General features: G+C 60.9%; 70 protein-coding genes and 2 pseudogenes (1 of these 72 running past the window's edge). 38 read left to right on the top strand and 34 right to left on the bottom strand.

Features of this window, described 5'->3' with window-relative positions; all coding sequences use genetic code 11:
• The first annotated feature begins 9 nt into the window (after positions 1 to 9).
• Positions 10 to 498 (top strand): SRPBCC family protein, encoded by a 489-nt coding sequence (locus ACYZTY_RS18745; protein ID WP_461954968.1) that lies wholly within the window; start codon positions 10 to 12, stop codon positions 496 to 498.
• Positions 499 to 505: 7 nt separating this feature from the next.
• Positions 506 to 1,306: an aminoglycoside phosphotransferase family protein gene (locus ACYZTY_RS18740; protein WP_461954967.1), complete on the top strand. Its 801-nt coding sequence runs from the start codon at positions 506 to 508 to the stop codon at positions 1,304 to 1,306.
• A 706-nt stretch (positions 1,307 to 2,012) separates the two neighbouring features.
• Here the strand turns inward: ACYZTY_RS18740 and inhA are convergent.
• A complete protein-coding gene (gene inhA, locus ACYZTY_RS18735) occupies positions 2,013 to 2,690 on the bottom strand; it encodes an isonitrile hydratase (protein ID WP_461954966.1) in 678 nt (225 codons plus the stop codon).
• 88 nt (positions 2,691 to 2,778) lie between these two features.
• Here inhA and ACYZTY_RS18730 point away from each other — a divergent pair, with 88 nt between their 5' ends.
• On the top strand, positions 2,779 to 3,762 hold the full coding sequence (locus tag ACYZTY_RS18730; protein WP_461954965.1) for a GlxA family transcriptional regulator: 984 nt from the start codon (positions 2,779 to 2,781) through the stop codon (positions 3,760 to 3,762).
• Here ACYZTY_RS18730 and ACYZTY_RS18725 read toward each other — a convergent pair.
• From ACYZTY_RS18725 to idi, 6 genes and pseudogenes are all read right to left on the bottom strand, one after another.
• Complete coding sequence (locus tag ACYZTY_RS18725; protein ID WP_461954964.1) at positions 3,731 to 4,633, bottom strand: alpha/beta fold hydrolase; 903 nt, start codon at positions 4,631 to 4,633, stop codon at positions 3,731 to 3,733. The genes ACYZTY_RS18730 and ACYZTY_RS18725 overlap by 32 nt on opposite strands.
• A gap of 60 nt (positions 4,634 to 4,693) precedes the next feature.
• The gene (locus ACYZTY_RS18720) at positions 4,694 to 5,083 is read right to left on the bottom strand and encodes a hypothetical protein (protein ID WP_461954963.1); all 390 of its coding nucleotides are present in this window, start codon (positions 5,081 to 5,083) and stop codon (positions 4,694 to 4,696) included.
• 462 nt (positions 5,084 to 5,545) lie between these two features.
• Positions 5,546 to 7,372, bottom strand: a complete 1,827-nt coding sequence (locus tag ACYZTY_RS18715; RefSeq protein ID WP_461954962.1) for a glycoside hydrolase family 15 protein — start codon at positions 7,370 to 7,372, stop codon at positions 5,546 to 5,548.
• A pseudogene (locus ACYZTY_RS18710) lies at positions 7,365 to 7,895 on the bottom strand (SDR family oxidoreductase). The gene ACYZTY_RS18715 and the pseudogene ACYZTY_RS18710 overlap by 8 nt, the downstream one beginning before the upstream one ends.
• 108 nt (positions 7,896 to 8,003) lie before the next feature.
• The gene (locus ACYZTY_RS18705; protein WP_461954961.1) at positions 8,004 to 8,957 is read right to left on the bottom strand and encodes a terpene synthase family protein; all 954 of its coding nucleotides are present in this window, start codon (positions 8,955 to 8,957) and stop codon (positions 8,004 to 8,006) included.
• Positions 8,958 to 9,059: 102 nt separating this feature from the next.
• Positions 9,060 to 9,635, bottom strand: a complete 576-nt coding sequence (gene idi, locus ACYZTY_RS18700) for an isopentenyl-diphosphate Delta-isomerase (RefSeq protein ID WP_461954960.1) — start codon at positions 9,633 to 9,635, stop codon at positions 9,060 to 9,062.
• Positions 9,636 to 9,917: 282 nt separating this feature from the next.
• Here idi and ACYZTY_RS18695 point away from each other — a divergent pair, with 282 nt between their 5' ends.
• The 5 genes from ACYZTY_RS18695 to ACYZTY_RS18675 all read left to right on the top strand — a co-directional run bounded on the left by ACYZTY_RS18695 (position 9,918) and on the right by ACYZTY_RS18675 (position 42,372).
• Complete coding sequence (locus ACYZTY_RS18695) at positions 9,918 to 11,090, top strand: MFS transporter (protein ID WP_461954959.1); 1,173 nt, start codon at positions 9,918 to 9,920, stop codon at positions 11,088 to 11,090.
• A 144-nt stretch (positions 11,091 to 11,234) separates the two neighbouring features.
• Positions 11,235 to 11,927, top strand: a complete 693-nt coding sequence (locus ACYZTY_RS18690) for a thioesterase II family protein (RefSeq protein WP_461959353.1) — start codon at positions 11,235 to 11,237, stop codon at positions 11,925 to 11,927.
• 252 nt (positions 11,928 to 12,179) lie between these two features.
• Positions 12,180 to 27,704, top strand: a complete 15,525-nt coding sequence (locus ACYZTY_RS18685; RefSeq protein ID WP_461954958.1) for a non-ribosomal peptide synthetase — start codon at positions 12,180 to 12,182, stop codon at positions 27,702 to 27,704.
• A 13-nt stretch (positions 27,705 to 27,717) separates the two neighbouring features.
• A complete protein-coding gene (locus ACYZTY_RS18680; RefSeq protein WP_461954957.1) occupies positions 27,718 to 41,352 on the top strand; it encodes a non-ribosomal peptide synthase/polyketide synthase in 13,635 nt (4,544 codons plus the stop codon).
• A 66-nt stretch (positions 41,353 to 41,418) separates the two neighbouring features.
• Positions 41,419 to 42,372: an alpha/beta hydrolase gene (locus ACYZTY_RS18675; protein ID WP_461954956.1), complete on the top strand. Its 954-nt coding sequence runs from the start codon at positions 41,419 to 41,421 to the stop codon at positions 42,370 to 42,372.
• Positions 42,373 to 42,510: 138 nt separating this feature from the next.
• Here the strand turns inward: ACYZTY_RS18675 and ACYZTY_RS18670 are convergent, their stop codons facing one another.
• From ACYZTY_RS18670 to pvdM, 6 genes are all read right to left on the bottom strand, one after another.
• The gene (locus ACYZTY_RS18670) at positions 42,511 to 44,931 is read right to left on the bottom strand and encodes a TonB-dependent siderophore receptor (RefSeq protein ID WP_461954955.1); all 2,421 of its coding nucleotides are present in this window, start codon (positions 44,929 to 44,931) and stop codon (positions 42,511 to 42,513) included.
• A 164-nt stretch (positions 44,932 to 45,095) separates the two neighbouring features.
• Positions 45,096 to 46,745 (bottom strand): cyclic peptide export ABC transporter, encoded by a 1,650-nt coding sequence (locus ACYZTY_RS18665; RefSeq protein WP_461954954.1) that lies wholly within the window; start codon positions 46,743 to 46,745, stop codon positions 45,096 to 45,098.
• 210 nt (positions 46,746 to 46,955) lie between these two features.
• Positions 46,956 to 49,421: a TonB-dependent siderophore receptor gene (locus ACYZTY_RS18660; protein WP_461954953.1), complete on the bottom strand. Its 2,466-nt coding sequence runs from the start codon at positions 49,419 to 49,421 to the stop codon at positions 46,956 to 46,958.
• A 278-nt stretch (positions 49,422 to 49,699) separates the two neighbouring features.
• Positions 49,700 to 50,578, bottom strand: a complete 879-nt coding sequence (gene pvdO, locus ACYZTY_RS18655; protein ID WP_461954952.1) for a dihydropyoverdine dehydrogenase — start codon at positions 50,576 to 50,578, stop codon at positions 49,700 to 49,702.
• Positions 50,579 to 50,704: 126 nt separating this feature from the next.
• Positions 50,705 to 51,985 carry a pyoverdine-tailoring periplasmic protein PvdN gene (gene pvdN / locus ACYZTY_RS18650; protein ID WP_461954951.1) on the bottom strand — a complete coding sequence of 427 codons (1,281 nt, stop codon included), beginning with the start codon at positions 51,983 to 51,985 and terminating at the stop codon, positions 50,705 to 50,707.
• A 30-nt stretch (positions 51,986 to 52,015) separates the two neighbouring features.
• Positions 52,016 to 53,365, bottom strand: coding sequence for a pyoverdine-tailoring dipeptidase-like protein PvdM (pvdM, locus tag ACYZTY_RS18645; RefSeq protein ID WP_461954950.1), 1,350 nt, complete (start codon positions 53,363 to 53,365; stop codon positions 52,016 to 52,018).
• A 252-nt stretch (positions 53,366 to 53,617) separates the two neighbouring features.
• Between pvdM and pvdP the strand changes: the two genes are divergently transcribed.
• Positions 53,618 to 55,246 carry a pyoverdine maturation tyrosinase PvdP gene (gene pvdP / locus ACYZTY_RS18640; RefSeq protein WP_461954949.1) on the top strand — a complete coding sequence of 543 codons (1,629 nt, stop codon included), beginning with the start codon at positions 53,618 to 53,620 and terminating at the stop codon, positions 55,244 to 55,246.
• A 114-nt stretch (positions 55,247 to 55,360) separates the two neighbouring features.
• On the opposite strand, the gene ACYZTY_RS18635 is transcribed toward pvdP, so the two are convergent.
• The 3 genes from ACYZTY_RS18635 to ACYZTY_RS18625 are packed head-to-tail and all read right to left on the bottom strand — an operon-like array spanning position 55,361 to position 59,909.
• Positions 55,361 to 56,755, bottom strand: a complete 1,395-nt coding sequence (locus ACYZTY_RS18635; protein ID WP_461954948.1) for an efflux transporter outer membrane subunit — start codon at positions 56,753 to 56,755, stop codon at positions 55,361 to 55,363.
• A gap of 7 nt (positions 56,756 to 56,762) precedes the next feature.
• The gene (locus ACYZTY_RS18630; RefSeq protein WP_461954947.1) at positions 56,763 to 58,736 is read right to left on the bottom strand and encodes a MacB family efflux pump subunit; all 1,974 of its coding nucleotides are present in this window, start codon (positions 58,734 to 58,736) and stop codon (positions 56,763 to 56,765) included.
• The gene (locus ACYZTY_RS18625; protein WP_461954946.1) at positions 58,737 to 59,909 is read right to left on the bottom strand and encodes an efflux RND transporter periplasmic adaptor subunit; all 1,173 of its coding nucleotides are present in this window, start codon (positions 59,907 to 59,909) and stop codon (positions 58,737 to 58,739) included. It abuts the gene before it with no gap.
• 348 nt (positions 59,910 to 60,257) lie between these two features.
• Between ACYZTY_RS18625 and ACYZTY_RS18620 the strand changes: the two genes are divergently transcribed.
• The 6 genes from ACYZTY_RS18620 (at position 60,258) to ACYZTY_RS18595 (ending at position 69,925) form a co-directional block, all read left to right on the top strand.
• Positions 60,258 to 60,740, top strand: a complete 483-nt coding sequence (locus tag ACYZTY_RS18620) for a sigma-70 family RNA polymerase sigma factor (protein ID WP_461954945.1) — start codon at positions 60,258 to 60,260, stop codon at positions 60,738 to 60,740.
• Positions 60,741 to 60,862: 122 nt separating this feature from the next.
• Positions 60,863 to 62,200: a lysine N(6)-hydroxylase/L-ornithine N(5)-oxygenase family protein gene (locus ACYZTY_RS18615; RefSeq protein ID WP_461954944.1), complete on the top strand. Its 1,338-nt coding sequence runs from the start codon at positions 60,863 to 60,865 to the stop codon at positions 62,198 to 62,200.
• A gap of 521 nt (positions 62,201 to 62,721) precedes the next feature.
• Complete coding sequence (gene mgtA, locus ACYZTY_RS18610; protein WP_461954943.1) at positions 62,722 to 65,424, top strand: magnesium-translocating P-type ATPase; 2,703 nt, start codon at positions 62,722 to 62,724, stop codon at positions 65,422 to 65,424.
• A gap of 102 nt (positions 65,425 to 65,526) precedes the next feature.
• Positions 65,527 to 65,937, top strand: coding sequence for a response regulator (locus ACYZTY_RS18605; protein ID WP_461954942.1), 411 nt, complete (start codon positions 65,527 to 65,529; stop codon positions 65,935 to 65,937).
• 142 nt (positions 65,938 to 66,079) lie between these two features.
• Positions 66,080 to 66,700: a response regulator gene (locus ACYZTY_RS18600; protein WP_461954941.1), complete on the top strand. Its 621-nt coding sequence runs from the start codon at positions 66,080 to 66,082 to the stop codon at positions 66,698 to 66,700.
• On the top strand, positions 66,701 to 69,925 hold the full coding sequence (locus ACYZTY_RS18595; RefSeq protein WP_461954940.1) for a response regulator: 3,225 nt from the start codon (positions 66,701 to 66,703) through the stop codon (positions 69,923 to 69,925).
• A gap of 3 nt (positions 69,926 to 69,928) precedes the next feature.
• On the opposite strand, the gene dkgB is transcribed toward ACYZTY_RS18595, so the two are convergent.
• The 3 genes from dkgB to ACYZTY_RS18580 form a co-directional block, all read right to left on the bottom strand.
• Positions 69,929 to 70,732, bottom strand: a complete 804-nt coding sequence (gene dkgB, locus ACYZTY_RS18590; protein WP_461954939.1) for a 2,5-didehydrogluconate reductase DkgB — start codon at positions 70,730 to 70,732, stop codon at positions 69,929 to 69,931.
• Between the two features lie 235 nt (positions 70,733 to 70,967).
• Positions 70,968 to 71,507, bottom strand: a complete 540-nt coding sequence (locus tag ACYZTY_RS18585; protein ID WP_461954938.1) for a PaaI family thioesterase — start codon at positions 71,505 to 71,507, stop codon at positions 70,968 to 70,970.
• A 95-nt stretch (positions 71,508 to 71,602) separates the two neighbouring features.
• A complete protein-coding gene (locus ACYZTY_RS18580; protein ID WP_461954937.1) occupies positions 71,603 to 72,511 on the bottom strand; it encodes a LysR family transcriptional regulator in 909 nt (302 codons plus the stop codon).
• Positions 72,512 to 72,615: 104 nt separating this feature from the next.
• Between ACYZTY_RS18580 and ACYZTY_RS18575 the strand changes: the two genes are divergently transcribed.
• The 4 genes from ACYZTY_RS18575 to ACYZTY_RS18560 all read left to right on the top strand — a co-directional run bounded on the left by ACYZTY_RS18575 (position 72,616) and on the right by ACYZTY_RS18560 (position 76,560).
• Entirely contained in the window at positions 72,616 to 73,482 is an 867-nt protein-coding gene (locus ACYZTY_RS18575) for a pirin family protein (RefSeq protein ID WP_461954936.1), read from the top strand.
• 127 nt (positions 73,483 to 73,609) lie between these two features.
• A complete protein-coding gene (ycaC, locus tag ACYZTY_RS18570) occupies positions 73,610 to 74,236 on the top strand; it encodes an isochorismate family cysteine hydrolase YcaC (protein ID WP_461954935.1) in 627 nt (208 codons plus the stop codon).
• 181 nt (positions 74,237 to 74,417) lie between these two features.
• The gene (locus tag ACYZTY_RS18565; RefSeq protein ID WP_461954934.1) at positions 74,418 to 75,860 is read left to right on the top strand and encodes a mechanosensitive ion channel domain-containing protein; all 1,443 of its coding nucleotides are present in this window, start codon (positions 74,418 to 74,420) and stop codon (positions 75,858 to 75,860) included.
• Positions 75,861 to 76,119: 259 nt separating this feature from the next.
• On the top strand, positions 76,120 to 76,560 hold the full coding sequence (locus ACYZTY_RS18560) for a carboxymuconolactone decarboxylase family protein (RefSeq protein WP_461954933.1): 441 nt from the start codon (positions 76,120 to 76,122) through the stop codon (positions 76,558 to 76,560).
• Here the strand turns inward: ACYZTY_RS18560 and ACYZTY_RS18555 are convergent, their stop codons facing one another.
• The 3 genes from ACYZTY_RS18555 to ACYZTY_RS18545 all read right to left on the bottom strand — a co-directional run bounded on the left by ACYZTY_RS18555 (position 76,561) and on the right by ACYZTY_RS18545 (position 79,471).
• A complete protein-coding gene (locus ACYZTY_RS18555; RefSeq protein ID WP_461954932.1) occupies positions 76,561 to 78,153 on the bottom strand; it encodes a DHA2 family efflux MFS transporter permease subunit in 1,593 nt (530 codons plus the stop codon).
• Positions 78,150 to 79,271, bottom strand: a complete 1,122-nt coding sequence (locus ACYZTY_RS18550) for an HlyD family secretion protein (RefSeq protein ID WP_461954931.1) — start codon at positions 79,269 to 79,271, stop codon at positions 78,150 to 78,152. Before ACYZTY_RS18550 ends, ACYZTY_RS18555 begins: the two co-directional genes overlap by 4 nt.
• A 98-nt stretch (positions 79,272 to 79,369) precedes the next feature.
• Positions 79,370 to 79,471 (bottom strand): hypothetical protein, encoded by a 102-nt coding sequence (locus tag ACYZTY_RS18545; protein ID WP_461959352.1) that lies wholly within the window; start codon positions 79,469 to 79,471, stop codon positions 79,370 to 79,372.
• A 12-nt stretch (positions 79,472 to 79,483) separates the two neighbouring features.
• Between ACYZTY_RS18545 and ACYZTY_RS18540 the strand changes: the two are divergent.
• The 5 genes and pseudogenes from ACYZTY_RS18540 to ACYZTY_RS18520 all read left to right on the top strand — a co-directional run.
• Positions 79,484 to 80,392: pseudogene (locus tag ACYZTY_RS18540) on the top strand (MFS transporter); the annotation flags it as partial.
• Positions 80,393 to 80,500: 108 nt separating this feature from the next.
• A complete protein-coding gene (locus ACYZTY_RS18535) occupies positions 80,501 to 82,228 on the top strand; it encodes a ShlB/FhaC/HecB family hemolysin secretion/activation protein (protein ID WP_461954930.1) in 1,728 nt (575 codons plus the stop codon).
• A gap of 105 nt (positions 82,229 to 82,333) precedes the next feature.
• Entirely contained in the window at positions 82,334 to 86,845 is a 4,512-nt protein-coding gene (locus ACYZTY_RS18530; RefSeq protein WP_461954929.1) for a hemagglutinin repeat-containing protein, read from the top strand.
• Positions 86,846 to 87,179: 334 nt separating this feature from the next.
• Entirely contained in the window at positions 87,180 to 87,914 is a 735-nt protein-coding gene (locus tag ACYZTY_RS18525) for a hypothetical protein (protein WP_461954928.1), read from the top strand.
• 9 nt (positions 87,915 to 87,923) lie between these two features.
• Positions 87,924 to 88,775, top strand: coding sequence for a hypothetical protein (locus tag ACYZTY_RS18520; RefSeq protein WP_461954927.1), 852 nt, complete (start codon positions 87,924 to 87,926; stop codon positions 88,773 to 88,775).
• 71 nt (positions 88,776 to 88,846) lie between these two features.
• On the opposite strand, the gene ACYZTY_RS18515 is transcribed toward ACYZTY_RS18520, so the two are convergent.
• Both ACYZTY_RS18515 and ACYZTY_RS18510 read right to left on the bottom strand, forming a co-directional pair.
• Entirely contained in the window at positions 88,847 to 90,028 is a 1,182-nt protein-coding gene (locus tag ACYZTY_RS18515; RefSeq protein ID WP_461954926.1) for an acetyl-CoA C-acyltransferase family protein, read from the bottom strand.
• Positions 90,025 to 90,807 (bottom strand): enoyl-CoA hydratase, encoded by a 783-nt coding sequence (locus ACYZTY_RS18510; protein WP_461954925.1) that lies wholly within the window; start codon positions 90,805 to 90,807, stop codon positions 90,025 to 90,027. Before ACYZTY_RS18510 ends, ACYZTY_RS18515 begins: the two co-directional genes overlap by 4 nt.
• Before the next feature lie 228 nt (positions 90,808 to 91,035).
• Here ACYZTY_RS18510 and ACYZTY_RS18505 point away from each other — a divergent pair, with 228 nt between their 5' ends.
• The 8 genes from ACYZTY_RS18505 (at position 91,036) to ACYZTY_RS18470 (ending at position 100,699) form a co-directional block, all read left to right on the top strand.
• Positions 91,036 to 92,139: a polyamine ABC transporter substrate-binding protein gene (locus tag ACYZTY_RS18505; RefSeq protein ID WP_461954924.1), complete on the top strand. Its 1,104-nt coding sequence runs from the start codon at positions 91,036 to 91,038 to the stop codon at positions 92,137 to 92,139.
• 31 nt (positions 92,140 to 92,170) lie between these two features.
• Positions 92,171 to 93,589 carry an aminotransferase gene (locus ACYZTY_RS18500; RefSeq protein WP_461954923.1) on the top strand — a complete coding sequence of 473 codons (1,419 nt, stop codon included), beginning with the start codon at positions 92,171 to 92,173 and terminating at the stop codon, positions 93,587 to 93,589.
• 53 nt (positions 93,590 to 93,642) lie between these two features.
• The gene (locus ACYZTY_RS18495) at positions 93,643 to 94,479 is read left to right on the top strand and encodes a helix-turn-helix transcriptional regulator (protein WP_461954922.1); all 837 of its coding nucleotides are present in this window, start codon (positions 93,643 to 93,645) and stop codon (positions 94,477 to 94,479) included.
• A 127-nt stretch (positions 94,480 to 94,606) separates the two neighbouring features.
• Positions 94,607 to 95,356, top strand: a complete 750-nt coding sequence (locus ACYZTY_RS18490) for a hypothetical protein (protein ID WP_461954921.1) — start codon at positions 94,607 to 94,609, stop codon at positions 95,354 to 95,356.
• Positions 95,357 to 95,914: 558 nt separating this feature from the next.
• The gene (locus tag ACYZTY_RS18485) at positions 95,915 to 96,277 is read left to right on the top strand and encodes a DUF6124 family protein (protein ID WP_461954920.1); all 363 of its coding nucleotides are present in this window, start codon (positions 95,915 to 95,917) and stop codon (positions 96,275 to 96,277) included.
• Positions 96,278 to 96,651: 374 nt separating this feature from the next.
• The gene (locus tag ACYZTY_RS18480) at positions 96,652 to 97,152 is read left to right on the top strand and encodes a sigma-70 family RNA polymerase sigma factor (protein ID WP_461954919.1); all 501 of its coding nucleotides are present in this window, start codon (positions 96,652 to 96,654) and stop codon (positions 97,150 to 97,152) included.
• Positions 97,153 to 97,192: 40 nt separating this feature from the next.
• Entirely contained in the window at positions 97,193 to 98,167 is a 975-nt protein-coding gene (locus ACYZTY_RS18475) for a FecR family protein (RefSeq protein ID WP_461954918.1), read from the top strand.
• A 108-nt stretch (positions 98,168 to 98,275) separates the two neighbouring features.
• Complete coding sequence (locus ACYZTY_RS18470; protein ID WP_461954917.1) at positions 98,276 to 100,699, top strand: TonB-dependent siderophore receptor; 2,424 nt, start codon at positions 98,276 to 98,278, stop codon at positions 100,697 to 100,699.
• A gap of 102 nt (positions 100,700 to 100,801) precedes the next feature.
• On the opposite strand, the gene ACYZTY_RS18465 is transcribed toward ACYZTY_RS18470, so the two are convergent.
• Complete coding sequence (locus ACYZTY_RS18465; protein WP_461954916.1) at positions 100,802 to 101,953, bottom strand: MFS transporter; 1,152 nt, start codon at positions 101,951 to 101,953, stop codon at positions 100,802 to 100,804.
• Positions 101,954 to 102,224: 271 nt separating this feature from the next.
• On the opposite strand from ACYZTY_RS18465, the gene ACYZTY_RS18460 reads away from it, so the two are divergent.
• On the top strand, positions 102,225 to 103,376 hold the full coding sequence (locus ACYZTY_RS18460; protein ID WP_461954915.1) for an aromatic ring-hydroxylating oxygenase subunit alpha: 1,152 nt from the start codon (positions 102,225 to 102,227) through the stop codon (positions 103,374 to 103,376).
• Here the strand turns inward: ACYZTY_RS18460 and ACYZTY_RS18455 are convergent.
• Positions 103,363 to 104,019 (bottom strand): carboxymuconolactone decarboxylase family protein, encoded by a 657-nt coding sequence (locus tag ACYZTY_RS18455; RefSeq protein ID WP_461954914.1) that lies wholly within the window; start codon positions 104,017 to 104,019, stop codon positions 103,363 to 103,365. The two genes, ACYZTY_RS18460 and ACYZTY_RS18455, sit on opposite strands and share 14 nt — an antisense overlap.
• A gap of 163 nt (positions 104,020 to 104,182) precedes the next feature.
• Positions 104,183 to 104,380, bottom strand: coding sequence for a hypothetical protein (locus ACYZTY_RS18450; RefSeq protein ID WP_461954913.1), 198 nt, complete (start codon positions 104,378 to 104,380; stop codon positions 104,183 to 104,185).
• A gap of 58 nt (positions 104,381 to 104,438) precedes the next feature.
• On the opposite strand from ACYZTY_RS18450, the gene ACYZTY_RS18445 reads away from it, so the two are divergent.
• A complete protein-coding gene (locus tag ACYZTY_RS18445; protein ID WP_461954912.1) occupies positions 104,439 to 105,431 on the top strand; it encodes a diaminopimelate epimerase in 993 nt (330 codons plus the stop codon).
• Between the two features lie 274 nt (positions 105,432 to 105,705).
• Here the strand turns inward: ACYZTY_RS18445 and ACYZTY_RS18440 are convergent, their stop codons facing one another.
• The 6 genes from ACYZTY_RS18440 to ACYZTY_RS18415 form a co-directional block, all read right to left on the bottom strand.
• The gene (locus ACYZTY_RS18440) at positions 105,706 to 105,987 is read right to left on the bottom strand and encodes a hypothetical protein (protein ID WP_461954911.1); all 282 of its coding nucleotides are present in this window, start codon (positions 105,985 to 105,987) and stop codon (positions 105,706 to 105,708) included.
• A 359-nt stretch (positions 105,988 to 106,346) separates the two neighbouring features.
• A complete protein-coding gene (gene codA / locus ACYZTY_RS18435; protein ID WP_461954910.1) occupies positions 106,347 to 107,594 on the bottom strand; it encodes a cytosine deaminase in 1,248 nt (415 codons plus the stop codon).
• A 13-nt stretch (positions 107,595 to 107,607) separates the two neighbouring features.
• Positions 107,608 to 108,879 (bottom strand): cytosine permease, encoded by a 1,272-nt coding sequence (gene codB, locus ACYZTY_RS18430; protein ID WP_461954909.1) that lies wholly within the window; start codon positions 108,877 to 108,879, stop codon positions 107,608 to 107,610.
• A 251-nt stretch (positions 108,880 to 109,130) separates the two neighbouring features.
• Positions 109,131 to 109,964 (bottom strand): alpha/beta fold hydrolase, encoded by an 834-nt coding sequence (locus tag ACYZTY_RS18425; protein ID WP_461954908.1) that lies wholly within the window; start codon positions 109,962 to 109,964, stop codon positions 109,131 to 109,133.
• A 215-nt stretch (positions 109,965 to 110,179) separates the two neighbouring features.
• On the bottom strand, positions 110,180 to 110,536 hold the full coding sequence (queD, locus tag ACYZTY_RS18420; RefSeq protein WP_008152165.1) for a 6-carboxytetrahydropterin synthase QueD: 357 nt from the start codon (positions 110,534 to 110,536) through the stop codon (positions 110,180 to 110,182).
• Between the two features lie 85 nt (positions 110,537 to 110,621).
• Positions 110,622 to 111,701, bottom strand: coding sequence for a patatin-like phospholipase domain-containing protein (locus ACYZTY_RS18415; protein ID WP_461954907.1), 1,080 nt, complete (start codon positions 111,699 to 111,701; stop codon positions 110,622 to 110,624).
• A gap of 272 nt (positions 111,702 to 111,973) precedes the next feature.
• On the opposite strand from ACYZTY_RS18415, the gene ACYZTY_RS18410 reads away from it, so the two are divergent.
• From ACYZTY_RS18410 to ACYZTY_RS18395, 4 genes are read left to right on the top strand one after another with little or no spacing between them, the layout of a single operon-like run.
• The gene (locus tag ACYZTY_RS18410) at positions 111,974 to 112,282 is read left to right on the top strand and encodes a PepSY domain-containing protein (RefSeq protein ID WP_461954906.1); all 309 of its coding nucleotides are present in this window, start codon (positions 111,974 to 111,976) and stop codon (positions 112,280 to 112,282) included.
• Entirely contained in the window at positions 112,282 to 112,587 is a 306-nt protein-coding gene (locus ACYZTY_RS18405; protein ID WP_461954905.1) for a PepSY domain-containing protein, read from the top strand. The genes ACYZTY_RS18410 and ACYZTY_RS18405 overlap by 1 nt, the downstream gene beginning before the upstream one ends.
• Positions 112,588 to 112,590: 3 nt before the next feature.
• A complete protein-coding gene (locus ACYZTY_RS18400; protein WP_461954904.1) occupies positions 112,591 to 113,259 on the top strand; it encodes a response regulator transcription factor in 669 nt (222 codons plus the stop codon).
• Positions 113,256 to 114,569: a sensor histidine kinase gene (locus tag ACYZTY_RS18395; protein WP_461954903.1), complete on the top strand. Its 1,314-nt coding sequence runs from the start codon at positions 113,256 to 113,258 to the stop codon at positions 114,567 to 114,569. Before ACYZTY_RS18400 ends, ACYZTY_RS18395 begins: the two co-directional genes overlap by 4 nt.
• 126 nt (positions 114,570 to 114,695) lie before the next feature.
• On the opposite strand, the gene ACYZTY_RS18390 is transcribed toward ACYZTY_RS18395, so the two are convergent.
• Positions 114,696 to 115,343, bottom strand: the 3' portion of a protein-coding gene (locus tag ACYZTY_RS18390) for a methyl-accepting chemotaxis protein (protein WP_461954902.1). 1,500 nt of this gene lie beyond the right edge of the window; only the last 648 of its 2,148 coding nucleotides appear in the window; its start codon lies beyond the right edge, outside the window; the stop codon is at positions 114,696 to 114,698.

The following is a 115,343-nucleotide window of genomic DNA, read 5'->3' as shown; positions in this document are numbered from 1 at the left end:
AGGTGACTTATGAACCCAGCATCAGATCGCATCGAAAGGAAAATCCTGCTCAAATCGCCGCGCTCGCACGTCTGGCGCGTGCTGGCCAACGCCGAAGCCTTCGGGCAGTGGTTTGGCGTGGCGCTGGAGGGCAAGCGCTTTGTCGCCGGTGAATGGACGCAAGGTCAGATTACCTACCCGGGTTATGAGCACTTGCTATGGAATGTGCTGGTGGAGCGGGTCGAGCCTGAGCGGGTGTTTTCGTTTCGCTGGCACCCGTATGCGATTGAGCCCGAAATCGACTACTCCCAGGAACCCACGACTCTGGTGAAATTCGAGCTCGAAGACATGGATGAAGGCACTTTGTTGAAAGTCACTGAGTCCGGTTTTGATCACATCCCGCAAACCCGTAGGCTCAAGGCGTTCCGCATGGACAGCCGTGGCTGGGATGAGCAGATGAGCAATATCGAACAGTTTCTTGCAGAAACAGACAAGGCTCGCAAGCTTCAGGCTGAGTAAAAGCTGCATGTTTAAACCTTGGTTGAAACGCTGGGCCCTGGTGCCGGACGGCGAACCGATCATCACCCCCGGCAGTCGTTTGCTGCCGGTTCGGATGGGGGATTCGCCGGCCATGTTGAAGGTCGCTGTCGATGCCGAGGAAAGGTTCGGCAATCTGCTGATGACCTGGTGGGACGGCGAGGGCGCTGCGCGGGTTTACGCTCATCACGGCGATGCGTTGGTGCTGGAACGTGCCGAGGGCGAACGATCGCTGATGCACATGGCGCTTAACGGCCAGGATGACGAGGCCAGCCAGATCTTGTGTGCGGCGCTGGCTCGTTTGCACGCACCGCGTCCATCATCGCCACCACCGCTGGTTCCCTTATCTTCATGGTTCGCTTCGTTACGCCTGGCGGCCGAGCAGCAGGGCGGCACTTACTTGCTCAGCCTGAAAACCGCCGAAGCGTTGCTCGCCGAACCGCAGGACGTGGTGGTTTTGCATGGCGATATGCATCACGACAACGTTCTGGATTTCGGCCCGCGAGGCTGGCTGGCTATCGATCCCAAGCGGGTGATCGGCGAGCGCGGATTCGACTACGCCAACCTGATCTGCAATCCCGAGTTGCCGACGGCGAATGATCCGCAGCGATTCCGAAGGCAAATCGAAGTCGTGGCGCAAGCCGCAGGGCTCGAGCGTCGGCGGCTGCTGCAATGGGTGTTGGCGTTTGCCGGTTTGTCGGCGGCATGGTTTCTCGAGGATAACGATGACCCGGCAGCGCAAGGTCAGCTGCAGGCCGCTGAACTCGCGGCTTCCCTGCTGGTTGCCTGACGCGCCTAAGGGTTTTCGGAAGGGCGGGTATAGCGAATGTCTTACACGCGATGGTAGCTATGTCGTCTATTGCACATTGGATCCGAAGCGTAATCTAGCCTCATCAACTGAAGCACAGGAAGTGCTCCAGGATCACGGACGATCGACCATTAGCAAGGATTCGCTGCCGACAGGGAGTCGATATGGTCTTGGGAAAACCCGCTTCGGCGGGTTTTTTTTCGTCTACTGAAAACTGCGGTCCCTTGTAGCAGCTTCTTGATGTGTCAATCGATGAATTGCAGACATGGCGCGAAGTGTCGGTCTCCACCGATTTTTAAGCCTAAATACGGTCCGTAGCAGCTGCCGAGCCTGCGAGGCTGCGTTCGGCGACGAAGTCGTCGTGAAATCAGCCCCCGCGATATGTCAGGAATACCTCATTTGCAGGGGTTACGACGACTGCGTCGCCGGACGCAGCCTCGCAGGCTCGACAGCTGCTACAAGGGTGGTGTTTCAGGCTCAAATGGTCAAAGGCTTACACCGGCTAACGGGTATGTCGTCTTTTGAAGCCTTGCCAATACATTTATTCTGGATCCATCAACTGAAGCACAGGGAGTGCTCAGGGTCACGGATGATCGGCCATTGGCCAGGACGGCTGCCGACAGGATGTCGAAAATGGTCTTGAGAAACCCGCTTAGGCGGGTTTTTTTTCGCCTGTCGAAAAGCACACCTACAGTTTCGCGGCCGCCCGTTCAGTGATCTGCGTGCGTTGCTGCAGCGATGGCGCCGCACGTCGATGAGCTTCTGCCAACACGCTCTGCGGTGCTGTTTCAGGGCTGCCTGCCTGGAACGGCGGTGCCGGGGCGTATTCCAGTTGTAACTGCACCAGTTGCGCCGTGTCTTTATCGAACAGCTCGGCCGCCAGGGTCAGGGCAAAATCGATCCCTGCGGTAATCCCGCCACCGGTCAGCAGATTGCCGTCGCGCACTACCCGATCCTTCACCGGGATTGCCCCCAACGGCGCCAACAATTCGTGATAAGCCCAGTGAGTGGTCGCGCGTTTGCCCTTCAGCAGACCGGCCGCGCCGAGCACCAGCGCCCCGGTACACACCGACGTGACATAACGCGCGTTGGCCGCCTGAGTCTTGATGAAGGCCAATGTTTGTTCATCCTCCATCAACGGGCCGACACCGCTGCCACCGGGAATGCAGATCACATCCAGCGCCGGGCAATCGTCGAAGGTGGTGGTCGGCTTCAGCACCAGCCCGGTGCTTGAAGTGACCGGCACCAGGTCCTTCCAGATCAGATGCACCTTCACGTCCGGCAGCGAGGCCAGCACGTCGTAGGGGCCGGTGAGGTCCAGTTGTTGAACCTGTGGAAACAATAGAAAACCGATCTGCAACGTCATGGTGTTTTTCTCATGAAGTGGGTGGACGCCTTCACTCTAGGCTCGTAGGATCTGGCGTATACGCCAATCACCCCACGAATTACGCCAAATGTCTAAAACCATCCATGTGCTCGCGTTCGCCAACGTGCAATTGCTCGATGTCACCGGACCGTTGCAGGTATTCGCTTCGGCTAACGATATCGCCCGCCAACAAGGCTTGCCGCCACCTTATGCCCCGACGGTGATTGTCAGCGATGGCGGGGCGGTGATGTCGTCGGCAGGGCTGGCGATGTTGGCCGAGCCGTTGCCGGAGCAAGGCAGCGACACCTTGATCATTGCCGGTGGCTGGGGTGTTTACGCGGCGGCGCAAGACCCGTCGTTGGTGAGTTGGGTGCGTGAGCATGCGACGGCGTGTCGTCGGGTGGCCTCGGTGTGCACCGGGGCATTTTTACTGGCGGCCAGTGGTTGGCTCGATGGTCGGCGGGTGGTGACTCACTGGACCCGCTGCGAGCAATTGGCGCAGAAACATCCCCGATTGCGGGTCGAACCCAACCCGATCTTTATCAACGACGGCCCGGTCTGGACCTCGGCCGGCGTCACGGCCGGCATCGATCTTTCGCTGGCGATGGTCGAAGAGGATCTCGGGCGCACGATGGCCCTGGAAGTCGCCCGGCAACTGGTGGTGTTCCTCAAGCGTCCGGGCGGTCAGTCGCAGTTCAGCGTGACCCTGTCTCTGCAAAAGGAAGGCAGCCGGTTCGACGACCTTCACGCCTGGATCAGTGAACATCTCACCATGGACCTTGGCATTCCGACCCTCGCCTTGCAGGCGGGCATGAGCGAACGCAGTTTCGTTCGCCATTACCGCGCCGACACCGGCCAGACCCCGGCCCGGGCTATTGAACTGATCCGGGTCGAGACAGCGCGACGCTTGCTCAGTGATACCGGTCTGCCAATCAAGCGGGTGGCGGTGCAGTGCGGGTTCGGCAGTGAGGAGACGCTTAGACGCAGTTTTCTGCGGGCCATGGGCGTGACGCCACAAGCCTATCGCGAGCGGTTTTTTGTCAGCGCTGAAGCAGATCCAGTAATGCCTTGAGTGTGGCTTCGGGTGCTTCTTCGGGAATGTTATGACCAACGCCCGCCAGCACTCGGCGCTCATAAAATCCAGTGAAATGCTCGATGTCGTCATCTATCTCCTCTGCCGGGCCGACGCCATCGTCAGCACCACACAGGGAAATCGTCGGCACGCTGATTGGCGGCTGTCGGGTCAGCGCTTGTTCCATCCACTCCAGCGCCGGATCGCCTGGCGTGTACATGAATCGGTGACGGTACGAGTGAATCACCACGTCGACGAAATCCGGGTTGTCGAAGGCCGGCGCGCTCAGCGGGTAGCGCTCAGGGCCTTTGGCCCAGGTCGGCGACCATAACTTCCAGAGTAATTCGCACAATGCCCGGCGATTTTTCGACAGGCCTTCGACCCCACGCTGGGTGTGAAAGTAATACTGATACCAGAGGCGATGTTCGGTTTCCGGGTCTCGCGGCTGGGTGGAGCCGGGAATATTCTGAAGGTTGTAGCCGTCGCCCGTCACCAGGCAACGAACCCGCTCCGGCCAAAGCGCCGCCACGATACACGCGGCGCGACCGCCCCAGTCGTAGCCGCAGAGGGCGGCTTTATGGATGGCCAGCGCGTCCATCAAATCCAGCAGATCCTGGGCGAGAGCGGCTTGCTGGCCGGAGCGCAGGGTGTCGGGGCTGTTGAAACGTGTCGGGCCGTAGCCGCGCAGGTACGGGACGATAACGCGGTAGCCCTTTGCCGCGAGGGTCGGGGCGATTTCGTCGTAGCCGCGCGGGGAGTAGGGGAAGCCGTGGAGGAGGATGACGGGGTCGCCGGTGGTGGGGCCGTGTTCTTCGTAGGCGACCGTCAAAACCGGGGTTTTGGCGTACTGGATCAACGCTTCATTGTTCATCGGACACTCCAGAGGTGTTTTTTGAAACGCATGATGCACATCGACCAGGGCGCCGCCGTCTCAGGCTTCCACTTCCGCCACTTGGTTGAAGTACTTCGACCGGTCGGGCGTAAAGGTCACCACCATCCTGGTCCGCGAACACGTCAACGCCCGCTCCTCATCAAGACCAACATCCAGATCCTCTCCACGCAAGCCCTGCCACTGGGCGAGGTATTTGAGTGATCCGTATTTTTCGAGTTTCTTCAGGCTGCGGCTGACGCCACCTTTCCAGCCCAACACCGGTAGTTCGCCGGCAAGGCAGCGTTGGGCGAGCTCGGGGAAACGGGTGGCGCGCTGGCGGCCGATTTCCCAGCATTTGATCAGGCCCTTGTCGTGGGCTTCCCACAATTCGTTGCGGTTCAGGCCTGAACGAAGTGGGGAGTCGATGGGGCGGTGGATGCGGTGGCTCATTCTGGTTCCTTGAAATCGGGTTTTATTGGGCAGCTCCGCTGCACCCGTTGAGCGTGGATGTTAGGGGGGGATGTAACGGCTGGCAACAAGGTATTTCCGGGTGTAGGACCACGGTGTAGCTTGGGTAAACAGCAAGTTCTGTTTGGATTTTGTAGGTGTCTGGCCTGTAAAAGCCTGTGGCGGGGTGTATTTGGCCAGGTAGACCGTGTTTAAGTTTTTGGCGGGCTAGCTTTGTTCCTACAAGTAGCGTCGTGAAAAGCGACGTTTTCGGCGCGTTTTGGCGGACAGTGGCTTCAGTTGATTCTCTGTTGAGACTGATGGCCTCTTCGCGGGCAAGTCGGATCGCCGCCCGCACGCTCCCACAGGGGGATTGTGTCGAACACGCTATTTGCGAACGATATAAAACCCTGTGGGAGCGTGCGGGCGGCGATCCGACTTGCCCGCGAAAGGGGCAACGCGGTCTCAAGGCTGCCAGTAATTCTTCTCCCCGCCCAATTTCCGATCCAGAAAACTCGCCGCGCTGATCAGCGCCAGGTGCGTCAGCGCTTGCGGCGTGTTGCCCAGATGCCGCGCATGGCTGTCGAATTCTTCGGCGTACAACCCCAGCGGGTTGGCGTACCTCAGCAACTGTTCGAACTCCAGATGGGCCTTTTCCACCTGACCCGCCCGGGCCAGGCATTCGACGTACCAGAACGAACACGCCGCGAATGCGCCTTCGGTGCCGTCGAGGCCGTCGATCTGGCTGTCTTCGTTGCGGTAGCGGTAGACCATGCCGTCGCGCACCAGGGTTTTCTGGATGGCTTCGAGGGTCGAGAGCCAGCGCGGGTCCTTGGCGCTGACGAAGCGCACCAGCGGCATCAGCAGCATCGAACCATCCAGCGCGGTGCCGCCGATGTGCTGCACGAAATGCCCGCGTTCTTCGTTCCAGAAGTTCTCCCATATGTCAGCGTAGATTGCTTGGCGTGTCTGGTCCCAACGGGCGAACGGGGCGGGCAGGGAACGTTTGGAGGCGAGGCGAATGGCCCGGTCCAGGGCGACCCAGCACATCAGCCGCGAGTGCAGGAAATGATGCTGCTCGCCGCGCATTTCCCAGATGCCCACGTCCTTTTGCTGCCAGGTTTCACAGACCTGATCCACGACTTCCACCGCGTGTTTCCAGCCCTCATGGGAGATGGCATCGCCGTACTTGTTGACCAGGTACACCGCGTCCATCAACTCGCCAAAGATGTCGAGCTGGACCTGATCGTAAGCCTGATTGCCGATCCGTACAGGTGTCGCGCCGCCATGGCCGGACAGATGCGAGAGCTCGGTTTCCGGCAGTTCCTGACGGCCGTCGATGGCATAAAGAATGTTGAGTTTCATCGGTTTGCCGTGGCAGTCGCTGACCCGCTCGCGCAGCCAGCGCATGTAATCATTGGCCTCCTGCACGAAGCCCAGGCGCATGAACGCGTAGACCGTGAACGAGGCGTCGCGGATCCAGGTGTAGCGGTAGTCCCAGTTGCGTTCGCCGTCGGGCGTTTCCGGCAGGCCGAACGTGGCGGCGGCGAGGATCGCGCCATGTTTGCGCGAGGTCAGCAGCTTCAGGGCCAGGGCCGAACGATTGACCATTTCCCGCCAGCGACCACGGTAATTGGATTGGCCGCTCCAGTCGCGCCAGAACTTCAGCGTGCGTTCCAGACACAACCCGGCGGCGCCTTCCTTGAAACGCGGGTCATCGATGCCGCCGAGGAGGAATTCGGCGCTCTCACCTTGCTTAAGGGTGAATTCGGCCACTGCCGCGCTGCCGTCAAGGCTCAAAACCTGGTCAGAAGACAGGCGCAGAGAAGGCTGGTCGTGGGCCTCGAAAGCCACGTCTTTTTCATCCATGCGCGCGCGAGTCTTGGCGCGAGCGTAGTCATGCCGCACGGCGCAACGCATGTGAAAGGTCGCCTGACCGCTGACCACCCGAACCCGGCGCATCAGCACCGGCAGATCATCTTCGCTGTCGCCGATCGGCAGCAGGTCGGTGACTTCAACCACGGCGCGGTCGCTGAGCCAGCGGGTTTGCAGCACGTTGGTATCGGGCAGGTAAATCTGTTCTCGACGCGCATCAGGCAAGTCCGGCGACAGTTGAAAAATACCGGCCTCGGGCGTGTCCAGCAGTGAGCAGAAGATCGACGGGCTGTCGAATTCCGGCCAGCAGAAAAAGTCCACGCTGCCCTTGTCGTTGACCAGCGCTGCACTGCGCATGTCGCCGATGATGCCGTGGGCGTCGATGGCGCTTTGTCGTTCGAGATGATGATCAGCCATTGCCGCGAAACTCCGGATAGAGGCTCATGCCGCCGTCGATGAACAGGGTCGTGCCGACGATGTAGTCGGAGGCATCGGAGGCGAGGAAGACCACCGCATTGGTGATGTCCTCGACTTCTCCGACCCGGCCGTAAGGAGTTTGAGTAGATCCTGCCGGTGGTCGCCCGAAGTGGCATCGCGATTGATCGCCGTGCGAATTGCTCCCGACGCGATGCCATTGATGCGGATGCGCTGGTGGCTGACTTCCTGGGCGAGGGTCTGCATCAGCATGTCCACGCCGCCCTTGGACGCGGCGTAATTGACGTGACCGGCCCAGGGAATCCGCTGGTGCACCGAACTCATGTGAATAATCTTGCCGGCAGCCCGGGACACGCCTTCGCGAATCCTCGGCGGGCGCGGGCTGGGAATTGTAGTTGATCACCACTGCCGCCCCAGCGGCGGCCAAAGCCTTGGCGGCGCCCGCGCCGATGCCGGAACTGGTGCCGGTGACGAGGGCGACTTGTTGGTCGAGAGAGATCAGCATGTACATGAGCGCCTTAAAGTGAGGGCCTAATCAGCTGACTGGTTTGTGGGGCGAAGAGTTCACCTTGGGCCTTCGCGTTCACGCCCATCGCTCTTCTGCAGTGAACATTTACGCGTAACGCCGAGTGTCGTTTTCGATCCAGTCCTGATACCCGCGCAGCCAATCCTGCATGGTCATGATGGAGTGGCAAATGCCGGGTGACGCATGGCTGCTTACGGATCGAGAGAGGCGGGAAAAGTGGCTGATTTCATCGCGTACCCGCTGCGCGACAACGTCGACACTCACCTGCAACGTATGCCCAAGAGCGGCGTGACAAGTCACCAGATTCCCGTGCGGGCCCGGTTCATGAAGCTCTTTGACCAGGCTTTGGATATCGTTACTCCAGCTGGCAATGTTGTTGGCATATAGCCGTAGTTGTTGCAGGTCGGCTCGAAAGTAGTCATCGGGCGACAGGGGGCTGTGGCTGGCAATGTCAGCCAGCACCATGCAGGCATCCACGCCGCTCGTATGGCGACGAAGGGTTTCGTGTTGGCGAGTGTCCACCGGTTGGCGGTGAATCTGATTGAGCAGCAGCAGGCTGCAGGTGCTTGTCCACATTCGCATGGACTGGGCAAATCGTTGGAACTGTTCACCGGACAGCTGCTGTTTCAGCCGTTGGCAGATATCCAGCCAAGCGACTTCCTGTGCAAGGGGGAGCGGACTCAGTTGATCCAGATCGAGTACGTCGATGATGGCGGTCAAGTGAGTGATCGCCGTCGGCGAAAAAGTACTGACGCGATCAACGAGATCATCGAAGAGGAAAAACCAGGCAAGGTAATCAGCGATGGTTTGTAGCAGCGTCGGTTCGGCGTGGGGATAGCAGCGTGCCGCAAGCCAGCCATATCGGGCTCTGGCGACCTTGGCGGCGCAGTGTTCGTGCGCAATGACCCCGTACTTGCGTAGCCAGGCGTTGGTTTGCTGTTCAATACTGGCCGCAAGGGGGGAGCAGTGACCAGGCCATGGCAACTCGAAGACCGGGATGTGCAACTCGGCAAGCTCTTCAGGGACGGTAGTGGTCGACATGATCGTCTCCTGAGACGGCTGACGAGATTTGCGGGGCAGGGGCTATACCGTCAATCAGCGGTGAGTCCAGTGTCCTGGTCAGTTCCAGCCGGGGGCTACTGGTCATGGCGGGTCTCTTTGTTGAGGAGCCGTCCGGAAACTCGCTTGTGCGAGGTCTTTCCAGGCGCTCAGCCCGGCAAGTCCGGCGTCCTCGACTATCCGACGGAACCAGACGGTGAATGTCTCGGGGGCGGCGGCGATGCAGGCGGGAAGCTCGGACAATGTTTGCCATTGCCAGTCATTGGCTTCTTCGGGATTGGCGACGGGTTCGCAATCGCAGGTCCCGACGAATATGTGGCCGTACTCGTACTCGATGAGCTGGTTTGAAACCGGCTCGCGGTAGATAAGGGTGAAGACTTTTCGCAACTGGCAGGTGATGCCCATTTCTTCGGACAAGCGGCGTTTTGCTGCGGCAGCGGTCCGTTCGCCCGGGCGGGGATGACCACAGCAGGTATTGCTCCATAAACCTTCGGAATGGTATTTGCCGAACGCGCGCTGTTGCAGCAGCAAACGGCCTTTGCTATCAAAAATGAAGATTGAGAAAGCGCGATGCAAGAGCCCCAGTTGATGGGCTTGCAGCTTCTCGGCGATGCCTTTTTTGCGGTTTTGTCGGTCGACCAGAATAAGAAATTCGTCCATAGCCAGACTCCATGGTGTCTTCGCTACCGGACCTTTACCGCTGACCAGACGACGTAGGGAAATTCAGACGTGTACCCGTATGAATCGAAATCTAGTCAAGGCTTTTACCCCCTGCAAATTTTTATTAGACCGTTTTCAATGTCTCGTTAAGGCGCCTGAGGGTGTGCCGACCTAAGAGTTTTGTACAAGGTTTGAGCGACGTTCACATTCAACCAACAAATACTCACTTTGCCCTCGATCAGCCTTATGGCAACTTGCACGCCCCAACTGAGACCTGACCTCATGGCCAACCCCTACCGCGACCTGTTCAAAGCCCCAGGCAGCAGCGCTTTTGTGCTGGCCGGCATGATCGCGCGGATGCCGATTTCCATGACCGGCATCGGCCTGATCACCATGCTCTCGCAACTGCAAGGCGGCTACGGTCTGGCCGGTGCGGTGGCGGCGACGTTTGCCTTGGCCACGGCGTTTTGTGCGCCGCAAGTCTCGCGGCTGGTGGATCGCTATGGCCAGAGCCGGGTTCTGCCGATCTCGGCGCTGATAGGCGGTGGGGCGTTGTTGCTGGTGTTGCTGTGCACCCGCTTGCAGGCGCCGAACTGGACGCTGTTTGTGTTCGCCGCGCTGGCCGGTTGCATGCCGAGCATGTCGGCGATGGTCCGGGCGCGCTGGACCGAGGTGTATCGCGGCGAGCCGGAACTGCAAACCGCCTATGCGCTGGAGTCGGTACTGGACGAAGTCTGCTTTATCGTCGGGCCGCCGCTGTCGGTGGGACTGTGCGTGGTGGCATTCCCCGAGGCCGGGCCGTTGGCGGCGTTGCTGATGCTGGCGATCGGGGTGACGGCGTTTGTGTTGCAACGCGACACTGAACCGGCGATTCACCCCCATGAAGAACACCATCAAGGCTCGATCATCCGTTCGCTCGACATTCAATTGCTGATGCTGTTGATGGTCGCCATGGGCACCATCGTTGGCGTGGTGGATGTGGTCAGCGTCGCCTTCGCTCAACAACAGGGCCAGCCGGCGGCGGCGAGCATTGTGCTGTCGGTGTATGCCATCGGTTCCTGCCTGGCGGGATTGGCGTTCGGGGCGTTGCGCTCGAAAGTGCCGCTGCCTCGATTGTTTCTGTATGGCGGGGTGGCGACGGCGGTGACCACGCTGCCGTTGCTGCTGGCAACGAACATTCTCGGGCTGTCGCTGGCGGTGTTTGTCGCGGGGCTGTTTTTTGCGCCGACGCTGATCGTGGCGATGGCGTTGGTGGAGCGCATCGTGCCGCCGGCCAAACTGACGGAAGGCCTGACGTGGCTGGTGACCGGGTTGAGCATTGGCGTGGCGATTGGTGCGGCGAGTTCGGGTTGGCTGATCGATGCATTTGGCGCGCGCAGCGGTTTCTGGGTGGCCATCGCTGCTGGCATCGTGGTCCTCGGTTCCGCAGTCCAAAGCTTCCGCCACTTGAAATAAAGAACCTCTGTAGGAGTGAGACCGGGGTATGTGTACGACTAATTCTTGGCGGCGCTCATCCGTTCTCTTGATAGACAACTTTTCGAGGTAAGCCCGGTGACCCAGCTGACATTGCTGTGCCTACCCTATTCAGGCGCGAGCGCCATGGTCTACAGCCGCTGGCGGCGCAAATTGCCGGAGTGGCTGAAGTTGCAACCGGTTGAGCTGCCAGGGCGCGGCGCACGGTTTGGCGAAGCACTGCAGACCGATATGCGCGCGTTGGCCCGTCAATTGGCGGCTGAGTTGCAAACGTCCTTGCGTGCGCCTTACGCAGTGTTCGGCCATAGCCTGGGTGCGTTGCTGGCGTGTGAACTGGCCCACGCATTGCGCGCGCTGGGCTGCCCGGAACCGGTGGCGCTGTTCGCCTCGGGCACCGCCGCGCCGACGATGCGCAGTGAGTACGACCGAGGTTTTGGCGAGCCCAAGAGCGACGCAGAACTGATCGATCAGTTGCGCACGCTCAACGGCACCAGTGAAGAGATTCTGGCCAACGAAGAGTTGATGAGCCTGACGTTGCCGGTCCTGCGTGCCGACTTTTTGCTGTGCGGACGTTTTGAGCCATTGCCGCGTCCATTGCTCAAATGTCCCGTGCACGTGCTCGGTGGCACCACCGACCGAGCCACCACCGAACAGTTGATCGGCTGGAGCAAGGAAACCCACGGCAGCTTTTCCGTGGACATGCTGGCCGGCGGACACTTCTTTATCCATGAGCACGAGGCCAAGGTGCTGCGGGTGATCAAGGATCAGCTCGACGTGCACCATCGTCGACATGCCATGGCCGCCAGCGCCAGCGCCTGACCCAATTCCAAACATCACTCAATCCCCTGTGGGAGCGAGCCTGCTCGCGATTGCGGCGGCACATTCAATATGGATGTGACTGACAGACTGCTTTCGCGAGCAGGCTCGCACAGGGATCTGTGACCCCTTCAGTTCCCTCGCCTCGCCCTCCTTCCTGACACTTGTTCTCATTCGCTAATTTTTCCGGTCTGAATTCGTTTCATAGGGACGACGTGCCTTTGTGCTTCCCGCCACTGATCCGGATGCTTAGAAATGAATGCTGAAGACTCCTTGAAACTTGCTCGCCGGTTTATCGGGCTGCCCCTGGAAAAGCGGCAGATGTTCCTTGCGGCCTTGCAAAAGGAAGGCGTTGATTTCGCCCGGTTCCCCATTCCTGCCGGTATAGAGGCCGAGGATCGCCAGGCGCTGTCGTACGCCCAGCAACGTATGTGGTTTCTCTGGCAACTGGATCCGCAAAGCGGCGCCTACAACCTGCCCGGCGCGGTGCGCCTGACCGGGCGTTTGAACCTGTCGGCGCTGGAGCAAGCCTTCGCCAGCCTGGTGGCGCGTCACGAAACCCTGCGCACGCTGTTCCAGCGCCAGGCCGACGACACCTTGCTGCAAGTGCCGGCCAGCGCGCCGTTGGTTGTCGATCATGTGGATTTCAGCGCGTTACCAGGCTCGGAGCGCGAAGTGGCAGTCGCCCACGCAGCCGAGCAGCAATCCGTGCTGCCATTTGATCTGTCGGTCGGCCCGCTGCTGCGTGTCACCCTGCTCAAGCTCGCCGACGAAGAGCATGTCTTGCTGCTGACCTTGCACCACATCGTTTCCGACGGCTGGTCGATGAACGTGCTGATCGACGAATTCATCCGCTGCTACGACGCCTTTGAGGCGGGCACGCAACCGCAGCTCGCGGCGTTGCCGATCCAGTACAGCGACTACGCCTTGTGGCAGCGCCGCTGGCTGGAGGCGGGCGAACAGGCGCGTCAACTCGCTTACTGGCAGGCACAACTGGGCGACGAACACCCAGTGCTGGAACTGCCGCTGGACCATTCGCGGCCAGCCATGCCGAGCTATCGCGGCACCCGCTATGAATTCGCGGTCGACAGCCATCTGGCCGAGCAACTGCGCAGCACCGCACAGAAACACAACATCACGCTGTTTATGCTCTTGCTCGGCGCATTCAACGTGCTGCTGCATCGCTACACCGGGCAGACCGATATCCGCGTCGGCGTGCCGATCGCCAACCGCAACCGCGCCGAGATCGAAGGCCTGATCGGTTTCTTCGTCAACACCCAGGTGCTGCGCACTCAACTCGACGGTCAGACCCGTGTCGAGGAGTTGCTCCAGGCGATCAAGGAAACCGCCCTCGGCGCCCAGGCTCATCAGGACTTGCCGTTCGAGCGCCTGGTCGAAGCGCTGAAACTGGAACGCAGCCTCAGCCACACGCCGCTGTTCCAGGTGATGTATAACCACCAGCCGCAGGTTGCGGACATGTCTTCGATCAGCACCGACTCGGGCCTGGAGCTGGGCAGCATTGACTGGAAAAGCCGTACCACCCAGTTCGATCTGACCCTGGATACCTGGGAGAAGGGCGGCAAGCTGCACGCTGCGCTGACCTATGCGGACGACCTTTTCGACGCCGCCACCATCGAGCGGATGGCGCGCCACTGGAGCAATCTGCTGACGGCGCTGGTTGCTGATCAGCGCCAGCGGATCGGTGAAATGCCGCTGCTGGAGGCGGGTGAACAGCAGGTGCTGGTGCATGACTGGAACCGCACTCAGGCTGCTTATCCGACCGATGTCTGCATTCACGCGTTGATCGAAGCTCAGGTCCAGCGAACCCCGGATGCGCCTGCCCTGATGTTCGGTGCACGGACGTTGACCTATGGACAGCTCGATGCCCGCGCCAATCAGCTGGCTCATCGGCTTCGGGAGCAGGGCGTGGGGCCGGATGGGCTGGTGGGCATTTGCGTTGAGCGTTCGCTGGAGATGGTGATCGGCTTGCTGGCCATTCTGAAAGCCGGTGGCGCCTACGTTCCTCTGGATCCGGAGTACCCGCAAGAACGTCTGGCGTACATGATCGAAGACAGCGGCATTGCCCTGTTGCTCACTCAATCTTCACTGTTGTCAGCCTTGCCGACCGTTGCGATCGATGTCATTACCCTCGATCAGGACGCTGGCTGGCTGGATGCCTACAGCGAGCAGCGTCCCGAGGTGGCGTTGGTTCCTTTGAGCCTCGCGTATGTGATTTACACCTCCGGTTCCACCGGTAAACCCAAGGGTGCCGGCAACAGTCATGCGGCGCTGGTCAACCGTTTGTGCTGGATGCAGGAAGCCTATGGGTTGGATTCCAGTGACGCGGTGCTGCAAAAAACCCCGTTCAGTTTCGACGTGTCGGTGTGGGAGTTTTTCTGGCCGCTGATGACCGGCGCCCGGCTGGTGGTGGCAGCGCCCGGGGCGCATCGAGAACCGGCGCGCCTGATCGAGACCATCGGCGAGTACGGCATCAGCACGCTGCACTTCGTGCCGTCGATGTTGCAGGCGTTTATCCACGAGCCGGGTGTCGAGGCCTGTGTAGGTCTCAAACGGATTGTTTGCAGTGGTGAAGCCTTGCCGCTCGACGCCCAGCAACAGGTCTTCGCCAAGCTGCCCCAGGCTGGGTTGTTCAACCTGTATGGCCCGACCGAAGCGGCCATCGACGTCACCCACTGGACCTGTGTCGATGAAGGTGCCGACAGCGTGCCGATCGGGCGACCGATTGCCAACCTGCGCACCCATGTACTCGACGCCGAACTCTTGCCGGTACCCAGCGGCGTGGCCGGTGAGTTGTACCTCGGCGGTGCCGGGCTTGCGCGCAGTTACCACCGACGCCCGGGCCTGACCGCCGAGCGTTTTGTGCCGTGCCCGTTCCATGACGGTGCGCGTTTGTATCGCACGGGTGACCGGGTACGCCAACGCGCCGACGGAGTGATCGAATACCTCGGCCGTCTCGATCATCAAGTCAAATTGCGTGGCCTGCGGATCGAACTGGGGGAAATCGAAACCCGGTTGATGCAGCATCCGCTGGTGCGTGAAGCGGTGGTGCTGGTGCAGGGCGGTAAACACCTGGTGGCGTATCTGGTACTTGAGCGTGCCGAGCCCGCCGAACCATGGCAGCAAGACGTCAAGGCCTGGTTGCTGGGCAGCCTACCGGAATACATGGTCCCGACCTACCTGATGACGCTGGCGAAATTGCCGGTCACCGCCAACGGCAAGCTTGACCGCAAAGCCTTGCCGCAGCCGGATGCGGCGCCGCAACAAGCCTTCGTCGAACCTCAAGACGTCATGCAGAAGACGCTCGCCGCCATTTGGCAGGAGGTGTTGGGCCTTGCGCGTGTCGGCCTCGAAGACAACTTTTTCGAACTCGGCGGCGACTCGATCATTTCCATTCAAGTGGTCAGCCGGGCTCGGCAGGCCGGCATCCGCCTGAGCCCACGGGACTTGTTCCAGTACCAGAGCGTGCGCAGTCTGGCGCTGGTGGCCACACTCGACAGCCACAGCGCTGTGGATCAGGGGCCGGTCAGTGGTGAAGCACGGCTGTTGCCGGTGCAGGCGCTGTTTTTCGAACAACCGGTGGTCGCGCGTGAACACTGGAACCAATCACTGCTGTTGACGCCCCGTGAGCCGCTGAACGCGGCTTGGCTCGACGCGGCGTTGACCCACGTATTGAATCACCATGATGCCCTGCGCCTGCGGTTCAGCCACAGCGCCGATGGCTGGCAACAGGTGCACGGACCGCTGGTCGAGCGTGCAGAGCTGTGGCAGCGCGCCGCCACGTCTACCGAGCAGTTGACCGCCGCCTGTGACGAAGCGCAGCGCAGCCTGAACCTGGAAAACGGGCCGCTGCTGCGTGCATTGCTGGTCAGCATGGCCGATGGCAGCCAGCGCTTGTCGCTGATCATTCATCACTTGGTCGTAGACGGTGTCTCCTGGCGCGTGTTGCTTGAAGACCTGCAGCAGGCCTACGAACAACTGGCCAGTGCCGGCCGCGTGTCGTTGCCGGCCAAAACCAGTGCTTATCAGGCCTGGACAGAACGGCTGGCCGAGCAGGCGCAGCGGTTCGATGGGCAACTGGCGTACTGGAAGCACCAGCAAAGCCGCGCAGCAGAGCTGCCGTGCGATCGCCCTGACGGCGGTTTGCAGAATGTACATGGGCAGAAAATCGAATGGCGCCTCGGTGCCGAGCTGACGCGGCAACTGTTGCAACAGGCGCCAATGGCCTATCGGACTCAGGTCAACGACCTGTTGCTGACGGCGTTGGCGCGCACCATCAGCCGCTGGACCGGCCAGCCGGACACGTTGATCCAGCTGGAAGGCCATGGCCGCGAAGACCTGTTCGACGATGTCGATCTGACCCGTACCGTGGGCTGGTTCACCAGTCTGTTCCCGGTCAATCTGACCAGCACCGACGACCTCGATGGCTCGATCAAGACGGTCAAGGAGCAGCTGCGTGCCGTCCCTGACAAAGGCCTGGGTTATGGCGTGCTGCGCTACCTGGCGGATCCGGCGGTCGGCGCGCAGCTGGCGGCCCTGACGCAACCGCGCATCACGTTCAACTACCTGGGGCAGTTCGACCGACAGTTCGACGAGAAGGCCTTGCTGGTGCCCGCGACCGAACCGGGCGGTACGGCTCAAGACGAGCAGGCGCCGCTGGCCAACTGGCTGACCGTCGAAGGTCAGGTGTATGGCGGTGAACTGGCCCTGAGCTGGGGCTTCAGCCACGAGATGTTTGATGCCGCCACGGTCCAGCGCCTGGCGGATGATTACGCCGTTCAGTTGCAAGGCTTGATTGAACACTGCTGTGCCTTGAAAGCGCCGCAGGCCACCCCGTCCGACTTCCCGTTGGCGCGCATCACCCAGGCACAACTGGATGCCTTGCCGATGGCGGCCTCGACCATCGAGGATGTGTACCCGCTGTCTCCGATGCAGCAGGGCATGCTGTTCCATACCCTCTATGAGCCGGAAGTCGGCGCCTATATCAGCCAGTTGCGCCTGGACATCCAGGGCCTGGATCCGCAGCGATTCGCCAAGGCCTGGCAAGCGGCCCTTGATCGTCACGATATTTTGCGCGGTAGCTTCCACTGGCAGGGCCTCGATACCGCGCACCAGGTGATTGCCCGTCAGGTGACGTTGCCCCTTGAGGTGCTTGAAACGGCCGATCCGGATACGTTGGCCGATACCGAGCGTGCCCTCGGTTTCGCGCTGGATACGGCGCCGCTGTTGCGCTTGAAACTGGTGCGTACCGGCACCGATGCCTGGCACCTGATTTATACCAGCCACCACATCTTGATGGACGGCTGGAGCAACGCGCAGTTGCTGGGCGAAGTGATTGAGCATTATGCCGCCGGGCAGGCGTTGCCGGCGCCATTGGGGCAGTACCGCGATTACCTTGGCTGGTTGCAACAGCAATCGGCCGCTGCTGGCGAGCAATTCTGGAAAGCTGCATTGGCACCGCTGCAAGCGCCAACGCTGTTGGCCGAAGCCTTGCGCCCACCGGTGGGCGGGCAGGGCAGTGAAGCCCATCGCGTTGCCCTGGACCCGCAGGCAACCCTGCGTCTGTCCGAGTTCGCGAGGCAACAGAAAGTCACGCTCAACACCCTGCTGCAAGCGGCCTGGAGCCTGTTGCTGCAGCGTTACACCGGTCAGGACTGCGTGGCTTTTGGCGCCACGGTTGCCGGCCGTTCGGCGCCGCTGCCGGGAATCGAGCAACAGCTGGGCCTGTTCATCAACACCCTGCCGCTGGTGTGTGCGATGAGCCCGGATCAGACCGTCAGCCAGTGGTTGAGCGAGCTGCAAGGGCTGAACCTGGCCCTGCGCGAGTTCGAGCATGTGCCGTTGTACGATATTCAGGGCTGGGCAGGGCAACAGGGCTCGGCGCTGTTCGACAGCCTGCTGGTGTTCGAAAACTTCCCGGTGGCTGAAGCGCTGAAACAAGGTGCTCCGGCCGGTCTGTCGTTCGCTGACCTGCACAACCACGAACGCACGCACTATCCCCTGACGCTAGGCATCGAACTGGGTGAAGGTTTGAGCCTGGAGTTCAGCTACGACGCGGCGCGCTTCAGTGCTGCGCAAGTCATTGAGCTGAGCGCCAACCTGCAGCACCTGCTCACCCAGTTGAGCACTCAGCCAAACGCCCGACTGGGCGCGCTGCAGCTGCTGGACGACGCGGGCGCCCAGGCCATGCTGACGCTCTGCCAGCCGCCAGCGGTGTGCTTGCATGACGATGCGCTGGTGCACCAGCGCATTGCCGCTCAAGCGCAAGCGACTCCGGATGCGCTGGCCGTGCAGGCAGGAGAACTGACCCTGAGCTACGGCCAGTTGAACGCTCAGGCCAACCGTCTGGCACACCGTCTGCTCGCCAGCGGCGTCGGCCCCGGCCAGCGTGTCGGCCTGGCAATGCGTCGCGGCCCGCAGCTGATTGTCAGCCTGCTCGCTGTCCTCAAAAGCGGCGCGGCCTATGTACCACTGGACCCGAAATACCCGGCCCAGCGACTGGCCTACATGATCGAAGACAGCCGCCTGGACCTGTTGTTGTGCGAATCCGGTCTGCTGAGCGACGTGCCACTGCCCTCACACATCACTCGCCTGAGCCTGGGTGAGCAGGCCGACGAATTGGCCGGCTACCCCGAGACTGATCCGTTGAACCGTGCGGTGGCCGAGGACCTGGCCTATGTGATCTACACCTCGGGTTCGACCGGGCTACCCAAGGGAGTTGCCATCGCCCACGGTGCCTTGCGCGAGTTCTGCCAGAGCGCTGCCGAGTATTCGGTGCTTGACGCCAGCGACCGCGTGCTGCAGTTCGCGACGTTCAGCTTCGACGGCTTTGTCGAGCAGTGCTACCCGCCGTTGTGTGTGGGCGCAGCGCTGGTCATGCGCGGTGACGATCTGTGGGATGCCACGCAACTGGCCGACGAAATTGTCCGCCGGGGTGTGACGCTCGCCGACCTGCCGGCCGCTTACTGGTATCTGCTGGCGCGTGAGTGTGCCAGTGGTGTCATCAAAACCCTTGGCGATTTGCGCCAGGTACACGTCGGTGGCGAAGCCATGTCGGTGGAAGGGCTGCGCCTTTGGCACGAGGCCGGCCTGAACCCTGTGCGTTTGCTCAACACCTACGGGCCAACCGAAGCAACGGTCGTGTCCAGCGTGCATGAGTGCCGCCTGACGGATGCCAGCGACAGTTTCGGTGTCCCGATCGGTCAGGCGATTCCCGGTCGCGCGTTGTACGTGCTCGACAGTGCCGGGCAATTGTTGCCTGCCGGTGGCGTCGGCGAGTTGTGCATCGGTGCACCGGCCAGCCTCGCCCAGAGTTACTTCGACCGCCCGGCACTCACCGCCGAACGCTTCCTTCCCGATCCATTTGCCCGTGAACCGGGCGCACGGCTGTACCGCAGCGGTGACCTGGCGCGCTACAACAGCGCCGGTGATCTGGAATATGCCGGGCGCATCGACCACCAGGTGAAAATTCGCGGTTTGCGCATCGAAACAGGCGAAATCGAGGCCTGCCTGCAAGCCCGCGATCACGTCCGCGCCGCCGCCGTCATCGCCCAGGACGGTCCGACCGGTGCTCAACTGGTGGCGTACGTGGTGTCGAATGATGTCGGGTTGCCTGACGCCGAAGCGTCCGTGCAAGCGCAATGGATCGATCAACTCAAATCGGCGTTGCGCCAGGCATTGCCCGAATACATGGTGCCGGCACACCTGGTGTTGCTGGCCGCGTTGCCGCTCAACAACAACGGCAAACTCGACCGCAATGCGTTGCCCAAGGTTGACCTCGCTCAGGGGCCGCACACCTGTGTGGCGCCGCAAAGCGAGCTTGAAATTCAGCTTGGAAGAATCTGGGAAGCGGTGTTGCAGACCCCCTCGATTGGCCTGACCGACCACTTCTTCGAACGTGGCGGACACTCCTTGCTGGCAACCCAGGTGATTTCCCGGGTGCGTCACGAACTGACCCTTGATGTGCCGATGCGTACCCTGTTCGAACATCCGACGTTAGGGGACTTTGCGGCGTGCTGCGCGACGTTCCAGCACAGCGTTACGCTGCCGATGATTGCGCTTGAGCGCGGCCAGCCCATGCCGTTGTCCTATGCCCAGGAGCGCCAGTGGTTCCTTTGGCAACTGGAGCCGGACAGCGCCGCCTACCACGTGCCGAGCGCCTTGCGCCTGCACGGTCCGCTGGACGTCAGCGCGCTGCAACGCAGTGTCGACCGGTTGGTGGCGCGCCACGAACCGCTGCGCACCACGTTCCGCCAGGATGACGAGCACACCGTTCAGATCATTCACCCGCAGGGCTCAGTGGACATCCACCAGCAAACCCTTGAAGCCGACGAAGACACAATCCCGGGCTGGGTGCAGATGCAGATCCGTCAGCCATTCGATCTGACGAGCGGGCCGCTGTTGCGAATCAATCTGCTGCAGGTGGCGGCGGATGATCATGTCTTGGTAATCACTCAGCACCACATCGTTTCCGATGGCTGGTCGATGCAGGTCATGGTGCAGGAACTGGTTGAACTGTACGCCAGCGAACACGCTGGCCAGCCGCACCCCCTGACGCCATTGACCCTGCAATACGCCGATTTTGCCCAGTGGCAACGACAGTGGATGGACGCGGGCGAGCGCGAGCGACAACTGGCGTACTGGGTCGCGCGGCTGGGTGGTGAGCAGCCGGTACTGGAGTTGCCACTGGATCACACGCGGCCAGCGGTGCAAAGCTATCGCGGCGCACGCCTGGACCTGGCACTGGACTCGAACCTGAGCACGCAACTGCATGACGTTGCACGGCGCGAAGGCGTGACCTTGTTCATGCTGTTGCTGGCCTCGTTCCAGATCCTGTTGCACCGTTACAGCGGTCAAAACGATGTCCGCGTCGGCGTGCCGATCGCCAACCGCAACCGCGCCGAAACCGAGGGTTTGATCGGCTTCTTCGTCAATACACAAGTGATGCGTGGGCAGATCGACGGCGAGCTGAGTGTGCGCGATTTGCTGGAGCAAACCCGACAAGCCGCGCTGGGTGCGCAATCCCATCAAGACCTGCCGTTCGAGCAACTGGTAGACGCCTTGGCGCCGGAGCGTAGCCTGAGCCGCAGCCCGTTGTTCCAGGTGTTGTTCAACCACCAGAGCGCCGAGGCACCGAGGGCCGGCCTGGATAATCTGCGGATCGAAAGCCTGGCGTGGGACAGTGCCACGGCGCAGTTCGACCTGACCCTGGACTCGACCGAAACCGAGGCCGGTTTGAGAGTCTCGCTGACCTACGCTACCGACGTGTTCGAAGCATCCACGATTGCGCGCATGGCCAGCCATTGGCAGTCCTTGCTGGCCGGTATCGTGGCCGAGCCAGGCCAGCGGATCAGCGATTTGTCGATGCTGGCGCCGGCCGAGCGCCAAGTCATCCTGCACGACTGGAACGCCACGGCCACCGATTACCCGCTGACCTCAAGCGTGCAACAGTTGATTGAAGCCCAGGTGCTGCAAACACCTGACGCTCCAGCGCTGATTTTTGGCGAGCAAACCCTGAGCTACGCGCAACTCAATGCCCGCGCCAACCAATTGGCCCACAAGCTGATCGGTTTGGGTGTCGGTGCCGAAAGTCTGGTGGGCGTTGCGGCCGAGCGTTCGCTGGAAATGGTCATCGGCCTGCTGGCGGTGCTCAAGGCCGGCGGTGCCTACGTGCCGTTGGACCCGGAATACCCACAGGATCGCTTGCGCTACATGATCGAAGACAGCGGCGTGCAATGGCTGCTGACCCAGGGCCATTTGCGCGATGCACTGGCGCTGTCCGCCAGCGTGCAGACGCTGCTGCTGGATGAACCGTTGGGCGGTTATGCCGATAGCAACCCGAACGTGGCGGTCGATGGCGAAAACCTCGCGTACGTGATCTACACCTCGGGCTCCACCGGCCAGCCGAAAGGTGCGGGCAACCGCCATTCGGCGCTGACCAACCGCCTGTGCTGGATGCAGCAAGCCTACGCTCTGGGCGCTGGCGACAGCGTGCTGCAAAAAACTCCGTTCAGTTTCGACGTCTCGGTGTGGGAGTTCTTCTGGCCGTTGATGACTGGCGCACGACTGGTCGTCGCGGCGCCGGGGGATCATCGCGATCCGGCGAAACTGGTGGCGTTGATCAACCGTGAGCAGATCAGCACGCTGCACTTTGTGCCGTCGATGTTGCAGGCCTTTGTGCAGGATATCGACGTCACGAGCTGCACCAGCCTCAAACGCATCGTTTGCAGCGGCGAAGCCCTGCCGGCGGATGCGCAGCAGCAGGTGTTCGCCAAGTTGCCGAACGCCGCGCTGTACAACTTGTACGGCCCGACCGAAGCGGCCATCGACGTCACCCACTGGACTTGCGTGGAAGAGGGTCGCGACAGCGTGCCGATCGGCCAACCGATTGCCAACCTCGGTTGCTACATCCTCGACGACAACCTGGAGCCGGTGCCAAGCGGTGTGCTGGGCGAGTTGTACCTGGCCGGTGAAGGTCTGGCGCGGGGTTACCACCAGCGTCCGGCGCTGACCGCCGAGCGGTTCGCGGTCAGCCCGTTTGGTGACGGCGAGCGGATCTACCGCACCGGCGACCTGGCCCGTTACCGCGCCGATGGCGTGATCGAATACGCCGGGCGGATCGACCATCAGGTCAAGCTGCGCGGCTTGCGCATCGAGTTGGGTGAAATCGAAGCGCGGCTGCTGGAGCACGCCACTGTGCGCGAAGCCGCAGTGTCAGTGGTCGATGGCAAGCAACTGGTGGCCTACGTGGTGCTGGCCGACGACAGCGCCGAATGGCGCCCGGATCTGGTCGCGCACTTGCAGCGTGGACTGCCGGACTACATGGTGCCCAATCACTGGCTGAGCCTGGCGCAGATGCCGCTGAGCCCCAACGGCAAACTGGATCGCAAAGCCTTGCCCACACCTGATCTCGGCACCGGCAAGGCCGACTATGTTGCGCCGCGCAGCGAACTGGAACAGCGCATCGCCGCGGTCTGGGCCGATGTGTTGAAGCTTGAGCGGGTCGGGTTGACGGATAACTTCTTCGAACTGGGCGGCGATTCGATCATCTCGATTCAGGTGGTTGGGCGTGCGCGCCAGGCCGGGATCCAGTTCACCCCTAAAGATCTGTTCCAGCACCAGAACGTCCAGGCGCTAGCCACGGTTGCCCGCCAGGGTGTCAGCGGGTCGGTTGTCGCTCAGGGACCGGTCAGCGGCGCAACGCCATTGCTGCCGTTCCAGCAGTTGTTCTTCGGCAGCGAGATTGCCGAACGTCATCACTGGAATCAGTCGGTGCTGCTCAAGCCGGCCGAAGCCTTGAACGCACAGCCTCTGGAACAGGCCCTGCAAAGCCTGGTCGCGCATCACGATGCGTTGCGCCTGTCGTTCAATCAGACCCGCGAAGGCTGGACGGCCACCCATCGCCCGCTCGATAGCGCACACACGCTGCTGTGGCAAGGTGCTGTGACCGACGATGCACACCTGCACGAGGCCTGCCTGCAAGCCCAGCGTAGTTTCAATCTGGCCGATGGCCCGCTGGTGCGCGGCCTGTTGCTGGACCTGGCCGATGGTTCCCAGCGCTTGCTGCTGGCGGTGCATCACTTGGTGGTGGACGGCGTGTCATGGCGGATTTTGCTGGAGGATCTGCAAAGTGCCTATCAGCAGCTCTGCAACGCACAGGTGGCGAAGCTGCCGGCCAAAACCAACGCGTTCAAGCACTGGGCCGAACGCTTGCAGCAGCATGCGCCAAACCTTGAAGGCGAACTGGACCTGTGGCGCGGGCAATTGCAAGGTGCGCCGACTGACCTGCCGTGCGACAACCCGCACGGCAGCGTGCAGAACCGCCATGCCCTGACGGTGCAGACGCGCCTTGGCCAGGACCTGACCCGGCAACTGCTGCAACAGGCTCCGGCGGCGTACCGCACGCAGGTCAACGACCTGTTGATGACGGCGCTGGCGCGGGTGATCTGTCGCTGGACCGGCCACGACTCGACGCTGATCCAGCTTGAGGGTCACGGTCGCGAAGACCTGTTCGACGACATCGACGTAACCCGCACAGTCGGTTGGTTCACCAGTGTGTTCCCGGTGCGCCTCACACCGGCCGCAAGCCTCGATGCCTCGATCAAGCAGATCAAGGAACAGCTGCGAGCGATCCCCGACAAAGGGCTCGGCTTCGGCGTATTGCGTTACATGGGCGATGAGGCCACGCGCCGTGTGCTCGGCGAGTTGCCGTCACCGCGCATCACCTTCAACTACCTGGGGCAGTTCGACAGTCAGTTCGATGACGCTGCGCTGTTCGTGCCGGCCAGCGAAAGTGCCGGCGAAGAACAGAGCCCGCTGGCGCCGCTGGGCAACTGGCTGGAGCTCAATGGCCGCGTGTATGGCGGTGAGCTGAGCCTGGGCTGGACCTTCAGCCGTGAAATGTTCAATGAAGCCACCGTGCAGCGCCTGGCCGATGAGTACGCCGTGGAACTGAGGGCGCTGATCGAGCATTGCAGCCAGAGTCGTCATGCCGGTATCACGCCGTCCGACGTTCCTTTGGCAGCACTGACCCAGGCGCAACTCGATGCCTTGCCGAATGCCGGAGCGGATGTCGAAGACATCTATCCGCTGTCGCCGATGCAGCAGGGCATGTTGTTCCACAGCCTTTACGAGCAAGGGTCGGGCGACTACATCAATCAGATGCGTGTCAGCGTCCAGGGCCTGGACGCCGAGCGTCTGCGCCAGGCCTGGCAGGCCGCGCTGGATAATCATTCGATCCTGCGCACCCGTTTCGTCTGGACCACCGAGCAGGAGCAGCCGTTGCAGATCGTGCAGCGTCGGGCTGACCTGCCGTTCGCCTTGCATGACTGGCGTGATCGCATCGACCTGTTGCCTGCGCTGGACGCTCTGGCAGGAGAACAACTGCGTGAAGGGTTTGATCTGCTCCAGGCGCCACTGTTGCGCCTGGTGCTGGTGCGTACTGGCAATGACAGCCACGAGATGATCTACACCAGTCATCATATTTTGATGGATGGCTGGAGCAACTCGCAGTTGCTCGGCGAGGTGTTGCAGCGTTATGCCGGGCAGGCGCCGGCCGCCACGGTGGGACGTTACGCGGATTACATCGGCTGGTTGCAGCGCCAGGACGCACAGGCCAGCGAGCAGTTCTGGAAAGGGCAGTTGGCGACGCTCGATGAACCCACACGCCTGGCCCAGGGCCGGATCGATAGCGCCCAGGCGCAGCCGGCCAGCGGTCATGACGAACTCACGCGCCTGATGGATCGCGAGCAGACGCAACGCCTGAGCGAGTTTGCCCGTCAGCAGAAAGTCACCCTCAACACCCTGGTGCAAGCGGCGTGGCTGCTGTTGCTGCAACGCTATACCGGACAGGCTACGGTCGCGTTCGGCGCCACGGTCGCCGGGCGTCCGGCCGACTTGCCAGGCGTCGAACATCAGGTCGGGTTGTTCATCAACACCTTGCCGGTGATCGCCAGCCCAAGTGCCGAGCAAACGATCGGTGCCTGGTTGCAGCAGGTGCAGGCGCAGAACCTGGCCTTGCGCGAGTTCGAATACACGCCGTTGGCGGACATTCAGCGCTGGTCGGGTCAGCGGGGTGACGGCTTGTTCGACAGCCTGCTGGTGTTCGAGAACTACCCGGTGGCCGAGGCGCTGGCGCAAGGTGCGCCGCAAGGGTTGACGTTTGGCCCGGTGCTGAGCCAGGAGCAAACCAACTTCCCGCTGACGGTGTTGGTGGACCTGGGCGAAACCTTGTCCGTGCAGTACGCCTTTGGCCTCAAACACTTCAGCCGTGGGGTCATCGAAGACCTGGCCCGCCACCTTCAGCAACTGCTGGAACAAATGGCCGAACTCGGCAGCCAGCGCTTGCTGGGTGACGTGCGCTTGCTTGACGAGCATGAGCGCCAAACCCTGCTGCAGGACTGGAACAACACGGCCACCGATTACCCGCTGACCTCAAGCGTGCAACAGTTGATTGAAGCCCAGGTGCTGCAAACACCTGACGCTCCAGCGCTGATTTTTGGCGAGCAAACCCTGAGCTACGCGCAACTCAATGCCCGCGCCAACCAATTGGCCCACAAGCTGATCGGTTTGGGTGTCGGTGCCGAAAGTCTGGTGGGCGTTGCGGCCGAGCGTTCGCTGGAAATGGTCATCGGCCTGCTGGCGGTGCTCAAGGCCGGCGGTGCCTACGTGCCGTTGGACCCGGAATACCCACAGGATCGCTTGCGCTACATGATCGAAGACAGCGGCGTGCAATGGCTGCTGACCCAGGGCCATTTGCGCGATGCACTGGCGCTGTCCGCCAGCGTGCAGACGCTGCTGCTGGATGAACCGTTGGGCGGTTATGCCGATAGCAATCCGAACGTGGCGGTCGATGGCGAAAACCTCGCCTACGTGATCTACACCTCGGGCTCCACCGGCCAGCCGAAAGGCGCGGGCAACCGCCATTCGGCGCTGACCAACCGCCTGTGCTGGATGCAGCAAGCCTACGCTCTGGGCGCTGGCGACAGCGTGCTGCAAAAAACCCCGTTCAGTTTCGACGTCTCGGTGTGGGAGTTCTTCTGGCCGTTGATGACTGGCGCACGACTGGTCGTCGCGGCGCCGGGGGATCATCGCGATCCGGCGAAACTGGTGGCGTTGATCAACCGTGAGCAGATCAGCACGCTGCACTTTGTGCCGTCGATGTTGCAGGCCTTTGTGCAGGATATCGACGTCGCGAGCTGCACCAGCCTCAAACGCATCGTTTGCAGCGGCGAAGCCCTGCCGGCGGATGCGCAGCAGCAGGTGTTCGCCAAGTTGCCAAACGCCGCTCTGTACAACCTGTACGGCCCGACCGAGGCGGCCATCGACGTCACCCACTGGACCTGCGTAGAAGAGGGCCGCGACAGCGTGCCGATCGGCCAACCGATCGCCAACCTCGGCTGCTACATCCTCGACGACAACCTGGAGCCGGTGCCAAGCGGTGTGTTGGGTGAGTTGTACCTGGCCGGTGAAGGTCTGGCGCGGGGTTACCACCAGCGTCCGGCGCTGACCGCCGAGCGGTTCGCGGTCAGCCCGTTTGGTGACGGCGAGCGGATCTACCGCACCGGCGACCTGGCCCGTTACCGCGCCGATGGCGTGATCGAATACGCCGGGCGGATCGACCATCAGGTCAAGCTGCGCGGCTTGCGCATCGAGTTGGGTGAAATCGAAGCGCGGCTACTGGAGCACGACAGCGTGCGCGAAGCGGTGGTGGTGGCCGTGGACAATGCCGTGCTGGTCGCCTATGTGGTGCCGGTGGAAGAGGCACCGCAGCCGCAGCAGTTGGCGACTGAACTCAAGGTCCACATCGGCCAGAGCCTGCCCGATTACATGGTGCCGACCCATCTGCTGCTATTGCCGCAGATGCCGCTGAGCCCCAACGGCAAGCTGGATCGCAAGGCTTTGCCAAAGCCCGATGCCAGCCTGTTGCAACAGGCCTACGTGGCGCCGGTCTCGGCATTCGAAGTGCAAGTCGCCGGTATCTGGGCCGAGGTGCTCAAACTGGAGCGCGTGGGCCTGCGCGACAACTTCTTCGAACTGGGTGGGCACTCGTTGCTGGCTACGCAAGTGGTACTGCGTGTGCGTGAGCAGGCGGGGTTCGACATACCGGTCCGCGAGATGTTCACCCGTACCGATCTGGGCGATTTCTGCCAGGCCGTTCAAGCCCTGCAACCCGATTTGCAGCCCGTTCATGATGTTTTGGCTAAATCCTTGGAGGCCCTCAATCGTTTATCAGCAGATGAACTTGAAAAACTGATTTCCTAACGAGGACCACGGCATGCAGCAGTTGATTGAATCGGTAGGCGCACTCTCTCCCGAGAAACGCAAGGCGCTGGCGATTCTACTGGGCAAACAGGGCATTAACCTCTATGGCATTGCTCCGATTTTTCGGCGCACTGCCGGTGAGCCCCTGTTGCTTTCCTATGCTCAGGAGCGGCAGTGGTTTCTTTGGCAGATGGAGCCGGACAGCGCGGCGTACCACATTCCGACGGCGCTGCGATTGCGCGGAGCGTTGGACATGGCGGTGCTGCAGCGCAGCTTCGATACGCTGATCGAGCGTCACGAAAGCCTGCGCACCGGTTTTGCCCGTGGAGATCAGGACCGGGCCATTCAGCTTATCAATCCACCGTTTGCGCTGCAGCTTGAGGTGCGTGCGGTGGACCCGGCAATTGATGAGGCCGCACTGCGCGGTCTGATCGAGGCTGAAATCGCCCGACCGTTCGACCTGGAACAGGACCCGTTGTTGCGAGTCCGCTTGCTGCGTCTGGCCGAGGACGATCACGTGTTGGTGATGGTCCAGCATCACATCGTTTCTGATGGCTGGTCGATGCAGGTGATGGTCGGCGAGCTGATTGAACTGTACGCCGGTTTCGTCCGCGGCACGCCTGCGGTGCTGGCGCCGTTGCCGATTCAGTACGCCGACTTCGCACAGTGGCAGCGCAGCTGGATGGACGCGGGGGAGCGCGAGCGTCAGTTGGCCTATTGGGTCGAGCACCTGGGCCGCGATCCGGGTGTGCTGGAGTTGCCGACCGATCATCCGCGTCCGCTGGTGCAAAGTTACCGGGGCGCACGACTCGACTTGCCGCTTGAAGGCGCACTGGGCAAAGGCTTGCAGGAGGTCGCCCGGCGTGAAGGCGTGACGCTGTTCATGTTGCTGCTGGCCTCGTTCCAGACCTTGTTGCACCGTTATAGCGGTCAGGACGATATCCGTATCGGCGTGCCGATTGCCAACCGCAATCGCGCTGAAACCGAAGGGTTGATCGGCTTCTTCGTCAACACTCAGGTCTTGCGCGCGACGATCGACAGCAGCATGACGTTCAGCGCGCTTTTGGCCCAGGCCAAGCAATCGGCCCTGGGCGCGCAGGCGCATCAGGACCTGCCGTTCGAGCAATTGGTCGAAGCCTTGGCACCGGAGCGCAGCCTGAGTCGCAGCCCGTTGTTTCAGGTGATGTTCAACCATCAGAGCGGTGCCCGACAGACCGGTCAGGCCATGCAGTTGCCGGGCCTGGTAGTCGAGAGCGTGAATTGGGACAGCCTCACGGCGCAGTTTGACCTGACCCTGGAAACCCATGAGTCGCCTGAAGGGGTCTGGGCGTCGCTGATTTACGCCACGGACCTGTTCGACGCCGCCACCATCGAGCGCATGGGTCGGCACTGGCAGTCGTTACTCAAGGGCATCGTGGCCAGTTCGCAGCAACGGGTCGGTGAATTGCCGATGCTCGACGGGGCCGAGCAGCAATTGATGTTGCGCGACTGGAACCGCGCGGACGAACCGTTCGCCAGCGATCTGTGCATTCACCAGCTAATTGCCCGGCAAGCCGCTGCAACGCCTGACGCCCGGGCGGTGACGTTCGCCGAGCGTCACCTGACGTACGCCGCCCTCGAAGGCCGGGCCAATCAGTTGGCGCATGCCTTGATCGAGCGCGGGGTCGGCCCGGAAGTGCGGGTCGGCGTCGCCATGCCGCGCTCGGAAAACCTGTTGATTGCATTGCTCGCGGTACTCAAGGCCGGCGGTGTGTATGTGCCGCTGGACCCGGACTATCCCGGCGAGCGCGTGGCCTACATGCTGGAAGACAGCCGCGCCTTGTGCCTGCTGACCGAGCGTGAGGTGACTGCGAGCCTGTCGGTCGCCAGCGGCACCGATGTGCTGCTGATGGACAATGCCGAGGCCGACTTTGCCGGTTATCCGCAGACGGCGCCGGTCACTCGGGTGCAGGCGGACAACCTCGCCTATGTGATTTACACCTCCGGTTCCACCGGCAAACCCAAAGGCGTGGCGATTGCCCATCGCAACGTTCTGGCCCTGATCGACTGGTCGAAATCGGTCTACAGCCGTGACGACATCCAGGGTGTTCTGGCTTCCACGTCGGTGTGTTTCGACCTGTCCGTGTGGGAGCTGTTTGTCACCCTGGCCAATGGCGGGTCGCTGATCATTGCCCGCAATGCCCTCGAGCTGGCGCAGTTGCCGGCACGCGATCAGGTGCGCCTGATCAATACCGTGCCCTCGGCCATTGCCGCGTTGCAGCGCAGCGGTGACATTCCACCCGGTGTGCGCATCATCAATCTGGCCGGTGAGCCGCTCAAACAAAGCCTGGTCGACACGTTGTATGAGCACACCACCGTCGAGCACGTCTACGACTTGTATGGCCCTTCGGAAGACACCACCTATTCCACCTGGACCCGCCGCACCGCCGGCGGTCAGCCGAGCATCGGCCGGCCACTCAAGCACACCGCCAGTTATGTGCTCGACGGCGAGTTGCAACCCGTGCCACAGGGCGTCGCAGCCGAGCTGTACCTGGCCGGTGCCGGGATCACCCGGGGTTACCTGGCGCGTCCCGGCCTGACCGCGGAAAAATACCTGCCCAACCCGTTTGGCGCACCGGGCGAGCGGTTCTATCGCACCGGCGACCTTACCCGTTATCAAGCGGACGGCAACTTGCAGTACGTCGGGCGTATCGACCATCAGGTCAAGGTCCGCGGGTTCCGTATCGAGCTGGGCGAAATCGAAGCGCGGCTATTGCAGCAAGACGCCGTGCGTGAGCTGGCGGTCCTGGCTCAGGACGGCGCGAGCGGTCAGCAATTGGTGGCTTACATCGTCCCAACTGTTGTCACCCGTGACGCCGAGGCACAAGCGCGCTTGAGTGAGGTGCTCAAAGCGGCGCTACGCGAACATCTGCCGGAATACATGGTGCCGGCGCACTTGCTGTTCCTCGACGCCTTGCCGCTGACGCCCAACGGCAAGCTGGATCGCAAGGCCCTGCCCAAACCGGATGCAGCGCTGGTGCAGCAAACCTACCTGGCCCCTGGCAACGAGATCGAGCAGCAGTTATGCGAGATCTGGCAGGGCGTATTGGGGTTGGAACGCGTCGGCGTGACCGACAACTTTTTCGCGCTGGGCGGCGACTCGATCATCTCCATTCAAGTGGTCAGCCGTGCCCGTCAGGCGGGCCTGCGCCTCACGCCAAAGGATTTGTTCCAGTTCCAGACCATTCAAGGCCTGGCCCGTGTTGTCCAGGTGGGCGACTCGTCCCTGAGCATCGAGCAAGGCCCGATCACCGGGACCACGCCGCTGTTGCCGTTCCAGCAGCGGTTTTTCGCCACCGAGATTCCCGAGCGTCAGCGCTGGAACCAGGCGTTGTTGCTCAAGCCGGCCGGCGCGGTAGACGCCGCCATCCTTGAACGGGCCTTGCAGGCGCTGGTGCTGCACCACGATGCCCTGCGCCTGAGCTTTACTCAAACCGACGGCGGCTGGACTGCGACTCACCGCGAGGGCAATGCCCAAACGCTGCTGCAATGCGTGACGCTGCAGCAGGCCAGCGAAGTCGAAGCCGTGTGCGAGGCGGCGCAAGGCAGCCTGAACCTGGAGACTGGGCCGTTGTTGCGCGCGGTGTTGATGGAGCTGGCCGATGGCAGTCAGCGCTTGTTGCTGGCGATCCATCACCTGGTGGTCGATGGCGTGTCCTGGCGGGTGCTGCTGGAAGATCTGCAGCGCGCCTGCGAGCAGCTGCAAAGCGGTCAAGCAATCTCACTCGCGGCCAAGACCAGTCCGTTCAAGGCCTGGGCCGAACACCTCCAGACTTATGCCGGCGATGCCTTGCAACCCGAACTGCACTGGTGGACTGAGCAACTGGCTGGCGTCACCGTCGATCTGCCGTGCGACAACCCGGACGGTGGTTTGCAGAACGCCCAGGCGCTGAGTGTCGAAACCCGACTGGATCCGAACCTGACGCGTCAGTTGCTGCAACAGGCCCCGGCGGCGTATCGCACGCAAATCAACGACCTGTTGCTGACGGCTCTGTCGCGGGTGATCTGCCGCTGGACCGGGCAGGCATCGGCCTTGATTCAACTGGAAGGCCATGGTCGCGAGGAGCTGTTCGACGACATCGATCTGAGCCGCACCGTGGGCTGGTTCACCAGCCTGTTCCCGGTCAAGTTGACCCCGGCCACCGCGTTGGCCGACTCGCTCAAAGCGGTCAAGGAACAACTGCGCGCGGTGCCGAACAAAGGCATCGGTTTCGGCGCGTTGCGCTATCTGGGCGATGCCCGAACCCGTGAGACCCTGGCGGCACAGCCCGTGCCGCGCATCACCTTCAACTACCTGGGGCAGTTCGACAGCCAGTTCGACGAGACGGCGCTGTTCGTGCCGGCCAGTGAAAGCACCGGTCGCGAGCAGAGCCCTCAGGCACCGCTGGCCAATTGGCTGGACGTCAACGGCAAGGTTTATGGCGGCGAGCTCAACCTGAGCTGGACATTCAGCCGCGACATGTTCGATCCGGCGACGATTCAGCGCCTGGCCGACGACTATGCCAGCGAGTTGAGCGCACTGATCGCTCACTGCTGCGATGCCCGCCATCGCGGCGTCACGCCTTCAGATTTCCCGCTGGCAGGGTTGAACCAGCAACAACTGGATGCGCTGGTCGCCGATCCGCAGTCTGTCGATAACATTTATCCGCTGTCGCCGATGCAGCAGGGCATGTTGTTCCACAGCGTGTATGAGCAGGATTCGGGCGAGTACATCAACCAGATGCGCGTCGCGGTGCAAGGGCTGGATGTCGAGCGTTTCCGCCAGGCCTGGCAAGCGGCGCTGGAGGCGCACGACATCTTGCGCACGCGGTTTGTCTGGGGCGGCGAACAGGCCCGACCGCTGCAAATCGTCGAACGTCATGCCGAGCTGCCATTCACCGTTTACGACTGGCGTGGGCAACCGGCCGACAACCTGGACGCACTGGCCGAGGCCGAGCGCAACCAGCCCTTCGACCTGACGCGGGTGCCGCTGTTGCGCCTGGTGGTGATACGCACCGCTGACGACCAGTACGAATTGCTCTACACCAGCCACCACATTCTCATGGATGGCTGGAGCAACTCGCAGCTGTTGGGCGAGGTGCTCCAGCGTTATGCCGGCCAGACACCGGCCGCGACAGTCGGGCGCTACAGCGATTACATCGCCTGGCTACAAGGTCAGGATGGCCAGGCCAGCGAACGGTTCTGGATGGCCCGACTGGCTCAACTCGATGAGCCGACACGCCTGGCTCAAGGTCTGGCTGACCGCTCGGCGCCGGGCATAGGCACTGGACATGACCAGCATCAGCATTTGATCGATGCCACCGCCACACTGCGCCTGGGCGAGTTCGCCCGGGAGCAGAAAGTTACCCTCAACACCCTGGTGCAAGCGGCCTGGCTACTGCTGTTGCAACGCTACACCGGCCAGTCGACCGTGGCGTTCGGCGCCACGGTGTCTGGGCGTCCGGCCGACTTGCCGGGCGTCGAGCAACAGGTTGGGCTGTTCATCAACACGTTGCCGGTGATCGCCCGTCCCGAACCGCAACTGACCGTCAGCGAGTGGCTGCAATCGGTGCAGGCGTTGAACCTGTCGCTGCGCGACTTCGAGCACACGCCGCTGGCCGACATTCAGCGCTGGTCGGGGCAGGGCAGCGATGGTCTGTTCGACAATCTGCTGGTGTTCGAGAACTATCCGATTTCTGAAGCGCTGGAGCAGGGCGCGCCGCTGGGCTTGAGATTCGGCCCGGTGGACACCCGAGAGCAGACCAACTACCCGCTGACCGTGGGGGTCAACCTGGGTCAGACACTGTCGCTGCATTACAGCTTTACTCGGGAACATTACAGCCTGGAGGCGATTGTTCGGCTGAACGCACAACTGGCTTCGTTGCTGGAACAATTCTGCCAATCCGCCAGCGTGCGCCTCGGTGCCTTGACGCTGCTCAGCGCCGCCGAACAGGCGCGTCTGCACGCCAGCAATGTCGCGCAACCGTGCACTGATCCGCTGCCGGTGCATCAACGCATTGGCGTGATCGCGGCGCAACAGCCTGACCGTGAAGCGGTTCGGTGCGGCGATCAGGTGCTCAGCTTTGGCGAGCTGGACACCCAGGCCAACCGACTTGCGCACCTGCTGATCGCCGAAGGCGTGGGGCCGGAAGTTCGTGTCGGTGTGGCCTTGCCCCGCAGCCCATCGATGCTGGTGGCCTTGCTGGCTGTCCTGAAGGCTGGCGGCGCCTATGTGCCGCTGGATGCCAGCTATCCCCGTGAACGTCTGGCTTACCTGATCGAAGACTCGGGCATCGCGCTGTTGCTGACCGATTCGGTGTTGAGCCAGCAATTGCCCCTGAGCAATGGTTTGCGTGCACTGGAACTGGATCGACTGTCGACCGAAGATTTCCCCGGCACTGCCGCGCAGGCCAGCGTTCACGACGAAAACCTCGCGTACGTGATTTACACCTCCGGCTCCACGGGTCAACCCAAAGGCGTGTGTGTCGCCCATGGCCCACTGGCGATGCATTGCCAAGCCATCGGCAAACGCTACGAAATGACCCCGGACGATTGCGAGCTGCACTTTATGTCGTTCGCGTTCGACGGTGCCCACGAGCGTTGGTTGACGCCATTGACCCATGGTTCGCGCCTGCTGATGCGCGACGACAGCCTCTGGAGCCCGGAACAGACCTACACCGCCATGCAGCAGCACGGCGTGACCGTGGCGGCTTTTCCGCCGGTGTATTTGCAGCAATTGGCCGAACACGCCGAGCACGTTGGCAACCCGCCAGCAGTGCGCATCTACTGCTTCGGCGGCGACGCCGTGCCCAACGACAGCTTCGAACGGGCACGGGCAGCGCTGGCGCCGCAGTACATCATCAATGGCTATGGGCCGACCGAAACCGTGGTCACGCCGCTGATCTGGAAGGCGGGCCGCAATGACATTTGCGGTGCGGCTTATGCGCCCATCGGCACGCGCATCGGTGACCGCAGTACCTGTGTGCTCAGTGACGATTTGAACGCACTGCCTCAAGGCGTCATGGGCGAGTTGTTCCTGGGCGGCACGGGCCTGGCCCGGGGTTACCTGGACCGTCCGGCGATGACCGCCGAACGCTTTGTCCCGGACCCGTTCGGTGCGCCGGGGGCGCGGCTGTACCGCAGCGGTGACCTGGTGCGCGAGCGTAAGGACGGCGTGTTCGACTATCAAGGTCGTGTGGATAACCAGGTGAAAATCCGTGGTTTTCGCATCGAGTTGGGTGAGATCGAAGCACGTTTGCTGGAACTTGCCGCTGTCCGCGAAGCGGTGGTGCTGGCGCATGCCGGGCCGAGCGGCAAACAATTGGCGGCCTATCTGGTGCCGACGCAACCGCTTGAAGAGCATCTGCAAGTCGCGTGGCGTGACGACATCAGGAGCCGGCTCAAGGACAGCCTGCCGGCACACATGGTGCCGGCGCATCTGATGCTGCTGGCGCAGTTGCCGTTGACGCCGAATGGCAAGCTGGATCGCAAGGCATTGCCAAAGCCGGATGCCAACCTGACGCAACACAGCTTTGTGGCGCCACGCACCGACATGGAACAGCGCATCGCTGCGATCTGGGCCGATGTGCTGCGCCTGGAGCGCGTCAGCTCGACGGATAACTTCTTTGAATTGGGCGGTGATTCGATCATCTCGATTCAAGTGGTCGGTCGCGCCCGTCAAGCGGGTATCCAATTCACGCCCAAGGATCTTTTCCAGCACCAGACCGTGCAGGCCCTGGCCGCTGTAGCGCAACCGGGCAGTACCGCGCTGACGATTGATCAAGGTCCGGTCAGCGGCGAAGCCCTGTTGTTGCCTTTGCAGCAGCTGTTCTTTGCCGGCGGCATTCCCGAGCGTCATCACTGGAACCAGTCGCTGCTGCTCAAACCGTCCATTCAGCTGCGCGCCGATACTGTCGAGCAAGTGCTACAGGCCTTGGTGCAGCATCACGATGCACTGCGCCTTTGCTTCAACGAGTCGGCGTCGGGCTGGACCGCCCATCACCGGCCGCGGGAGGCCGGTCAAAAATTGTTGTGGCAAACCACGCTGGCCGATGCCGGCGACCTCGAAGCCAGCTGCCAGCAAGCCCAGCGCAGCCTGAACCTGCAAAACGGTCCGCTGCTGCGCGGTGTGTTGCTCGATTTGCCCGACAACAGTCAGCGCTTTTTGCTGGTGGTGCATCATTTGGTGGTCGATGGCGTGTCCTGGCGCGTGTTGCTCGAAGACCTGCAAACCGCATTCACCCAAGTCCAGGCCGGCCGTTCGATTGCCTTGCCGGCCAAGACCAGCGCCTTCAAAACCTGGGGCGAACACCTGCAGCAATACGCTGGCACCCTGGACGCTGAACTGGCGCTTTGGTCTGAACAACTGCAAGGCGCGGCACTGGCGTTGCCTTGCGAACGTCCCGACGCCAGCCTGCAAAACCGCTACGCGCACAGTGTGCAGACCCGACTCGACAAGGCCCTGACCAGTCAGTTGCTGCAACAGGCGCCAGCGGCTTATCGCACCCAGGTCAACGACCTGCTGTTGACCGCGTTGGCGCGGGTCATCTGCCGCTGGACCGGTGATGCCTCGACCCTGATCCAGCTCGAAGGTCACGGTCGCGAAGACGTGTTCGACGCGGTGGATCTGAGCCGCACCCTGGGCTGGTTCACCAGCCTGTTCCCGGTACGTTTGACACCGTCAGCGACGGTCGATGACTCGATCAAGCAGATCAAGGAGCAACTGCGGGCGATCCCCAACAAAGGCATTGGCTTCGGCGCCTTGCGTTACCTGGGTAACGAGTCGGCGCGTCAGCAACTGGCCGCGCTGCCCATGCCGCGCATCACCTTCAATTACCTGGGCCAGTTCGACAGCCAGTTCGACGAGGCCGCGTTGTTCGTTCCGGCCAGTGAAAGTGCCGGCGATGAACTCAGTGACCTCGCCCCGCTGGGCAACTGGCTGACCCTCAACGGTCAGGTGTATGGCGGTGAGTTGAGCCTGTCCTGGACGTTCAGCCAACAGATGTTCGACACCGCCACGGTGCAGGCGCTGGCCGACGATTACGCTCGGGAACTGGCGTTGCTGATCGAGCATTGCCTGGCGCCGGACAGCCATGGACTGACTCCGTCGGACTTCCCGTTGGCGGCATTGAGCCAGGCCCGTCTGGACGGTTTGTCGGTGCCGGTGCGGGAGATCGAAGACGTTTACCCGTTGTCGCCGATGCAACAGGGGATGCTGTTCCACACCCTGTCCGACGATGGCAACGACCTGTACGTCAATCAGCTGAACTTGTCGGTGGAAGGCCTCGACATCGAGCGCTTTCGCGCGGCGTGGGAATGCGTGGTGCAGCGTCACGAGATTCTGCGCACTTCGTTCCATTGGCAGGATGGCCAAGCCTCGCCGGTGCAGGTGGTGCATCGTCAGGGGGTGGTTGATCTGCAAGCGGTCGACGGCCCGATGGATGAAGCCCGACTGGCCGAGTTCGCGCGTCTGGAGCGGGTCAAGGGTTTCGAACTGAACCGTATGCCGCTGCAACGCACGCGGCTGGTGCGCACCGGGGCCGATCAGTATCAGTTGATCTGGACCAGCCACCACATCCTCATGGACGGCTGGAGCAGTTCGCAGCTATTCGGTGAAGTCCTGCAGCATTACGCCACCGGGCAGGTGGAAGGCGAGAGCGGACGTTATCGTGATTTCATTGCGTGGTTGCAGGATCAGGATCAGGGGCGCCTGGAGCAATTCTGGAAAGGCCACCTCAAGACCCTGGCCGAACCGACGGCGCTCAGTCAGGCCATGCACCCGCGTCATGACTCCACGGAGCACGGGCACCAGGCCCTGTACACCCAATGGAATGCGCAACAGACCGCGACGCTGCAACAGCATTGCCGCGCCCAGGGCATCACTGCCAACACGCTGATTCAAGGTGCGTGGCTGCTGGTGTTGCAGCGCTACACCGGTCAGCACAGCGTGGCGTTTGGCGCCACGGTGGCCGGGCGTCCGGAAGGTTTACCAAATGCCGGCAGCATGCTCGGGCTGTTTATCAACACCTTGCCGGTGATCCAGACCCTGGAACCGGCTCAACGCCTGAATGAATGGCTGGGCAGCTTGCAAGCCTACAACCTTGACCTGCGCGAGCACGCCCACGCGCCGCTGGCGGATATTCAGCGTTGGTCGGGGCAGGGCGGCCAGCCGTTGTTCGACAGCATCATAGTGTTCGAAAACTACCCGATCGACCAGCGTCTGGAACAGGCTCAAGGCGGGCTGCGTTTTGGCGCCTCGGCCAGCCACGACGTGACCAACTTCCCGATGGACCTGGCGGTACACCTCGGCGAAGAACTGTCGATCGAGTACCTGTTCCTGCGGGATCGTTTCAGTGTCGAAGCGGTCGAGCGGATTCGCCAGACCATGGAAATGACCCTGCAAGCGATGCTCGATGCGCCGCTTGAACGGCTCGGTAACCTGCCACGCCTGGCGCCGCAGCAATGGCAGGCGTTGCAACAGTGGGGTGGGGAACCGCAAGCGGTCCATCGTCGTGAACTGCTTCCGGCATTGATTGCGGCGCACGTGGTTCCGCGTCCGCACGCAGTGGCGGCAGAGTGTGCCGGGCAGGTCCTGAGCTACGCCGACCTGGAGTGTCGTTCCAATCAACTGGCCCATCACCTGATGGCCATCGGTGCCGGACCTGAAGTGGTGATCGGTGTGGCGCTGGAGCGTTCGCTCGACATGTTGGTGGCGTTGCTGGCGGTACTCAAAAGCGGCGCGGCCTATGTGCCATTGGACATCGATTACCCGAGCGAACGTCTGGCTTTCATGATCGAAGACTCGGGCATGACCCAGATGATCAGCCGTGGGACGGCGGCCCTGCGCCTGCCGTTGCCAGCCGAGCTGCCGCTGCTGGATCTTGACCATTTCGACGCTCATCAGTATCCCGACAGCGCCCCGGCGGTGCAGGTTTGGGAAGAAAGCCTGGCGTATCTGATTTACACATCCGGCTCCACCGGTGTGCCCAAAGGCGTGGCGGTGACCCATGGACCGCTGAGCATGCATTGCCAGGCGATCCGCGAGTTGTATGAGATGGACCACACGACCCGCGAATTGCACTTCATGTCGTTCGCCTTCGACGGGGCCCACGAGCGTTGGCTGACCACGCTGGCGTTCGGTGGCACGCTGGTGCTGCGTGACAATGAACTGTGGACGCCGGAGCAGACTAGCCACGCGTTGCAGAACCTGTCGATCGATATCGCCTGCTTCCCGCCGGCCTATCTCAAACAGGTGGCCGAATACGTTGAAGGCAGCGGCATGAGCGCGCCACAGGTGCGTATCTATTGCCTGGGCGGGGATGCCGTGCCGGAGCAGACGCTGGCGCAGGTGCGCCGAGTACTGCGTCCGCAATACATCACCAACGGTTACGGCCCGACAGAAACGGTGGTCACGCCGATGCTCTGGAAGGCGGCCAACGATGAAGCGTGTGCGGCGGCCTATGCGCCGATCGGACGGGTGGTCGGTCAGCGTTCGTTGTGGGTCCTGGACGATGATCTCAATCCGTTGCCGGAAGGCTTGTCCGGGCAATTGCACATTGGCGGTTACGGGGTTGCCCGGGGTTATCACGGTCGCCCGTCAATCACCGCCGAGCGCTTCGTGCCGGACCCGTTCGGCGAGCCGGGTAGCCGGTTGTATCGCAGTGGCGATCTGGTGCGTTTGCGCGCCGATGGCATCCTCGATTACGTCGGGCGTGTCGACCATCAGGTCAAGGTCCGTGGCTTTCGTATCGAATTGGGTGAAATCGAGGCCTGCTTGCGGGCCCAGGACGGCGTCAGCGATGCCGTGGTAATTGCCCGTGACGGCGTTTCCGGCAAGCAGCTGATCGGCTACGTGGTCAGTGCGCAAGACGATGCGGGTGATCGCCTCAAGTCCGCGCTGCGGGCGCAGTTGCCGGAATACATGGTGCCACTGCAGGTGATCTGTCTGGCGCGCATGCCGATTTCACCGAACGGCAAACTTGATCGCAAAGCCTTGCCGGAACCTGAATTCCAGGCCGAGCGTTACGTGGTGCCGCGCACCGCTGAAGAGGCGTTGCTGGCGCAGATCTGGGCCGATGTCCTGCAAGTGGAGCAAGTAGGGATCAGCGACAATTTCTTCGAGTTGGGCGGTGATTCGATTCTCAGCCTGCAAGTGATCTCCAAGGCGCGTAACCACCCTGAGTTGAAACTGGACATCAAACTGCGTGACCTGATGCGCTTCCAGACCATTGGCAATCTGTTCGATCAGCACGTGGTCGCCCAGGCTGCCTTGGCGCCGGATACCACCCATGTGGCCCAGGCCGGTGCCTTTGGCCTGATTCCGATTCAGGCGTGGTTCTTCGACGAGAAGATGAGCGAACCGCACCACTTCAACCAGGCCATGATGTTACGCGCCCGCCAAGGGCTCGACGCCCGGGCACTGGAGCGCACGCTGCAGCGGATGCTGGAGCAGCACGACTCCCTGCGCTTGCGCTTCTTCCAGGATGGCGGTCGCTGGTTCCAGCACTACCAATCGGTGCAGGACAGCTTGCGCCTGGCCGAGCAGAACCCGTTGCTGTGGCAGCGTGACGTCAGTGACGTCGCGCAACTGGAGGCGCTGACCAATGAGGCGCAACGCAGTTTGAACCTGGCTGAAGGTCCGCTGTTGCGAGCCATGCTGGTGAGCCTGCCGGACGGCGAGGTGCGCTTGCTGCTGGTGGTTCATCACCTGGTGATCGATGCGGTGTCCTGGCGTGTGCTGTTGCAGGACTTGCAACTCGGTTATGAAGCCTTCAGCCAGAACCGTGAGCCGGTGCTGGATGTGCGCACCAGCAGCTATCGTGCCTGGGCCGATGGCCTGGCGGCGCAGGTGCCGATGCTGGTTGAGAGCGAGCTGGGTTACTGGCTGGAACAGCTCGATCAACCGGGTCAGGACTTGCCATGCGACAACCTGCGGGGCAAAAACCAGGTGCGTTACCGCGAAGAGACCTTCATGGGCCTGGACGCAACACGCACCGGGCAACTGCTCAAACAGGCGCCTGCGGTCTATGGCACGCAAATCAACGATTTGTTGCTGACGGCCCTGAGCCGCGTGCTGTGCCGCTGGAGCGAAGCGTCTTCGGTGCTGGTGCAACTCGAAGGGCACGGCCGTGAGGATCTGGTCGAAGGCCTGGACTTGAGTCGTACCCTGGGCTGGTTCACCAGCATGTACCCGGTGCGTCTGGCGCCCGTGGTGGAACAGGATTTTGGTGCGTCCATCGCCGCCGTTCGGGATCAACTGGCGGGTGTGCCGCACAAAGGTGTCGGCTACGGCGCATTGCGCTACATGGCCGAGAATCCCGTGCAGGCGCAACTCGCGGCATTGCCTCAGGCGCGGCTGACCTTCAACTACCTGGGGCAGTTCGACCAGACCTTCGATGAGCAGGCGATGCTGATGCCGGCTGAAGAGGGAATCGGCGATACCTACAGCCTCGAAGCAGGGCTGGGCAACTGGCTGGAAGTGGTCGGCCAGGTGTTTGACGGCAAGTTGTCGATGCGCTGCATCTACAGCACCCGACGTTATCGCCCGAGCACCATCGAAACCTTGATGCAGCACTATCAGGCGGAGCTGGAAGCGCTGGTCGAGCATTGTCTGCAACAGGCGGCGGTGTAGTCGACTTCTCAACCTTTACTCAAAGGGTCGGTCGCTCTTGATGAGCATCGACCCGGGATGTCATTCATGTCATTGAATTCTGAAGTGGCCGCGTTTCTCGATCTGATCGAAGACAATCAGGACGGCGCCATGGCTTTCCACCGCTCGACGCCCGAGCAGGCGCGGCAGGCGTTCGAACAGTCCTCGCAACAGATGCGCTGGGCGGCACCGGACGTCGAAGTGAGCGAGGTGCAGCACACCGCCCGTGACGGCAGTGTCCTGGCCTTGCGCCTGTACCGTCCGTTGCAACGCACGACCGCGCTACCCGTGCTGCTGTTCTTGCACGGTGGTGGCTTTGTGGTCGGCAGCCTCGACTCCCACGACGGCATCTGCCGTGAGTTTTGCGCACGTACCCCGTGTGCGGTGTTGTCAGTGGGCTACCGCTGCGCACCCGAGCATAAATTCCCCACGGCGCTGCACGACTGCGCCGACGCGCTGGACTGGTTGCGCAGCCAGGCCGGCGAATTTGGTCTCGACCTGTCGCGCCTGGTGTTTGGCGGTGACAGCGTCGGCGCCACCCTGGCGACGGTGTTGGCACTCCAGGCGCGCGAACCGGATGCGTTGAAACCGTGCCTGCAACTGTTGTGCTATCCGGTGACCGATGCTTCGCAGCGATTCGAATCCATGGACCTGCTGGGCGAGGGTTACCTGCTGGAAAGCGACACCCTGGAATGGTTTTACCAGCACTACGCGCGCAGCATCGAGGATCGCAGCGACTGGCGCTTCTCGCCACTGTTGTGTCCCGACCTCAAGGACGTGGCGCCTGCCTATGTGGCGCTGGCCGGCTTCGATCCGCTGGTGGACGAGGGGCGGGCTTATGCCGAGCGTCTGGCGGGTGTGAATGGTCTGTTGGAGTGTCGTGAGTTTGGGGGGCATGTGCATGACTTTTTGCGGATGCGCATGGTGACGGAAGAGGTGGAGGAGATTTATCAGGTGCTGGTTGGGGTTTTGCGGGGGGGGATGTATCCGGTAGTTGCCTGAAAAAAAGGATTGCAGGTCACCCAGCTGCAAGAATGTGGCTTGGTGACTTTTTTATTAGCCGTACGGCCTTACAAAACCATCACCCACAAAAAAAGCGCACCGGTTTCGCCGGTGCGCTTTTTTGTTGCGCCTGTTGAATCAGAAGTTGTACTTGAAGCCCGTCATGATGTTGCGCGGTGCGCCGTACATGCCGTGGTCGCCGGCGTAGCTCAGGTACTCGCGGTCGAACACGTTGTTCAGGTTGACCGATGCACTCAGGTTTTTGCTGATGTCGTAGCGGGCCAGCAGGTTGGTAACGGCGTAGCTGCCCTGGGTGAAGGTGTGCAGGTCGTTGCCCGTCTTGCTCTGCCAGTTCACGCCACCACCGAGGGTGACCTTGTCCAGCACGCCAGGCAGGCGATAGCTGGTGAACGTCTTGAGGCTGTGACGGGGCAGGGTAGTGACGATGCGCTGGTCATCGGAGTCGGTGCTGACGGCGTAGGCATAGCCGGCAGACGCCTGCCAGCCTTCGGCCAGTTCACCGTCAAGCGTGAACTCGGCACCTTTGGTGGTGGTGCCTTGCTCGGACTTGTAGGTGTTGCCGCCAGGGGTATCGATCCAGATGGCCAGGTTGTCTTGTTCAAGCTTGAACAGCGCGACGCTGGAGTTCAACTTGCCGTCGAAGTGACTGCCCTTGACACCGACCTCGTAGCCGGTGCCTTCCATCGGGTCCAGGGGTTTGTTGTTGACGTCGCGAACCCAGGACGATTGCGGGTTGAAGATTTTGGTATAGCTGGCGTACAGCGACCAGGTGTCGTTGAGGTCATAAACCACGCCGGTGTACGGGATGAACACGCCGGTTTCGGACTCTTCGGTTTTGGTCTCTGCCGCACCGTAGGGCTTGTCTTCGATGTCGCGATGCCAGTCGATGACACGGCTGCCCAACAGCACGCTCAGGTCGTCGGTGACGTGCAGACGGGTGGCCAGATAAGCCGCGTACTGGGTTTCGTCGGTGGTGGATTTGCCGGTGACAGCGAAGTCCGGTTTGACCGAGTCGCCGTTCCAGTTCAGCAAGTTGTCGATGGCGCCGGCCGGGGAGCCCGAATAGTCATATTTCCAGCCACCGTAGCTCGGCACGTTTTCATAGTAGTTGGACAGCGTCACACCAGCGATCAGCTCGTGTTCGCGTCCCAGCAGGCTGAACGGCCCGGTGAGGTAGGCGTCGAGGTTGTTCTGACGTGGTGTGCCGGAGAAGCGAACCGGCAACTGCGTGGTGCCACTGCCGTCGGGGTTGAGGCCGCCGTTGACGTAGTTGAACACCTCGTCGAATTTGTTCTCGGAGTGAGTGAACTCGACCTTGCCGCTCCAGCCGTTGTCGAACTGGTGTTCGATCGAGGTGAAGTAGCTCGTTTGTTCGTGGTCGTTATAGGACCAGGTCTGTGCCGAGTTCAGCGAACGCTTGAGGTTGGTGCGCGAGCCGTCGGTGAAACGGGTCGGCAGGCCGGAGCGCATCGGCGAGTCAACGTCGGTTTGCTGGTAGCTGAAACCCATGGTCAGCAGGGTGCTTTCGCTCAGGTCGAACTCGGTGATGCCATAGACCAGTTGCGAATCCTGTTTGTAACGGTCGATCCAGGATTGCTCGGTCTTGAAGTCGGCGACCAGGCGGCCGCGAATGTTGCCGGTTTCGTTCAGCGGGCCGGAGACGTCGAAGCCGCTGCCGTAGCGATCCCAGTTGCCGGCTTCACCGGTGATGCTCGCCTGGGCCTCGGCCGTCGGGCGTTTGCGGATCAGGTTGATGGTCGCCGATGGGCTGCCCAGGCCACTGATCAGGCCGGTGGCACCGCGCACGACTTCAACGCGGTCGTACATCGCCATGCTCTGGGTGTAGTTGTCCATGCGCTTGACGGTGGGGACGCCGTCGATTTCGAAGTTCTGAATCTCGAAACCACGGGAGAAGTAACCGTCGGATTCGGCACCCTGGCCGTCGCGCAATACGATGATGCCGGGAGTGGCGTCAAGGGTGTCGCTGAGGTTGGTCAGGCGCTGGTCGTCCAGACGCTGGCGGGTCATGACGGTCAGCGACTGTGGTGTTTCTTTGGGGGTCAGGTTCAGACGCGTCGAACTACTGGACGAGTACGTGGTGTAGAGCCCGGTGCCTTCGGTGGTCGAACCCGGCGCCTTGCCGGAAATCGATACGGCGCCGAGTTCCAGCGCGTTGCCGGCACCTGCCGGCGGAATCAGCGAGACCGTATTGCCGGTCATCTGGAATGTGATGCCGCTCCCCAGCAGCAAGTTATTAAGCGCCTGTTCCGGTTCCAGGTGACCGGACACCGCGCTCGATTTCAGGCCCGACAACGTTTCCGGGCTGTAGAGAATCTGCAGGTTGGCTTGTTGACCCAATTGCTGCAGTGCGCTGGACAGCGGCTGCGCCGGTACATTCACATCGACCGGGGTCGCTTGTACTTGTGTGGTGCCCAGCAACAGCAGGGTCAGCAGGGCGCCGGACAATACGGTGCGACGGGGATTCTGTCGGGAGACGGCCAATGCCAGAGGTGCGCGGGACAACGTTAAGCTTTGCATCGCTCGGAATGCTCCTGAAGTACGTGTGCAGTTTTATTAGTTAATGATAATTAGACGCAACACCGCAGAAAAACCGGAAAAAAATCCCGCAAACCGCGAACTTATTTGCTATCGCGAGCGTGCGGGACCGTTTTTGCCTTGATTAAAGGCGCTGCGGGGTCGTATCAGGCTGGGTTGAGGGCCGTCATTACTTGTCCGGCTTCCATGCGTACCAACTGGTCAGCAACGTCGAAATAACGGTCGTCGTGAGAGATCACGATGATCGTCTTGCCCAGACGCTTGAGGTCTGGAAGGAGCTCGGTGTAGAAAATCCGCCGGAATGTCGGGTCCTGATCGGCCGCCCATTCGTCGAACACCAACACCGGTCGTTCTTCCAGCCAGGCGTTGACCAGCGCCAGCCGCTTGCGCTGGCCGGTCGAAAGGTCAGTCGTGGTGAAGCTGCCGTCCTGGATGCTGACCTTGTGGGCAATTTCCAGGCGTTGCAGATATTTGTTCGCGTCTTCGGGAATGTGCGTGTCGCCCTGCACCACGTCGTCGAACAGGTAATAATCGGCAAAGATCGTGGTGAACAGCTGACGGTAATCGTCGCGGTTGACGGCGCTGATGATCTCCCCGTTGAGGCGGATTTCCCCTTGCTGCGGCGGGTAAAGTCCCAACAGCAATTTGATCAGGGTGGTCTTGCCGCAACCGTTCTCGCCGACGATGAAAATGATGTCTCCCTGTTCGATTTTCAGGTTGACCGGCCCCAGGGAAAAGGCGTTGCTGCCCGGTGCGGCAGGGAAGGTGTAACGCACATCGTTGAGTTCCAGGCTGTGCACCGGCGACGCTTTTTTACCCTGGTCGCTGAGTAGCAGGTGCGGTTCCGGCGAAGAGAATTGCTCGGACAGTTCGGCAATGCGGCGAAAGGCGATCTGTGCACGACTGACAATCGGCAATGTACCGACCAGATGTTCCAGTGGCCCTTTCATGTACAGCAACACCAGGACAAAACCGCTCATCACCGATTTGTCGGCGCTCGGCCAGAACGATTGCAGGGCCAGTGCCAGGCCGATGACAACAAAGAACAGCATCGAGCCGAAGGTCTTGGCAATGACGAACGTATTAATCGATTTAATCTGGGTTTTGCAGATGAAGTCGGCCGTACCTTTGATACCCGCGTTGAACATGCGCTGGCGGCGAGGGCGGTGAATGCGCAGTTCCTTGGCGCCTTCAGCAATGGCGTTGTAATGCTTTTGCAATTCGTCTTCGGCGTCGCGGGCGGCGAAGAAGCCCTTGATGCCGAGGCTCTGGGCGAAATATTGAATGCCGGTGCCGATGATGATTGCCACGACCATGATCAGAAACATCGGCCACGACAGCATGGCCAGATAGCCCATGCAGCCCAGGGTCACGGTCATGGAAATGGCCAGGGGCGCGAAGGCAAAGGCGAAATCGCTGATGGTGTCGACGTCGTGGGTCAATACCGGAATCAGGCGATGGCTACGGTAGCGTTCGATCTGTTCGATTGGCGCCGAGAGCACTTTTTCGCCCAGTTGCTTACGCAGGGTGGCGATGATGTGTTGGCCGACGTAGTTGGTGCCAATGTCCGAGCAGATCGAACTCAGCAGCGCCACCAGGCACAGACCGCCGAACAGTGCGACAACGCCCTGGGTCAGGCCGGTGTCCGAATGAAGGGCATTGTTGATGGTCGCCAGCAGCACGGTGACACTCAGGCCGCCGACCATGCCCAGGATAATGGAGACCGCGACGACGAGCCGGAAGGGTTTGAGTAGGGTGAACAATTCATGAATTGCACCGCGCGTAGGCTGAGTCATGAGAGGACAGTTCCTTGGGTATAAAGGCAGATACCCAGTAGAACGTCTGATCGAAGGGTTAATTTAACTGGCTGGCGACTGACGGCGACCCCCATAAACCTGTGGGAGCGAGCTTGCTCGCGATGACTGCCCGACATTCGACACAAATCTGCCAGCCAAAAAAAATGCCCGCATCTCACGACTTGGGCATTTTTCATTTCAGCTCACGACTCAGAAGTCATACTTCGCGGTGACCTGCACGTTGCGCGGCTCACCGTAGAACGTGGTATCGAAGTTGCCCAGGCCCGTCAGGTAGTTCTTGTCGAAGACGTTGTTGGCATTGACGGTGAAGCTCAGGTGGTCGTCGAACTGGTAACGGGTCATCAGGTCCACGAGGGTGTAGCCACCTTGCTTGATCTGGGTGTAGTCGCCCACGCTGGCGCTGTAGATCTTGCCGTAGAACGCGCTCTGCCAGCTCACACCGCCACCGACGGTGAACTTGTTCATCACACCTGGCAGACGATAAGTGGTGAAGGTGCGCACGACGTGTTCAGGGCGGGTGGTGGACAGCGGGTAGCCGAAGATCCGTTGCTCGTCCTGGTCTCGGGTACGGGCATAGGTGTAGCCGGCGGACAGGTTCCAGCCCTCGGCCAGTTCACCGGCCAGTTCCAGTTCCACACCCTTGGTGGTCGCGCCGTCGATGGCTTTGTAGATGCCTTCGTTGGTGACCGGGTTGGTGCCGATCGATTCTGCGACGTTTTGCTGCTCGATGCGGAAGAACGCCAGGCTGGCGTTCAGCTTGCCTTCGAAGTAGGCCGCTTTCAGACCGGTCTCGTAAGCGTTGCCTTCAACCGGTTCCAGGGTGGAACCGTTGGCGTCCTTGTTGATTTGCGGCTGGTAGACATTGGTGTAGCTGGCGTACGCAGAGTACGTGTCGTTGAGGTCGTAAACCACCCCGGCGTAAGGGGTGACGACGCCATGTTCCTTGTAGCTGGCGTGGGTGTCGGTCTGACCGGCACCCGGGTTGTAGCTGTAGTCTTCGTTGTACTTGAAGGTGCTCAGACGGGTGCCGAGGATGAACGACAGGTCGTCGGTCGGACGCAGGCGCGTGGCCAGGTAAACGCCGTTCTGGCTCTGGGTGCGTTCGTATTTGCCGTTCTTCGGGAATTCCTGTTTCGGCAGTTCGCCGTTCCAGTCATAGATGCTGCCTGGCACTTGGGAGAACGCGCTGGTGTCGTAAGTCGCGCCGGTCTGACGCGAGTGGGACGCCATGACACCGGCGACCAGTTCGTGCTCACGACCGCCCAGGCTGAACGGACCGGAGACGTTCACGTCAGCGGTGTTCTGCACGCGATGGCCTTCCCAGCGACCCCAGTACATGAACATGCCTTCACCGGTGGCGCGGTCCGGGTTGCCGCCGCTGGCCGAGGCCAGTTGGGTGTCGTGATCGGTGGTTTTCTGGTCCAGGCTGACTTTGAGTTTCCAGTCATTGGCCAGCGCTTGTTCCAGCGACGCGAAGTAGGTGGTGCTGTCGAAATCGCGACGGCTCCAGTCGGCTGCCGGGTTGAAGTGACGCGGGAATTCGGTACGGCCGCCATCGGCGAAATACGTCGGGTTGCCGGTCCAGGACGAGCCACGCGGGGTCGCGCTGGACTTGTCGATGCCCAAGGTCAGCAATGTGTCGTCGGTCAGGTCGGCTTCGAGGACGCCGTAAAACAGGTCCTTCTTCTGGCTGTAGTGATCCAGGTACGAATTGGCGTCCTGATACGTGGTCACGAAGCGCCCGCGTACGTTGCCCGAATCGGTCAGCGAACCGGAGATGTCGCCTTCAGCGCGGTACTTGTCCCAACGGCCGGCGGTGGCGCTGACCGAGGCCTTGAATTCCTTGGTCGGCTTCTTGCGGATCAGGTTGACGGTGGCAGACGGGTCGCCGGTACCGGTCATCAGGCCGGTAGCGCCCTTGATGACTTCGATGTGGTCCAGGCTGGCCGAGTCGTCGCTGTTGTTCGGGTTTTCACCGTACACACCGTCGTAGAGGGTGTTGACGCCATCGTACTGGAAGTTGGTGATGGCCTGGCCACGGGCGGAAAATTCGGTACGGTCACTGTCGTACTTTTGCGACGTGATGCCGGGGGTGTTGCGTAACGCATCGCCGACACTCTGTGCGCCGCGATCGTCCATTTGCTGACGGGTCACCACGGTCACCGATTGCGGTGTTTCGCGAAGGGTCAGCGGCAGCTTGGTCGCGGTGGTGGTGGCGCCGGTGGTGTAGGAGTGGGTGTCTTCCGTGGTCAGGCCCAGGGCCTGGCCGGAAATCGTGGTCGCGCCCAGTTGCAGGCCCGAACCGCCGCCGGATACCAGGGTAACGCTGTTGCCATTGATCTGGAACGAAATGCCGGTGCCTTTGAGCAAGGCGCTCAAGGCCTCGGACGGCTCCAGCGAACCGGACACTGCACGGGATTTAATACCGGCAACCTGATCTGGGCTGTAGAGGATTTGCAGGTTGGTCTGCATCCCCAGCTCGGTCAGCGCGTTGGAAAGCGGCTGCTCGGCAATATTCACTTTTACAGGTGCAGCATTGGCCATCGAGCTCCCCAGCAAGGTGGCGGTCAGCAGTACGCTGGTGAACAGGGTGCGATGCAATGTCGGGCGCTGTACGGCCAACGCGAGAGGTGTGCGGCGTGGTTGAGGTCGCATTACTTACCTGAGTTCCTGAGAAATGTTGTGCAGAGTTTTTGTTAATAAGAATGATTATTAGACGCGGCGCGATTAGGAAACCGGAAAGAAACCCGTCACATAAATTTCAGAAAGATGAACTGACGGGGTGCTGTGGCAAGAGGGGGTCGCTGCGGCGAAGTAACGGTCATCGTGGGCGTTCACGGATCGCTAAGCAGCAAATGCGGTTCGGGGGTGGAAACTAACTCGGCGAGCCGGCTCCTGGAGCCAGCTCGCGCCCACGGGGGCAGAGTCTGGTCTTACAGATCTCGCACGATACGGAACCCCATCCAGTCGCCACGCTCTTGCGGGTACTGGCTGTTACGGTTGCCGGAGCGGGAGAACACCGGCGCTTCGCCCCAATCGTTGCCACGGATGCGCACGGCTTCGCAGTTGGGTTCAACCCAGGCGCTGCCATCGGTGGGGGCGCCGACGTAGTCCGGGTGCTCGCAGTCTTCGACCCATTCGTAGACATTGCCGTGCATGTCGTACATGCCGAACGCGTTGGGTGGATAGCTGCCTACAGGCGAGCTGTAGCTGTAACCGTCCGCCGGGCCGTAGGTGTTGGCGTTTTTGCTGATGCTGTATTCCTTGCCTTCATCGAACGGGAAGGGGAACGGTCCTTTGGTGCCGCCTCGCGCGGCATATTCGCGTTGGGCTTCGCTGACCATGTGGTACTTCTGCCCGGTCTTTTTCGAGAGCCAGGCGACGTAATTCTTTACGTCATCGAAGTTCATGCACACCGCCGGCTGGCGCGGGCCCTGTGGATAACGCGGTTTGCTGGCGACGCACTCGCGACCCGGCCGGGTATCGCCGTTGGCGATGGTCACGCCGCTCTCGCGCGCGTAACTGTCCCATTCACTGGCGGTGACCTGGAATCGGCTCATGGCGAACGGTTTGGCAAAGGTCACTTCGTGCATCGGACCTTCGTCGGGCTCGCGACCGACTTCATCGTCCGGCGTGCCCATGTTGAAGGTGCCGGCGGGCAACACGACCATTTCCGGGCAATCGCGGCAGTCCTTGAACACCTTGCCGGGTTGCGGGGCGGTGGCGGCCTGGGCGGCGGTTGGCAGTAGGCCGGCGAGGAGGGCGGTCAGGGCGAGTGCCCTGAGCGGCAGGGTTAGTGGGTTGCTGTTCATGAGTTGTCTCAGTCAAAGAAAAAAGCGTGGCGATAACGAAACCTGTAGGAGCCAGGCTTGCCGGCGAAGGCAATCTTGAGGCCGCCTTCGCGGGCAAGCCTCGCTCCTACACAGACAGCGGTCTGCTCAGGCGATCTTGCTCAGCAAGGCCATGAAGCGGTCGATGTGGTTTTCGGTGTTGAGCAGGCCGGGCGCGATGCGGATCACCGGGCCGACGTCGCGGTCCACCGAGTCGCAGACCACGCGGTTTTCCATCAACTGCACGGCGACTTTTTCGCAGTCGCGGTCCTTGATCCGGAAAAAGGTGAAACCGGCCGACAGGTCCGGGCTCTTCGGCGTGACCAGTTCGATCTGCGGGTGTTCCAGCAACCGGTTTTTCGCATAGGTGTTGAGGGCGTGGATGCGCGTCTGCACCTCGGCCTTGCCCAGTTCCAAATGCAGCTTGAACGCTTCGTCCAGGGCCCAGCGATGTTCAAAACTGTGATACCCGCCTGGCGTCATGATCGTTGAGAAGGTGGTGGCTTCGGAGAAGGTCGGAATCGTCGGCGTGACGTCCTTGAGCTCAGCGGAACGGGCGCAGATGATCCCGGTGCCACGCGGGCCGAACATCCATTTGTGGGTGCCGGCGATGAAGAAGTCGCAGTGCATGTCGGGGAAGTCGAGGTCTTCGACGCCGAAACCGTGCACGCCATCGACCACATACAGAATGCGGTCCTTTTCCTCGCGGTTGCGATTCTGCTCGTCCACCAGTTTGCCGATGTCACCGATCGGCAGTTTCACGCCGCTACCGGACTGCACCCAGGTCATACCCAGTACGCGGGTTTCGGGACGGATACCTTTGGCGATTGAGCCCAGCACCTCATCTACCGAAACGTTGTGGCTGTTCTCGAACAGCTTGAGCTTGCGCACCTTGACCCCGTCCTTTTGCTGGCGGTAACCCAAGGCGTAATGGGTGGCGTAGTGTTCGTGCTCGCTGGTGAGGATTTCCTGATCCGGGCGCACATGAATGCCGCCGTAGATCAGTGACAGGCCTTCCGTGGTGCTGCCGGTCAGGGCGATTTGCTCAGGCTTGGCCTTGAGGTAACGCCCGGCCCAGACGCGAACCTCCTGCTCGCGTTTTTCGGTTTCGCCCAGGTCCCAGTCCATCGCCAGGCCCGGGTTGCGGTCGAGGTTGGCGCGGTGGCGTTCGATCGCCTCACGCACCGGGCGAGGGTGGGACGTCACCAGAAAGTTGGCGAAGTGCAGGTAGTCCGGATCCTGGTCGAACAACGAGCGCAATTGCGCCCATTTGTCCTTGGGCAGCGGCACTGGATTGGCAGCCAGCGCCGGCAGATTCACGGCAGAACCCAGGGGCAGGCTAGCGGCAAGAATCCCGGCCTGCTTGAGGAATGAACGGCGGTTAGTCATGAGTTCGGTTCGCTTTTGCAAAAGAGGGCATCAGTTTTTCGCCACCGGTCTGGACGACTTCTGCACCTGGTCCCAGACTCGCAGGAAATTCCCGCCCCAGAGCTTGGCGATATCGGCCTCGCTGTAGCCGCGACTGAGCAGCTCGGCCGTGACGTTGCGTGCTTCGCTGACATCCTTCCAGCCATCCAGACCGCCGCCGTCGTTGAAGTCGGAACTGATGCCGACGTGGTCGATACCGATTTTCTTCACCGCGTAGTCGATCGCGTCGCCGTAGTCCTTGAGGGTGGCTTTCGGCTCTTCGTCGACGATGGCGTAGAGCTGACTGGCGTACTCGCCGAAACGTTGTTCGGACCAGACGGTGATGATCGGGTCACCCGGCATCAACGCCATCTCCAGGCCTTGCAACGGTTGCAGGTCGAAGCGTGCGCGCAGGGCGTTGAGTTTGTCCTGCGTGGCCTGACTCAGCGGGCGGATGTAGGTCGGGAAGCCGACAATCTGCACCACGCCGCCGCTGTTTTTGATCAGCTGCATTTCCTGATCACTGAGGTTGCGCGGGATGTCCACCAATGCACGCGGTGCCGAATGCGAGGCGACCATCGGCGTGCGGCTCAACTGGGCGACCTGCTCCAAGGCCTTGGTCGACATCTGCGACACATCGATGATCACGCCCAGATCGTTGAGGCGATGCACGGCCTGCTTGCCGATCTCCGACAGACCACCGAGGGCGTCCCGCGAATCATTGAAGAACGGCAGCGGTCGGGACGAATCCGCCCAGGCATTGTTGCCCACGTAACTGAAACCAAACATGCGCATGCCGCGTGCGGCCCACGTGTCCAGGGCGTTCAGGTCGTTGCCCAGCGGATAGGCGTTGAGCATGCTCATGAAGATCGCGAACTTGCCTTCGCCGTGCAGGCGGCGGAAGTCGTCCGGGGTGTAGGCGATGGCGACCTGGTTGGGGAAGTCGCGAACCATCGTGCTGATGATTTTGTAGCGGGTTTCCTGTTCGAACCGGGCTTCGTCGACGAAACCGGCGGTGGGGCGATGCGGGGCGTTGGCGCCGTTCCAGATTTCCGGCCAGCCGAAAATCGTCAGGGCCGCGCCGGACAAGCGTCCACGGCCGGTCTTGACCAGGTCGAATTGCCCGGTGCCGTCCTTGTCCGCTTCATTGCCGGCGGTGCCGAAATCCAGCGGGACGGTGACGTGGCTGTCGAAGGAGAGGAGGCGCTCTTGCAGCTCATCGGCCTGTTTCATCACCTTGACCGGGTAACCGGGATTGTCCTTGAACCCGTAATCCCAGGCCGCAAAGCCTGCCCCGGCACTGATCGCCAGGGCCAGCGGCAGGCCGATGTAAAGAGCCTTTTTCGAACGTGGTTTTGTCATTGCCATCTCAGTCAGGTTCGCCGCCCCGGTGCGGGCGCAGGGGCCTTTGCTATCTGGGAAGAACGAGTGGCCCGGTTGGAAATTTAGTGGGGCTGATGGCCCCTTCGCGGGCAAGCCTCGCTCCTACAGGGATTCGCCGGAACATTGGAGACCTGTAGGAGCGAGGCTTGCCCGCGAAGCTCTTAAATTTGTAGAGGGAATAAACGTTCTAGCTTGGATAAAGCCTGCTTCATGGCTGACACAGGTAGGGCAATGACGATTTCTCGACGATGGTTCATGGCAGGCCTGGCGCTGACCGGCGCCGCCGTGCCTGCGGCTTTTTATGGGCATCGCGAATGGACGAAACCGGATCCGACGATCACCCCCGGCGAAGCTTCATTCGATGTGGCTGATGTCGCCGGCCAGCATTTGGCGAACACCTTGCGGGGCGTCTGGCAGATCCGTTTCGAAGGCCGCGACGCGGGTATCGAAGGTCTGCCACGGGACGGGCTGGAACTGTTTCTCGACGTCGGCCACAAAGGTCGCGGCTTGATCGGGTTCCTCGACACCCCCCAGCGTTTGCGTTCCAGTGACGAACCGCGCTACCGGGTGCTGGGTGATCTGGCGGAAGCCAAACCGGCTGAACTGAGCTGGCGGCTGGTCAGTGCCGACGCTGCCAACGGCACGCCGGATTATGAATTCAGCATGGCGCTGGATGAAGTCTGGGCCGGTTTCGGCAATGCCGGCAGCGGTACACTCAGCGGCCGGGTGTTGAACCTCGATCGCCCGCTGATGATGACCGCGCAGGACAATCGCTTTATCGCCGTCAAACGGGTTTTTCCCGAAGCCCGCGAGCGCGCCGGTCTGAATGCACCGCTGTTGGCCTGGTTGGTTTCCGCCGAGCATCGGTTGTTTCACCAGCTCTGGCATGCCTCGCGGGACAAATGGCACACCCTGTCCGAGGACAAGCGTAACGCTCTGCGTGGCATTGGCTGGCAGCCCGGTCCGCGGGACAAGGAGCGTGATGCCCGTGGCGCGCGCAAAGACCGCAACGGCTCGGGCGTGGACTTTTTCTTCATGCACCGGCACATGCTGGGCACGGCGCGTTCGATGCAGGATTTGCCGTCATGGCAGCACTTTCCGTTGCCGCAACCGGAACTGGCTCGTGATCGCATCGGCTTCGCCAATTACTGCGACAACCACGACGGCACCGCGTTGCCGCCGACCTGGCAGGCCGACGACGATGCCGAGTATTCGCAATGGGTCAGCGACATCAAGACCGCCGAGACTTACCACAGCAACTTCCAGGTCTGGGAGTCGCGCTACCGTGATCCGCGTTATCTGTCGAAACTCACCCTGGGGCAGTTCGGTTCTGAGGTCGAACTGGGGCTGCATGACTGGCTGCACATGCGTTGGGCTTCGGTGCCGCGTGATCCGTCCAATGGCCAGCCGGTGCCGTTTGCCCGGGATCCGGCAGACTTCTCCGCGCGCTGGTATGCGCCGGAAAACGATTTTCTCGGCGACCCGTTTTCCTCCCATGTGAACCCGGTGTTCTGGCATTTCCACGGCTGGATCGATGATCGCCTGGAAGACTGGTTCCGTGCGCACGAGCGCTTTCATCCGGGGGAGGTGAGTCGGCTGGAGGTCAACGGCGTGGCATGGTTTGCGCCGGGGCGTTGGGTTGAGGTGGATGATCCGTGGCTTGGGCCAAGCACCCATGGCTGCAGCACGACGCCGGGGTTGCAGACGGGCAAGTCGGTTGAGATGGACCCGGAAACCATGAAGCTGGCGCTGCGCATTACCTTTGGCGAAGACGAGAAGAAACTGGCGGACCTGTTCCGCAAAGTGCCGCAGCGGCCATGGTATGCGCGGCATTTGAAGGCCAAGCCGGTTACCACTTAAGCGGGTGATACCGCGTTATCGTTCTTCGCGGGCAAGCCTCGCTCCTACAAGGGCGTCATTTATCCCTGTAGAAGCGAGGCTTGCCCGCGAAGAGGCCCTCAATAACAGAGCAAATCACAAAACCTGCCACCCGCCACCCAACGCCTTGTACAGCGCAATACTCGCCTGCAGCCGCGACAACCGCAGTTGCACATTCAAATCCTGCGCCGCATACAGCGTGCGCTGGGTTTCCAGCACCGTCAGCAAATCCTCGGCCCCGGCCTGATAACGGCTTTGCGCAATATTGAATGCGGTCTGCGCCTGGTTCAGTTCTTCGCTTTGCCACTGGCGCTGTGCATCCAGTCCGCGAATGCTGTTGAGGGCTTTTTCCACGTCGGCGAAGCCATTGATGATCGCCCCGCGATACGTCTCCAGCAGTTCTTCCTGGCGGGCCGTGGCTTTATCGCGCTCGGCGCTCAAGCGACCATTGTTGAAGACCGGCGCAAGCAATCCGGCGGTGAGGTTGTAGAACGGATTGCGCAGCATGTCCGCCGCACGATCTGCCCCCGACCCCAGTTCGGCGCTCAACGTCACCTTCGGCAGCATCGCAGCACGGGCCACGGTGACGTCCGCTTTCGCGGCGGCCAGTTGCGCTTCGGCGCGGGCGATGTCCGGGCGGCGGGTGAGCAGTTCGCTGGGCGCGCCGGCCGCGATGGTCGGCCATGACAGCTGATCGAAGCGCTCCTGACCCAGCGCCAGCTCCTGAACCGGCCGGCCGAGCAGGGCGGCCAGACCGATCAAGGCGTCCTGGGCCTGCTGTTGCACCAGCGGCAATTGCCGTTGTTGCGCCGCCACCAGGCTCTTCTGCTGCGCCAGTTCCAGCGCTGTCGTAGAGCCCGAATCAAAACGCGTCTGCACCAGTTTCAACACGTTCTGCGCGTTCGCCAGGTTCAACTCGGCGATGCGGCTTTGCTCACGCAGCGACAAGGCCTGCGCGTAGGTATTGGCGACGCCGCTGAGCAGCGTCAATTCCACGGTCGCCTGATCGAACTCGCTGGCCTGCAAAGCGAATTGCGCGCTGTCACGGGAAGCCCGTTGACCGCCCCAGAAATCGATTTCGTAACTGGCGCTGAGGCTGGCGTTGAAGTAATCGACGGCGTTGTTGTCGCTGTCGGCATCGAGCTGGCTGTAGCCGTTGCCGCGCAGCAGTTTTTGCCGATTGGCGTTCAGGGCGGCCTTGACCTCGGGGAGCAGCGAACCACCGGCAACCACCGTTTCGGCTTGCGCCTGGCGCACCCGCGCGATGGCGGCGGCCAGGTCGTAACTGCCGACCCGCGCCTGTTCGATCAGCTGATCCAGCTGTGGGCTGCCGAACTGCGTCCACCATTGCAGGTTGCTGCGGGTGGCGCTTTGCGTGTGCGGCGATTGCCAGGAGGCGGGCGGCTGGATGCCGCTTTCCGGGCGCTGGGCGGGCGTGCCGCAGGCGCCGAGTAACAGGCAAAGGGTCAGTAAACTCAGTTGCGGCTTCATGGAGAGATCATTCACTGGTAAGGGCCGTGACCGGGTCGAGTCGGGCAGCTTTGCGGGCCGGCATGAAGCCGAAGACAACACCGGTGACCAGGGCGCAGCCGAAGGCGCCGAGCACCGCTATCAAAGAGAACGCGACGGCCACTTCGCTGAGGATCAGTACGCCGCCGACGATCAGCGCCAGGGCGATCCCGGCGAGGCCGCCGACCACCGAGAGCATCACCGCTTCCGTCAGAAACTGACGGAGGATGTCGCGCTGACGCGCGCCGGTGGCCATACGGATACCGATCTCCCGGGTTCGCTCGCGCACGGTCATCAGCATGATGTTCATCACGCCGATCCCGCCCACCAGCAGCGAAATCGCGGCAATCGAGCCCAGCATCAGCGACAGGGTGTTCTGCGTGCGCGCTTCGGCCTGAATCATCGCGGCGTTGTTGGTCAGTTCGAAATCCTTCTTGCCGTTGTGCAGGCGCAGCATCAATTGCTCGATGGCGATTTCGGTCTCTTTGACCTTGCGGGCGTCGGCGGCGGCGATGGCCACGTATTCGGGGTTGTGGGTGCCAAACAGCCGCACACTCGCGGCGGAATACGGGATGGCGATACGGTCGTCGCTGTCGGAGTCGCCGGAGCTGGCGCCTTTTTCCGCGAGCACACCGACCACCTGGAACGGCACGTTCTCGATCAGGATGTACTGGCCGATCGGGTTGGCCACGTCCTTTAGCAACTTGGTCCGTACCTTGTGGCCAATCACGGCGACTGCCGCTGCGTTGCGTTCATCGTCCTGAGTGAAATAGCTGCCTTGCACCACCGGCCAGTTGAAGATGGCCGGGAAATTGGTGTCGTTGCCGCCGACGTAGCTCACGTGGTCGAGGTTGCCGAAGCGCACCCCGGCTTCCTGGCCGTTGACCGGCATGATCCGCGTCACTTGCGGCAGGCTTCCCACCGCCGCGACGTCATCCAGGGTGACAATACCCTGCGGTGTTCGCGGGTTCGGTGATGAGCCGCCGAGGTAAATGATGTTGGAGCCGAAGGCTCCCATTTGCGCCATCACCTGACGCTTGCTGCCTTCGCCGACGGCGAGCATCACCACTACCGACGCCACGCCGATGATGATCCCGAGCAGCGTCAGTGCCGTGCGAAAGCGGTTGATCCACATCACCCGCCACGCCGCTTGTACGGCGTCGATCAGTTCGCCTTTCCACGCGCCATTGGCTTGCGCCCCTTCGCTCAGGCGCTTGCGCAGATCCACCGCTTGCAGCGCGCCGGGGTTGGCCGAGGTTTGCGCTTCAGGGTTGTCGTGGGCGCTGTCGCTGATGATCAGCCCGTCACGAATTTCGATGATGCGTTTGGCACGGGCCGCGACTTCGCGGTCGTGGGTGATGAGGATCACCACGTGGCCCTGGCTCGCCAGTTCGTCGAGCAGGGTCATCACCTCGGCGCCGCTGTGGCTGTCGAGGGCGCCGGTGGGTTCGTCGGCAAGGATGATGTGGCCGCCGTTCATCAAGGCGCGGGCAATCGACACCCGTTGTTGCTGGCCACCGGAGAGCTGATGCGGGCGGTTGCCGGTGCGCGAGGCCAGGCCGAGACGGTCGAGCAGGGCGGCGGCGCGGGCATGGCGTTCGGCCGCCGGTAAGCCTGCATAAATGGCCGGCATCTCGACGTTTTCCTGGGCCGAGCCGGACGGGATCAGGTGATAACCCTGGAACACAAAACCGAAGGCTTCACGGCGCAGCCAGGCCAGCTCATCGCTGTCGAGTGCGGCGACGTTTTGCCCGGCGAAGCGGTATTCGCCCGAGGTGGGGCGGTCGAGGCAACCGAGGATGTTCATCAGCGTCGACTTGCCGGAACCGGAGGCGCCGACAATCGCCACGAACTCTCCGGCATGGATCGACAGGTCGATACCGCGCAACACATGAACTTCCGGTGAGTCGCCGCCGCCGTAGGCTTTGCGAATGTCCTGAAGATCGATCAGAGGCGTCTGCATTCAGCCGCCACTCCCGTCGGCCGGGCCGATCAGCAGGTGATCGCCTTCCTGCAAACCGTCGAGGATCTGCACCCGCAGACGATCGCTGATGCCGGTGCGCACGTCGCGTTGCTGGATGCTGCCGTTTTTGGCGACGACCTGGGCAATTTGCCTATTGGCTTCTGTGCCGACCTGCAACGCCGCGATGGGCGCGGTGAGGGTGTTTTTCGCCTGATCCGAAACGAAGAACACCTGGGTGGTCATTTCCGCCATCAACGCGTTGTCGGCGTTATCGACGTCCAGCAACACCGTATACAGCACCACGCGCGCACTGCCACTTTTGCTCGAACTGGCGGGGCTGCCGCCACCCTGGCTGGTCTGGTCCAGCGGCTTGGGCGGCACCGGCAGAATCTGCCGCACGGTGCTGCTCCAGCGCCGGTTGCCACCGCTGAGGGTGGTGAACCACGCAGTCATGCCGGGTTTGACGTGGCCGATGTCGGCTTCCGAGACTTCGGCCCACACCGTCATCGGCGACAAATTGGCGATGCGCAGAATCAAGGGTGTTTGCTGCTGGGCGTTGAGGGTCTGGCCGACCCGGGCGTCGAGGGCAACCACGGTGCCGGCCATCGGTGCGTAAATCCGCGTGTAACCGAGTTCGGCCTGATCGCTGCGCAGGCTGGCCTGGGCCTGGCGGATCTGCGCCTGGAACATGTCGATGCGGGCCTGGGTGGCGCGCAGCTCGGCCTGGGCGGTTTGCACGTCTTCTTCGCGGGTTGCGCCGCCGGCCTTGAGGTTCTGCTGGCGCTGGAATTTCTGCCGGGCCAGTTCGTGCAGTGCCCGTTGTTCCTGAAGCTGCGCCTTGAGGTTCTCGATGGAGAACCGTCCGGCGTCGAGTTTGGCCTGCTGGGTGGACGGGTCGATCTCGACCAGCAGTTGGCCTTCCTTGACCACGTCGCCGACTTCCACGTGGATCTTCTGGATCTGCCCGGACGCTTGGGCGCCGACGTCCACATAACGCCGGGGTTGCAGGGTGCCCAGCGCGGTGACGCTGCTTTCAATGTCACCACGGCTGACTTGCACGGTGGCGAATTTGTCCCGGCCAGGCGGGATTACTTGCCAGGCGGCAATGGCGATAACGGGGATCAGACAAAGTGCTACAAGCAGGGCGCGTCGGGTTTGTCGGGGACGTTTCATGCAGGGTTCCGGCCAATGGGTATCGGCCCGTCGTTCAACCTGCGCACATAAACCGGCGACAGCCGAACGCTGTCGGGGGGGCCGACAGACACGGGGAGCTGTCCTGTAAACGAGGAAAGTAGCGGGGAATTTAGGTGCGGACACAGGTCGATACAAACTGAGAGCAATCCCCTCGCCGCAGGGTGTAGCACATGACTATTTATCGGGTAAGTCAAACCAGTACTTTAAATCTATATGAGAATTACTATAAATTACGCGGCTTGAACTGCCACCATCTTGCCACTGCCTATTTCGGCGGTCGCCGAGGTGGCTCAAGGACAGAAACCGCACCCTGTGCGGCCGGGAGTCATGTTGGAAAACTACTATCGCGAGCTGGTGTGTTTCCTGAACGCCAAGCTAGGCAACCGTCAGGTGGCCGAAGATGTGGTGCATGACGCTTATCTGCGGGTGCTGGAGCGTTCCAGTGACACACCGATCGAGCAGCCCCGGGCATTCCTTTATCGCACCGCGCTGAACCTGGTGATCGACGATCATCGGCGCAATGCCTTGCGCCAGGTCGAATCGCTGGACGTGCTCGACAACGAAGAGCGCTACTTCACGCCATCCCCGCACAACTGCCTCGACCACGGCCAGCGCCTTGAGATGCTCCAGCGTGCCTTGTCGGAATTGCCCCGGCTGTGTCGCGAAAGTTTTTTGCTGCGCAAGATCGATGGCCTGTCGCACCCCGAAATTGCTGAACAACTTGGCATCTCGCGCGCGCTGGTAGAGAAGCACATCGTCAATGCCATGAAACATTGCCGCGTGCGGATGCGGCAGTGGGACGCCCATTGATCCCTTCTCTCTAAATTTTTTTTCATTGTCCTCGTTCCTACTCAACAGACGACCTGCTGTCCTGCATCAGGTCACTTAGGCTTATTCCCCTTGTTGAGGGGTTCATCCAGAGGACACTGGAAATGACACAGGCAATTGCATCGCCCATCGTTCACGACCTGATCGGCGTCGGTTTCGGCCCTTCGAACCTGGCGCTGGCCATCGCTCTCCAAGAGCGCGGGCCGAACCAGGGCGAGCTGGATGTACTGTTTCTCGACAAGCAGGCCAACTACAGCTGGCACGGCAATACCCTGTCGACTCAGAGCGAGCTGCAGATTTCCTTCCTCAAAGACCTGGTGACCCTGCGCAATCCGACCAGCCCGTATTCGTTCGTCAACTACCTCAAGCATCACGGTCGTCTGGTGGACTTCATCAACCTCGGCACGTTCTATCCTTGCCGCATGGAGTACAACGACTACCTGCGCTGGGTCGCCGACCAGTTTGAAGCCCAGAGCCGCTACGGCGAAGAAGTGCTGATCATCGAGCCGGTGCTGCACAACCAGCAGGTCGAGGCGCTGCGGGTCATTTCTCGCGACTCCATGGGGCATCAACACGTGCGCACCACTCGCTCAGTAGTGGTCAGCACCGGCGGTACGCCGCGCATTCCCGAAGCCTTCAAGGCGCTGAAGGATGACGGACGCGTGTTCCACCACTCGCAGTACCTGGCGCAGATGGCCAAGCAGCCTTGCGTGAACAATCAGCCGATGAGCATCGCGATCATCGGTGGCGGCCAAAGCGCGGCGGAGGCCTTCATCGATTTGAACGACAGCTTCCCGTCGGTGCAGGTGGACATGATCTTGCGTGGCTCGGCGCTGAAGCCGGCGGATGACAGCCCGTTCGTCAACGAAGTGTTCTCGCCGGAGTTCACCGACCTGGTGTTCCAGCAGGCGAGCAGCGAGCGCGAACGTCTGGTCAACGAGTACCACAACACCAATTATTCGGTGGTGGACATCGACCTGATCGAACGCATCTACGGCATCTTCTATCGCCAGAAAGTCTCGGGCATCGCGCGCCATGCATTCCGTACCCTGACCACCATCGAAAAAGCCACCGCCACCGAGCGCGGTATCGAACTGGCCGTGCGCAACAATGCCACCGGTGAAGTCACGGTTCGTCTCTACGACGCCGTGGTCCTGGCCACCGGTTACGAACGCCAGATGCACCGCAAACTGCTGGCGCCGCTGGAGCAATACCTGGGTGATTTCGAGGTGGATCGTAACTACAAGCTGATCACCGACGAGCGCTGCAAGGCCGGCATCTATATGCAGGGCTTCTGCCAGGCGAGCCATGGTTTGAGCGACACGCTGTTGTCGATCCTGCCGATTCGCGCGGATGAGATTGCCGGGTCGTTGTATGACCATGGCAAATCGCGCGGGCATGGTCGTACGGTGATGGATCTGCTGTTGGCAACTGCCAGCTGAGATTTATAGCGTCTGTCAAGCCGCCTTCGCGAGCAGGCTCGCTCCTACAGTGGATCTTCAGTGAACACAAATTTTGTGTAAGACAGAGATCAAATGTAGGAGCGAGCCTGCTCGCGATGAGGCCCTAAAGAACAGCACAAAACTTGAAAGCTGAACCCTTCCTGAAGAACTCTGCAATTCCCCCACCACCCACCGTTCCTTCGTTTACTCTCCAGAAATCGGGGCGTAAGCTTCGCGCGTTTTCATCAATAGCGGAGACCCTCAGTGGGTACTTGTTCGAGTGACAGTAGTCGGCCGGTTTCGATAACCGGCACCTTCCCGGCAAGATAACGCGCAGCCTGTCGTGCCGTTGTCTCGCCTGATAGCGAGCAGCGGAATCCTGATCGCGGCCACACCTGGGCCGTGTCGCGAAACCCCTCTCATCGACGCTTGACCGTGTGTGATGTTCGACGTTCCTGTCGTCATCGCAGCGACTCGACACGCCTGCTCGAAGGTTTCCCGGCTGACCCTGGGGCAACGCCATGAACCTTATCCTGCTCAAAGAGTTCTTCGCTGGATTCCTGCGCACCCGTCACATCGGCCGGCACTTTCGCCGACTGGCGCTGCTGGAAAGCTTTACCGACACCACGGTCAGCCGCGAAGTGCCGCCGACGCTGGCGCAAACCCTGGTCACCGCCGCCAACAGCGACACCGGCCCATTGCTGAAAAAACTCGGCAGCCACACCGACGGCTTGAGTGAAGTGGAAGCCGACACCCTGCGCGAGCAATTCGGCCTCAACGAAGTCGAGCATGAGCAGCCACTGCCGTGGTGGACGCATCTGTGGCACTGCTACAAAAACCCCTTCAACCTGCTGCTGACGTTGCTCGCGGTGATCTCCTGGCTGACGGAGGACATGAAAGCCGCCATCGTGATTTTCTCGATGGTGGTGCTCTCGACCTTGCTGCGCTTCTGGCAGGAAACCAAATCCAACCAGGCCGCCGACGCGCTCAAGGCGATGGTCAGCAACACCGCCACGGTGATGCGCCGGGATGCGCCACGTACTGAGTTGCCGATCAAGCAATTGGTGCCGGGAGATCTGATTGTGCTGTCAGCCGGTGACATGATCCCCGCCGATTGCCGGGTGCTCAGCGCCAAGGATCTGTTCGTCAGCCAGGCGGCGATGACCGGCGAATCGATGCCGGTGGAGAAATTCCCGCGCCAGCAGAACAGCGATACCCGCAATCCGCTGGACCTCGAGAACATCCTGTTCATGGGCACCAACGTGGTGTCCGGCACGGCGATGGCGGTGATTCTCACCACCGGCAATAACACCTATTTCGGCGCCCTGGCCCAGCGGGTCGGCGCCACCGATCGCGCACCGACCTCGTTCCAGACCGGGGTCAACAAAGTCAGCTGGCTGTTGATCCGCTTCATGTTTGTCATGGCGCCGCTGGTGCTGTTCATCAACGGCTTCACCAAAGGCGACTGGACCCAGGCGTTGCTGTTCGCGCTGTCGATTGCCGTGGGCCTGACCCCGGAAATGCTGCCGATGATTGTCACCTCGACCCTGGCCAAAGGCGCGGTGTTTCTGTCGCGTAAAAAAGTCATCGTCAAACGCCTCGACGCGATCCAGAACTTCGGCGCTATGGACGTGCTGTGCACTGACAAGACCGGCACCCTGACCCAGGACAAAATCTTCCTCGCGCGCAATGTCGACGTCTGGGGCAACGACTCCGACGACGTGCTGGAAATGGCCTACCTCAACAGCTACTACCAGACCGGCCTGAAAAACCTGCTGGACGTGGCGGTGCTGGAACACGTGGAAATCCACCGTGAACTGAAGGTCGGCACGGCATTTCGCAAGGTCGATGAAATTCCGTTCGACTTCACCCGCCGACGCATGTCGGTGGTGGTTGCCCGGCACGATCAGCCGCATTTGCTGATTTGCAAAGGCGCGGTGGAGGAAGTACTGGCGGTCTGCACGCGGGTGCGCCACGGCGTGGTTGACGAAGCACTGACCGATGAGCTGCTGGCGCGGATTCGCCAGGTCACTGCCGCCTTCAATGCTGAGGGCCTGCGAGTGGTCGCCGTCGCCGCGCGACCCATGATCGAAGGCCGGGACACCTACAGCCTGGCGGATGAACAGGAACTGACGCTGATCGGTTATGTCGCCTTCCTCGATCCTCCGAAAGAAAGCACCGCCCCGGCCCTGAAGGCGCTGGCCGATCATGGCGTCGCGGTGAAAGTGCTGACCGGTGACAACGAACTGGTGACCGCGAAGATCTGCCGCGAAGTCGGCCTGGAGCAACAAGGCCTGCTGATGGGCCACGACATCGAGCGCATGAGCGATGCGCAACTGGCGGTCGCGGTCGAGACCACCAACGTCTTTGCCAGGCTCACGCCGACGCACAAGGAGCGCATCGTGCGGTTGCTCAAAGGCAACGGCCACGTGGTCGGCTTCATGGGCGACGGCATCAACGACGCTCCCGCGCTGCGCACCGCCGACATCGGTATTTCGGTGGACAGCGCGGTGGACATCGCCAAGGAAGCGGCCGATATCATCCTCCTGGAAAAGAGCCTGATGGTGCTGGAGGAGGGCGTGCTGGAAGGGCGCCGGACCTTCGCCAACATGCTCAAGTACATCAAGATGACCGCCAGCTCGAACTTCGGCAACGTGTTCTCGGTGCTGGTGGCCAGCGCATTCATCCCGTTCCTGCCGATGCTGCCGATGCACCTGCTGGTGCAAAACCTGCTCTACGACATTTCGCAGATTGCCATCCCGTTCGATAACGTCGACGAAGAAATGCTCAGCAAGCCGCAGCGTTGGCAGCCAGCGGATGTCGGGCGCTTCATGCTGTTTTTCGGCCCGATCAGCTCGATCTTCGACATCACCACGTTTGCCCTGATGTGGTACGTGTTCGACGCCAACACCCCGGACCATCAAACCCTGTTCCAGTCCGGCTGGTTCGTGGTCGGGCTGCTGACCCAGACGTTGATCGTGCACATGATCCGCACACCGAAAATCCCGTTTCTGCAAAGCCGTGCGGCGATGCCGTTGATGGTCATGACCGGGATCATCATGGCGGTCGGCATCTTCCTGCCGATGGGGCCGTTGGCGCACTACTTCAAATTGCAGGCGCTGCCGTCGCTGTATTTCGTGTTCTTGCCGGTGATTCTGCTGGCGTACATGGGGCTGACTCAAGCGGTGAAGGGATTCTACATTCGGCGGTTTGGATGGCAGTAATTGGCGGAATCTGCAGTCATTTAGGAAAAGTCCTACAGAAACCTCTGCGCGCCTCCCGTAGCCTCGCCGCATCAAAAACCAGCCATGACCCAAGAGGCTACGATGCCGAATAAAGCCTTACGCATCCTGATCGCCGACGAGCAGCACTTTCACCGGATGATCATCGAGCGGTTGTTCAATCAACTCGACTATTACCGGGTGGCGCCGGTGCAGGGGCTGGCACCCATGCTGACCCTGATCGAGTACGGTTGCGAGCCGTTCGACCTGGTGGTCGTCAATGCCGCGCTGGCGGCAGGCGAACTGGATGTGCTCGGGTACTTCCTCGATAACCGGCAGGTTCGCCATGCGCTGATTTTCGACGGACAACGGGCGCAGTTGCCGGCGATCCCGGTCTGCGAGCAACAGAAGATTCAGGTGAGCCACGCAACGCTGCCTGATCTGTTGTGCATCCAGCGGCTGATGACGATCATCGATCCATCACCGCAGGAGCGCGATCAGCGGTACGCCGGGTGATTGCGGTTTACCGTTCGTCGGAACTGTCATTTCTTACAGGTAGATTCTGCCTTTCCTCCATGCAAGAGTCTTGGCGCAGCCGTTGTGTCTGCCCCGGCGTCATCCCGTGGGCATTCGTTGAGTTTTTGCACAGGGAGTTGTCATGAGGTCAGTGCTGCTTGTGGACGATCATCCGGTGATTCGCGCCGCAGTCAAACTTGTACTTGAGCGAGAAGGTTTCAAACGGACTTATGAGGCGGCAAGCGTTGGTGAGGCGTTGACGATACTCCGTGAGTATGCCGTCGATCTGGTCATTCTGGATCTGGTGTTGCTCGGCGGCAACGGGCTGGATGTGTTGGATCGAATCAAGATCAATGGGTGGATGTGTGTGGTGCTGGTGTTCACTTCACTGGACCCGCTGTTTTTTCAGGAGCGCTGCATGCGCGCCGGGGCCTTGGGATATGTCTCCAAGACCAATGATCTGAGCCATTTGCACAAAGCGGTGCAAGCCGTCATGGCGCGCTATACCTATTTCTCGCAGCTACCCACCGGTCCGCTGGACATGCTGCAACACAGCGAAAAGCAGATGATCGACAAACTCTCAAACCGCGAACTGACCATCCTGCAGTACCTGGCCCGGGGCATTAAAAACAAAGAGATCGCAGTGCTCATGCACCTGAGCCACAAGACTGTCAGCACCTACAAGACTCGTTTGATCGAAAAGCTCGGACTGAGCTCGGCCGTGCACGTGCGCGATTTCGCCATACGCAATCACCTGATCTGAGTGCGCCCGACCGTGCGTATCTTGCTGCTGATCCTGATGGTGTGCCTCGTTCCGCCGGTGTTGGTTTCGGTGGCCGGCGAGCCTGAGCGCTTGCAGCTGCTGGGGCGTTCCAAAGTGGAGGGTTACGAGGTCCATCTGGAGAAACGGGACCGCCAATGGCTGCGCAACACGCGTGTGTTGCGCCTCGGGGTGAGCGGACCGGACTACCCGCCGTTCGAGGTGACGCGCAATCACGACGAGCTGGAAGGCATCACCGCCGATTACGCTGCGCTGGTCGCGCAACTGCTGAGCGTGCAGATCGAGGTGCTGCGTTATGTCACGCGTGAAGCGGCCATGGAGGCCCTTAAATACGGCGAGCTCGATGTGCTCGCGACCTCGAACAACTTTGAGCTGGCCGACCCCGAGCTGATCCTGTCCAGTGCGTATGCTGAAGATCAGCCGATGCTGGTCACCCGTCTGGACGAGCGCATGCCAGTGGATCTGGCGGGCAAGCGCATTGCCATGGCCGATGACTATCTGCCGGCGCAAACCGTTAAATCGTTCTATCCCGAGGCCAGCCTGCAACGTTATCCGTCGGCGCTAGATGCGCTCGGGGCGGTAGCGTATGGGCAGGATGACGTGTACCTCGGGGACTTCATCAGCGCTAATTACCTGATCAACAACAACTACCTCAATGACATTCAGATGATCGGGCCGGCCGGCCTCGACGCTAACCCGTTTGGCTTCGCACTGGCTCGGGACAACCTGCCACTCAAGGAACTCATCGACAAGGCGCTGGCGGCGATCCCAATGGATCAGCGCTCAATCATCGAGCAGCGCTGGAGCGCCGGCAGGGCCAAAGTGGCGGGACAGCAGCGCGTGAGTCTGAGTGAGAGTGAACAGCGCTGGCTGGATCAGCATCCAATGGTGAAGGTGGGCGTCGTCGGGGACTTTGCGCCGTTGACGTTCTACGATGCCGAGGGTCGATTCAGTGGGGTGACGGCGCAATTGCTGACGCTGATCAGCCAGCGCAGCGGTTTGAACTTTAATGTGTTGCGAGGGCAAACCCTGGACCAGCAAATCCAGCGACTCAGAGCCGGCGAAATCAAGGTTTTGCCCGCCATCATCCCCATGACCAAAGACGTCGCCGGATTGCACTTTACCCGGTCCTATATGGCCCATCCGTACACACTGGTCAGTGCAACAACCCCCGGTAGCCCGACGACGCTGGACGATCTGGCCGGCAAACGCCTGGCGATTTATCCCCGTCATCCGATGCGCGCGTTTATTCAGGCGCGGGCGCCGCAGGTGCAGATGGTAGATGTACAAAACCCGGCCGAAGGTCTGGAGCTGGTGGCGAAGGGACAGGCCGATGCCGCGCTCAGTTCATTGTTCATGACCCGTTACCTGATTGCCCGGTATTACCAGGGGCGTTTACGGATCAGCAGCACCGTGGGCGATGAACCGGCGCGCATCGCCATGGCAACCGGCCGTGATGAACCGGAGTTGCACTCGATATTGAACAAGGCGTTGCTGAGCATTTCACCCGAAGAAATGGACGATCTGATCGCTCGCTGGAGCAATGATGTGGTGGTCGATGACAGTTATTGGCTGCGTCATCGCCAAGGCATTTTGCAGGGGTTTGCCGCGGCCGGGGTTTTGTTGTTGCTGGCCCTTGGCTGGATCGCCTGGCAGCGTCGGCAGATTCGCCAGCGCCAGCAGTGGATGCAGCAGTTACAGGAGGCCAAGGATGCGGCGGACGATGCCAACCGTGCCAAAACCACGTTTCTGGCGACCATGAGCCATGAAATCCGCACACCGATCAATGCCCTGATCGGCTTTCTGGAAATGGCCTGGAAGCGCGCGGAAGTGGGCGTCGCCGATCGCAGCTCCCTCGAAGTCGCCTCCACGGCAGCTCAACAGTTGCTGGCATTGATCGGCGACATTCTGGACATCGCGCGTATTGAGTCCGGGCATTTATCGCTGACCCCCGAACGCGTCAATCTGCGTGATCTGGTGGCGTCGGTTTGCCGGGTCTTTGAAGGACTCGCCCTGGAAAAGCACTTGGCGTGGCGCGTCGATCTGGACCCGCGCAGTGATCGTGAGGTGTTGATCGACCCCACACGCTTCAAGCAAGTGCTGTCCAATCTGTTGAGCAATGCAATCAAGTTTACCCGCGAAGGCGAAGTGAGCCTGACGCTGCGGGTCATACCCGGTATATCGGGGCATCTGCTGGTGAATGTGCTTATTCAAGACACTGGCATTGGCATCAGTGGGGCCGACCAGCAGCGGTTGTTCAGTCCGTTCGTACAGGCCGGTAACAGCCAGCAATCCGCGCGCAAGGGTTCCGGACTGGGGTTGGTGATCAGCCGCACGTTGTGCGAAATGATGGGCGGACGGCTGGTGCTGCGTAGCGTCCTCGGACAGGGTTCGCAGGTGGAGATCAGCCTGTCGCTGATCGCGTTGAAACCGCTGCCTGCCGATGAATCGGTGAACAGGGTGGGGGGGCAGGTTTCCACGAGGTCCCTGACTGTTCTGGTGGTTGACGATTACCCGGCCAATCGGCTGTTGCTCTCAAGTCAGCTGAGCTATCTGGGGCATCACGTGATGGAGGCCGAGGATGGCGAGAAAGGGCTGGAACTGTGGCGAGCACACGAGTTTGATGTGGTCATCACTGACTGCAATATGCCAAAGCTCAACGGTTATGAATTAACCGGCGCAATACGCGATGAAGAGCGCGCGCAAGGCCTGCCGTCAACGCCGATTCTGGGTTTTACCGCCAATGCGCAGCCTGAGGAAAAGGTCCTGTGCCTGGAAGCGGGTATGGACGACTGCCTGTTCAAACCCATTCGGCTGGCGGATCTGAGTGCGTGGTTGGCTGACCGGTTTGTAGAGACAACGAGCGAACAACCCTCATCGTCAGAGCTCGACTTGAGCGAGCTGGAGAAATACGTCGGTGAAGACCGGACGTTGATCAATCAACTGCTGCGCGAACTGGCAGTGACCAATCGGGATGACCGTGAAAGTCTGCTTCAAGCACACACCGACAACAATCGCCCCGGTCTGCAAGAACTGGCGCACCGCATCAAGGGCGGTGCGCGCATGGTTCGGGCGCAGCGGCTTATCGAGTGTTGTGTGGCGCTGGAGCGTGCTTGCGCAGAGGGGCGCGCGGCATTGATCGACGAAGCCGTCGATCAATTGCAGCACGCCATGCAACTTCTCGATCATAGTCTTGAGCAGGGCTGACGCTTAATCCCAGTGCGGCGCTATGCCTTTGGGGCTGGTCAATCGATGGCCGCGCTCCAGGCTTGCGATCAACGCCATGTCGGCGTCGCTCAATTGCAGGGCACACGCTTGCAAATTGCTTTGCAGGTTGGCGCGTTTGGTGGAGGAGGGGATGACCGCGTAACCCAGCTGCATGGCCCAGGCCAGTGTGACTTGGGCCGGGGTTGCCTGAAGACGATCGGCGATTTGCTGGATGACCGGGTCTTTCAACACCTCGCCATAGGCCAGGGTCATGTAGGAGGTGATCTGGATGCCCTGTTGCTGGGCAAACTCTACGACCTTGCGGTTTTGCAGGTACGGGTGCAGCTCGATCTGGTGGGTGGCGATGTTCTCGGCACCGACCGCCGCAATTGCCTTTTGCATCAGGGCGACCGTGAAGTTGGAGACGCCAATGTGCCGGGTCAGGCCCCGTCGTTTGGCTTCGAGCAAGGCGCCCATGAACTCCTCGACCGGCACCTGATCTTCCGGGGACGGCCAGTGGATCAGCGTCAGGTCCAGGTAGTCGGTCTGCAGTTTGCGCAGGCTCTCTTTGAGGCTGTCGATCAACCGGTCTTTGGCTAAGTTGGCGACCCAGATTTTGCTGGTGATAAACAGCTCATCACGGGCGATACCGCTGGCGGCGATGGCCTCGCCGACCTCGGCTTCGTTTTCGTAGATTTGCGCGGTGTCGATCACCCGGTAGCCCAGCGCGAGGCCGGTGCTCACCGAATCGATGACCACCTGGCCTTGCAAGCGAAAGGTACCGAGACCGAATGCGGGAATAGACATCAATGACTCCAGGCTTTGCAGTGGGAATGGACAGGAGTATCCCCGGCTGCCTCCCTGGGAAAAACCGCTGGATGGGCAAAGCAATGTTTACCGCAAGTCATGAATCGGTGGGCGGTCTCTGACATGTGTGGTGTTTCATCTGGCGCCTTCGCGGGCAAGCCTCGCTCCTACAGGAATTTGCTGGATTTTGTAGGAGCGAGGCTTGCCCGCGAAGGCCGCGCCTCGGTCCGGGAACTTACCCCCGAGCCTCAAGAATCATGCAAGTGGTCGACCCGGTCGCATACAACCGCCCATCCACATCATAAATCCGCCCCTCGGCCAGCGCGGTGGAACGGCCCAGATGCACGATTTTGCCCTCGGCCCGAACCGGTCCGCTGGCACCGGTCAATGCGCGGACGTAGCTGATGCGCAAGTCCAGCGTCGTATACCCCTGGCCCTTCTTCAGCTGCGTGTGAATCGCGCAGCCCATGCACGAATCCAGCAAGGTCGCCGCATAGCCGCCATGCACGCTGCCCAGCGGGTTGTAATGCCGCGAATCCGGCGTGCCCTGGAAAATGAACAGCCCGGCCGACCATTCGATCGGGATGAAATCCATCAAGGCGCCGATGGGCGGTGAAGGCAGTACACCGTCGCCAATCCCCTCGAAAAACTCGGCGGGCGACAGCGCACTGACCTCGGCCATGGACAAGCTGCCCGGCTCGGCCAGACGCGAGCGCATGGCCTGTTCCTGGGCGATCCATTGGGCGAGAGTGGCGTCGCGGTTGGGGCTTTGCATGATGATGTCCTCAGGCGGGAGCGAATATTATGTTTGTAATCCGGATCGATATTATGTCCGAAATAAAAACTCCGCCAGCCCCGTGTGTCGAGTCCTCAAGCGATATCGCTGTGGCTGAACTCCTCGCCTAAAAAGTCGATCAACGCTCTGACCGAGGGCAGCAGCCCGCGACGTGACGGAAAGATCGCGTGCACGATTCCGCATTTCGGCGCCCACCCCGGCACCAGTTCAACCAATCGCCCGGCGGCTATGTCATCGCGCACCACCACGGTTGGCAAGTGCACAACGCCGATCCCGGCGAGCACGGCATGGCGCAAGGCCAACAGGTCATCAGTGACCATGCGCGGTGCGTGTCGAATCATCGCGCTGGCACCGTCCGCGCCGAACAATTCCCACTGATATTCACGCTGCGCTGCACCCCAGTGCAGGCTTGGCAAACCGCTGAGGTCGGCCGGGGAGGCGGGTGACGACAAGCGTTCGCGAAAGGCCGGGCTGCCCACCAGACTCTGCGTACTGTTGCCCAGCACCTTCATCACCATGTCGGTGTTTTCCAGCGGCGGAAAGCGCACCCGCAGGGCGATGTCGAATCCCTCGTGGATCAGGTCGACCCGGCGGTTGGTGCTCTCGATGAACAACTCCACCAACGGGTACTTGAGCATGTAGCGGGTCAACATCGGCCCCACCCAGGAGTTGAGCAGCGCCGTCGGGCAACTGATGCGCACCAGCCCTTGTGGCTCGGAGCGATTGCGTTCGATGAGTTCGGCGGCGCTTTCCGCCTCCACGCGCATGGCCAGGCAGCGCTGGTAGTACGCCTGGCCGATTTCAGTCAGCGAACAATGCCGGCTGGTGCGGTGCAACAGGCGTACACCGAGGCGCTCCTCAAGCTCGGCAATGCGCCGGCTGAGCTTGGATTTGGGCATGTCCAACGCCCGCCCTGCCGGGGCGAAACCGCCGTGTTCCACCACTTGGGTGAAGTAGTACAGGGTGTTGAGGTCTTCCACCATCGTTCTCCAGATAGAACGCTAAGGCTGATTTTTGCAGTCTAGTGCATCAAAGGCTGCGGTTTTAAGCTTTGTCCATCGCGTCAAACAACGAATTTGGAGGCAGGATGAAAAACATCATCGGTATCTACACCAGCCCACGGACCCACTGGGTCGGCGACGGTTTTCCGGTTCGTACGCTGTTTTCCTACGACAACCTGGGTAAACACATCAGCCCGTTTTTGCTGCTCGATCATGCAGGCCCCGCCGAATTCACCCCGACTACCGAACGTCGTGGCGTTGGTCAGCATCCGCACCGCGGGTTCGAAACCGTGACTATCGTTTACAAGGGCGAACTGGAGCACCGCGACTCCACCGGCAGCGGCGGCAAGATTGGCCCTGGCGATGTGCAATGGATGACCGCGGCCTCGGGGATTCTCCATGAGGAATTCCACTCTGAAGGGTTCGCCAAGAGCGGCGGCACCCTGGAAATGGTTCAGCTGTGGGTCAACCTGCCGGCTCGGGACAAGATGGCCGATGCCGGTTACCAGACGATTCTCGATGGCGACATCCCGAGTATCCCGCTCAAGGACAAGGCCGGCAGCCTGCGTCTGATCGCTGGCGAATTTGATGGCCACACCGGTCCGGCGCGCACCTTCACGCCGATCGACGTCTGGGATCTGCGCCTCAACGGCGGCAAGTCGTTGATCCTTGATCTGCACGAAGGTCGTAACACTGCGCTGGTAGTGCTGCGCGGCACGGTTCAGGTCAACGGCCAGGAACTGGTGCGCGAAGGGCAGTTGGCGTTGTTCGAACGCGACGGCCATCAGCTCAGCCTGGAAGCCAATAACGACGCGGTGGTGTTGCTGCTCAGCGGCGAGCCTATCGACGAACCGATTGTCGGGCACGGCCCGTTCGTAATGAACAGCGAGCAAGAGATTCATCAGGCCTTTGCTGACTTCCAGTCCGGACGGTTCGGTCGGATGAGCGATTGAACAAATTGTTGTACTGCGCTGGCGTGCAGGACCTGGGGGACTACCCTTGTCTGACCGCGTTTTAACCGACATCAGGATTCATTCAAGCCGGCCCGTTCGGCATCGATAAAAAGCGAGGATTACTCCCATGACTACTTCTTACAAACGTCTCGACAAGGATAACGCCGCCGTTCTGTTGGTGGATCATCAAGCGGGCCTGCTTTCTCTGGTGCGCGACATCGAGCCCGACCGTTTCAAAAACAACGTGCTGGCCCTGGCTGACCTGGCCAAGTACTTCAAGTTGCCGACCATCCTCACCACCAGTTTCGAAACCGGCCCGAACGGCCCGCTGGTGCCTGAACTCAAGGCGCTGTTCCCGGACGCGCCTTACATTGCCCGTCCCGGTCAGATCAATGCCTGGGACAACGAAGACTTCGTCAAGGCGATCAAGGCGACCGGCAAGAAACAGCTGATTATCGCTGGCGTGGTGACCGAGGTGTGCGTGGCCTTCCCGGCGCTGTCGGCCCTGGCTGAAGGCTTCGACGTGTTCGTGGTGACCGACGCTTCCGGCACCTTCAACGAACTGACCCGTCAATCGGCCTGGGACCGCATGTCGTCCTCCGGCGCGCAATTGATGACCTGGTTCGGCCTGGCCTGTGAGCTGCATCGCGACTGGCGCAACGACGTGGAAGGCTTGGGCACCTTGTTCTCCAACCACATCCCGGACTACCGCAACCTGTTTACCAGCTACAACGCCTTGACCGACAGCAAGTAATCACTGACACACATCACCCCTGTAGGAGCCGGCTTGCTGGCGATAGCGGTAGAGCAGTCAACAATTCAGTGACTGTCAGACCGCCATCGCCAGCAAGCCGGCTCCTACCGTTTTTTGTGGTGTTATCAAATTCGCAATTGCTCCTACACTGTGCCCATCCGTACATGGCTGGAGTTGCTTGATGCTGTCACTGCTTACCAATCACCCATTGATTTGCGCACTGCTCCTGATCCTGATCGATCTCGGATTGTGGCGCTTGATCAGTGCCAACGGCAGCAACTGGAAACTGGTCGTGCGGCTGGTGATTTTCGCGCTGTTCAGCATCCTCCTATTCAACGAAGGCTTGAACCCGCTGGAGCCAGCGCCCTGGGCCGATAACGTGCCGCTGCACCTGGCGGCCACGGGTTTGCAGATCGGCTGGTGGCTGTTCGGCGCGCGTACTTTGACGGTGCTGATCGGTGCGGTGATGATGCAACGGGTCGGGCACACGGGGCGGTTGCTCCAGGATTTGCTCGGTGCGGTGATCTTCCTGATCGCCGTCATCGCCGCCCTGGCCTACGTGCTCGAACTGCCGGTCAAAGGCGTGCTCGCCACCTCCGGTGCGTTGGCGATCATCGTCGGCCTGGCCTTGCAAAGCACCCTCAGCGATGTGTTTTCGGGGATCGTCCTCAACACCACCAAACCCTATCAACTGGATGACTGGATCTCCATCGACGGCACCGAAGGCCGGGTCACCGACATCGACTGGCGCGCCACGCGCCTGCAAACTGCCCAGGGCAGCATGGCGGTGATTCCCAACTCGCTGGCGGCGAAGGCCAAGATCATCAATTTCAGCCGGCCGAGCGATATGTTCGGCGTCTCGATCAGCCTGCAACTGAGCCCGCACGCGCGCCCGCAAACAGTACTCGATGCACTGGAACGGGCGATGCAGGGGTGCCGTTTTCTGTTGAACAAACCGGCGCCAAACGTATCGTTGAAAGGTTCCAGCGCCAGTGGCGTGGAGTACGAAATCAGCGGGTTCGTGGTCTCCATGGATCAGAAGCGCATGGTCCGCAACCTGCTGTTCGACCTGGCGTACCGACACTTGCAAGCGTCCGGTGTCAGCCTGTTGTCGAGCGTTGAATCCAACGCGCCTGCCGAGCTGTCACGGCCGCGGGCGCTGCTGGACAGCTCGAACATTTTCTCCACCCTGCGCCAGGAAGAGAAGGACACCTTCAGCCAGAACATGAAACTGCAAACCTTCCGCGCCGGTGAAATGATCCTGCCGGCGGGGCAGGTCAGCGATCACCTGTTCATCATCGAATCGGGTGTGGTCTCGGTGCAGTTGAGCCGTGGCGGGGTCAAGTTCGAGTCCGGGCGCATGGGGCCGGGCGAGGTGATCGGCGAGGGCGGGGTGTTGTCCGATACCGCGCTGCCGGCAGAGTTCAGCGCCAAGACCGCGTGCAGCTTGTACCGGATCGAGAAGGACTACCTCAAGCCATGCCTGGATGCGCGCCACGACATCAGCGAAGCGATGAAGGCGTTGCTGGATTTCCGCTTGCACAAGGCGCAGTCGTTGACTCAGGAAGTGCCGAAAGTGGTGGCGAAGAGAGGGTTTTTGCAGTGGTTGCGTAATCGGGCTTAGTTCTTCGGTAGATGGCCGCTATGCGGTTCGCGGGCAAGTCGGATCGCCGCCCGCTCGCTCCTACATGGGATCGCGGACTACTGTAGGAGCGAGGCTTGCCCGCGAAGACGGCAGCAGGGCCGCCGCAGAAGTTGCGGATCAGCAATCCACTGTCGCCAAACTCTTCAATGGACTCCTCGACTTCTGAAATATTGGCTATTTGTCAGCGGCGCCGTCAGGACTAACTTAGCTCCACCCCCACTTGCTATTAGAGCCCACCATGAAACCTCGCATCGATTTCTACACCGCATCGCCAGACGCACTCAAAGCCATGATCGCGCTGGAAACCGCGGTGTCGAAGCTGCCGTTGGAAAAGACCCTGATCGAGCTGGTCAAGCTGCGCACCTCGCAAATCAACGGCTGCGCCTTCTGCCTGGATATGCACAGCGCCGATGCCCGCAAGGGCGGTGAAGACGAGCGCCGTCTGTACACATTGTCGGCCTGGCGAGAAACGCCGTTCTTCACACCGCGTGAACGTGCGGCGCTGGCGTGGACCGAGTCGCTGACGCTGCTGAGCCAGACTCACGCACCGGATGAGGACTATGAACTGGCAGCGTCCGAGTTCAGCCCGAAGGAATTGGTCGACTTGACTGTGGCCATTACCACGATCAACGCCTGGAACCGCCTGGCAGTCGGCTTCCGCAAAATGCCTCAAGCCTGATCAGTGAGCGTCTGCTGACGGCGCGGCCGGTGGTTGCACCTTGCGCATCAAGGGCACCATCGCCGTTGCAATGATGAAGCAGACCATGATCATCAGAAACGCATCGCCATAGGTCTGGGTCTGGGCTTCGCGGTAGGTCAGCAGCCAGAGCTGATGCAGGCTGGCGGTGACGCCGGCATCGCCGCTCTGGCCGAGGGCCGCGAAGTTATTGCCGACCTGGGACAGCCATTGATTCAGCGATTCGTTGGTGCTGTTCAGGTGTTCCGCCAACCGGGTGAAGTGCAGGTTGGTGCGGTCGTTGAGAATGGTCGCGCACGCGGCGATGCCGATGGCGCCCCCCAGGTTTCGCATCAGGTTGAACAGCCCTGAAGCATGTTTGAGCCGCGCCGGTGCCAGTCCGCCGAGGGTCAATGTCACCGCTGGCGGCACCGCCAGTTGCTGGGCAATTCCGCGCAAGGCTTGCGGCAGCATCAATTCTTTAGCCCCCCAGTCATGGGTGATCGGGCTGAAATCCCACATCGACAGCGCGAACAGCCCGAGGCCGGTCATCATGATCCAGCGCAGGTCGATGCGATTGGCCAGAAAGGCGTACAGCGGAATCGCCATGATCTGGAACACCCCGGTGGAGAAAACCGCCAGACCAATGTCCAGCGCACCGTAGCCCCGCACCCGGCCAAGAAACAGCGGCGTCAGGTAAATGGTCGCGAACAGGCCGATCCCGGTGACGAACGAGAAGAAACAGCCAAGGGCGAAGTTGCGGTCTTTCAAGGCGCGCAAATCGACGATCGGGTTGGCCACGTGCAGGGTTCGACCGATGAAGGCCAGCCCGGCCAAGCCGCTGATCCATGCCGTGGTCAGAATCGTGCGGTCACTGAACCAGTTCCAGCGCGGGCCTTCTTCGAGGGTGTACTCCAGGCAGCCGAGAAACAGCGCCATGAACACCATGCTCAAGTAGTCGGCGCCCTTGAGCAGCGACAGTTCCGGCTGGTCGATTTTCACCAGCATCGGCACCGCCACCGCGACGAAAATACCCGGCACCAGGTTGATGTAGAACAGCCAGTGCCAGGATGAAATGTCGGTGATCCAGCCACCAATCACTGGCCCCAGGGTCGGCGCAAGCGAAGCCACCGCGCCGATGGTCGCGGCCGCGATCACCCGTTGTTTGCCGGTGAAGAAAAAGAACGCGGTGGTGAACACCAGCGGGATCATCGAACCACCGAGAAAACCTTGCAGGGCACGGAAGGCGATCATGCTCTGGATGTTCCAGGCCGCGCCGCAGAGCAGGCTGGCCAAGGTGAAACCCACTGCTGAAGCGCAAAACAGCCAACGCGTCGAGAACACCCGCGACAGCCAGCCAGACAGGGGAATCACGATGATCTCGGCGATCAGGTAGCTGGTTTGCACCCATGCCGTTTCGTCGGTGCCGGCGGAGAGCCCGCCGCCGATGTCCCGCAACGAGGCGGAAACGATCTGGATATCCAGCAGCGCAATGAACATGCCCATGCACATGGTGGCGAAGGCGAAGACTTTGGTCGCCGTCGCCATGCTGGCTGGATTGAACGGTTGCGCAGGGGCGGCGAGAGCCCGGCTCATGGCGCGCTGGCCACGGCTGGGGTTTCAGGCTCCTTGCGAGTGTCCACTTCAGCGGTCACCGACAGGCCTGGACGCAGATGACCAAGCACGCCATCGGCCGGATCGAGGATGATTCTCACCGGTACCCGCTGAACGATTTTGGTGAAGTTGCCGGTGGCGTTTTCCGGTGGCAGCACGCTGAACTGCGAGCCACTGGCCGGCGCGAGGCTGCCCAGATGACCGTGGAATTCCTGTCCGGACAGCACGTCGGCATGAATGATCACCCGTTGACCCGGAATCATGCGCGCCAGTTGATCTTCCTTGAAATTGGCATCGACCCACAGACCTCTGGACGGTACCACCGACAGCAGTTGCGAACCCGCTTGAGCATAAGCGCCGGCTCGCGCCCGGCGATTGCCGATCACGCCGTCAACCGGGGCTTTGAGTTCGGTGTAACCCACGTTCAATTGCGCCAGATCACGTTCGGCGTGGGCCTGCATCAGGGCGGCACGGGCTTGCTGTTTTTGCGTTGCGATCACGTTCAGCTGACGTTGCGCCGCCAGCAGTTCGGCCTGGGCTCGCGAACTGAGCGCCTGAGCCGTTTTAAACGTGGCGTCGGCACGTTGGGCGCTTTCCACCGAGACCGCATTGCTGCCGACCAGTTTTTTGTAGCGCGCATTGTCGTCCCGCGAGCGCGCGGTTTCGGCGCCAGCGGCATCGATGCCGGCGCGGGCCTGGCCGATCACTGCGTGTTGCAGTTGTTCGGTGGCGTCGAGGTTGGCGAGCAACGCTTCTTCGGCAGCCACCGCGCCTTCGGCTTTGGCCAGGTTGGCGCGGTAATCGCGGGAGTCGAGGCGGATCAGCACATCGCCGGCCTTGACCTTCTGATTGTCGGTGACCAGCACTTCTTCAATGTACCCCGCGACTTTCGGGCCGATCACCGTCACGTCGCCGCCGATGTAGGCATCGTCGGTTTCTTCGATGAAGCGGCCGGCCGTCCACCAGTGAGTCGCGTACAGCCCGGCGAACATCAGGGCAGCGATGGCCGCCGTCAGCAGGATCAGCCGTTTGAGCAGGGGAGGCTTGGGTTTACTCACCGGGACAGCAACGTCGGTTTCTAGGCTGGGCATGCTGGTCATTGGGCGAGTACCTGTGGGAAACGGGTGTTTATTACGCGCATAATATGACGCAGATAATATTTAGTGACAAATGATTTCTGCTGCCGGTCGTCAGGTGCTTACTTGAGCCAATGGCCAGGGGTGATGCCGGTCATGTCCTTGAAGAACGCGATAAACGCGCTGTCACTGGCAAATCCGGTTTCGAACGCGCTGTAGCTGATGCTGCGTCCGGTGGCGCGCAGTTGTATGCCGGTGCCTCGATGCTGGCGCTGAACGCCCGTACGTTCGAGGCGCTGCTGATGGCCCAGGCACTGGCGGCGTTCGGTGCGGCGGTGGGCTCGGTCGTCACGCAAACCCTGTTGCGCAACCGCTTCAAAGGCGCAGAACTGGCGCAGGTGTTTTCGGTGATGGGCATCGCATTGGCGGCCAGCCCCGCGATAGGCCTGTTCACCGGGGCGAGCCTGGTGCAAGCGTTCGGCTATCGAGGCGTGTTGGGATGCCTGTTGCTGTTGTCCTCGGCGTTATGGCTGTGGTGCCTGCGCGCCCTGCCGGAAACCCGACCGCAAAATGTAACGACACCCGCGCTGTTCGAGACGCTGTGGCGAATGCTGCAAGACCGCGATATCTGGCGCTCAACGCTGTTGGTGGCGCTGTTCAACATTGCCTTGTTCAGCTACTACAGCCTCGGCCCGTTCATGTTTCAACGACTGGGCTTGAGTGCGCAAGGGTTCGGCTACAGCGGCGTGATTCTCGCCCTGGGTTCCGGCCTTGGCGCCTGGCTCAACAAACGATTGCTGCATCGCGGTTTCAAGGGCCCGCAGTTGATCCGGCTGGCGGCAGCGTTGGCTTTGTCGGGCGGTGTGGGCGTCTGGCTCATGCAGGGCAGCGGTCTGTTTGTGCTGCCGATGCTGCTGGTGGTGCTGGCATTCGGCATGGCAATCCCTAACATCCTTGGCTCCGCTTTGGTCAACTATGGCGATCGACTGGGCACTGCCGGCGCACTGTTTGGTTTGCTGTATTACCTGCTGATCGGCGCTGGACTTATGCTTGCAGCCTGGGGCCAGGCGTTGGGAGAAACATTGCTGCTGTGCGGCGGCTTCGCCTTGCTGCTGGCGGTAACCGCAAGGAAACCAATTGTTTAAAAAATGTAAGCGCTGTAGGACGCGTCTTGCATTTGTGTAGGAACGATCTGACTATCACTCGCATTGATGGGGTGGCATTAAGCCATTTGATGATGACAAGGATGTTGAGTGCCGGATTCGTTTCGCGTTGTACCTCGTCGTAGCTCCTCGCCTTGCGCGCTGTTGCTGGCTTCGTTGTTGAGCCTGAGTGCTTCTGCACTGCAGGCAGCAGAGCCTTCCGCCCCAGGTCAGGAAGTGCTGCGCCAGCAACAACAGCAACAGCGTGATCTGCAGCAACTGCAACTGGACCAGCGCCGTCGGCAACTGGAACGCGGCAGCTTTGGTCCGGCACCGGTGGCGCCGGCCGTTTCCTCCAGTGCTCCTGCCGATGAACGCTGCTGGCCTCTAAGTGGCACGCGCGTGGGCGGCGTCACCCTGATTAGCAGCCAAACGCTCAACGAACGGATCAAGCCGCAACTGTCGTCCTGCATGGGCGTCGGCCAGATCAACCATCTGCTGGCGACCATCACCGGCCTGTACGTGGAAGCGGGGTACATTGCCAGTCGGCCGTACCTGCGCAGCGCGCCGGCAGCCGGGCAATCGCTGGATATTGTGGTCGATGAAGGTTACGTCGAGTCCATCGAACTGGCCGACCAGAGCTTGCCGGTGTCCCTCGGCGGGGCGTTCCCCGGAATGCTCGGCAAGCCGCTGTACCTGCGTGATCTTGAGCAAGGACTGGATCAGTTGAACCGCTTGCGTTCGCTTGACCTGACCGCCGACATCGCCCCCGGCACCCAGCCCGGCGCCTCACGAATCATCCTGCGCTCGCGCACCAGCGGTCAGTCACGCTGGGCGTTGGGAATGGGCATCGACAACCTCGGCAGCGCCAGCACCGGGCGTGATCGCGACACCTTGAGCCTGAGCCTCGACAGCCCACTGGAACTCAACGACGCACTCAACCTGAGCGTCAGCGACACCCTCAATCACGGCGATCGTTACAGCCGCAACGCCAGCGTTTACTACGCCATTCCTTACGGTTACTGGACCTACAGCGTATTCGCCAGCCATGCCGAATACCGCGCGCCGTTCAAACTCAGCACCCTGGAATTCCACAGCACCGGCATCACCGACCAGCTCAGTGTGCGCGCCGACCGGGTGTTGTGGCGCGATCAAAGTCGTCAACTCAGCGCCAACCTGCAACTGGCCCACAAAGACGTCGACAGTTATCTGGAGAACGTTCGCCTCGGTATCCAGAGCCCGACCCTGACCGTGGCCGAAGCCGGATTGAACCTGTTCTGGCTCAACAGCGCCGTGTGGAACCTGGACGTCAATTACGCCCAGGGCCTGCGCTGGCTCGGTGCCGATGACGATGCACAGCGCCAGGTCAACAACCTGCCCAAGGCGCAGTTTCGCAAGTACAGAGCCGGCCTCAGCCAGTGGCGCAACGGCCGGTTCGGCCAGCAGACATGGCAGTGGCAAAGTCAGTTGAACGTGCAGTACAGCCCCGATCCGCTGCCCGCCATCGAACAACTGCTCGGCACCGACGATTCCGCCGTGCGTGGTTACCGGGTCAACAGTGCGTCCGGCGCCAGCGGTGCGATCTGGCGCAATACCTTGCGTCTGCCGTTGCGCAGCGAATTTCCGGTGCAAGTCACCCCGCGCCTGGGTCTGGACAACGGCTGGATCAAGGCCGACCACGGCGCCCAGGGGCAACGCCTGAGCGGTGCCAGCGCCGGGGTCAACCTGAGTTGGAAAAACCTGCAAGTAGACGTCGATTACCAACGCAGCCTCAACACCCCCAGCGGTTTAAGGCATGAGCCAGAGACCTGGCTGATGCGCGTGGGGTTGCAGATATGACCACCGCCTCACCCAACACAAATTTAGCCGTCGGACCTGTGCGCGACAGCCTCGGCAATCATCCCAACGCGCAACGTGATGCCGCACTTTTATTGAGAGGTTCCTATGCCTGAACAAACATTTGCGTTTCATCTTTCCCCTCGGGGAAAACTGCGCTGGGCGATTGCCAGCCTGCTCCTGATTGCCCATCTGCCAAACGCTCTCGCGGGTGGCGTGGTGGTCGCGCCGGGCCCCGGCGGCACCGCGCAACTGCAAACCCAGGGCGGCGTGCCGATCGTCAATATCGTTGCGCCCAATGGCGCGGGCCTGTCGCATAACCAGTTCCTCGATTACAACGTGGATCGCCAAGGCCTGGTGTTGAACAACGCCTTGCAGGCCGGGCAGTCCCAGCTCGCCGGTCAACTGGCTGCCAACCCGCAGCTCCAGGGCCATGCCGCGAGCGTGATCCTCAACGAAGTGGTCAGCCGCAACGCATCGGCCATCAACGGTGCCCAGGAAATCTTCGGCCGCGCCGCCGATTACGTGTTGGCCAACCCCAACGGTATCTCGGTGAACGGCGGCAGTTTCATCAACACGCCGAACGCCAATCTGGTGGTTGGCCGCCCCGAATTGAACGACGGCAAGCTGCAAGCCCTGAGCACCCGTGATGCCTCCGGCACGTTGCAGATTCAGGGTGCGGGCCTGCAAAACCGTGAGGGCTCGATTAACCTGATCGCCCCGCGCATCGACAGCCAGGGCAGCCTCAACGCTCGGGATCAGCTGAGCCTCACCGTCGGCCGCAATCAGGTGGATTACGCCTCGGGCCAGGTGAAAGCCGTGGACCCGACTGGCAACACCAGCGATCAACGTATCGACGCCAGCCTGTTTGGCGCCATGCAGGCCGGACGCATCAACATCGTCAGCACCGCGCAAGGCGCTGGCGTGCGGGTTGGGCCGGTACAGGTCGCGGGCCGCGAGGGCGTGCAGATTCGCTCGGCAGGCGATTTGAGCATCAGCGGCCAAGCGGTTCCGAACAGCCTCGATGTGGTCCGGGCAGGTGTGCGCAGCAGTCAGGGCGACGTCGCCTTGCACAGCGGCAAAGACCTGACCCTGGCCGCCGCCGACGTCAGCGGTCGCGACGTCAAACTCGACGCCGGACGCAACCTGACCGTGACCACCGTCGAAAGCCGCCATCTCCAGGAAAAACGCGAAAACTGGAACAACAGCACTATCGGCATTACCTGGGAAACCTACGACCGCACGCAGACCGACAGCGACTCACGCCAACACGGCAGCCAGATTCTCGCCAGCCGGGACGCGCAACTGTCGTCCGCAGGTAACACTGAGCTGAAGGCGGCCAAAGTCGAAGCGACGAAGAATCTCAGCGTGCAAAGCGGCGGTGATTTACGCCTGAGCGCTGCCACCGAAAGCCACACCCAGACCGATCAGGGCAACCACCGCAAACACCTGTGGAAAGCCGATTGGGATACGAGCAGTGAAGAGCAGCGCAGCATCACCAGCCAACTGAAGGGCGGCAACATCGCCCTGCAGACCGCCGCGTTGCTGCGTTCCGAAGGTGCTGAGCTGAACAGCGCCGCTGACATCAATCTCGCGGGCAAGCAGGTGGAAATCACCAGTGCCAGCCGCACTCAGCGCACAAGCGACAACCGTTATTCGGGCGATCTGGTGGGCGGCGGTTTCTTCGGCAAGACCGGCGACGCCGATCAGGGCAAGACCCAGAATCAGGGCAGTAAAATCAACGCGGCCGGCAAGCTGATCGTCAAGGCGGACGACGTGCGCATCAGCGGCAGCCAGGTGCGTGGCGGCACTGAGTCAAGCGTCATCAGCGACAAGGGTTCGCTGGTGATCGATGGCGTGCAGGACACATCCCACGCGAAAAACCACGACAAGGACAGCAAGTTCTTCGGCATCACCAAGGATGAAACCCGGCAGAGCGCCAAGGACAGCAGCACGGTGCGCAGCGAGCTGACGTCGGACAGCAACCTCACGCTCAAGAGCGCCAAGGATATTGAAGTGGCCGGTTCCACGGTCAAGGCCGGCGGCACGCTGAACGCGGAGGCGGCGGGGGATGTGCAGGTGCATTCCGCACAAGACACCCGCGGCAGCAGCACGACCACTGAGACGCGCGGCTTCGATGCCTACGCCAAGGAAAACGCCCCGGATGCCGGCCAGTATCGTGCCGGTGTGCACTACGAAGACAAGCAACAAACCGTGACCAGCAACGACGTCAAACAGCAGGGCTCAAGCCTCAGCGGCGGCACCGTGAAACTGGCGGCGGGCGGCGACCTGTCGCTCAAAGGCGCCGAGGTCAATGCGACCCATGGCGATACGACGCTGATTGGCAAAAACGTTTCGCTGCTGGCCGAGCAGGACAGCCACAGCACTTCGACGGACAAAGTCAGCACCAGCGGCGGCTTCTATTACACCGGTGGCCTCGACCGCGCCGGCAGTGGCGTCGATTTCGCGCACACCACTTCGCAAGACACCACGAGCAAAACCACGGCGCAAACCACCGGCGTGCAGAGCATCGGTAACCTGAATATCAACACCGGCAAACTCACCACCGAAGGCGCGCGCCTTGATGCCGGAAAAGGTCTGAATGTCGCTGCGGTCGATGTCGACAATCGCGCCGCGAACAACACCGACAGCAGCACCCATAAAGACAGCAACTGGTCGGCGGACATCGGCGCCAACGTCGAGTACAAGGACATCGCCCGGCCCATCGCCGGTGCGGTCAAGGATGTGCTGGCCGGTAAAGTGCCGGACAAGGATGCACTGGCCAATCTCGGCCAGCCGAATGTCGGCATCGACCTCGCGATCGGTCATCAGAACACCCGCCACACTGGGCAAACCGGCAACGCCGTGGTCAGCCAGTTCAAGGGCGGCACCGTGGACGTGAACGTGGCCGGGACCTTGCAGGACCAGGGCACTCAGTACCAGGCGAGCGCGGGCAAGGTAAACATCAGCGCCGACACGCTGGTGGCGAGCGCTGCGAGCAATACCCACAGCAGCACCGATCAGGCGCTGGACGCCAAGGCCGACGTGCGGGTCTATACCAAGACCGGCGAGGACGTGAACGTCGCTGGCAGCGGCGCGGGCGGTAGCAGTCAGACGCACAAGGACACTTCCAGCGCCGTGGTCAGCAGCTATGCCGGCAGCGAAGGGCTGAACATCAACCTGCGCGGCGATGGCCAGTTCGAAGGCAGTCATTTTGATGGCGGGCAGGGCGGTGTTTCGATCAAGACCGGCGGTGAACTGGCGCTGAATCAGGCCAATGATCGTCAGAGCAGCGACACCTCCAGTCTGCGCGGCAACGGCTCGTTGAACGTCGGCACTGCGCCGGGCACCAACGGCACCAATGTCGATCTCGGTGCCGGTTTCCAGCTCGATTACACCGGCAAGCAGACCCGGGACAGCCAGGCTCAGGTGGCAAGTATTCAAGGTAAAGGACCCGTGCTGCTGAGCAGCGGTGGCGATCAGATCCTGCAAGGGACCAAGGTCGACACGCTGGGCGGCATCGACCTGAAGGCTGGCGGCAAGCTCGATCTGCAAGCGGCGACCGACACCCACACCTCGACCGGCAGCAACCTCGGCGGTGGCCTCAAGGTGGGCGGCAGCAAAACCAGCACGGAGAAAAGTGCTGATCAGGGCGGCAATGTGAGCGGCAATTTCAACATCGGTCGGGTCAATGAAACGACCCGGACCTTGACCGGTGGACAGCTCCATAGCCAGGACACTATCGCCCTCAGCGGTGACGCGATCCACCTGCAAGGCACCCAGGTCATCGCTCCGAGCGTCGGCCTCGATGCGCAGAGCGGTAGCATCTTTCAGGAATCGGCTGAGTCCACTCAGACTCGTACCAACTGGAATGTGGCACTGAATGCCGGCGGTAACCTGAGCAACAGCACCCCCGTTGTCGTGGACGAAAAGAACGTCGCCACCCGTGATCACGGCTTCAACGCCGGGGCCAAGGTTGGCGTGGATTACCAGCAAGGCACGACCCAGCAGAACAGCCAGATCAAGGCAGACAGCGTGGTGTTGAACAGCGCTGGGGATGCACATCTGGCGGGGGCACGGATTGATGCGGCGACCATCAGCGGCAAGGTGGGCGGTGACTTGAACGTGGAAAGTCGCCAGGACAGCCAGACCAGTGCCAAGGTTGATGTGGACCTCGGCCTGACGGGCAAGAAGGCTGCACCGGCCGACAAGGACAAAGTGGCCGATAACAAAAAGCTGGGCGGGACCGACTACAAACCGACACTGAAACTCGATGGCGGTTACGCGCATAAAGACAGCGTCGGCCAGGCTTCCGGTATCAGTGGCACCCAGGGTGTGAACCTGAAGGTGGACGGTACAACGCAATTGACCGGCGCACGGATTGTGGCCGCTGACGGCCGCGTTGACCTGGGTGGTTCCGAGGTCAGCACTGCGAGCGTGAGCAACCGTGATTACGGAGTCAACGCTGGTCTGGATTTACCGGACAAGGCAGAAGGTGAAGCCGGTAAACCGGTTGTTTCAACACCGGGCGAGCACAGCGTCAAACTTGGTCCTGTCACCCTTGGCGGTCATTACGACAGCCAATCGCTGCAGGCCGGGATCGACGAAAAAAATATCTAGGTCAAATGGGCGGGTCGGTAATCCCGAATACCCGTTACGTTAAATGCCGCTCTTGGCTCCATGGTGAAAAATCATCTTTATCGCCATTGAGTCTCGAGCGGTTGTAGGAAATGGCGTAAGGCGCTGTAGCTTCCGGAAACCTTCTGAACACCCATCCCACCCCCTGTTTCTCTTAATGTTCCTGGCGCTTAAACGTTAGAAACATTATGAACAATGCCGCCCGGCGCGATGTTCCAAACCCTATGCTAGCTTGAGTAGCAGCAAATCAACGTCTGCAAACTCTTTCAGCTCATAGGTGCAAGGAAGCTTACTTATGCCGCTACAGCGGCCCATCGTGTCGCTGCTCGCCAGCGACGCCTGCGGAACACCCTTCCAGGTGAAAGTCAGTGTCGTACCCATGACCGAAGCTCTTGCCAGGCAATGGCACGAAACGGTTCAACCCATCGTCAATCGCTATTACTCCCATGACAGCTCAATGAGTCAGAAAACCCGTGCTGACGTCGGATGGCGCTGGCCCAATTACTTGAAGCTCGTGGCTGTTCACAACTACCTCACGAGGATGCCTGGCAACGCCTCCGAGAACGGCAAGGCCATGTGTGTCGTGGTTTCAAAGGGGGAGCAAACATTTCCCATCGGCATGCTTTCCCTTGTTCCGAAGCTTCATTGCAATGTCCAGGGTGTCGAGCGACAGCGCGCCTTTACCTGGTATCTATCGGACGCACCCTCTGAACTGTATGAGCAATTCTTGCGTCACCCAGCGGTTCGTGGGGTTGCCAAAGCGTTGATTGATTGCACCATTCAAGCTGCTTTGGACGAGGGTGATGACGGAGAGTTATTGCTGCATGCTGATCCGAAAGGGGGCAGAAAACTCATCGATTTCTATCAAGACGGCTGCAAAATGCGCCGTCTATCGTCCAACAACGGTCGTATCACGGCGGATGGCGCAGAGGGTGTCCTGATGAATATTTCCATTTCAGCGGAGCAGACGCACAGGCGTTTTCTGCTCGCTATGACCCTCGACGATAAGTGGTCATGGCTGCGCTTTGCGCTACGAACTGCCGGGAGGTAGAGTAATTTTATGACTGATGCCAGACCTCAACTTTCAAAAGCCGAACTTGCCCATGCGCTTCGCGAGATGAGGGGGGTCGAGGCTGATCTGGAAACACAAGGCGGATACGAAATTTCCGCGGCTTTGCTCTCTGAAATAATGGCTGATGCTGTTCAGCGAGATCAGCTCATTGCCTTGTTGGCGCAATTTGCTGATCAGCAAATCGAACATTCAAGTAGTGGCTGGATAAATGACGGCTCACCGCTTGACCGGTCTTCGGGGACATTGATTTTCGATGATCTTTATTTTGATCTGCCGACAGGTACTGAAGATCCTTGTCTGATGTCCAGTTCAGCTGTTGCCAGTGTTCAGGGCTTTCTGAGCAAGTACAAAGAGGAGATGTCTTCCTCAAAGGGTTTCAAATATGCACCTGCGACTGAGCGCACATCTTTTCCCTGCGAAGATTCACGCTCGTACGAATGTGGTGATCATCCTGTTTCCTACGATGTCGTTGCCTGGAGCAAAGTACTGGTTCTGGCTAAACAGCAGTTACAGGGAGAGGCGACTCGGCGAGCTTCATTCTTATCCAGGCTCACTCAGGCTTTCGGCAGAAATGAGCCACCTGAATGGGAAGTGGAAAAGTGTCCGATTGCCCGCGACTCTCTTTTAATCATCTTGCATCACGGCAATGATCACGCGTCTATCGGCTTTATTGGCAGTGGGCAGAGTGCTTACGTCATGGTCTCGATTAATGACACCGCTTTGACAATGAATGAGTCCTTTCAAAACACTCAGAAATTCGCGACGCGTATCGCAGACTTTTTTACCGATGCCCCGAAGTCTGGCCACAAAGCCATTCAGCATATGCTCAGCGCATTGTGATGCTGGCGTCGGAGTTGCTGAAGACTTCTGTCTTGCGATGTCCGGCATTGCACCGGACATCGCTCTAACACTCAGACCCGCTCAAAAATCGCCGCAATCCCCTGACCACCACCAATGCACATGGTCACCAGCGCATACCGGCCGTTGACGCGGTGCAGTTCGTGGATGGCTTTGGTGGCAATCATTGCCCCTGTCGCGCCCACCGGGTGACCGAGGGAAATGCCCGAGCCGTTCGGGTTGACCTTGGCCGGGTCGAGATCCAGTTCCTGGCTGACCGCGCAGGCCTGGGCGGCGAAGGCGATGTTGGCTTCGATCACGTCCATATCGGCGGTGGTCAGGCCCGCGCGTTTGAGCGCCAGGCGCGTGGCGGGAATCGGGCCCAGGCCCATCAGTTCCGGCTCGACACCGGCGTGGGCATAGCTGACCAGGCGGGCGAGGGGGCGCAGGTTGTTGGCCTGAACTGCCTTGCCGGTGGCCATGACCAGTGCCGCGGCACCGTCGTTCAAGCCCGAGGCATTGCCGGCAGTCACCGAACCGTCCTTCTTGAACGCCGGCTTCATCTGCGCCAGTTGTTCCAGGGAGGTGGAACGCGGGTGTTCGTCGATGCTGAACAGCGTCGTTTCCTTGCGACCGCGAATTTCGACCGCAGCAATCTGCTCACTGAAGTAGCCATTGGCGATTGCGAACGCCGCGCGTTTTTGATCTTCCAGGGCGAGGGCGTCCTGCATGTCGCGGGTGATGCCGTTGCGCTGGGCGATGTTCTCGGCAGTGATGCCCATGTGGATGCCATGGAACGGGTCATGCAGGATGCCCAGCATGTAGTCGATGGCCTGGACGTTGCCCATGCGCGCGCCCCAACGGGCGGACGGCATCAGGTACGGGCCGCGGCTCATGGATTCGGCACCGGCGCCGATCGCGATTTCGGCGTCGCCGAGCATCAAGGTCTGGGCTGCGCTGATAATGGCTTGCAGGCCGGAGCCGCAGAGGCGGTTGACGTTGTAGGCGGGTGTTTCCTTCGGGATGCCGGCGTTCATCGCGGCGACTCGGGAAATGTACGCATCGCGGGTTTCGGTCGGGATCACATTGCCCATCACCAGATGGCCGATTTGCGCCGGGTCCACGCCGGAGCGCTCCAGGGCTGCCTTGACGGCCGTGGTCGCCAGATCGGCCAGCGGCACATCTTTGAGCGAGCCGCCAAAGGAGCCGATGGCGGTGCGTGCGGCGCTGACAACAAATACGTCTGGGGTGTTCATGAAGGCTTTCCTGTAGAGGGGTTCTTTTCGGTGCTGCGATTAAGGAGTGCGTTCAACGCCGCCTGTGCTTCAGGGGTTTTCAGGCGCTTGATGAACAGCAAATTCTCTTGGCGAAGGGTGGCTTGCAGTTCCGGCATCGACGTCTGTTTGAGCAATTGCCGGGACTGACGCAGTGACTCCTGGGGAAGTGCCAGCAGGCGACGAGCCATGTGCTCTGCGGCCGCGAGGCACTGTTGCCCGTCGTCGAACAGTTCATTGGCCAACCCGCATGCGACGGCGGCGGCCCCGTCCAGGCTGTCGCCCCACAGCAGCAAGCGCGCTGCCCGGGCATGACCGATCAGGCGTGGCAGCAGCAGGCTTGCGCCAAACTCCGGGCACAGGCCCAGGTTGACGAACGGGGTGCGCAACCGGGCATTGCGCGTGACCAGCACCTGATCACAGTGCAGAAGCAAGGTGGTGCCGATCCCGATAGCCGCTCCGCACACAGCCGCGATCAACGGTTTTTGCAGGTGGATGACCACGCGCATCAGGCGAAACGCCGGGCTGTCCAGGTCGGTCGGCGGATGCTGGAGGAAATCTGCCAGGTCGTTACCGCTGGTAAAGCACGAAGCTCCGCCCGTGAGAATGATCACCCCGGTTTCGGCGTCTTCATCGGCGGCCAGCAACAGGTCGGCCAGCTGCGTATACATGCTGTTATTCAGCGCGTTGAGTTTGTCGGGGCGGTCAACGGTGAGCGTCAGGACGCCTTCGTGTCGTTCTTGTTTGATCAGGTCGTTCATGTACGTGCCCAGGTGATCTCTATGAGGGGCACTCTAAGCGCGGGACCGGCACTGGATCTATGACAAAACAAGTCAACGAAACTGCTGCTTTTTGCCATGTCGGGCCGTCGCGAGCGCCGCCAACCGGCTCACACACCCATTCGGGGTATGGTGCCGTTGGCTGAATCGCTCAATAGTGGATTCATCCGCTCATCCAGATCGGAACTCGCTTGATAAGGTGAATTTGCTATGCGCAAGGCCTTCTTGGTGATGCTTGGTGCGTTAATTGCGCCGCTGTCGGCAGGCGTCCACGCCGCCGAAGTGGACGATAGCAACACGCTGCGGTTGTATAACTGGGCGGATTACATCGGCGAAAAAACCATTGCCGACTTTCAGAAAACCACCGGTATCAAGGTTATTTACGACACTTTTGATGCCTATGAAACGGTTCAGGCCAAGTTGCTGACCGGCCACTCCGGTTATGACCTGGTGGTGTTGAACGCCTCCCTCGCGCCCCCGCTGATCAAAGCCAAAGTGTTCCAGCCGCTCGATAAAAAGTTGTTGCCAGGCTGGACCAACCTGGACCCGAAAGTCTTGCAGGACTTGCAGGGGTTTGATGCCGGCACGCTGTACTCGGCGCCCTATACCTGGGGCAGCAACGGCATTACTTACAACGTCGACAAGATCAAGGAACGCATGCCGGATGCGCCGATTGGCTCGCTGGCGATGATCTTCGATCCGAAAATCGTCTCGCGCTTCGCCGATTGCGGCGTGACCCTGGTCGATGCGCCCACTGAGGTCATTCCTCTGGCCCTGAAGTACCTGGGACGAGACCCGAGAAGCGCCGCACCCGAAGATCTTAAAGCCGCTCAGGACTTGCTGCTGTCAGTCCGGCCCTACATCCGCAAGTTCGACTCGGTCAACTACCTGACCAGCCTGCCCAATGGCGATGTGTGCATGGCCATGACTTGGTCGGGCGATTACGCAACCGCCATGGCCCGTGCCGAAGAGGCCAAGTTGAAGATCAAACTGGCCTATTTCATTCCCAAGGAAGGTTCACTGATCTGGTTCGACAACTTGTACATCCCCGCCGATGCGCCACACGTGGCCAACGCCCACAAGTTCCTCGATTACTTGATGCAGCCACAAGTGATGGCGGACGTGACTGATTACATTCATTACGCCAACAGCAATGCGGCGGCCACGCCGTTGGTGCACGCCGATGTGCGCAACAACCCGGCGATTTATCCCGATGACGAGACTCGCCAGCGGCTGTTTCCGCAGAAAACCCAGGATGCAAAAGACATGCGCGCCATGACTCGCGTCTGGAGCACGGTGAAGAGCGGGATTTGATCGTTTAATTTTTCGGTTCGAGGTTTTTTTTATGGCGACTCCAATCAAGAAAGTTGTGTCCGACGTTGATAACGCGAAACTGGTGAAAGCCGACAAAGCGCACTACATGCACGGCTATCACATGTTCGACGAACACGCCGAACAGGGCTCCCTGAACATCGTTGCCGGTGACGGTGCCTATATTTACGACACCGAGGGCAACCGCTTTCTCGACGCAGTCGGCGGCATGTGGTGCACGAACATCGGTTTGGGTCGTGAAGAAATGGCGTTGGCGATTGCCGATCAGGTCCGTCAACTGGCGTACTCGAACCCGTTTTCCGACATGTCCAACAACGTCGCCATCCAGTTGTGCGAGAAGCTCGCGAGCCTGGCCCCCGGCGATCTCGATCATGTGTTCCTGACCACCGGCGGCTCCACCGCCGTGGACACCGCGTACCGGTTGATTCAGTACTATCAGAACTGCCGCGGCAAACCGGAAAAGAAGCACGTCATCGCCCGTTTCAACGCGTATCACGGCTCCACCACCCTGACGATGTCGATCGGCAACAAGGCCGCCGACCGTGTGCCGGAGTTCGATTACGCCAACGACAAGATTCACCACGTCTCCAATCCGAACCCTTACCGGGCGCCGGATGGCATGGACGAGGCGCAGTTTCTCGAGTTTCTGATCAAGGAGTTTGAAGACAAGATTCTGTCGATCGGCGCGGACAAGGTGGCGGGCTTTTTTGCCGAGCCGATCATGGGCTCCGGCGGCGTGATCATTCCGCCCAAGGGTTATCTGAAACGCATGTGGGAAGTTTGCCAGCGCTACGACATTCTGTTTGTCGCCGATGAAGTGGTGACGTCGTTCGGGCGTTTAGGCAAGTTTTTCGCCTCCTGGGATCTGTTCGATGTTCAGCCGGACATCATCACCACGGCCAAGGGGCTGACGTCGGCTTACTTGCCATTGGGCGCCTGCATTTTTTCCGAGCGTATCTGGAAAGTCATCGCCGAGCCTGGCAAGGGCCGTTGCTTTACCCATGGCTTCACCTACAGCGGCCACCCGGTCTGCTGCACGGCGGCGTTGAAGAACATTGAAATCATCGAGCGGGAAAACCTGCTGGAGCATGTCGACATCGTCGGCGCTTATCTGGAGCAGCGTTTGGCGACGCTCAGCGACTTGCCGTTGGTGGGCGATGTGCGCTGCCAGAAGTTTATGGCCTGCGTGGAATTCGTCGCCGATAAACGCACCAAGGCGTTGTTCGCCGACGAGATCAACATTGGCGAAATGATTCATTCCCGGGCGCAGGCTCGAGGGCTGCTGGTGCGGCCGATCATGCACCTCAATGTCATGTCGCCTCCGCTGATCCTGTCTTGCGCACAGGTGGATGAAATCGTCGAAATCCTGCGGGTGTGCATTCTTGAAGTGGCGGGCGAACTCGAGCAAAACGGCCAGTACTTCGGCCAATGAGTTCGTCGACTCCGCGGTTACCAGGTGCGGGTTCACCCGCTAGACTGCGGGGCATGAGCAAACCAAACGACGATACGCTGATCGCCTTGCCCTTCGGCGCCTTGCATAAATGGCACGGCGACATGCGTCGGGCGTTCGCCCACATCGATGAGCCCGACGCGCTGCATTTCCTGGCGTCGGCCTTCGGGCATCTGGTGTCCATCGAGTCGGTGATGATCAGCCTGGAGCACAAGGACCGCCCGCCACAGTTGTTGTATCAGCGAGGCATTCCGGAAAAATACCGGGAGTCGATAATCGACCGCTATTTTTCCGGTGGCTACTTGCTCGACCCGTTTTGCCTGGCGGTGGAACAGGGGCTGGCCGAAGGGTTTTATCACCTGGAGGACATTGCCCCGGACAACTTCTTCGACAGTGAGTACTACAAGACTTACTACTTGAAGGCCGGGAGTTCGGAAGACAGTTTTTATATTGTCGATACCGGCAATGACACCAAGGTGTCGGTGAGCCTGTTTCAAGGCTTTGGCGGGGAAGGGCTGCGGGTGGAACAGCTGAATTTGCTGCGGGCGGTCGAGCCGCTGGTGCGTGAATTCATCAGCGAGTTCGGACGCCGGGGCTTACAGCACAGCACCGTCAATCAAGGCGTGCGTGACGATCTCAGGCAACGCGTGCAGTCCGCCTTCGAGCATTTCGGCTGCGACTTGCTGACCGAGCGCGAGCGGGAAGTGGCGCACATGGTGCTCCGGGGGCACTCCGTGAAATCCACGGCCAGCCAGATGAGCATCTCGCCGGAAACGGTGCGCATGCACCGCAAGAATCTCTATTTGAAGTTGGAGATCGGTTCACAGTCGGAGCTGTTTGCACTGTTTATCGAGTGGTTGCGCAAGCACTGATCCAACAACCAGACCGTCCCCCTGGTAGTGGGAGTTCTGGACAGCCTAATGGCTAATTAGTAGCATTCGCCGCCTACGGATCTCCCGCCCGGCACGTCGACCGATGCGGGTCTATCAAGGAGTCGAAATGCACACCTTCACCCATGGCGATAAAACCGTTGCTTTCACTGTTCTGAGCGGTGAAGTGGTGGGCAGCGAGAAGCTCAGTGAGACCCGTGTGACCTCCACTGGCGGCGTTCATGTGAACGGTAACGACAGTGAAGTGACGCCTGTGCGCATCAGTTCTGTATCAATCATCAATCATGAGTTCTGGGTCAAAACCCCGGACGGCATCGAGCACGATGTAAAGCTTCGCGGCGTGGACATTCCTTTGCGCACGGGCCAGCAAGTCTCGTTGATCAGTGCCTTGAAAAAGGATGGTTCGCCCCTGCACACCGTTCTGCAGAACCACACGGCGTCCAAGCGTTGGGTGCTGCGTGATGCGAACGTCCTGAATACCGAGTTGGAGTTATCGCCTTTCAACTGGAAGACAGTGCTGATCGTGCTTGGATTGTGCGTCGCCGGTCTTGCTACCGCCGGGCTCGGCCTGCTGGCGGCGGTGGGCTATCTTTGCTACGCGTGCTATCAGGGCTCGCAGCGCAAGAAACTGCTGATCAGCGATTTGAACGCCTATATCGAGAAGCTGGACAACCTGACGAGTAGTCGCGATCGGACGCAAAGCCCTGCCCGGACAGAGCAACCTGTCCAGGAAGAAATCGATGTCCAGGCAGATGATGTTGAGGACGAAAGCGCTGTCCAGGCACCCGTCAATGCCCAAGTCGAAAACCCTGCGCTGACCCGCGACAGCGTACGTAAAGCACTATCGCGCAATCTCTGAAATGGCGAAGGCCTTGCGCCTTCGCCGTTTTCCCCAAGTAGCCGTTAACCCCTGATGCGCTTGCCGGTCACAAGCGACAGCGGCTTGCGGCCCAAGTGCACCCACCCCTTCAAGTCTAAACATACAAGCGAGCCTGCTCGCGAAAGCGGTGTGTCATTCAGTATTTAAGTGGCTGACACACCGCCTTCGCGAGCAAGCCCGCTCCCACAAAAAAGCGCTCGTGTTTAAAAGTGTTTAGCGTTACTTCCTGAAAGCTACAGCGCCTTGCGCCATTGCCTACGACTACGCCAGAATCCGCCGGCTTGTGCGCTTTGGACGCCCTCGGTAACTTGATCCCCGTCACTGATTCCCAGTTATCGGGTTTAGTAGCCCGAGGTACGAAGCATGCACAGGCGTCTGTCAGACAGGTATTTCCATGCCTGTACCTGATGGTGGCTGTGCGTAGGGCGCCCTCGGGCGCGCCGGCTTTGTCTTCGTTCCCCGGTCTACTAACCTGCGTACAGCCGCCACCCTTCGTATTAGTAGCGAGGCGTGGCTGCCCACAAGGAACGAATCAATATGTGCAAAGTTACTCCAAACCCGCCAGACACCGATCCGGCATCCCCCTACGAATCACTCGATTCCAAAAAGCTCCACGAAGCCGCCGAACGCGCCCTCGATCACTACCTCAACCCCGACGCCCTCAAAACCCCGGTCGCCCGCAAACCGAGCACCATGTTCATGATCGCCCCGGACATCAAAGACGAAGACCTGCTGGCGCACACCTGCGAATCACTGGCCTCGGCCAGCGTCATGACCAGCGATTTCGCAGCGCACCTGGAAGGGCCGCATCGGAATACGGCGATGGGGATCCAGCAAATCATCATGCAGGCGGAACTGGCGGTGAACCGGATGATGGATAACGTCGAAGTGCCGAAGTAAGCACCGTAATACCGCGTCATCGTTCATCGCGAGCAGGCTCACTACATTGGACCGCATTCGTCCGGACAACTCGGTCAAACTGTGGGAGTGAGCCTGCTCGCGATGGCATCACCTCGGTCTCAAGTGACCCAATACCAACACATCAACTCATCCCGGCTTTGCACATCCGCAAAGTGAGACCGCGCTGTCAGCTCCTTCTGATTTTCCCTGCTCTTCGGCTATACACCCCAACGGCTGTGTAACTTGTCGGCAAGGACTCATTTTCGAGATAAACAGCATGGACACGTTCTAACGGACCCCTCCCACGTGGAATCCATTGCTTCCCCTTAATAGGAAGCATTACTATTCACGCCCCGTCTCCACAGCACACCGCAATGACCCCCAAGTTGCCCCGCAGACACGGCTTTTTCGAGCATTACGAAGAGTTGGTTGGCACCTGGACCCGTCGACTGAGAAATCGTCAGCAGGCCGAGGATCTGGCCCACGACACCTTCGTGCGGGTGCTTGAGTCCGATTCGTCGACGGTGGAGCAACCTCGGGCGTATTTGCACCAGACCGCGCGCAACATCGCGGTGGATGGTTATCGGCGTGAGGACCGGCGGGGTGCCATGGAGTCGGAGGCGGTTGATCACAGTGTGTCGTCGTCCGGCGACCCGGAGCATTTCATGCATGCGATCCAGTTGGCTGATTCCATCGAACGGGCGCTCACCGAGTTGCCGGTCAACTGCCGCAAGGTGTTCGTCTGGCAAAAGATCGAAGGCCTGACCCAGGCGGAAATCGCCGAACGCCTGGGACTGTCCAAGAACATGGTGGAAAAGTATATGATCCGCACCTTGCGGCATCTGCGCGACCGCCTCGACGGACTGCACCCATGATCGGCCGCGCCTTCTACCCCCCAGCCAAGCAGGAACTTCCATGATGGATACTCGTGATTGTGCGTGCGGGCAAACAACGGTTCGCGACGACGCGGCGCGGTGGTTTGTGCGTTTGCAGGAACCGGCCGTGGACGTCGAAAAGTACCGGCGTTTCGAAGCCTGGCTGGCTGAACATCCTCAGCATCGCGACGAATTTCAACTGCTCCAGGGCCTGTGGTCGGCGGCCGATCTGCTGCCCGCCAAGCGTCTGCAAGCCCTGTGCGAAACTGCGCCGGCCCGACGTAAACGCCAGCCACTGGTGCGCTACGCGGTAGCGGCCAGTGTGTTGGCCGTGGCACTCGGGTTGGGGCTGTTCAGCGGTTTGAATCATCCGGCGACGTACACGGCCGAATACTCCACGGCATTGGGCGAGCGTCGCCATGTGGCGTTGCCCGACGGTTCGGTGATCGATCTGAATAGCCGCAGCCGCGTTCAGGTGCGCTACGAAAAGGACCGTCGCGGCATCGAGCTGACTGAAGGCGAAGCCATGTTCAGCGTCGAGCACGATGCCAGCCGACCGTTCGTGGTCGAGGCGGGCAGCGGCAAGGTCACGGTCACCGGCACGCGCTTCGATGTGCGCCGCGACCCGACAGAAACCCGGGTGGCGGTGGAGCAGGGCACGGTCAAGGTTCAGGGCCAGGGGCCTGATGTCATCAGCCTCACCGCCGGCCTCGGCACTCGCGTCGATGCCAAAGGCGTGGTTGTTGCTGCTTACGCGGTCAATCCGGCAGAACTGACCGCGTGGCGCAGCGGCAAACTGGTGTTCAACAACGCCAGCCTCAGCGAGGTCGCCGCAGAAGTCTCTCGCTACCGCGAGAAGCCACTCACGGTCGGCAACGACAAAGTGGGCAATCTGCGCCTGACCAGCGTGTTCAAATCCGACAACACCGATGCACTGCTCAAGGCCTTGCCGAGCATCCTTCCGGTGGCCGTGCGGACCCTCGATGACGGCAGTCAGGAAATAATTTCCAATTAATTTCCAAACCGATTCAGGTTTTTTTTGAGTTCTTCGTCTTCTTGTCCAACTGCAACTGGTTTGCATTAACAGCCGCACACTCTTGCGATCTACAGGACAATGTTCGACGTGAAGAAAACCACCGCTAAAAACAACAATTCCCCTTGGTTGCGGCTCGCGCTCGCCCTGGCTGTCAGTGCCGCGCTTCCGCAGGCATTCGCCGCCGATGGCATCCATATTCCGGCGCAGCCGTTGGGCCAGGCGTTGAGTGAGCTGGGTCAGCAAACGTCGCTGCAGGTTTTCTTCAGTCCTGAGCTGGTAGCCGGCAAACAGGCGCCAGCGGTCGACGGCGACCTCTCGCCGGAGCAGGCCTTGCGCCAATTGTTGCAAGGCAGCGGCTTGCAATATCAGATCGATGAAGGTTCGGTGACCCTGACGCCCGCGCCGACTTCCGCCGGCGCTGGCCCGATCGAACTGGGCGTGACCGACATCAAAGTGGTCGGCGACTGGCTTGGCGATGCCAACGCGGCGGTGGTGCAGAATCATCCCGGCGCACGGACCGTGATCCGCCGCGAAGCCATGGTCGAGCAAGGCGCCATGAACGTCGGCGACGTGTTGAAGCGAGTACCCGGCGTTCAAGTACAAGACGCCAACGGCACCGGCGGCAGCGACATTTCCCTGAACGTCGGCGTGCGCGGCCTGACCTCGCGCCTGTCGCCACGCTCCACGGTGCTGATCGACGGCGTGCCGGCAGCCTTCGCGCCGTACGGCCAGCCGCAGCTGTCCATGGCGCCGATTTCCTCCGGCAACCTCGACAGCATCGACGTGGTGCGCGGCGCCGGCTCCGTACGTTATGGACCGCAAAACGTCGGTGGCGTGATCAACTTCGTGACGCGCGCGATCCCGGAGAAAGCCACCGGTGAAATCGGCACCACCCTGGAAACCTCCCAGCACGGCGGCTGGAAGCACATCGACACCGCATTCCTCGGCGGCACCGCTGACAACGGCATCGGCGTGGCGCTGTTGTATTCCGGCGTGAACGGCAACGGCTACCGCGAGCGCAACAACGGCAATGACATCGACGACGTGATTCTCAAGACTCACTGGGCACCGACCGATGTCGACGATTTCAGCCTCAACTTTCACTACTATGACGCCAGCGCCGACATGCCCGGCGGCTTGACCCAGAAGCAGTACGACGCCGATCCGTTTCAGTCCGACCGCAACAATGACAACTTCAGCGGACGCCGCAAGGATGTCTCGTTCAAGTGGACGCGGCAGCTCGACGACCGCACCCAGGCCGAAGTGCTGACTTACTACACCGACAGCTTCCGTGGCAGCAACATCGCCGCTCGCGATCAGAAAACCCTGGGCTCGTTCCCGCGCACTTACTACACCGTCGGCATCGAGCCGCGGGTGTCCCGTGTATTCGACGTCGGCCCGACCACCCAGGAAGTCAGTGTCGGTTATCGCTACCTCAAGGAAGCCATGCACGAACAGGCCAGCCGCCTGGCCCTGGTCAACAATGAGCCGGTGGTGCGTCCCGGTTCGGACGGGCATGTGTACCAGGACCGTACCGGTGGCACTGAAGCCAACTCGGTCTACGTCGACAACAAAATCGATGTCGGCAACTGGACCATCACCCCCGGTATCCGCTTCGAACACATCAGCACCGACTGGCACGACCGCGCCGTGCTCGACACCGCCGGCAGACGCGTGCCGGAGAAGAACCGCAGCATCGAAAGCAACGAGCCGCTGCCGGCCCTGAGCGTGATGTATCACCTGTCGGAAGAGTGGAAGCTGTTCGCCAACTACGAAACCTCGTTTGGCAGCCTGCAATATTTCCAGCTGGGTCAGGGCGGGGCGGGGGACGAACCGGCCAATGGCCTGGAGCCGGAAAAGGCCAAGACCTATGAGGTTGGCACGCGCTACAACAATGAGGTGTGGGGCGGCGAGTTGACGGCGTTCTACATCGACTTCGATAAAGAGTTGCAGTACATCAGCAACGACGCGGGCTGGACCAACCTCGGCGCGACCACGCACCGGGGTATCGAGGCGTCGGTGCACTACAACATGGCGGCATTGGACCCACGGCTCGACGGCCTGACCGCCAACGCCGGGTTCACCTACACCCGCGCCGTGTATGAAGGTGAAATTCCAGGCTTCAAGGGCCGTGACCTGCCGTTCTACTCGCGCCAGGTAGCGACCGCCGGCCTGCGTTACGACATCAACCGCTGGACCTACAACCTCGATGCCTTTGCCCAGTCCAAGCAGCGCTCACCGGGCGTTGCGGTGAACGCCGACGGCAGCTTCACCAACAACTACATCACCGAAGGCACCGCCGATGGTCAGTACGGCGATATTCCGGGTTACGTCACCTGGAACGTGCGTGGCGGCTATGACTTCGGCGCGCAGCTGTCAAACCTGAAAGTTGGCGCCGGGGTGAAAAACGTCTTCGACAAGCAGTACTTCACCCGGTCCAGCGACAACAACTCGGGGATGTACGTCGGTGCGCCGCGCACGTTCTTTGTGCAGGCCAGCGTCGGATTCTGATAGATCGGGGTGACTTCCTTCGCGGGCAAGTCGGATCGCCGCACCGCTCGCTCCTACAGGATTTACGTGGACCTGTAGGAGCGAGGCTTGCCCGCGAAGCTTTTAAACCCTCAACACCTTGCCGCCGATGGCCACCGCCACCAGCAACACTGCCATCAACCCAAACGCAAAACTCAAACTGCTGCCATGGGCGATAAACCCGATCACCGCCGGGCCGGCGAGAATGCCCGCGTAACCCAAGGTGGTAATGGCCGGCACCGCAATATGCTCAGGCATGACCGTCTGTTTACCGACCGCGGTGTACAGTACCGGCACGATGTTCGAGCAACCCGCACCCAGTAACGCATAACCGACCAGCGCCGTTTCCCAGGCCGGCGCGAACGTCGCCAACGCCAGACCGGCCGCAGCGGTCAGGCCGCCGAACACCATCACCCGCGTCGCGCCCAGGCGCCGGACAATCCTGTCGCCGGTCAGCCGGCCGGCGGTCATGGTTAGCGCAAACGCCGCGTAACCCAACCCCGCATACGCCGTGTCGATCCCGCGTTCCTGCGCCAGGAACACTGCGCTCCAGTCGAGCGCCGCGCCTTCGGCCAGGAACACGATGAAGCACATGCCGCCGATAAACAGCACGATGCCATGGGGCACCGCAAACGCAGGTCCCGAGCTTTCGCTGCCATAAGGCAACAGGTGCGGTGCGGCTTTCAGCAGAGCCAGCACCAGCACGACAATCACCACCGCCATCGCCCCCAACGGCGACAGACCCAAGCCAAGCAGGGCGCTGACACCCGCCGCGCCGACAATCCCGCCGAGGCTGAACATCCCGTGAAACCCCGACATCATGTTCTTGCCGCTGGCCCGCTCGACGATCACCGCTTGCAGGTTCACCGTTGAATCCACCGTGCCCAGGCCAGCACCGAACAGGAACAGTGTGGCGATCAATGCCGGTATCGACGACACCGTTGCCAATAACGGCAACGCTACGCAGATCAATAACGTTCCTCCGGTCGCCACTCGACGACAGCCGAAACGCGTGGACAAGAGGCCAGCCATCGGCATCGCCAGAATCGAGCCCACCCCCAGGCACAGCAGCAACAACCCGAGCGTCCCTTCGTCGAGCCCGGCTCGTGCCTTGGCATACGGCACCAGCGGCGCCCACGCGGCGATGCCCAGACCGGCAATAAAAAATGCGATGCGGGTGGACATCTGCTCCAGGCGTCCGGGAACAAATGAGGCTTGGGTATTGAGGTTGGTCATATCGATCCTTGGCAAAAAACGTCGCGTTCCCAAGGGACAGTGACTTACCCAAAGGGTTCGGTCAGCGTCCGCGCAGGTTTGCGTTCAGGCAGGGCGACATCGTTGCACAGCCGGAGCCTGTGTCGCGAGCGCAAGTGCCGCCATTGAGCGGTCGGTTTACGGAGGGACCTGTAAATTCTGACAGTTTACAGCGCGGTTCTTTGCGCCTAGAACGAAGCCAGCTGTTCAGGAATCATCGGCGACTTGGTGATCAGGACAGAATGGAGGCGATATGGATCATCCCACTCAGGTTTTACTATTGAAGTCGTTGCTGAACATGATTGAGCAGCGACAGACCAGCATGGCCGATGCCGTTTATTTTAACCCCGTCGAGTCATATACCAGTCTCGATCAACAGCAACGGGAACAACAGCATCTGTTTGGCTCGTGCCCGTTGATGATCGGGCTTGGCTCGCAACTGGTTTGTCCGGGCGATTATCTGACCGACGATTTAAGCGGTGTGCCGGTTCTGGTCGTGCGCGACAACGATGGATCATTGAACGCTTTCATCAATGTTTGCCGGCATCGTGGAGCGAGGCTTCTCAACGGGTCGGGAAACATCGCGGGTGCGATGACCTGTCCGTATCACGGCTGGGCCTATGGTCTGGATGGGCAGTTGCAACGGCTGAATCCGCCTGGAAGTTTCGAGGGGTTGAGTTGCGCCGAGCGCAATCTGACTCGCCTGAGTGTTGTGGAACAGCATGGGCTGATCTGGGTGCATCCGACGCCAGGAGGGCAGATCAATGAAGCTGAAGTACTCGAATCGTTGGCCAGTGAGGTCCGGAATTTCGGTTTCCAGCATTACTCGCACTACGAAACGAGGCGTTTACGCAGGCGCTTTAACTGGAAAGTAGTGATCGATACGTTTCTGGAGAACTGGCATTTTTCCACCCTGCATCGGCAAACGGTGCTGCCGATTTTTATACCCAACACCAGTCATTTCGAAGGCCTCGGAGCGAATGTACGGCTGATCATGCCGCGTCGCTCAATTGTCGAGTTGTTCGATCAACCCGAAGAGCAATGGGACCTGCTCCGGCATTCGGCGATTATCTACCTGCTGTTTCCCAATACGCTTCTGGTCTGGCAGGGCGATCATCTGGAGGTGTGGCGGGTATTTCCCGCAGGCCCCGGATGCGTCGATCAATGCTTGATCGACGTGTCGCTGCACGTGCCTACAGCACCAACGTCGGCAAAAGAGAAGGCCCATTGGGACAAAAACATGATCCTTCTTATGGAAACTGTCGACGGTGAGGACTTTCAAATGGCCAGACATCTGCAGAAAGGTTATGCCTCCAGCGGTCAGCGCTACCTGACATTCGGCAGAAATGAGCCGGCCCTGCGCCATTTTCATCGTGCGATTCAGACGGCGATCAACGGGCAGTAAAACGTGTCACCGCGATGACCTGCGTCCCTTCCACTTGTATGTGCAAAATCGCCGTCGGACGGGCATGCTCCCCGTCGAAGCATTCGACAATGACGGTGTTGGCCGCTGTCGCCTGAACCGAAAGGCGTTGTGCATGGCGCAATAGGCGTTTGATCGCAGCACTCAGGGACGTGGGAGGCTGGCCCGTGCGGACTTGCTCGCAAAACGCCATCGCCACTTCGCGCGGTGACGGCGGGGGTGGTGAGACCATTGCGGCTTCGGCAAACAGTCGATTGAGCTGATCGGCCGTGGCCACGGCCCTCGGGAAACCGGCGAAGGCTGAAGCCTGCAGCACTATCCCGATGATCTCTCCCGGCGCGAGCCCCGAGGCTAACCCCGTCTTGAAATGCACACTCAACGGTGGCCCGACCATGCCGGCCGCGACAATCGCGGCGAGCGACACCGCTTCGCGCAGGCGAGGGTCCAGGTCCGTACGACCATGCAAGTAACCGTAAACGACACCGACCGCCAGTTCGCCCAGGGCCGGCACCGTGTGGAAAAGAGTGTCCAGGCGGGCGCCGCCGTCAGGCACCAGGTCGATAAAGGTTTTCCGTCCCTCGTGGTACAGCGTTTCCATGGGAGAGATTGGGTGTTTGCTACTCATGCCGCGTCCTCTTTGAAACCTGCAACACGTCGGCCTTCATGGCTAGTCCAGACGTGCCTCAGGGCCGTGAATAAACAGCTTCACTCTGAGGCTGGCTCGAAGGATTGTCTGCTGTCATAAATGACAGGGGTTGTAGATGTATTCGCAATAAGATGTGACCGATCTATAGCGCAATGTCTAGAGGACCGCCTTGCTCGTGATCGCACAACGCCCCAAGTACCGGGTGTCGCACCTGCATCAGTTCGAACAGGCCCAAGGCTCGTAGCGCCGGCAACGCCTGGAGAATGTCCCGAGTCGCGGCCGTACGTCGATGCTCGGGCGTTTGCGGATCGATGTGCGTGACGCCGGAGCGGTATTTCATCGCTGGAGTTTGACGCCTACAGTACAGGCTCTTTTCAGGCTGACTTCAGGACCGATCCATGACGCCGTTCTACGATGCTCGAGGCAATATCTACGCGGTTATGGCGCCCGACGCCGTGCGCAGTGCCGGTATCGATTTGCCAGACCAGGCCAGCCATGCTGCGCAAATCCGTGAGTGCTGGGCGTTGGCGGCCATCGAGGCGTTCTGCAGTTGGGCGCCCGGTACACAACCGACCGGCAGCAAAGACCATCGCTGCGACGGGTTGTTGGTGGGGCCGTTTCAATCGTCGCCACCCTTTGATCTATTGATCGTCAATACCGACGGCACCCTGGCCGAGCGCAGTGGCAATGGGCTGACGATTTTTTCCCAGGCACTCAGCGCGCAAGGATTGATGCCCAAGGAGCAGGCGTGCCTGCTGCGGGTTCATCACGACAAGCGCGACGCGGACACGCCGGTGGAAACCTCGGTGAAACCCGCTGGGGTCGACGGCGTGCAAGGGTTCTGGCTGGATTTGGGCAAACCTTCTTTCGGGTCGCAAGCGGTGGGCGCGCACGAGGTTGAGCGCGTGACGCTGGATGATCGCGGAGTCAGCCATGTGCAGCCGTTGTCGGCGCTTGATCCGGCCTGGAACCGCAGCCAGTTTGTGCGCATCGGCAACCCGCATTGCGTGACGCTGCTAACGGATACTGCGGCGTTGCCGAGCAATGAGCAGATGCGTGAACCACCCTTGGCGCAGGGTTTATTGCGTATCGCCTACGCTGCGCCAGCCGGGGCAGGGCAGCCGTGTCCGGCGGGGGTGAATTTGCAATGGGCGATGCTTGAATCCGAAGGACGGGTCGTCGCGCGGGTGTTTGAGCGTGGAGAAGGGCCGACGGCGTCGTCGGGCACAAGTGCCAGTGCGGTGGCGTGTGCGGCATGGCGGGTGGGTTGGGTGGCTGCGGGTGAGGTGAAAGTGGTCATGCCGGGCGGCACGGCGCCGATTTTGTTGGAGGAGTTAGGGGGCGAATTGAGTCGGGTCAGGCTGTTTGGTATGGCTCGGTTGATGGGTTGAATTGAAGGCCGTCATCGCGGGCAAGCCCGCTCCCACAGGGGTCTGTGTCGTGCACAAATCCCTGTGGAAGTTGGCTTGTTTTTCGAAGGTCATAATGCCGAGCATGCTTAAAAGCTGGCAGAATACTTTCAATATATTTGCGCTGCTGGCCCTGCCAAATTTTTTCCTATCCTGAAAGTACAACAAGGCACAAGACTACAACGTTGAATCTTATGCCTATTGCACTTTTTAACTTACTATCTTAAATAGGTTGAAATCTAAGTTGAGAGTAGATTTATAGTTTTCCTCTGATGAGGCCTCCAAACGGTTCACGTGGTTTGGTTGTTTCCGGTTTTTTAATGGAGTATATAGCTGAATAATATAATACTTCACCTTCCTGTTCCCCCTCCAGAACCCTCCTTGTTGGGCGCTCTACAGTCGCTGATATCGAATCGAAGCTAAGGAGTTTTTCTATTCGATTAGTAAGGGTCGGGCCTCCGTCAAACCCACCCCAGATTTCTACTTGATTCCCTAAACCAATTTTATTGAGTTCTGCCTGCGCTTTTCCACTGTCCATGATCAAAATCCAATTTCATTAATGAAACCAAACTCTAGTTGATCGCTAAACTTGCTTTACCTGTAATAACTGACAGTTTTTTAGAGCGGTTTCGAATATTTATATCGTAAATTCAGCTATTGGCAGTTTTAGTTGATGAAAGTTCAGGGCCGCAAAGGCTTGATCACTTTTTCCTTAAGCTCTCGCCGGTCAAATGAAATATGGATGCCGAATAATTAGGACTTGAGATTGCGCCTTTCGTCGCTTCATTTGCAGTAGCTGTCAAACGCAAGCCCGTCCCCACAAGGATCTGTGCCGTTCGCAAATCTCTGTAGGAGCGAGGCTTGCCCGCGAAGAGGCCATCAAATTCAACAAAAATCTCAGCTCAAACCACCACTGAATTCCACCACCGGCATCGTCCGCTTCATCAACACCTTGCCATCGCGAACCGAATACAGCGGCAAGCCCTGACTGCGGATCACCTCGTAGTCACTGTCCGCCGACAGAATCAGCAAGTTCGCCGGCCGCCCGGCCTCCAGCCCGTACCGGTCTCCAAGGTTCATGGCCTTGGCACTGTTATCCGTGACCAGGTCCAGGGCACTTTGCAGGTTGCGGTAACCCAGCATGTGACAAATATGCAGCCCCGCTTCCAGCACCCGCAGAATGTTGCCGTTACCCAGCGGGTACCACGGGTCAACGATCGAGTCCTGGCCGAAACACACGTTCATCCCCGCTTCCAGCAACTCATTCACCCGGGTCACGCCGCGGCGTTTCGGGAAATTGTCGAAGCGCCCTTGCAGGTGAATGCTTTCAGTAGGGCACGAGACAAAGCTGATGCCTGAATGCCCGAGCAGACGGAAGAGTTTGGCGCAGTAGGCGTTGTCATAAGAACCCATGGCCGTGGTGTGGCTGGCGGTGACCCGCGAACCCATGTCACGGCTGCGGGCTTCTTCGGCCAGCACTTCCAGAAAGCGTGAATGCGGGTCGTCGGTTTCGTCGCAATGCACATCCACCAGGCAACCGGTGCGCTCGGCCAGGTCCATCAGAAACTTCACCGAACTGACGCCCTGGTCGCGGGTGTATTCGAAGTGCGGAATACCCCCGACCACATCGGCGCCCATGCTGATCGCTTCTTCCATCAGCTCTCGACCATTGCGATAGGACTCGATGCCTTCCTGCGGGAACGCGACGATTTGCATGTCGATCAGGTGACGGCTTTCCTCGCGCACTTCGAGCATCGCCTTGAGCGCGGTCAGTTGCGGATCGGTAACGTCGACATGGGTGCGCACATGCTGGATGCCGTGGGCGGCGAGGGTCTGGATGGTTTTCTGGGCGCGGGTCTTGGTGTCTTCTTCGGTGATGGTCACCTTGCGTTCGCCCCAGCACTCGATCCCTTCGAACAGCGTGCCGCTCATGTTCCAGCGCGGCTCGCCGGCGGTAAGGGTCGCGTCGAGGTGAATGTGTGGTTCGACGAAGGGCGGCACCACCAGATTACCGCCGGCGTCGAGGTCGTCGGGGCCCAGGGTCGGGGCTTCGGTCTGACGAGCGATGGTGCGGATCAGGCCGTTTTCCAGGTGCAATTCATGCAGGCCTTCTTGGTTGCGCAGGCGGGCGTTGATGATGTGCATCAGGCGAATCCTTTTATAGATCTTGTAATGGAGCTTCAGCGGCACGGGCACCCAGTAAGCGGGTCAATAGCACATACGTTAGCGCGGCAGCGGCAATCCCTACCAGTGGCGCGATCCAGTGCGAGCTGAACGCGGCGACGGTGCCGACGGCATAGGCGGTCAAACCGGGCCAGTTGAACGCCGGCAATCGAGCATCGGCCAGACGAGGATATTGACCACGATAGCGGAAGAAAAAATCCGCCATGATGACTCCGCCGATCGGCGGAATGACCGTGCCCAGCAGGATCAGATAAGGCACCAGCATGTCGTACATGCCCAGCAGTGCGAGCAATGTGCCAATGACCGCGCCGGCCAGGGTCACGGTTTTGCGACGACCGGTGCGCAACAGGTTGCAGCCGGCGACGGCAAAGTTGTAGATGGTGTTGTCCTGGGTGCTCCAGATATTGAGCAGCAACATGGCCATCGCGGCCATGGCGAAACCTTGCAACAGCAGCACTTCGACCACATCCGGTTGCTGGTAGGCGATGGCCCCGTAGGCGCCGATCATCACCATCAGGCCATTGCCGATGAAAAAGCCGATCAGGCTCGCCAGCACCGCGACTCGGGCGGAACGGGAGAAGCGCGTCCAGTTGGTCGCCTGGGTGGCGCCGCTGACGAAGGTGCCGAATACCAGGGTAATTGCGGTGGACCAGTCCAGCGCTCCGGTCGGGACCACCGCGAGCAGTCCATCGATTCCGCCGACTTTCACCGTGGCGACCCACATCGACAGCATCAGCAATACCATCATCGCCGGCACCGCAATGTACGAGAGGATTTCCAGCCCGCGATACCCGATATAGGCGGTTGCGCAAAAGGCCAGGCCGAACAGCACCATCAGGCCCAGAACGGCCCCCTCGCTCAATTCGAAATACTTGCCCAGCACCACCGCGGCCGTGGCCGTGCCCCAGGCGTACCAGCCAATCTGGGTGAAACCGAGGATCAAGTCGCTGAGCTTGCTGCCGACCTCACCGAAGCAAAAACGCCCCATCAATACCGAATTCAGGCCGCTTTTGAAAGCGATGTAACCCAGTCCTGCGGCATAGATCCCCAGCAGCAGATTGCCGACGATAATCACCGCCATCATCTCGCCAAAACTGAACGCCACGCCGAGCTTGCCGCCGGCGAACATGGTGGCCGTGAAGAAGGTGAAACCCAGCAGCACCATGGCCGTGGAGGCGAGGCCCTTGCGGGCATGCATCGGCACTTCGCTGAGGGGGTAGTCGTTACCGGGATCATTTTGCGTCATGTGGCGTTCCTTGCTGAATGGGGGACGCGGTAAGGGGTTGCAGTGGTCGTGCCAAGCGGGGATGGCTTAGTTATGTATAGACGAGCGCGGGCGTTAGGAGGGTGGTCGGCACGAAAGCAGTGCATCTGCAGGAACATGGAATCCATGTAGGAGCGAGCCTGCTCGCGATGAGGCCGGGCCAGTCAACAACGATGTTGAATGTCAGGCCGCTATCGCGAGCAGGCTCACTCCCACATGGGGATTCGTTTTCTTCAGGGGGATTGGATCAGGGGCAAAAACCTGAGCAGCGCCGCGACGATGGCTTCTGGCGCATCTTCCTGAACCAGATGCCCGGCATTGGGGACGGGGTGAAACTGCGACCCGGCAATCATCTGATGCAGCGCCCGTCCACGCTCGATGGGAATCCACTGATCATCCTCGCCCCACAGAATCTGCACCGGGCAACGCACCGTCGGGTACAGCCCTTCGACCTCGCGGGTATAACGCTCATCCATCTGCGCGATCTGCCGATAGAACGCCGCTTGCCCGGGATCGCCCAGCCACGGTTGCACATACGGGTCGAGTTCTTCATCGGGGATGTCGCGCTTGATCGCGCCGCGAATGTAGGCCGGCACGATCGCTCGTTGAATGTAATCGGGCAGTCCGCTGAACGCCGCTTCGTGCTGGCGTACGTGCTGCACGAACGGCGAACCCCACGGCGTCAGCGCCACCGGATCAATCAGCGTCAGGCTGCGGTAATCCTTGCCGTTGAGCAGGTGCGCGCGCAGCGCGGTGGCGCCGCCGAAGTCGTGAGCCACCACGTCCGGCCGCTCCAGGCCCCAGTGATCGAGCAAGTTCGCCAACAGCTCGTTCTGCACCCCCAGCGATACGTCGCCGGCGATTTTCTCGGATTGCCCATAGCCCAGCAGGTCGAAGTAATGCACCCGGTGGGTGGCGATGAAGTGCGCAGCGATGCGGTGCCACACGTAAGAGGAAAAGGGCGTGCCGTGCACAAACACCAACGGCGGGCCGTCGCCCCGGACGGCGTAGCGAACGGAGTGTCCGTTGAAGCGATAGGTCTGAGCCAGCGGCCAGTCAGTCCTCATGGGGATGTCCTCTTGGCGTGTTCGAGCCAAAAAGCATAGGCATAAAAAAACAGCCAATGAAGGCTGTTTTTTGTATCACTGACGAAACGCATCCCTATTGTAGGAGTGAGCCTGCTCGCGATAGCGGTGTATCAGTCAGGCATATGGCGACTGACACACCGCTATCGCGAGCAGGCTCGCTCCTACAGGGGGCTTGCGTTGTCTTTTAGAGCGGATTACTCGCCGTGATAGATGCAACCGCTGGTGCACGTCTCGTGGATACGGATCGCGCTCAGCTCCGGCAGCAGGGGCTTCAATTCTTTCCAGATAAACTTGGCCAGCACTTCGCTGGTCGGGTTTTCCAGGCCGGGAATGTCGTTCAGGTAGTTGTGGTCAAGGCGCTCGTAGAGCGGCTTGAAGATCGCCTTGATTTCCGAGAAGTCGCGGATCCAGCCGGTGTGCGGATCGAGGTCGCCGCTCAAGTGAATCGCCACTTTGAACGAGTGACCGTGCAGGCGGCCGCACTTGTGGCCTTCCGGTACGTGAGGCAGGCGGTGGGCGGATTCGAACGTAAACTCTTTGAAGATTTCCACAGTGATTTTCAGCTCTGTCAGGTGGCGATCGCCGCGGCGATGTGGGCAGGCGGCGAGTTTACCAGAGCGCTGGGCAAAACACTGACTAAAGGGTCAGCAAGCGCTCGCCGAGGCGACCATTGGCGACCAGTTCGAGGAACTCGTCACCCAGGCGACGGCTTTCGTCCATCGTCGCACGCCAGTATTTCTGCCGGCTCGGGGCATCGCCCATGAACCGCTTGAAGTCGTTGCGGTCCGGCAGCTTGCCGTAGGGCAGGCGCGCCAGATAGTCCTTCGACGGCGCCAGCAGCAGAACGTCCCGCAACCGCGCAGGGCAGGCACGGCGCCACGGCAGGGTCTTGTCGAACCAGCCGGGAATCACCCGATCGGTGAAGTGCGGATACAGCACGATGTCGTTGCCGCTGTAGGGCAGGTCGAGGTGATAGTCGAGCAGGCCGCCATCGCGGAACGTCCCGGCGCCGGCACCCGGCAGATCACGCACGCCTTCCATCACCATCGGGATCGAGCCCGAAGCGAGCAGGGCCTGGCGCAGGTTGCCGGCATTCAGCGCGACGAAGCGCGATGGGAAATCGTTGAGTGCATTGACCGGCGGAGCCTGGCGCGGGTCGTGGATGATCAGTCGCTCGAAGTGCCGCGACAGTCGCGCGCGACCGCGCAGGTTGTCCGCAATCACCGACGACAGGCCCAGCCCGAGGCGGCCGCGATGATCGTCCGCGAGCAGGCCGTGGCTTTTGACCACCATGATGTTCAGGCGGTAATGGGCATTGTCCAGAATCGACGCATCGCGACCGTCGAGCAGTTCATCGAGCATGCGCCGGGAGCTCTGGCTGATCTGCGCCATGGTCACGCCCTTGGCGAAATGCTGCTCGGTGTAGAGGTGACCGAGGCGGCGGATGCCTTCAGCGGCATCCGGCAGGCAGGCGCTGGCGAAGCGCCAGGAGCCCACCGAGGCACCGATCAGCGCGCGTTCGCGAGGCGCGGCCGGCAGCCATTCGCCAAACAACGCCAGGTCCAGACCTTGAATCCCCAAGGCTTTCGGCCCCCCGGCGGCACCCGGCAGCGTGCCGACATCAGCGGCGCTCAAGCCATTTTCACGGATGCGCGCAAAGGCACGGGGGCCGGCCTTGAGGGTCAGGGAAGGGAACTTGATGTGGATGGCGGTCATACCGGTCTCGATGTCTGGCAAGCGGGGGATTATAAACAGGTCAGGCAACGCCACAAATCCACTGTAGGAGTGAGCCTGCTCGCGATAGCGGTGGGTCAGTCGACTTCTTTATCCCTGATACACCGCTATCGCGAGCAGGCTCACTCCTACAGGTTTTGTGCAGGTTTGTGATATCGAGGTGCCACTCCTGATGATGGCAATTCAGTTTCAGTTAAGTTCAGCTCGCTAAGGTGCCCCCCGTACGCAACACATAAAAAACACGGAGACACCCCATGAAAATCCTGACTGCCCTGTTCACCGCGTCCATCATCGCCATGACCGCCAGCCTCGCCCACGCTCGTGACTTGGGCCCCGATGAAGCCCTGCGGCTGCGCGACGCTGGTACCATTGTGTCTTTCGAGAAGCTCAACGCCACCGCTCTGGCCAAACACCCCGGTTCCGATATCACCGAAACCGAGCTGGAAGAAGAGTACGGCAAGTACATTTACCAGGTTGAGCTGCGCGACCCACAAGGCATTGAGTGGGATCTGGAATTAGACGCTGTCAGCGGGCAGGTTCTCAAGGATCATCAGGATACGTAATGAAGGTGTTTTCGTTTTCACGCATGGCGCTGGTGCTTCTGGCGTTTTGTTCGGTCGTCATGGCCCGCGACCTGGATCAGGATGAAGCCCTGCGCTTGCGCCAGCAAGGCGTGATCCTGCCGCTGGAGCAGCTGCTGCAAAAGGCGCTGGACCTGTATCCCGGGTCCAAATTGCTGGAGGCCGAGCTTGAAGAAAAACACGACGTCTACATTTATGAAGTCGAGTTGCTGACCGCTGAAGGTGTGGTCCGTGAATTGGACCTCGACGCCGCCACTGGCCAGTTACTGAAAGACAAGGAAGATTGATCGATGCGTTTGCTTCTGGTGGAAGACCACGTGCCGCTGGCCGACGAATTGATGGCCGGCCTCAACCGGCAGGGCTATGCCGTGGACTGGCTGGCCGATGGCCGCGACGCGGTGTATCAGGGCAGCAGCGAACCGTATGACCTGATCATCCTCGACCTCGGCCTGCCGGGGTTGCCGGGGCTTGAGGTGCTGGCGCAATGGCGGGCCGGTGGTCTGGCGACGCCGGTGCTGATCCTCACGGCGCGCGGTTCCTGGGCCGAACGCATCGAAGGCCTTAAGGCCGGCGCCGACGATTACCTGACCAAACCGTTCCACCCCGAAGAGCTGCACCTGCGGGTTCAGGCGTTGTTGCGTCGCTCCCACGGCCAAGCCAACCAGCCGACGCTCAAGGCGGCAGGGCTGCACCTCGATGAAGGCCGTCAGTGCGTGATGCGCGACGGCGCCGACATCCAGCTGACCGCCGCTGAATTCCGCCTGCTGCGCTATTTCATGCTGCATCCCGAACAGATCCTTTCCAAAAGCCACCTCGCCGAACACCTCTACGACGGTGAGACCGAGCGCGACTCCAACGTGCTCGAAGTTCACGTCAACCACCTGCGGCGCAAGCTCGGGCGCAGCGTGATCGAAACCCGTCGCGGCCAGGGTTACCTGTTCGGCGGGCAAGCGCAGTGAGGTCGATTCAGCGCCGCTTGAGTCTGGGGCTGATCAGCGTAATGGTGGTCGTCGGCCTGGTGCTGGCGCAAACCAGTCTGTGGTTGTTCGAAATGGGGTTGCAACGCTACCTCGAAGACGGTTTGCGCAACGACAGTGAAAACCTGCTGGTGGCGCTGGTGCGCGGACCGCAGGGGCTGCAACTGGATGAACGGCATCTGTCGCCGGCCTATCAACGGCCGTTTTCCGGGCATTACTTTCGTATCGATTTTGCCGACAAACATTGGCGCTCCCGCTCGTTGTGGGATCAGGAACTGCCGCCACTCGACCATCCCGGGTTGCACAGCAACCTGCAACTGGGGCCTGAAGGCCAGCAATTGCTGGTGTTGCGTTCGGATTATCGGCGGCTCGGGCAATCGATTTCGATCAGCGTGGCGCAGGACTACACGCCGGTGCGCGAGAGCTTCCGGCGCATGCAACAGCTCGGTCTGGGCCTCGGGCTGGCGGGGTTGCTGCTGATTCTGCTGCTGCAACGGCTCACCGTGCGCCGCGCCTTGCGTCCACTGGAAAAGGCCCGTGAGCAAATCGCTCAGTTGCAGCAGGGCCAGCGCTCGCAACTCGATGATCAGGTGCCGGTGGAGCTGGAGCCGCTGGTGGCGCAGATCAACCATTTGCTCGCTCACACCGAGGACAGCCTCAAGCGTTCACGCAATGCCTTGGGCAACCTTGGGCATGCGCTGAAAACGCCATTGGCGGTGCTGCTGAGCGTGGCTTCAAGCGAGAAGCTCGACGCTCATCCCGAGTTGCGCAAGCTCCTCAAGGCGCAACTGGAACAGGTTCAGCAGCGACTCAATCGCGAACTCAACCGCGCCCGGTTGTCCGGCGATGCACTGCCGGGCGCTTTGTTTGATTGCGATGCTGAACTGCCGGGGCTGCTGGCAACGTTGAACATGATTCACGGCGAACACCTGAACCTGAGTTATCGCGCACCCTCGGGTTTGCAGCTGCCGTGGGATCGCGAGGATTTGCTGGAATTGCTGGGCAATCTCTTGGATAACGCCTGCAAATGGGCGGATGCCGAGGTGCGATTAAGCGTGGTCGAGACGGCTGAAGGGTTTGAGTTGAGCGTGGAAGATGATGGGCCGGGAATTCCCGAGGCGCAGCGTGATCAGGTGCTGAACCGGGGCACGCGGCTTGATGAACAGACCGACGGGCACGGGTTGGGGCTGGGGATTGTGCGCGACATTGTCGACACGTGGGGCGGGGTGATGAGGTTGGAAGAGAGCGAGTGGGGCGGCCTGAAAGTCGTCATCAAACTCCCCAAACGCTGAGTACCCCTGTAGGAGCGAGCCTGCTCGCGATAGCGGTGTATCAGTCGACATCTCTGTTGCTGACAGACCGCTATCGCGAGCAGGCTCACTCCTACATTGGATTTCTAGTGGATTTTCAGTTTCGGGTCACACGCGAAACTGATCCATCAAACTCTGCTGCTGATTCGCCAGGCTATTGAGCGACTGACTCACCCGCGCCGATTCATTCGCCTGCCCCGACAGCGACTCCGTCACATCCCGAATCGTCGCCACGTTGCTGTTGATCTCCTCGGCCACCGCGCTCTGCTCTTCAGCTGCGGACGCAATCTGCAGGTTCATGTCGCTGATCACCGTCACCGCCTCGCCAATCTGGCGCAGTGCCGTCACCGCTTGGCCCACCTGTTCGACGCTGCCCTGCGCCTGGCGATGGCTGTTGCTCATCGAACCGACCACCTCCTGTGTGCCACTCTGCAATTGCTCGATTACCAGACGGGTTTCTTCCACCGACTCCTGCGTGCGTCGCGCCAGATTGCGCACCTCATCGGCGACCACGGCAAACCCACGTCCGGCCTCACCGGCACGGGCAGCTTCGATGGCGGCGTTGAGCGCCAGCAGGTTGGTCTGCTCGGCGATGGCGCGAATCACTTCCAGGACCGAACCGATTTTCTCGCTGTTGGCCGCCAGGCCTTCGACTTGCACCATCGCCGCGCTCATGTCGGCGGCGAGGTTGTCGATGCTGGTGGTGGTTTGATCGATCACGGTCAGGCCCCGGCGAGTTGCCTGGTCGGCATCTTT

Source organism: Pseudomonas sp. LB1P83 (assembly GCF_054897885.1).
Note: the sequence above shows the minus strand (reverse complement) of the source record. Positions and strands in the feature narration are given on the sequence as shown.

What these genes read in the sequence shown, in the direction of transcription:
- ACYZTY_RS18705 (WP_461954961.1), bottom strand. Translation starts at nt 8,957, where the DNA reads ATGTCGACCACTACCGTCCCTGAAGAGCTTGCCGAGTTGCACATCCCG.
- ACYZTY_RS18730 (WP_461954965.1), top strand. Translation starts at nt 2,779, where the DNA reads ATGTCTAAAACCATCCATGTGCTCGCGTTCGCCAACGTGCAATTGCTC.
- ACYZTY_RS18620 (WP_461954945.1), top strand. Translation starts at nt 60,258, where the DNA reads ATGTTGGAAAACTACTATCGCGAGCTGGTGTGTTTCCTGAACGCCAAG.
- ACYZTY_RS18410 (WP_461954906.1), top strand. Translation starts at nt 111,974, where the DNA reads ATGAAAATCCTGACTGCCCTGTTCACCGCGTCCATCATCGCCATGACC.
- ACYZTY_RS18560 (WP_461954933.1), top strand. Translation starts at nt 76,120, where the DNA reads ATGAAACCTCGCATCGATTTCTACACCGCATCGCCAGACGCACTCAAA.
- pvdN (WP_461954951.1), bottom strand. Translation starts at nt 51,985, where the DNA reads ATGACTAACCGCCGTTCATTCCTCAAGCAGGCCGGGATTCTTGCCGCT.
- ACYZTY_RS18515 (WP_461954926.1), bottom strand. Translation starts at nt 90,028, where the DNA reads ATGAACACCCCAGACGTATTTGTTGTCAGCGCCGCACGCACCGCCATC.
- codA (WP_461954910.1), bottom strand. Translation starts at nt 107,594, where the DNA reads ATGCACATCATCAACGCCCGCCTGCGCAACCAAGAAGGCCTGCATGAA.
- ACYZTY_RS18400 (WP_461954904.1), top strand. Translation starts at nt 112,591, where the DNA reads ATGCGTTTGCTTCTGGTGGAAGACCACGTGCCGCTGGCCGACGAATTG.
- ACYZTY_RS18455 (WP_461954914.1), bottom strand. Translation starts at nt 104,019, where the DNA reads ATGAGTAGCAAACACCCAATCTCTCCCATGGAAACGCTGTACCACGAG.
- ACYZTY_RS18715 (WP_461954962.1), bottom strand. Translation starts at nt 7,372, where the DNA reads ATGGCTGATCATCATCTCGAACGACAAAGCGCCATCGACGCCCACGGC.
- ACYZTY_RS18450 (WP_461954913.1), bottom strand. Translation starts at nt 104,380, where the DNA reads ATGAAATACCGCTCCGGCGTCACGCACATCGATCCGCAAACGCCCGAG.
- ACYZTY_RS18500 (WP_461954923.1), top strand. Translation starts at nt 92,171, where the DNA reads ATGGCGACTCCAATCAAGAAAGTTGTGTCCGACGTTGATAACGCGAAA.
- ACYZTY_RS18685 (WP_461954958.1), top strand. Translation starts at nt 12,180, where the DNA reads ATGAATGCTGAAGACTCCTTGAAACTTGCTCGCCGGTTTATCGGGCTG.
- ACYZTY_RS18660 (WP_461954953.1), bottom strand. Translation starts at nt 49,421, where the DNA reads ATGCGACCTCAACCACGCCGCACACCTCTCGCGTTGGCCGTACAGCGC.
- ACYZTY_RS18575 (WP_461954936.1), top strand. Translation starts at nt 72,616, where the DNA reads ATGAAAAACATCATCGGTATCTACACCAGCCCACGGACCCACTGGGTC.
- mgtA (WP_461954943.1), top strand. Translation starts at nt 62,722, where the DNA reads ATGAACCTTATCCTGCTCAAAGAGTTCTTCGCTGGATTCCTGCGCACC.
- ACYZTY_RS18565 (WP_461954934.1), top strand. Translation starts at nt 74,418, where the DNA reads ATGCTGTCACTGCTTACCAATCACCCATTGATTTGCGCACTGCTCCTG.
- ACYZTY_RS18665 (WP_461954954.1), bottom strand. Translation starts at nt 46,745, where the DNA reads ATGACTCAGCCTACGCGCGGTGCAATTCATGAATTGTTCACCCTACTC.
- ACYZTY_RS18465 (WP_461954916.1), bottom strand. Translation starts at nt 101,953, where the DNA reads ATGACCAACCTCAATACCCAAGCCTCATTTGTTCCCGGACGCCTGGAG.
- pvdP (WP_461954949.1), top strand. Translation starts at nt 53,618, where the DNA reads ATGACGATTTCTCGACGATGGTTCATGGCAGGCCTGGCGCTGACCGGC.
- ACYZTY_RS18635 (WP_461954948.1), bottom strand. Translation starts at nt 56,755, where the DNA reads ATGAAGCCGCAACTGAGTTTACTGACCCTTTGCCTGTTACTCGGCGCC.
- ACYZTY_RS18520 (WP_461954927.1), top strand. Translation starts at nt 87,924, where the DNA reads ATGACTGATGCCAGACCTCAACTTTCAAAAGCCGAACTTGCCCATGCG.
- ACYZTY_RS18480 (WP_461954919.1), top strand. Translation starts at nt 96,652, where the DNA reads ATGACCCCCAAGTTGCCCCGCAGACACGGCTTTTTCGAGCATTACGAA.
- ACYZTY_RS18440 (WP_461954911.1), bottom strand. Translation starts at nt 105,987, where the DNA reads ATGGACAGTGGAAAAGCGCAGGCAGAACTCAATAAAATTGGTTTAGGG.
- ACYZTY_RS18425 (WP_461954908.1), bottom strand. Translation starts at nt 109,964, where the DNA reads ATGAGGACTGACTGGCCGCTGGCTCAGACCTATCGCTTCAACGGACAC.
- ACYZTY_RS18495 (WP_461954922.1), top strand. Translation starts at nt 93,643, where the DNA reads ATGAGCAAACCAAACGACGATACGCTGATCGCCTTGCCCTTCGGCGCC.
- ACYZTY_RS18585 (WP_461954938.1), bottom strand. Translation starts at nt 71,507, where the DNA reads ATGCAAAGCCCCAACCGCGACGCCACTCTCGCCCAATGGATCGCCCAG.
- ACYZTY_RS18695 (WP_461954959.1), top strand. Translation starts at nt 9,918, where the DNA reads ATGGCCAACCCCTACCGCGACCTGTTCAAAGCCCCAGGCAGCAGCGCT.
- ACYZTY_RS18415 (WP_461954907.1), bottom strand. Translation starts at nt 111,701, where the DNA reads ATGACCGCCATCCACATCAAGTTCCCTTCCCTGACCCTCAAGGCCGGC.
- ACYZTY_RS18405 (WP_461954905.1), top strand. Translation starts at nt 112,282, where the DNA reads ATGAAGGTGTTTTCGTTTTCACGCATGGCGCTGGTGCTTCTGGCGTTT.
- ACYZTY_RS18510 (WP_461954925.1), bottom strand. Translation starts at nt 90,807, where the DNA reads ATGAACGACCTGATCAAACAAGAACGACACGAAGGCGTCCTGACGCTC.
- ACYZTY_RS18445 (WP_461954912.1), top strand. Translation starts at nt 104,439, where the DNA reads ATGACGCCGTTCTACGATGCTCGAGGCAATATCTACGCGGTTATGGCG.
- ycaC (WP_461954935.1), top strand. Translation starts at nt 73,610, where the DNA reads ATGACTACTTCTTACAAACGTCTCGACAAGGATAACGCCGCCGTTCTG.
- ACYZTY_RS18580 (WP_461954937.1), bottom strand. Translation starts at nt 72,511, where the DNA reads ATGGTGGAAGACCTCAACACCCTGTACTACTTCACCCAAGTGGTGGAA.
- ACYZTY_RS18625 (WP_461954946.1), bottom strand. Translation starts at nt 59,909, where the DNA reads ATGAAACGTCCCCGACAAACCCGACGCGCCCTGCTTGTAGCACTTTGT.
- ACYZTY_RS18630 (WP_461954947.1), bottom strand. Translation starts at nt 58,736, where the DNA reads ATGCAGACGCCTCTGATCGATCTTCAGGACATTCGCAAAGCCTACGGC.
- pvdO (WP_461954952.1), bottom strand. Translation starts at nt 50,578, where the DNA reads ATGAACAGCAACCCACTAACCCTGCCGCTCAGGGCACTCGCCCTGACC.
- ACYZTY_RS18530 (WP_461954929.1), top strand. Translation starts at nt 82,334, where the DNA reads ATGCCTGAACAAACATTTGCGTTTCATCTTTCCCCTCGGGGAAAACTG.
- ACYZTY_RS18605 (WP_461954942.1), top strand. Translation starts at nt 65,527, where the DNA reads ATGCCGAATAAAGCCTTACGCATCCTGATCGCCGACGAGCAGCACTTT.
- ACYZTY_RS18690 (WP_461959353.1), top strand. Translation starts at nt 11,235, where the DNA reads ATGGTCTACAGCCGCTGGCGGCGCAAATTGCCGGAGTGGCTGAAGTTG.
- ACYZTY_RS18725 (WP_461954964.1), bottom strand. Translation starts at nt 4,633, where the DNA reads ATGAACAATGAAGCGTTGATCCAGTACGCCAAAACCCCGGTTTTGACG.
- pvdM (WP_461954950.1), bottom strand. Translation starts at nt 53,365, where the DNA reads ATGACAAAACCACGTTCGAAAAAGGCTCTTTACATCGGCCTGCCGCTG.
- ACYZTY_RS18740 (WP_461954967.1), top strand. Translation starts at nt 506, where the DNA reads ATGTTTAAACCTTGGTTGAAACGCTGGGCCCTGGTGCCGGACGGCGAA.
- ACYZTY_RS18505 (WP_461954924.1), top strand. Translation starts at nt 91,036, where the DNA reads ATGCGCAAGGCCTTCTTGGTGATGCTTGGTGCGTTAATTGCGCCGCTG.
- ACYZTY_RS18555 (WP_461954932.1), bottom strand. Translation starts at nt 78,153, where the DNA reads ATGAGCCGGGCTCTCGCCGCCCCTGCGCAACCGTTCAATCCAGCCAGC.
- ACYZTY_RS18485 (WP_461954920.1), top strand. Translation starts at nt 95,915, where the DNA reads ATGTGCAAAGTTACTCCAAACCCGCCAGACACCGATCCGGCATCCCCC.
- ACYZTY_RS18460 (WP_461954915.1), top strand. Translation starts at nt 102,225, where the DNA reads ATGGATCATCCCACTCAGGTTTTACTATTGAAGTCGTTGCTGAACATG.
- ACYZTY_RS18680 (WP_461954957.1), top strand. Translation starts at nt 27,718, where the DNA reads ATGCAGCAGTTGATTGAATCGGTAGGCGCACTCTCTCCCGAGAAACGC.
- ACYZTY_RS18675 (WP_461954956.1), top strand. Translation starts at nt 41,419, where the DNA reads ATGTCATTGAATTCTGAAGTGGCCGCGTTTCTCGATCTGATCGAAGAC.
- inhA (WP_461954966.1), bottom strand. Translation starts at nt 2,690, where the DNA reads ATGACGTTGCAGATCGGTTTTCTATTGTTTCCACAGGTTCAACAACTG.
- ACYZTY_RS18475 (WP_461954918.1), top strand. Translation starts at nt 97,193, where the DNA reads ATGATGGATACTCGTGATTGTGCGTGCGGGCAAACAACGGTTCGCGAC.
- ACYZTY_RS18600 (WP_461954941.1), top strand. Translation starts at nt 66,080, where the DNA reads ATGAGGTCAGTGCTGCTTGTGGACGATCATCCGGTGATTCGCGCCGCA.
- dkgB (WP_461954939.1), bottom strand. Translation starts at nt 70,732, where the DNA reads ATGTCTATTCCCGCATTCGGTCTCGGTACCTTTCGCTTGCAAGGCCAG.
- idi (WP_461954960.1), bottom strand. Translation starts at nt 9,635, where the DNA reads ATGGACGAATTTCTTATTCTGGTCGACCGACAAAACCGCAAAAAAGGC.
- ACYZTY_RS18550 (WP_461954931.1), bottom strand. Translation starts at nt 79,271, where the DNA reads ATGACCAGCATGCCCAGCCTAGAAACCGACGTTGCTGTCCCGGTGAGT.
- ACYZTY_RS18615 (WP_461954944.1), top strand. Translation starts at nt 60,863, where the DNA reads ATGACACAGGCAATTGCATCGCCCATCGTTCACGACCTGATCGGCGTC.
- ACYZTY_RS18490 (WP_461954921.1), top strand. Translation starts at nt 94,607, where the DNA reads ATGCACACCTTCACCCATGGCGATAAAACCGTTGCTTTCACTGTTCTG.
- ACYZTY_RS18720 (WP_461954963.1), bottom strand. Translation starts at nt 5,083, where the DNA reads ATGAGCCACCGCATCCACCGCCCCATCGACTCCCCACTTCGTTCAGGC.
- ACYZTY_RS18670 (WP_461954955.1), bottom strand. Translation starts at nt 44,931, where the DNA reads ATGCAAAGCTTAACGTTGTCCCGCGCACCTCTGGCATTGGCCGTCTCC.
- ACYZTY_RS18745 (WP_461954968.1), top strand. Translation starts at nt 10, where the DNA reads ATGAACCCAGCATCAGATCGCATCGAAAGGAAAATCCTGCTCAAATCG.
- codB (WP_461954909.1), bottom strand. Translation starts at nt 108,879, where the DNA reads ATGACGCAAAATGATCCCGGTAACGACTACCCCCTCAGCGAAGTGCCG.